96 protein-coding genes, 4 tRNA genes and 1 pseudogene (1 of these 101 cut by a window edge) are annotated in these 115,343 nt (G+C 61.4%); 63 read left to right on the top strand and 38 right to left on the bottom strand.

The features are described from left to right. Positions 1–234: the start of a hypothetical protein gene (locus Q9451_RS24190; protein WP_012270970.1), read on the bottom strand. The gene continues 249 nt to the left of window position 1, outside the view; the window shows 234 of its 483 coding nt (coding positions 1–234); the start codon lies at positions 232–234; its stop codon lies beyond the left edge, outside the window. Positions 235–483: 249 nt separating this feature from the next. Further along, on the bottom strand, positions 484–708 hold the full coding sequence (locus tag Q9451_RS24185; RefSeq protein WP_009686213.1) for a hypothetical protein: 225 nt from the start codon (positions 706–708) through the stop codon (positions 484–486). Positions 709–1,659: 951 nt separating this feature from the next. Here Q9451_RS24185 and Q9451_RS24180 point away from each other — a divergent pair. Together Q9451_RS24180 and rmuC are read left to right on the top strand one after the other, a co-directional pair. Beyond that, positions 1,660–2,079 carry an SEL1-like repeat protein gene (locus Q9451_RS24180; protein ID WP_012270971.1) on the top strand — a complete coding sequence of 140 codons (420 nt, stop codon included), beginning with the start codon at positions 1,660–1,662 and terminating at the stop codon, positions 2,077–2,079. 205 nt (positions 2,080–2,284) lie between these two features. Continuing rightward, positions 2,285–3,658: a DNA recombination protein RmuC gene (rmuC, locus tag Q9451_RS24175; protein ID WP_171577275.1), complete on the top strand. Its 1,374-nt coding sequence runs from the start codon at positions 2,285–2,287 to the stop codon at positions 3,656–3,658. On the opposite strand, the gene Q9451_RS24170 is transcribed toward rmuC, so the two are convergent. Both Q9451_RS24170 and Q9451_RS24165 read right to left on the bottom strand, forming a co-directional pair. Further along, positions 3,630–7,109 (bottom strand): PAS domain-containing hybrid sensor histidine kinase/response regulator, encoded by a 3,480-nt coding sequence (locus Q9451_RS24170; protein ID WP_012270973.1) that lies wholly within the window; start codon positions 7,107–7,109, stop codon positions 3,630–3,632. The genes rmuC and Q9451_RS24170 overlap by 29 nt on opposite strands. A gap of 125 nt (positions 7,110–7,234) precedes the next feature. Beyond that, positions 7,235–8,413 carry an MFS transporter gene (locus Q9451_RS24165; protein ID WP_012270974.1) on the bottom strand — a complete coding sequence of 393 codons (1,179 nt, stop codon included), beginning with the start codon at positions 8,411–8,413 and terminating at the stop codon, positions 7,235–7,237. Positions 8,414–8,566: 153 nt separating this feature from the next. Between Q9451_RS24165 and Q9451_RS24160 the strand changes: the two genes are divergently transcribed. The 4 genes from Q9451_RS24160 to Q9451_RS24145 all read left to right on the top strand — a co-directional run bounded on the left by Q9451_RS24160 (position 8,567) and on the right by Q9451_RS24145 (position 13,512). Further along, the gene (locus Q9451_RS24160; protein WP_012270975.1) at positions 8,567–9,298 is read left to right on the top strand and encodes a GntR family transcriptional regulator; all 732 of its coding nucleotides are present in this window, start codon (positions 8,567–8,569) and stop codon (positions 9,296–9,298) included. 91 nt (positions 9,299–9,389) lie between these two features. Continuing rightward, a complete protein-coding gene (locus tag Q9451_RS24155; protein WP_012270976.1) occupies positions 9,390–10,664 on the top strand; it encodes an MFS transporter in 1,275 nt (424 codons plus the stop codon). 24 nt (positions 10,665–10,688) lie between these two features. Beyond that, positions 10,689–11,522 carry an amidohydrolase family protein gene (locus tag Q9451_RS24150; protein ID WP_012270977.1) on the top strand — a complete coding sequence of 278 codons (834 nt, stop codon included), beginning with the start codon at positions 10,689–10,691 and terminating at the stop codon, positions 11,520–11,522. A 112-nt stretch (positions 11,523–11,634) separates the two neighbouring features. Further along, the gene (locus tag Q9451_RS24145; RefSeq protein ID WP_012270978.1) at positions 11,635–13,512 is read left to right on the top strand and encodes a 1-acyl-sn-glycerol-3-phosphate acyltransferase; all 1,878 of its coding nucleotides are present in this window, start codon (positions 11,635–11,637) and stop codon (positions 13,510–13,512) included. 9 nt (positions 13,513–13,521) lie between these two features. Here the strand turns inward: Q9451_RS24145 and sugE are convergent, their stop codons facing one another. The 3 genes from sugE to rdgC form a co-directional block, all read right to left on the bottom strand. Beyond that, positions 13,522–13,839 carry a quaternary ammonium compound efflux SMR transporter SugE gene (gene sugE, locus Q9451_RS24140; protein WP_012270979.1) on the bottom strand — a complete coding sequence of 106 codons (318 nt, stop codon included), beginning with the start codon at positions 13,837–13,839 and terminating at the stop codon, positions 13,522–13,524. A gap of 105 nt (positions 13,840–13,944) precedes the next feature. Next, positions 13,945–14,919: a bile acid:sodium symporter family protein gene (locus Q9451_RS24135; RefSeq protein WP_345960794.1), complete on the bottom strand. Its 975-nt coding sequence runs from the start codon at positions 14,917–14,919 to the stop codon at positions 13,945–13,947. 123 nt (positions 14,920–15,042) lie between these two features. Further along, positions 15,043–15,963: a recombination-associated protein RdgC gene (gene rdgC, locus Q9451_RS24130; protein WP_012270981.1), complete on the bottom strand. Its 921-nt coding sequence runs from the start codon at positions 15,961–15,963 to the stop codon at positions 15,043–15,045. A 216-nt stretch (positions 15,964–16,179) separates the two neighbouring features. On the opposite strand from rdgC, the gene Q9451_RS24125 reads away from it, so the two are divergent. From Q9451_RS24125 to Q9451_RS24110, 4 genes are all read left to right on the top strand, one after another. Then, positions 16,180–16,255 (top strand) — tRNA-Val (locus Q9451_RS24125). A 13-nt stretch (positions 16,256–16,268) separates the two neighbouring features. Further along, a tRNA-Asp gene (locus Q9451_RS24120) sits at positions 16,269–16,345 on the top strand. A gap of 170 nt (positions 16,346–16,515) precedes the next feature. Continuing rightward, positions 16,516–16,591 (top strand) — tRNA-Val (locus Q9451_RS24115). A gap of 13 nt (positions 16,592–16,604) precedes the next feature. Then, positions 16,605–16,681, top strand: a tRNA-Asp gene (locus Q9451_RS24110). Between the two features lie 87 nt (positions 16,682–16,768). Here the strand turns inward: Q9451_RS24110 and map are convergent. Then, complete coding sequence (gene map, locus Q9451_RS24105; RefSeq protein ID WP_041166648.1) at positions 16,769–17,611, bottom strand: type I methionyl aminopeptidase; 843 nt, start codon at positions 17,609–17,611, stop codon at positions 16,769–16,771. Positions 17,612–17,809: 198 nt separating this feature from the next. Between map and Q9451_RS24100 the strand changes: the two genes are divergently transcribed. The 8 genes from Q9451_RS24100 (at position 17,810) to Q9451_RS24065 (ending at position 28,560) form a co-directional block, all read left to right on the top strand. After that, entirely contained in the window at positions 17,810–21,826 is a 4,017-nt protein-coding gene (locus tag Q9451_RS24100) for a bifunctional nitrate reductase/sulfite reductase flavoprotein subunit alpha (protein WP_012270983.1), read from the top strand. Between the two features lie 302 nt (positions 21,827–22,128). Beyond that, positions 22,129–24,681 (top strand): nitrite reductase large subunit NirB, encoded by a 2,553-nt coding sequence (gene nirB, locus Q9451_RS24095; protein ID WP_012270984.1) that lies wholly within the window; start codon positions 22,129–22,131, stop codon positions 24,679–24,681. Next, positions 24,681–25,043, top strand: a complete 363-nt coding sequence (gene nirD, locus Q9451_RS24090; protein WP_012270985.1) for a nitrite reductase small subunit NirD — start codon at positions 24,681–24,683, stop codon at positions 25,041–25,043. The genes nirB and nirD overlap by 1 nt, the downstream gene beginning before the upstream one ends. 40 nt (positions 25,044–25,083) lie before the next feature. Continuing rightward, the gene (gene pcaQ, locus Q9451_RS24085) at positions 25,084–26,016 is read left to right on the top strand and encodes a pca operon transcription factor PcaQ (protein WP_012270986.1); all 933 of its coding nucleotides are present in this window, start codon (positions 25,084–25,086) and stop codon (positions 26,014–26,016) included. Between the two features lie 229 nt (positions 26,017–26,245). Further along, positions 26,246–27,010 carry an FKBP-type peptidyl-prolyl cis-trans isomerase gene (locus Q9451_RS24080; RefSeq protein WP_012270987.1) on the top strand — a complete coding sequence of 255 codons (765 nt, stop codon included), beginning with the start codon at positions 26,246–26,248 and terminating at the stop codon, positions 27,008–27,010. Between the two features lie 288 nt (positions 27,011–27,298). Then, the gene (locus tag Q9451_RS24075; RefSeq protein ID WP_012270988.1) at positions 27,299–27,739 is read left to right on the top strand and encodes a DUF1232 domain-containing protein; all 441 of its coding nucleotides are present in this window, start codon (positions 27,299–27,301) and stop codon (positions 27,737–27,739) included. A 117-nt stretch (positions 27,740–27,856) separates the two neighbouring features. Continuing rightward, complete coding sequence (locus Q9451_RS24070) at positions 27,857–28,195, top strand: helix-turn-helix transcriptional regulator (RefSeq protein ID WP_012270989.1); 339 nt, start codon at positions 27,857–27,859, stop codon at positions 28,193–28,195. Next, complete coding sequence (locus Q9451_RS24065; protein ID WP_012270990.1) at positions 28,192–28,560, top strand: hypothetical protein; 369 nt, start codon at positions 28,192–28,194, stop codon at positions 28,558–28,560. The genes Q9451_RS24070 and Q9451_RS24065 overlap by 4 nt, the downstream gene beginning before the upstream one ends. A 29-nt stretch (positions 28,561–28,589) precedes the next feature. On the opposite strand, the gene Q9451_RS24060 is transcribed toward Q9451_RS24065, so the two are convergent. Together Q9451_RS24060 and Q9451_RS24055 are read right to left on the bottom strand one after the other, a co-directional pair. Then, positions 28,590–29,510: an EAL domain-containing protein gene (locus tag Q9451_RS24060; protein WP_012270991.1), complete on the bottom strand. Its 921-nt coding sequence runs from the start codon at positions 29,508–29,510 to the stop codon at positions 28,590–28,592. A gap of 118 nt (positions 29,511–29,628) precedes the next feature. Continuing rightward, on the bottom strand, positions 29,629–31,710 hold the full coding sequence (locus tag Q9451_RS24055) for a carboxy terminal-processing peptidase (RefSeq protein WP_171577290.1): 2,082 nt from the start codon (positions 31,708–31,710) through the stop codon (positions 29,629–29,631). A gap of 140 nt (positions 31,711–31,850) precedes the next feature. Here Q9451_RS24055 and Q9451_RS24050 point away from each other — a divergent pair, with 140 nt between their 5' ends. After that, positions 31,851–32,813, top strand: a complete 963-nt coding sequence (locus tag Q9451_RS24050) for an NAD(P)H-quinone oxidoreductase (RefSeq protein WP_060492600.1) — start codon at positions 31,851–31,853, stop codon at positions 32,811–32,813. 103 nt (positions 32,814–32,916) lie between these two features. On the opposite strand, the gene Q9451_RS24045 is transcribed toward Q9451_RS24050, so the two are convergent. The 6 genes from Q9451_RS24045 to Q9451_RS24020 all read right to left on the bottom strand — a co-directional run bounded on the left by Q9451_RS24045 (position 32,917) and on the right by Q9451_RS24020 (position 38,218). Next, positions 32,917–33,570 carry an HAD family hydrolase gene (locus Q9451_RS24045; RefSeq protein WP_012270994.1) on the bottom strand — a complete coding sequence of 218 codons (654 nt, stop codon included), beginning with the start codon at positions 33,568–33,570 and terminating at the stop codon, positions 32,917–32,919. Between the two features lie 14 nt (positions 33,571–33,584). Continuing rightward, a complete protein-coding gene (locus Q9451_RS24040) occupies positions 33,585–34,574 on the bottom strand; it encodes an ABC transporter ATP-binding protein (protein WP_012270995.1) in 990 nt (329 codons plus the stop codon). 1 nt (position 34,575) lies between these two features. Then, entirely contained in the window at positions 34,576–35,370 is a 795-nt protein-coding gene (locus tag Q9451_RS24035) for an ABC transporter permease (RefSeq protein ID WP_012270996.1), read from the bottom strand. After that, on the bottom strand, positions 35,360–36,199 hold the full coding sequence (locus tag Q9451_RS24030; RefSeq protein ID WP_012270997.1) for an ABC transporter permease subunit: 840 nt from the start codon (positions 36,197–36,199) through the stop codon (positions 35,360–35,362). The genes Q9451_RS24035 and Q9451_RS24030 overlap by 11 nt, the downstream gene beginning before the upstream one ends. Then, complete coding sequence (locus Q9451_RS24025; RefSeq protein WP_012270998.1) at positions 36,196–37,002, bottom strand: alkaline phosphatase family protein; 807 nt, start codon at positions 37,000–37,002, stop codon at positions 36,196–36,198. Before Q9451_RS24025 ends, Q9451_RS24030 begins: the two co-directional genes overlap by 4 nt. 157 nt (positions 37,003–37,159) lie before the next feature. Further along, positions 37,160–38,218 carry an extracellular solute-binding protein gene (locus Q9451_RS24020; protein WP_012270999.1) on the bottom strand — a complete coding sequence of 353 codons (1,059 nt, stop codon included), beginning with the start codon at positions 38,216–38,218 and terminating at the stop codon, positions 37,160–37,162. 328 nt (positions 38,219–38,546) lie between these two features. On the opposite strand from Q9451_RS24020, the gene Q9451_RS24015 reads away from it, so the two are divergent. Then, complete coding sequence (locus tag Q9451_RS24015; RefSeq protein ID WP_012271000.1) at positions 38,547–39,260, top strand: UTRA domain-containing protein; 714 nt, start codon at positions 38,547–38,549, stop codon at positions 39,258–39,260. A 6-nt stretch (positions 39,261–39,266) separates the two neighbouring features. Here the strand turns inward: Q9451_RS24015 and Q9451_RS24010 are convergent, their stop codons facing one another. The 7 genes from Q9451_RS24010 to minC all read right to left on the bottom strand — a co-directional run bounded on the left by Q9451_RS24010 (position 39,267) and on the right by minC (position 45,870). Next, a complete protein-coding gene (locus Q9451_RS24010; protein ID WP_012271001.1) occupies positions 39,267–41,420 on the bottom strand; it encodes a mechanosensitive ion channel domain-containing protein in 2,154 nt (717 codons plus the stop codon). 44 nt (positions 41,421–41,464) lie between these two features. Beyond that, on the bottom strand, positions 41,465–41,632 hold the full coding sequence (locus Q9451_RS24005) for a hypothetical protein (RefSeq protein ID WP_012271002.1): 168 nt from the start codon (positions 41,630–41,632) through the stop codon (positions 41,465–41,467). A 114-nt stretch (positions 41,633–41,746) separates the two neighbouring features. After that, complete coding sequence (locus Q9451_RS24000; RefSeq protein WP_012271003.1) at positions 41,747–43,036, bottom strand: M18 family aminopeptidase; 1,290 nt, start codon at positions 43,034–43,036, stop codon at positions 41,747–41,749. 107 nt (positions 43,037–43,143) lie between these two features. Further along, positions 43,144–43,779 carry an RluA family pseudouridine synthase gene (locus Q9451_RS23995; protein WP_012271004.1) on the bottom strand — a complete coding sequence of 212 codons (636 nt, stop codon included), beginning with the start codon at positions 43,777–43,779 and terminating at the stop codon, positions 43,144–43,146. 149 nt (positions 43,780–43,928) lie between these two features. Further along, positions 43,929–44,183, bottom strand: a complete 255-nt coding sequence (minE, locus tag Q9451_RS23990) for a cell division topological specificity factor MinE (RefSeq protein ID WP_003252572.1) — start codon at positions 44,181–44,183, stop codon at positions 43,929–43,931. Between the two features lie 3 nt (positions 44,184–44,186). Further along, positions 44,187–44,999 carry a septum site-determining protein MinD gene (gene minD, locus Q9451_RS23985; protein WP_012271005.1) on the bottom strand — a complete coding sequence of 271 codons (813 nt, stop codon included), beginning with the start codon at positions 44,997–44,999 and terminating at the stop codon, positions 44,187–44,189. A gap of 109 nt (positions 45,000–45,108) precedes the next feature. Further along, positions 45,109–45,870 carry a septum site-determining protein MinC gene (minC, locus tag Q9451_RS23980; RefSeq protein ID WP_012271006.1) on the bottom strand — a complete coding sequence of 254 codons (762 nt, stop codon included), beginning with the start codon at positions 45,868–45,870 and terminating at the stop codon, positions 45,109–45,111. 111 nt (positions 45,871–45,981) lie between these two features. Here minC and Q9451_RS23975 point away from each other — a divergent pair, with 111 nt between their 5' ends. Together Q9451_RS23975 and Q9451_RS23970 are read left to right on the top strand one after the other, a co-directional pair. Then, entirely contained in the window at positions 45,982–46,917 is a 936-nt protein-coding gene (locus Q9451_RS23975) for a lipid A biosynthesis lauroyl acyltransferase (RefSeq protein WP_012271007.1), read from the top strand. A 26-nt stretch (positions 46,918–46,943) separates the two neighbouring features. Beyond that, positions 46,944–48,092, top strand: a complete 1,149-nt coding sequence (locus tag Q9451_RS23970; protein ID WP_012271008.1) for a patatin-like phospholipase family protein — start codon at positions 46,944–46,946, stop codon at positions 48,090–48,092. A 68-nt stretch (positions 48,093–48,160) separates the two neighbouring features. Here Q9451_RS23970 and Q9451_RS23965 read toward each other — a convergent pair whose 3' ends face one another. After that, positions 48,161–48,985 (bottom strand): VacJ family lipoprotein, encoded by an 825-nt coding sequence (locus tag Q9451_RS23965; RefSeq protein ID WP_012271009.1) that lies wholly within the window; start codon positions 48,983–48,985, stop codon positions 48,161–48,163. After that, complete coding sequence (locus tag Q9451_RS23960; RefSeq protein WP_012271010.1) at positions 48,978–50,276, bottom strand: serine protein kinase PrkA; 1,299 nt, start codon at positions 50,274–50,276, stop codon at positions 48,978–48,980. The genes Q9451_RS23965 and Q9451_RS23960 overlap by 8 nt, the downstream gene beginning before the upstream one ends. 190 nt (positions 50,277–50,466) lie before the next feature. Here Q9451_RS23960 and Q9451_RS23955 point away from each other — a divergent pair, with 190 nt between their 5' ends. Next, the gene (locus Q9451_RS23955) at positions 50,467–50,844 is read left to right on the top strand and encodes a hypothetical protein (RefSeq protein WP_012271011.1); all 378 of its coding nucleotides are present in this window, start codon (positions 50,467–50,469) and stop codon (positions 50,842–50,844) included. Positions 50,845–50,965: 121 nt separating this feature from the next. Here Q9451_RS23955 and Q9451_RS23950 read toward each other — a convergent pair whose 3' ends face one another. Beyond that, positions 50,966–52,534 carry a beta-1,6-glucan synthase gene (locus Q9451_RS23950; RefSeq protein WP_012271012.1) on the bottom strand — a complete coding sequence of 523 codons (1,569 nt, stop codon included), beginning with the start codon at positions 52,532–52,534 and terminating at the stop codon, positions 50,966–50,968. Positions 52,535–52,731: 197 nt separating this feature from the next. Between Q9451_RS23950 and Q9451_RS23945 the strand changes: the two genes are divergently transcribed. From Q9451_RS23945 to Q9451_RS23935, 3 genes are all read left to right on the top strand, one after another. After that, positions 52,732–53,592, top strand: coding sequence for a glycine betaine ABC transporter substrate-binding protein (locus Q9451_RS23945; RefSeq protein ID WP_012271013.1), 861 nt, complete (start codon positions 52,732–52,734; stop codon positions 53,590–53,592). Positions 53,593–53,834: 242 nt separating this feature from the next. Further along, positions 53,835–54,146 (top strand): DUF485 domain-containing protein, encoded by a 312-nt coding sequence (locus Q9451_RS23940; protein WP_012271014.1) that lies wholly within the window; start codon positions 53,835–53,837, stop codon positions 54,144–54,146. Further along, on the top strand, positions 54,143–55,807 hold the full coding sequence (locus Q9451_RS23935) for a cation acetate symporter (RefSeq protein ID WP_012271015.1): 1,665 nt from the start codon (positions 54,143–54,145) through the stop codon (positions 55,805–55,807). The genes Q9451_RS23940 and Q9451_RS23935 overlap by 4 nt, the downstream gene beginning before the upstream one ends. A gap of 75 nt (positions 55,808–55,882) precedes the next feature. Here the strand turns inward: Q9451_RS23935 and Q9451_RS23930 are convergent, their stop codons facing one another. Next, positions 55,883–56,035, bottom strand: a complete 153-nt coding sequence (locus Q9451_RS23930) for a DUF3309 family protein (RefSeq protein WP_012271016.1) — start codon at positions 56,033–56,035, stop codon at positions 55,883–55,885. 239 nt (positions 56,036–56,274) lie between these two features. On the opposite strand from Q9451_RS23930, the gene Q9451_RS23925 reads away from it, so the two are divergent. Together Q9451_RS23925 and csrA are read left to right on the top strand one after the other, a co-directional pair. Further along, positions 56,275–57,084, top strand: a complete 810-nt coding sequence (locus tag Q9451_RS23925) for an SDR family oxidoreductase (protein ID WP_012271017.1) — start codon at positions 56,275–56,277, stop codon at positions 57,082–57,084. A gap of 120 nt (positions 57,085–57,204) precedes the next feature. Beyond that, the gene (gene csrA, locus Q9451_RS23920) at positions 57,205–57,387 is read left to right on the top strand and encodes a carbon storage regulator CsrA (protein ID WP_012271018.1); all 183 of its coding nucleotides are present in this window, start codon (positions 57,205–57,207) and stop codon (positions 57,385–57,387) included. Here the strand turns inward: csrA and Q9451_RS23915 are convergent. From Q9451_RS23915 to mnmC, 5 genes are all read right to left on the bottom strand, one after another. After that, positions 57,384–57,611, bottom strand: a complete 228-nt coding sequence (locus Q9451_RS23915) for a YheU family protein (RefSeq protein WP_009682864.1) — start codon at positions 57,609–57,611, stop codon at positions 57,384–57,386. The two genes, csrA and Q9451_RS23915, sit on opposite strands and share 4 nt — an antisense overlap. Positions 57,612–57,691: 80 nt before the next feature. Then, complete coding sequence (locus Q9451_RS23910) at positions 57,692–58,876, bottom strand: osmoprotectant NAGGN system M42 family peptidase (RefSeq protein WP_012271019.1); 1,185 nt, start codon at positions 58,874–58,876, stop codon at positions 57,692–57,694. Positions 58,877–59,056: 180 nt separating this feature from the next. Next, positions 59,057–60,802 carry an N-acetylglutaminylglutamine synthetase gene (gene ngg / locus Q9451_RS23905; protein WP_012271020.1) on the bottom strand — a complete coding sequence of 582 codons (1,746 nt, stop codon included), beginning with the start codon at positions 60,800–60,802 and terminating at the stop codon, positions 59,057–59,059. A gap of 3 nt (positions 60,803–60,805) precedes the next feature. Then, complete coding sequence (locus tag Q9451_RS23900; protein ID WP_012271021.1) at positions 60,806–62,593, bottom strand: N-acetylglutaminylglutamine amidotransferase; 1,788 nt, start codon at positions 62,591–62,593, stop codon at positions 60,806–60,808. A 143-nt stretch (positions 62,594–62,736) separates the two neighbouring features. Next, positions 62,737–64,701, bottom strand: a complete 1,965-nt coding sequence (gene mnmC / locus Q9451_RS23895) for a bifunctional tRNA (5-methylaminomethyl-2-thiouridine)(34)-methyltransferase MnmD/FAD-dependent 5-carboxymethylaminomethyl-2-thiouridine(34) oxidoreductase MnmC (RefSeq protein ID WP_012271022.1) — start codon at positions 64,699–64,701, stop codon at positions 62,737–62,739. A gap of 136 nt (positions 64,702–64,837) precedes the next feature. On the opposite strand from mnmC, the gene pap reads away from it, so the two are divergent. Together pap and Q9451_RS23885 are read left to right on the top strand one after the other, a co-directional pair. Beyond that, positions 64,838–66,331 (top strand): polyphosphate:AMP phosphotransferase, encoded by a 1,494-nt coding sequence (gene pap, locus Q9451_RS23890; protein ID WP_012271023.1) that lies wholly within the window; start codon positions 64,838–64,840, stop codon positions 66,329–66,331. 193 nt (positions 66,332–66,524) lie between these two features. After that, a complete protein-coding gene (locus Q9451_RS23885; protein ID WP_012271024.1) occupies positions 66,525–67,487 on the top strand; it encodes a DMT family transporter in 963 nt (320 codons plus the stop codon). A 45-nt stretch (positions 67,488–67,532) separates the two neighbouring features. On the opposite strand, the gene Q9451_RS23880 is transcribed toward Q9451_RS23885, so the two are convergent. Next, a complete protein-coding gene (locus Q9451_RS23880; protein ID WP_012271025.1) occupies positions 67,533–68,927 on the bottom strand; it encodes a class II fumarate hydratase in 1,395 nt (464 codons plus the stop codon). A gap of 154 nt (positions 68,928–69,081) precedes the next feature. Between Q9451_RS23880 and Q9451_RS23875 the strand changes: the two genes are divergently transcribed. The 7 genes from Q9451_RS23875 to Q9451_RS23845 all read left to right on the top strand — a co-directional run bounded on the left by Q9451_RS23875 (position 69,082) and on the right by Q9451_RS23845 (position 76,813). Then, complete coding sequence (locus Q9451_RS23875) at positions 69,082–69,606, top strand: DUF2059 domain-containing protein (RefSeq protein WP_003252642.1); 525 nt, start codon at positions 69,082–69,084, stop codon at positions 69,604–69,606. A 10-nt stretch (positions 69,607–69,616) separates the two neighbouring features. Beyond that, the gene (locus tag Q9451_RS23870) at positions 69,617–69,913 is read left to right on the top strand and encodes a BolA family protein (RefSeq protein WP_012271026.1); all 297 of its coding nucleotides are present in this window, start codon (positions 69,617–69,619) and stop codon (positions 69,911–69,913) included. Positions 69,914–70,022: 109 nt separating this feature from the next. Further along, complete coding sequence (locus Q9451_RS23865) at positions 70,023–70,955, top strand: rhodanese-related sulfurtransferase (RefSeq protein WP_012271027.1); 933 nt, start codon at positions 70,023–70,025, stop codon at positions 70,953–70,955. Positions 70,956–70,958: 3 nt separating this feature from the next. Continuing rightward, on the top strand, positions 70,959–71,591 hold the full coding sequence (locus Q9451_RS23860; RefSeq protein ID WP_012271028.1) for a DsbA family protein: 633 nt from the start codon (positions 70,959–70,961) through the stop codon (positions 71,589–71,591). Continuing rightward, complete coding sequence (locus tag Q9451_RS23855; RefSeq protein WP_012271029.1) at positions 71,584–73,416, top strand: ABC transporter ATP-binding protein; 1,833 nt, start codon at positions 71,584–71,586, stop codon at positions 73,414–73,416. The genes Q9451_RS23860 and Q9451_RS23855 overlap by 8 nt, the downstream gene beginning before the upstream one ends. A 124-nt stretch (positions 73,417–73,540) precedes the next feature. Beyond that, positions 73,541–75,997 (top strand): EAL domain-containing protein, encoded by a 2,457-nt coding sequence (locus Q9451_RS23850; RefSeq protein ID WP_012271030.1) that lies wholly within the window; start codon positions 73,541–73,543, stop codon positions 75,995–75,997. 30 nt (positions 75,998–76,027) lie between these two features. Beyond that, on the top strand, positions 76,028–76,813 hold the full coding sequence (locus tag Q9451_RS23845; protein WP_012271031.1) for an iron-containing redox enzyme family protein: 786 nt from the start codon (positions 76,028–76,030) through the stop codon (positions 76,811–76,813). 122 nt (positions 76,814–76,935) lie between these two features. On the opposite strand, the gene Q9451_RS23840 is transcribed toward Q9451_RS23845, so the two are convergent. The 3 genes from Q9451_RS23840 to ubiG are packed head-to-tail and all read right to left on the bottom strand — an operon-like array spanning position 76,936 to position 79,070. Next, positions 76,936–77,676, bottom strand: coding sequence for a YciK family oxidoreductase (locus Q9451_RS23840; RefSeq protein WP_012271032.1), 741 nt, complete (start codon positions 77,674–77,676; stop codon positions 76,936–76,938). Positions 77,677–77,697: 21 nt separating this feature from the next. Next, on the bottom strand, positions 77,698–78,369 hold the full coding sequence (gene mupP, locus Q9451_RS23835) for an N-acetylmuramic acid 6-phosphate phosphatase MupP (RefSeq protein ID WP_012271033.1): 672 nt from the start codon (positions 78,367–78,369) through the stop codon (positions 77,698–77,700). A gap of 2 nt (positions 78,370–78,371) precedes the next feature. Beyond that, positions 78,372–79,070 carry a bifunctional 2-polyprenyl-6-hydroxyphenol methylase/3-demethylubiquinol 3-O-methyltransferase UbiG gene (gene ubiG / locus Q9451_RS23830; RefSeq protein WP_012271034.1) on the bottom strand — a complete coding sequence of 233 codons (699 nt, stop codon included), beginning with the start codon at positions 79,068–79,070 and terminating at the stop codon, positions 78,372–78,374. A gap of 110 nt (positions 79,071–79,180) precedes the next feature. Here ubiG and mtnA point away from each other — a divergent pair, with 110 nt between their 5' ends. From mtnA to ltrA, 8 genes are all read left to right on the top strand, one after another. Continuing rightward, the gene (mtnA, locus tag Q9451_RS23825; RefSeq protein WP_012271035.1) at positions 79,181–80,257 is read left to right on the top strand and encodes an S-methyl-5-thioribose-1-phosphate isomerase; all 1,077 of its coding nucleotides are present in this window, start codon (positions 79,181–79,183) and stop codon (positions 80,255–80,257) included. Positions 80,258–80,543: 286 nt separating this feature from the next. Next, the gene (gene gyrA, locus Q9451_RS23820; RefSeq protein ID WP_060492588.1) at positions 80,544–83,309 is read left to right on the top strand and encodes a DNA gyrase subunit A; all 2,766 of its coding nucleotides are present in this window, start codon (positions 80,544–80,546) and stop codon (positions 83,307–83,309) included. Between the two features lie 98 nt (positions 83,310–83,407). Next, positions 83,408–84,493 carry a 3-phosphoserine/phosphohydroxythreonine transaminase gene (gene serC, locus Q9451_RS23815; protein ID WP_041166649.1) on the top strand — a complete coding sequence of 362 codons (1,086 nt, stop codon included), beginning with the start codon at positions 83,408–83,410 and terminating at the stop codon, positions 84,491–84,493. Next, complete coding sequence (gene pheA / locus Q9451_RS23810) at positions 84,493–85,587, top strand: prephenate dehydratase (protein WP_012271038.1); 1,095 nt, start codon at positions 84,493–84,495, stop codon at positions 85,585–85,587. Before serC ends, pheA begins: the two co-directional genes overlap by 1 nt. A 193-nt stretch (positions 85,588–85,780) precedes the next feature. Next, complete coding sequence (locus Q9451_RS23805) at positions 85,781–87,988, top strand: bifunctional prephenate dehydrogenase/3-phosphoshikimate 1-carboxyvinyltransferase (RefSeq protein ID WP_041166650.1); 2,208 nt, start codon at positions 85,781–85,783, stop codon at positions 87,986–87,988. Then, entirely contained in the window at positions 87,985–88,671 is a 687-nt protein-coding gene (gene cmk / locus Q9451_RS23800; RefSeq protein ID WP_012271040.1) for a (d)CMP kinase, read from the top strand. Before Q9451_RS23805 ends, cmk begins: the two co-directional genes overlap by 4 nt. A 124-nt stretch (positions 88,672–88,795) precedes the next feature. Then, a complete protein-coding gene (rpsA, locus tag Q9451_RS23795) occupies positions 88,796–90,472 on the top strand; it encodes a 30S ribosomal protein S1 (RefSeq protein WP_003252673.1) in 1,677 nt (558 codons plus the stop codon). A 478-nt stretch (positions 90,473–90,950) separates the two neighbouring features. Then, entirely contained in the window at positions 90,951–92,372 is a 1,422-nt protein-coding gene (gene ltrA, locus Q9451_RS23790) for a group II intron reverse transcriptase/maturase (RefSeq protein WP_024718247.1), read from the top strand. 188 nt (positions 92,373–92,560) lie between these two features. On the opposite strand, the gene Q9451_RS23785 is transcribed toward ltrA, so the two are convergent. After that, positions 92,561–93,013, bottom strand: coding sequence for a transposase (locus Q9451_RS23785; protein ID WP_012271041.1), 453 nt, complete (start codon positions 93,011–93,013; stop codon positions 92,561–92,563). Between the two features lie 517 nt (positions 93,014–93,530). Here Q9451_RS23785 and ihfB point away from each other — a divergent pair. From ihfB to rfbA, 18 genes are all read left to right on the top strand, one after another. Continuing rightward, positions 93,531–93,827, top strand: coding sequence for an integration host factor subunit beta (ihfB, locus tag Q9451_RS23780; RefSeq protein ID WP_003252675.1), 297 nt, complete (start codon positions 93,531–93,533; stop codon positions 93,825–93,827). A 19-nt stretch (positions 93,828–93,846) separates the two neighbouring features. Further along, positions 93,847–94,110 (top strand): lipopolysaccharide assembly protein LapA domain-containing protein, encoded by a 264-nt coding sequence (locus Q9451_RS23775; protein WP_012271042.1) that lies wholly within the window; start codon positions 93,847–93,849, stop codon positions 94,108–94,110. A 102-nt stretch (positions 94,111–94,212) separates the two neighbouring features. Continuing rightward, positions 94,213–95,646 carry an MBL fold metallo-hydrolase gene (locus Q9451_RS23770; RefSeq protein ID WP_012271043.1) on the top strand — a complete coding sequence of 478 codons (1,434 nt, stop codon included), beginning with the start codon at positions 94,213–94,215 and terminating at the stop codon, positions 95,644–95,646. 250 nt (positions 95,647–95,896) lie between these two features. Continuing rightward, positions 95,897–97,081, top strand: coding sequence for a Wzz/FepE/Etk N-terminal domain-containing protein (locus tag Q9451_RS23765; RefSeq protein ID WP_150104944.1), 1,185 nt, complete (start codon positions 95,897–95,899; stop codon positions 97,079–97,081). 47 nt (positions 97,082–97,128) lie between these two features. Beyond that, on the top strand, positions 97,129–98,379 hold the full coding sequence (locus tag Q9451_RS23760; protein WP_012271045.1) for an oligosaccharide flippase family protein: 1,251 nt from the start codon (positions 97,129–97,131) through the stop codon (positions 98,377–98,379). A gap of 47 nt (positions 98,380–98,426) precedes the next feature. Next, positions 98,427–99,428: a hypothetical protein gene (locus Q9451_RS23755; protein ID WP_012271046.1), complete on the top strand. Its 1,002-nt coding sequence runs from the start codon at positions 98,427–98,429 to the stop codon at positions 99,426–99,428. 3 nt (positions 99,429–99,431) lie between these two features. Then, entirely contained in the window at positions 99,432–100,457 is a 1,026-nt protein-coding gene (locus Q9451_RS23750) for an EpsG family protein (RefSeq protein WP_012271047.1), read from the top strand. Between the two features lie 70 nt (positions 100,458–100,527). Further along, positions 100,528–101,736: a glycosyltransferase gene (locus Q9451_RS23745; protein WP_012271048.1), complete on the top strand. Its 1,209-nt coding sequence runs from the start codon at positions 100,528–100,530 to the stop codon at positions 101,734–101,736. Then, complete coding sequence (locus tag Q9451_RS23740; RefSeq protein WP_012271049.1) at positions 101,729–102,763, top strand: polysaccharide biosynthesis protein; 1,035 nt, start codon at positions 101,729–101,731, stop codon at positions 102,761–102,763. Before Q9451_RS23745 ends, Q9451_RS23740 begins: the two co-directional genes overlap by 8 nt. Before the next feature lie 4 nt (positions 102,764–102,767). Beyond that, entirely contained in the window at positions 102,768–103,886 is a 1,119-nt protein-coding gene (locus Q9451_RS23735) for an NAD-dependent epimerase/dehydratase family protein (RefSeq protein ID WP_012271050.1), read from the top strand. Between the two features lie 22 nt (positions 103,887–103,908). After that, positions 103,909–105,039 carry a UDP-N-acetylglucosamine 2-epimerase (non-hydrolyzing) gene (wecB, locus tag Q9451_RS23730; protein ID WP_012271051.1) on the top strand — a complete coding sequence of 377 codons (1,131 nt, stop codon included), beginning with the start codon at positions 103,909–103,911 and terminating at the stop codon, positions 105,037–105,039. A 14-nt stretch (positions 105,040–105,053) separates the two neighbouring features. After that, positions 105,054–106,304: a glycosyltransferase family 4 protein gene (locus Q9451_RS23725; protein ID WP_012271052.1), complete on the top strand. Its 1,251-nt coding sequence runs from the start codon at positions 105,054–105,056 to the stop codon at positions 106,302–106,304. Then, positions 106,304–107,269, top strand: coding sequence for an SDR family oxidoreductase (locus Q9451_RS23720; RefSeq protein ID WP_012271053.1), 966 nt, complete (start codon positions 106,304–106,306; stop codon positions 107,267–107,269). Before Q9451_RS23725 ends, Q9451_RS23720 begins: the two co-directional genes overlap by 1 nt. Further along, positions 107,266–108,276 carry a glycosyltransferase family 4 protein gene (locus Q9451_RS23715; RefSeq protein WP_012271054.1) on the top strand — a complete coding sequence of 337 codons (1,011 nt, stop codon included), beginning with the start codon at positions 107,266–107,268 and terminating at the stop codon, positions 108,274–108,276. Before Q9451_RS23720 ends, Q9451_RS23715 begins: the two co-directional genes overlap by 4 nt. Before the next feature lie 64 nt (positions 108,277–108,340). Further along, positions 108,341–110,338 carry a nucleoside-diphosphate sugar epimerase/dehydratase gene (locus Q9451_RS23710; RefSeq protein ID WP_041166408.1) on the top strand — a complete coding sequence of 666 codons (1,998 nt, stop codon included), beginning with the start codon at positions 108,341–108,343 and terminating at the stop codon, positions 110,336–110,338. A gap of 155 nt (positions 110,339–110,493) precedes the next feature. Next, positions 110,494–111,564: a dTDP-glucose 4,6-dehydratase gene (gene rfbB, locus Q9451_RS23705; protein WP_012271056.1), complete on the top strand. Its 1,071-nt coding sequence runs from the start codon at positions 110,494–110,496 to the stop codon at positions 111,562–111,564. After that, complete coding sequence (gene rfbD / locus Q9451_RS23700; protein WP_012271057.1) at positions 111,561–112,466, top strand: dTDP-4-dehydrorhamnose reductase; 906 nt, start codon at positions 111,561–111,563, stop codon at positions 112,464–112,466. Before rfbB ends, rfbD begins: the two co-directional genes overlap by 4 nt. Continuing rightward, entirely contained in the window at positions 112,463–113,344 is an 882-nt protein-coding gene (rfbA, locus tag Q9451_RS23695; RefSeq protein ID WP_012271058.1) for a glucose-1-phosphate thymidylyltransferase RfbA, read from the top strand. The genes rfbD and rfbA overlap by 4 nt, the downstream gene beginning before the upstream one ends. A 623-nt stretch (positions 113,345–113,967) precedes the next feature. On the opposite strand, the pseudogene Q9451_RS23690 reads toward rfbA, so the two are convergent. Further along, positions 113,968–115,034 (bottom strand): annotated as a pseudogene (locus Q9451_RS23690) (DUF6270 domain-containing protein). Positions 115,035–115,343 lie beyond the last annotated feature (309 nt).

Here is a 115,343-nt window from a genome sequence, read left to right as displayed (position 1 = left end):
CAGGCTGGCGAGGTCGGGGTCACGGGCTAGATAATCGTCCCAGAGCGCCTGGTGACGATGTTCGCCAATACGGTAGAGGCCGTGGCCGCGCCGGTCATGCAAGGCTGAGCCGAGTGCCGACTGGCTGGCGGCGATGCCCAGCAGCAAGGCTTCGGCGCTGGCGCAGTGACGGTTCAGGTAGACCAGGGTGGGTCGGATCACATACAGACACAATTCATTCGCCGCGATACCCATGATGCCCTCGAGCAGGTAAGGGCCGGACGGGCGCTGGAGCTTGGCAGCTGGTGAATGATCAGGCCCGCCGGAAGCGGCAAGCACCGCTCGAGTTGAAGTGTAGTGTGATAATCGTGGTGTAAAGAGCTGTTTTTAAATCGATTGCTGCCTGACGTTCCACGCTATATGCCCTAAGGCAATTACGCCAAGAACGTTCAGGCAGGCTTGCGACTCGATGATTCAGCGCTTGAATGACGCGGTATTCGCCGCTCACGCGGTGAGCGACTGGCGAGTCCGGGCGATCACTGCCTGCAGCGGTTCATTGCGGCTGTACTGTTCGGGGTACAGGCGCTCGGTGTGGCAGGCAACGCCGTGTTCGTCTACCAGGGTAAAGCTGAAGCTGCCCTTGCGTGGGGCAACGATAAGGCACTTCAACGGCGAGAAGGCCTGGGAGAGGGTGCCAATGGCAGCCTGAATTTGATGATGAGTTTGCATATTGTTGGAGGTTCCTGCTTTAAACACGGGGGATATGATCCGTGCATGATAGAAACGTTCCAGTGACGCCTTTATTAAGGGACGAACGAACCTGACTGGAACAGGGCAGCCAGAGGGGGCGCAATCAAATGTGGGCGCTTGGGCTGACTGGTAGGTACTTCGGAAGGCAGGCAGCACGCCGGGGCCAAGGTTCTAGGCCGTCGGGGTGGGATCCTGATCAATCTGTCATGTGATTCGTGCTTGAACAGCGCAAGGCTGGCGACAGAATCATTGAATGGGCCGGTCCTGGTTTCAGCAGGGTCGCTCTTGGGGGGAGCGGTTCTGCAAGGACGCTTGTGGCCAGAATTGACTTTCAGCTTGGTACTAACGAGGCGCACCTTACCGCAAGTGCACAGGTATAGCAAGCACTACGTTTGTTCAGGTGAGCCGCGCAGTATGGCGCGAATTCTCGCTGCTGTGAAGAGGGGGCAAATGGCCCGTATGCGGGCCGATGTGCCCTTTTCGTGCACTCAATTGGAGGGTTATGGTGCACTTGTTCACATTCGGGGCATCCTCTGTAACAGCCTGGCAACAGGCTTCGAGAACCTCGCCAATGACTTGACTGCATGGTTAAGTCAATGAAAAAAAACACTATTTTTAGCTGGTGAAAAAATCGTCAGTTTGAGCAAAGCCCCCAATTTACGGGGGTTTGCGGGGAATAGGAGAGGGTTGTCCACCGAGTTATCCACAGGAACTGTGGATTGTCCCGGGCGCTTGCTCTAGCACGGGCGTGCCAGCAATAGAAGGAACTGTCCGACAATCGACATGCCCCGACAGACCGGGTGGTCACCCTCCTGAAAACGTCAAGAAAAGATCATTGAAATTTTTTTTCAATCCTCCAGAAATCGACAGGTCAGGGTGAAAAAAAAAGAGTAGAGTGGCGCGCCTTTCGAGTTGCCAAACCTGTTGCTCATGAAGTTCCGCGGTAAACACCTCGCCAGCCCCGCTGCATCGACACCTGCGCCTCCCGCCAAACGCTTTTCCCTGAAAGTGGCCTTGTGGCTGCTCGACAGCCCGCGCCTGGGCGACAAGCCCCAGGTCAAGCATCTGGCCGGGCGCCTGTTGAAGCAGCCAGCGCGCCAGGGCGTGGTGGTGGCGCAAAGCCGCTTGGGGCAGATGCTGTGCCGCGATTGTGGCAACGCCCGCGACCGGCGCATTGGCCATGAGCTGCTGCGCCAGGCCGCCCGTGCAGGGGATCGGCGGGCGCAATTGGAGTACGCGCGGCAGTGCCAGCATAACGAGCCTGAGCAGGCGCGCTATTGGCTGGAGCTTGCGGCAGGGCAGGGGTCGCAGGAAGCGCGGCGGCTGTTGCGGCAGTGGTTTCCTGGCTGAGGTGTGCTGACCCCGAACAGGCCCGCACAGGCAACACAGTGCTCAGGCTGATAAGCTGCGCATCAATCGTCCAGGATCTTTCGGGGTAAGCATGACAGTGGATCTGGCCAGCATTCTGCTGGGCTTGGTGGCAGGCGCTTTACCCTGCCTGGGGTGGGTCATGCAGGTGCAGCGCCGCCAGGGCGCGCGGCAAGGTGAGCAGGCTTTGCTCGAAGAGCGTCTGAACGCCGCCCAACTGGCTCAGGCCGGCTTGCAGGCGCAATTGGACGCCAGCCGCGACGAAGTCAGCGACCTCAGCGAAGCGAACACCGTCAAGCAGACCCAGCTGGCCGCCCAGGGCCGCGAGCTTGAGCTGCTGCAGATAGACCGCGACAACGCCCGTGACGCAGCTCACGCCTGGCACCTTGAACGTGCCAACCGTGAAGCCGAACTGCGCCGGCTGGAAGCGCAAACCGCCCGCCTTGAGGCCGAACTGCGTGAGCAGCAGGAAAGCCACCAGCAGCGTCTGGAAGACCTGCAGGAGGCCCGTGACACGCTGCGCGCCCAGTTCGCCGACATGGCCACCAAAATTTTCGACGAGCGCGAGCAGCGCTTCGCCCAGACCAGCCAGCAGCACCTCGGGCAGTTGCTCGACCCGCTCAAGGAGCGTATCCAGTCCTTCGAAAAACGCGTGGAGGAAAGCTACCAGCAAGAAGCCCGCGAGCGCTTCTCGCTGGGCAAGGAGCTGGAACGACTGCAACAGCTCAACTTGCGCCTCTCCGACGAAGCCACCAACCTCACGCAAGCCCTGAAGGGCCAGAAAACCCAGGGTAACTGGGGCGAGCTGATCCTCGAGCGGGTGCTGGAGCATGCTGGCCTGGAAAAAGGCCGTGAATACCAGACCCAGGTCAGCCTCAAGAGCGCCGATGGCGAGCGCTTCCAGCCCGATGTGCTGATCATGCTGCCTGGCGACAAGCAGGTGGTGGTGGACGCCAAGGTCAGCCTTACCGCGTACCAGCAGTTCGTTGCCGGCAATGACGAGGCCGCGCTCAAACAGCACGTGCAGTCGCTGCGCAGCCACGTCAAAGGGTTGTCGAGCAAGGACTACAACCGCCTCGAAGGCCTGCACAGCCTGGATTTCGTGCTGCTGTTCGTACCCATCGAGGCGGCCTTCTCGGCAGCCCTGCAGGCCGAGCCGAACTTGTTCCAGGAAGCCTTCGACCGGCAGATCGTGATCGTCAGCCCCACCACGTTGCTCGCCACCCTGCGGGTGATCGACAGCTTGTGGAAGCAGGAACGCCAGGGCCAGAACGCCCGCGAGATCGCCGAGCGCGCCGGTTGGCTGTACGACAAGTTCGTGCTGTTCATCCAGGACCTGGACGAATTGGGCAACCGCCTGCAGCAGGTGGACAAGGCCTATGCCGCCGCCCGCAATAAACTGTGCGAAGGGCGTGGCAACCTGGTCAGCCGCAGCGAACAGCTGAAGTTGCTGGGCGCCCGGGCCAGCAAGAGCCTGCCGGCAGACCTGCTGGAGCGGGCGCTGTCCGACGAGGCACTGCCTGACGAGGCGGTTACTGAACCAGGCTCAGATGGCGATTGAGCATGGCGCGCAGGGCTGCTGGCTTCACCGGCTTGGCCAGGTAATCCAGGCCCGATGCATGCACCAGGGCGATGGTTTCCTTGCTGCCGTCGGCACTGATCACCACACCGGGCACCGGTTCACCCAGGCGCGCCCGTAGCCAGCCCATCAGCCCGGTGCCGGTTTCACCGTCATCCAGGTGGTAGTCCACCAGCGCCAGGTGCGGGCGCATGCCTTTGGCCAGCAGGGCTTCGCATTCAGCTTGGTTACGCGCGGTCCATACCTGGCAACCCCACCGGCTGAGCAGGCTGTTCATGCCAATCAGGATGCTGTCTTCGTTGTCCACGCACAGCACTTGCAGCCCGGCCAGTGGCTGGCCGCCTTGTTGCTCCACCGGGGCACTTGGCACCGGGGCGGCCTGGCGGGCAATCGGCACGCTGACGCGGAACACCGTGCCCTTGCCCGGCCATGAGCGCACTTCCAGCGGGTGCCCCAGCACCCGGCACAGGCCGTCGGCGATCGCCAGGCCCAGGCCCAGGCCCTTCTCGGCGCGGGTCTGGTGGCTGTCCAGGCGCTTGAACTCCTGGAAGATCACCTGCAGCTTGTCGTCGGCAATGCCCGGGCCGCGGTCCCATACCTCCAGCCACAGGCGCTCGCCCTGTCGGCGCGCGCCCAGCAGGATTGGGCTCTTGCCGTAGCGCAGGGCATTGGTGAGGAAGTTCTGCAGCACCCGGCGCAGCAGTTTCATGTCGCTGTCCACCCGCAGGCGGCTGCCGCGCAGGCGGAACTCCAGGCCTTTTTCCGCCGCCAGCAATTTGAATTCGGCCCCCAAGGTGTCGAACAGTTCGTTGAGGGCGAACGGCTTGGCATCCGGGGTGATCTTGCCATTCTCCAGGCGTGAGATGTCCAGCAGGTCGCTGATCAGCTCTTCGGCCGAGCGCAGCGAGCTGTCCATGTGCTGCACCAGTTGCTGGGCTTCTTCATTCATGCCCTCGGCCTGCTGCGACAAGGCGGCGGAGAACAGCCTGGCGGCGTTCAGTGGCTGCATCAGGTCATGGCTGACCGCCGCCAGGAAGCGGGTCTTGGACTTGCTTACCGCTTCGGCCTGGCTCTTGGCTTCGGACAGTGCCTGGTTCAGTTGTGACAGCTCGTGGGTGCGCTCCGCCACCCGTTGCTCAAGGCCTTCGTTGGCATCGCGCAGGGCCTGTTCGGCCTCGCGGAACGGGGTGATGTCGGTGAAACTCATGACAAAGCCGCCGCCGGGCATCGGGTTGCCGATCAGTTCGATCACGCGGCCATTGGGGAACAGCCGCTCGGAGGAGTGCGCGCGGCCCTGGCGCATCCAGTGCAGACGACGCGCCACATGCACCTGGGCCTCGCCCGGACCGCACAGGCCACGTTCGGCGTTGTAGCGGATGATGTCGGCAATAGGCCGGCCGACGCTGATCAGCCCGTCGGGGTAGTTGAACAGCTCCAGATAGCGACGGTTCCAGGCCACCAGATGCAGGTTCTGGTCGACCACGCTGATGCCCTGGTTGATGTTCTCGATGGCGCCTTGCAGCAAGGCGCGGTTGAACTGCAGCACCTCGCTGGCTTCGTCGGCGATGCGCACCACGTCTTCCAGTTGCATGTCGCGGCCTTCGATGGCGGCCTTGACCACAGCGCGGGTCGACGAGGTGCCGAGCACCCCGGCCAGCAACCGTTCGGTGTGCTCGATCCAGTCACCGTCGGCGTTCTGGTTGGGGTTGAAGCCCTTGCCCTGGCGGTAGGCGAAACGGATGAAGCTCTGCCGCGCGCGCTCCTCACCGACAAAGCGCGAGGCCAGGGTCAGCAAGTCGTCGATCTGCACCGCCAGCAGCGGCTTGCTGCTGGGCCGGGCGCTGGTTTGCTGGCCGATGAAGCGGCCGGCCTGCCAGTGTTCGGAAACCCGCGTGCGCGACAGCACCGACACCCAGGCGAACAGGGTGAAGTTGCCCGCCAGTGACAGCACCACGCCCTGGGTCAGCGGGCTGATCGGCAGGTTCAGCGGGTTGCCGTGCAGCCACGCCAACCCTGGGAACAGCTGCAGCGACCAGCCCAGGCTGTGCGCGGCGATTGGCAGCACCAAGGTGTAGAACCACAGGAAAATGCCAGCGGCCAGGCCGGCGAACACGCCACGGCGGTTGGCCTGCTTCCAGTACAGCGCGCCGAGCATGGCTGGGGTGAGCTGAGTCACGGCGGCAAAGGCGATCTGGCCGATGGTCGCCAGGCTGGCGGTAGAGCCCAGCAGGCGATAGCTGACATAGGCCAGCAGCAGGATCACCACGATGGTCACCCGGCGTACCGAAAGCATCCAGTGGCGGAACGCTTCGAACGGCCGCTCGGCGTTGTTGCGCCGCAGCAGCCAGGGCAGCAGCATGTCGTTGGACACCATGGTCGATAACGCCACGGCCTCGACGATGACCATGCCGGTGGCCGCCGAGGCGCCGCCGATGAACGCCAGCAGGGCCAGGCTTGGGTGCGCCTCGGCCAGTGGCAGGCTGATGACGAACGAGTCGGAAATCACCGTGCCTGGCAGCAGCATCTGCCCGGCCAGGGCAATCGGCACCACGAACAGCGCGGCCAGTGCCAGGTACATTGGGAAGACCCAGCGCGCCAGGCGCATGTCCTGGGGTTCGATGTTCTCCACCACGGTCACATGGAATTGCCGTGGCAGGCAGATGATCGCCATCATCGCCACGGCGGTTTGCACCACCATCGACGGCCAGTTGATGGTCTCCTGCCAATAGTCCTGCAGGTGGATCGACTGGCGGGCCTGGCTGAACAGGTCGTCGAAACCGTCATACAGGTTGAAGACCACGAAGATACCGACGGCGAGGAAGGCCAGCAGCTTGATCAGCGATTCGAAGGCAATCGCCAGGACCATGCCACGGTGGTGTTCGGTCACGTCCAGGCTGCGGGTGCCGAACACGATGGCGAACAGTGCCAGCACCAGCGACACCACCAGCGCGGTGTCCTGCACGCGGGTACCGGTTGCATCAGCGTTGGCGCCGATCAGCAGGTTCACGCCCAGCACGATGCCCTTGAGCTGCAAGGCGATGTACGGCAGCACGCCGATCAGGCAGATCAGCGCCACCACCACCGCCAGTGTCTGCGACTTGCCATAGCGCGCGGCGATGAAGTCGGCGATCGAGGTGATGTTCTGCTGTTTGCTGATCAGCACCATCTTCTGCAGCACCCAAGGCGCGAAGATCAGCAGCAGCACCGGACCCAGGTAGATGGGCAGGAACGCCCAGAGCTGTTCGGCGGCCTGGCCGACGGCGCCGAAGAAGGTCCAGCTGGTGCAGTACACGGCCAGCGACAGGCTGTACACCCAGGCACGCAGCTTCGGCGGCAACGGCGTGCTGCGGCGGTCGCCATAGAAGGCGATGGCGAACATGATGGCCATATAGGCCAGGGCGACCACGGCGATCAGCCCGCTGGACAACGACATGAAGACTCCGAAGCAAAAAAGGTAACGCGGTCCCGATCAATCAGTCTGGCACGCAGGTGCCGCTTCGTCAGCGCAGACGATGGTTGTAGGCCTGAGCTTGCGCGTGATTGATCTGAAACAAAACATCAATCTTTTCGGGTGCCCATCCCATAAAACACGCCCGCCAGTATCACCGACAACACCAGCAGGTAGAAGATCGCCCCCGGCCACAGATGCACCAGGGCGAACCCCACCATCACCGGCCCCAGCGCCGCCCCCAGGTTGGACAGGTTCTGCGCACCGTAATACACCCCGCGCAAGTGTTCCGGTGCGATCAGGTCGATGAACATGTACTCGGCCGGGATCACGATGATCTCGCCCAGGGTGAACACCAGCATCGCCAGGCACCAGGCCAGTACCGAGCCGGCCAGCGCGAAACCCAGCAGCCCGGCAATGAACAGGCCCATGCCGGCCAGCAGCCAGGGCATCAGGCGCTGGCGGCTGATGCGGCGCCCAATCAGGTACTGCAGGGCAATCACCGTCACCGCGTTGGTGGTCACCAGGTAGCCGACCAGGCGCGCCGCTTCGGCCGGGCTGCTGGTTACCACCAGGTACTGGGACAGGTAGGCGGTGAACTGGCCGAACACCACCGCGCTGAGCACCCCGCCCAGGGTGAAGCACACCAGCCGGCGATCACGCGCCAGCCCCAGCGCCACCTGGCCGAAGCCGGCCGCAGGCTTTTCGGGTGCGCTGGCCTGCAGGCTGCGGTCGCCAAGGCGCCAGTAAGCCACGCACATGACCAGGCCAAGCACGGCAGAGGCGATGAACGGCATATGGTCGTTCAGCTCCAGCATGGCCACGCCCAACAGCGGGCCGGCGGCGTAGCCGACGTTGCTGAGGGTGTACTTGATGGCGAACACCTCGGCCCGCTCCTCCACCGGCAGCAACGCGCAGAAGCCCGCCTTGGCGGCGATGTCGACCACTGCCAGGGCCAGGTTGATCAGCACCAGGCACAAGAAGAACAACAGCGCCGAACGGCTGGCGACCGCGCCGATGAAGGCCAGGGCGAACAGCAGTGTGCTGGCGCTGACCAGCGTGTGGTTGCGCAAGGTGTCGACCAGATGGCCGCCATACAGGCTCAGCAGCGAGGCAATGATCAGCGCGCCGCCGATCAGCAGGCCGATCTGGCTGATCGGCAGCTGAAAGTTGTCGGCCAGGTACACCACCAGGTAGGGCAGGGTGAGGGCGCGGGCGACGGTTAGGCTGAAGGTGGTGAGCAGCAGCAGGCGTACGGTGTGCGGGTAGCGTTTGATGGCGGCGAGCATTGCCACGTCCTTGTTGTTCTGGTGTTCCCAGGCACAAGCATAAGCCAGGCGCGGTGCCTGGCGACAGGCGGAGGATTGACAACCCGTATGCCACGGGGAATACTCACGAAAAATTCATATATATGTTTATATAACAAGACGAGAGCGAGACCCATGCACCCATTGACCGGTGATGCTCGACTGCCCCGCTACCAACAACTGCGCGACCACATGGTCGAGCAGATCGCCAACAACCGCTGGCGCCCCGGCGAAGCGATCCCGACCGAAGCAGCCTTGGCTTCCGAATTCGATATGTCGGTCGGCACCGTGCGCAAGGCCGTCGATGTGCTGGTGGCCGAAGGCGTGCTGGAACGCCAGCAGGGCCGCGGCACTTTTATCCGCCGCCCACAGTTCCAGTCTTCGCTGTTTCGCTTCTTTCGCTTCGAGGCCGCCAATGGCGAGCGCGTGGTGCCAGAAAGCCGCATCCTGTCCATCGAGCCGCTGGCGGCGCCATCGGCGGTGGCTGAGGCCCTGGGCCTGGCGCTCGAAACCGATGTGATCCGCATCGTTCGTACCCGTCTGCTTGGCGCCCAGCCCGTGCTGGCGGAGGAAATCTGGCTGCCGCGCCAGACCTTCCAGCCGTTGCTGGATGTGGAGTTGAACAGCAAGGGCCCGCTGCTGTACCCGATCTACGAAGAACTGTGCGGCCAGGTAGTCGCCTACGCCGAAGAGACCCTGACTGCCGAAGCGGTCGACGCGGTGCATGGCCGCCTATTGCAACTACCAGTCGACAGCCCGGTGGTGGTGATCGAGCGCCTGGCCCGTGACTACGCCGGCCAGCCGCTGGAATGGCGCCGCTCGCGCGGCCATGCGCAGCACTTCCGCTACCGCATCGACATCCGCTAAGCCGGCCGCTTCACCCCCGTTACCCGTCTGCGCCGCTTTGCCACGGCGCAGTGGCTTCGCCTGCCCGCAACACACTAAAAGGATAACAATCATGTTCAGTTGGTATCGCCAGATCACTTCACGGGAACGCAAGACGTTCTGGGCCTGCTTCGGCGGTTGGTCGCTCGATGCGCTTGAAGTGCAGATGTTCGGCCTGGCTATCCCTGCGTTGATCGCTGCGTTCTCCCTGAGCAAGGGCGATGCCGGCCTGATCAGTGGCCTGACCCTGGTGACCTCGGCAATCGGTGGCTGGCTGGGCGGCACGCTGTCCGACCGTTACGGCCGTGTGCGAACCCTGCAATGGATGATTCTCTGGTTCTCCTTCTTCACTTTCCTCTCGGCATTCGTCACCGGCTTTTACCCGCTGCTGTTCGTCAAGGCCATGCAAGGCTTCGGCATCGGTGGCGAATGGGCGGCCGGCGCGGTGTTGATGGCCGAAACCATCAACCCGAAATATCGTGGCAAGGTCATGGGCACGGTACAGAGCGCCTGGGCCGTGGGTTGGGGCCTGGCGGTGGCGCTGTTCACGTTGATCTACTCGCTGGTGCCGCAGGAATTCGCCTGGCGGGTCATGTTCTTCGTCGGCCTGCTGCCGTCACTGCTGATCATCTGGGTACGCCGCAATGTGCCCGAGCCGGACAGCTTCCAGCGCCTGCAGAAAGAAAACGCCATCCCCACCCGCTTCCTGCAGTCGATGGCTGGCATCTTCCGCCCGGAACTGCTGCGCGTGACCCTGCTGGGCGGCTTGCTCGGCCTGGGTGCTCACGGTGGCTACCACGCGGTGATGACCTGGTTGCCGACCTTCCTCAAAACCGAACGCAACCTTTCAGTGCTGAACTCCGGCGGTTACCTGGCGGTGATCATCCTGGCCTTCTGGTGCGGCTGCGTGGTCAGTGGCCTGCTGATCGACCGCATTGGGCGCCGCAAGAACATCCTGCTGTTCGCGCTGTGCTGCGTGCTGACCGTGCAGGCCTATGTGTTCTTCCCGCTGACCAATACCCAGATGCTGTTCCTCGGCTTCCCGCTGGGCTTCTTCGCTGCCGGCATCCCGGCCAGCCTGGGCGCGTTCTTCAATGAACTGTACCCAGCTGATGTGCGCGGGGCCGGGGTGGGCTTTTGCTACAACTTTGGCCGCGTGCTGTCGGCGGTATTCCCGTTCCTGGTCGGCCACATGAGTGAGTCGATGTCGCTGGGCAGTGCCATTGGCATCGATGCTGGCATTGCCTATGGCGTGGCGGTGATCGCTGCCCTGTGCCTGCCGGAAACCCGTGGCCGTAACCTTGAATCTGCACCCGCGCCGGAAATGGCCGGTGCTGCTGCCAAGTAACCTGACCTTGTTTGTATGAGAACCATGCCCGACGCTCCTGCTTTACACCTGACTGCCATCGACAGCCACGCCCACGTATTCAGCCGTGGGTTGAACCTGGCCAGCGTGCGGCGTTACGCGCCCAGCTACGATGCGCCGCTGGGCGACTACCTGGGCCAGTTGCTGGCCCATGGTTTCAGCCATGGCGTGCTGGTTCAGCCCAGCTTCCTCGGTACCGACAATCGTTACCTGCTCAGTGCCTTGCAGACCGTGCCGGGGCAATTGCGCGGGGTGGTGATGCTGGAGCGAAATGTCGAACGGGCGAGCCTGGACGAAATGGCAAGGTTGGGCGTGAGGGGTGTGCGCTTGAACCTCATGGGGCAGGCCTTGCCTGACCTGACCGGCGCCGAATGGCGGCCTATGTTGGAGCGCATTGGCGAGCAGGGCTGGCACCTGGAGCTGCATCGGCAAGTGGCCGACATACCGGCGTTGGTGCGGGCCCTCGAACCCTATGGGCTGGACATCGTGATCGACCATTTTGGCCGGCCCGATGCCCGCCGTGGCCTCGGCCAGCCGGGGTTCGCCGAGCTGCTGACCCTGGGCGGACGGGGCAAGGTCTGGGTGAAGGTGTCTGGCATCTATCGGCTGGAAGGTTCGCCCGAGGAGAACCTTTCATTCGCCCGTCAGACGCTATGCGCGCTGGAAGCCCATTACGGGGCGCAGCGGTTGATGTGGGGCAGTGACTGGCCGCATACCCAGCATGAATCGGCAGTGAGTTTCGGCACCGCTGTCGAGCAGTTCGACGCCCTGGGCTGTTCGGCGCAGTTGCGCCGGGCCTTGTTGTTGGATACCGCGCAGGCGTTGTTCGGTTTCGAGTGATGCAGTACCTGTTCTGAAGGCTCGGCTTGCCAGTCAACGCATTTCCCATGCAGATTTGTGGCCTGGCGTGCCCGGCGCGCCTCCAATTGAAAAGCCCTCAGGACCATGGACGATGAGTCACTCCTCGCAATTCACCTTGCTCGGCAAGCGGCGTTTCCTGCCGTTTTTCATCACCCAGTCGCTGGGTGCCTTCAACGACAACCTGTTCAAGCAGTCGCTGATTCTGGCGATCCTGTTCAGGCTCAGCCTGGGCGACGGCGACCGGTCGATCTGGGTCAACCTGTGCGCCTTGCTGTTCATCCTGCCGTTTTTCCTGTTCTCGGCACTGGGCGGGCAGTTCGGTGAAAAGTTCGCCAAGGACGCGTTGATCCGCGCGATCAAACTGGCCGAAATCGCGATCATGGCAGTGGGTGCGCTGGGCTTTATCACCAACCACCTGGCGTTGATGCTGGTGGCGCTGTTCGGCATGGGCACCCATTCGGCACTGTTTGGCCCGGTGAAGTATTCAATCCTGCCGCAGGCCCTGCGTGAGGAAGAGTTGGTTGGCGGCAATGGGCTGGTGGAAACCGGCACCTTCCTCGCCATCCTCGCTGGCACCATCGGTGCCGGGGTGATGATGTCGGCCGACAGCTACGCCTCGGTGGTGGCCGGTGGCGTGGTCGGCACGGCGGTGCTCGGCTACCTGGCCAGCCGCTGGATCCCCCGGGCTGCCGCCGCATCGCCGCAGATGACACTGGACTGGAACATCTTCAAGCAGTCCTGGGCGATTCTGCGCATGGGCCTGGGCCAGCCGCCAGCGGTGTCGCGCTCGATCGTCGGCAACTCGTGGTTCTGGTTCGTCGGCGCCATCTACCTTACGCAGATCCCGGCCTACGCCAAGGACTGGCTGCACGGTGACGGCACGGTGGTGACCCTGGTGCTGACGCTGTTCTCGGTGGGTATCGCCCTGGGCTCATTGCTGTGCGAGCGCCTTAGCGGGCGCAAGGTGGAGATTGGCCTGGTGCCGTTCGGCTCGTTCGGCCTGACCCTGTTCGGCTTGCTGTGGTGGTGGCATTCCGGTGATGTTCCGGCTGCGGCGGCGCCGCACGACTGGCTGGCGCTGCTGGGCATGAGCCAGGCCTGGTGGATCTTGTTGTCGATCGTCGGTCTGGGGGTATTCGGCGGCTTTTACATCGTGCCGTTGTATGCGTTGATCCAGGCCCGCACGGCCGAAGACCAGCGGGCCCGGGTGATCGCGGCCAACAACATCCTCAATGCCTTGTTCATGGTGGTGTCGGCGGTGCTCACCATTGGCCTGCTGGGGCTGGCAGGCTTTACCATCCCGCAGCTGTTCCTGGTGGTGTCGCTGCTCAACATCGCGGTCAACGCCTACATCTTCAGGATCGTGCCCGAGTTCACCATGCGCTTCCTGATCTGGTTGCTCAGCCATTCGATGTATCGCGTGCAGCATCGCGACCTTGAACGCATCCCTGACGAAGGCGCGGCGTTGCTGGTGTGCAACCACGTTTCATTCGTCGATGCGCTGCTGCTGGGTGGGGCTATCCGCCGGCCGATCCGCTTTGTCATGTACTACAAGATCTACAACCTGCCGGTGCTCAACTTCGTGTTCCGCACCGCTGGCGCCATCCCGATAGCCGGGCGTAACGAAGACCTGGCGACCTACGAGCGCGCCTTCGCGCGAATTGCCCAGTACCTGGCCGAGGGGGAGCTGGTGTGCATCTTCCCGGAAGGCAAGTTGACCGGTGATGGCGAAATCGATGTGTTCAAGGGCGGCGTCAACCGCATCCTCGAAGAAACGCCGGTGCCGGTGATTCCGCTGGCCTTGCAGGGGCTGTGGGGCAGCTTCTTCAGCCGCGACCCGGCCAAGGGCTTTTTCAAGCGCCTGTGGTCGCGGGTGACCATTGTGGCAGGCGCCGCCATCCCAGTGGAGGCGGCGCAGCCAGAGTTGTTGCGCGAGCAGGTCAGCCGTTTGCGCGGTAACCTGCGCTAGGGGAGGGGGTTAGCTGGCGCTGACTTTAAGGCCGACCAGGCCGCAGACGATCAGTGCCACGCTGACCAGCCGTACCAGGGCCATCGATTCGCCGAACAGGATGATGCCAGCGATCACCGTGCCCACGGCACCGACGCCAGTCCAGATGGCATAGGCGGTGCCCAGTGGCAGCTCCTTCATGGCCAGGCCCAGCAGGCCAAGGCTGATGACCATGGCGCCGACGGTAAGTACGGTGGGAATCGGCTTGCTGAAGCCGTCGGTGTATTTCAGGCCGACGGCCCAGCCGACCTCGAACAGGCCGGCAAAGAACAGGATGATCCAGGACATGAGTGTGTCTCCATCGTTTGAATGATGGGGCCGTCCCCGGAATGGTCACGCGGTGCGTCGTGAGGTCGTCCTCACAGTGGCCACTATGGTGCACACCTGAAGGTTTCAGGGCAAGCCTGTGCGGGCGGGTTCCACTGCTTCGGTTTCCACCGCCGGCTCATTCATCCGCCGGAACCAGGTGGACAATAGCACCCCGGAAATATTGTGCCAAACACTGAACAAGGCGCTCGGCACCGCCGCCAGTGGCGAGAAGTGCGCTGCTGCCAGTGCCGCGCCAAGCCCGGAGTTCTGCATGCCCACCTCCAGTGCCAGTGACTTGCGCTGGGCCAGCGGCAGCTTGCACAGCTTGCCGGTCAGGTACCCCAGCAAATAGCCGAAGCTGTTGTGCAGCATCACCACCGCCATGATCAGCAACCCCGACTCGGCGATTTTCGCCTGGCTGGCCGCCACCACCGCACACACGATCATCACGATACTCACCACCGACACCAGTGGCAGCACCTGCACCGCCGCCTGCACGCGGGCACCGAGCAAGCGCTGGGCCAGCACGCCGAGCACGATCGGCAGCATGACAAGCTGCAGGATCGACCAGAACATGTCCATGAAGGACACCGGCAACCAGGCCGATGCCAGGAACCAAATCAGCGCCGGGGTCAGTAGCGGTGCCAGCAGGGTGGTGACCGCAGCGATCGCCACGGCCAGCGCCAGGTCGCCACGCGACAGCCAGACCATCACGTTCGATGCCGTGCCGCTTGGGCAGCAACCAACCAGGATCACGCCCACGGCAATTTCCGGCGGCAGGTGGAACAGCTGGCACAGCAGCCAGGCCATGCCGGGCATGATCACGAAGTGCGCGACCACGCCCAACATCACCCGCCAAGGCTGGCGGGCGAGGGCGGCGAAGTCGTCGAGCTTGAGGGTAAGGCCCATGCCGAACATCACCAGCCCCAGCAGCGGCACAATGGCCACCTTGAGGGCGATGAACCATTGCGGTTGCAGGAAAGCCAGCACGGCGAAAACCAGCACCCACAGGGCGAAGGTATTGCCGACGAAGCGGCTTAAGGCGGCGAGGGCACGCATGGGCAATTCCTTTTCTTTTTATAGCTGTGTGGATTTTATTGGCCCTTTCGCGGGTTTACCCGCGAAGAGGCCGGTGCAGGCAAAAAATCACTTCCAGGCCAGCACCGGTCCTTCAAGAGAACATCAGACCCCTTGCGGAATCTCTTCTCCACCCAGTGCCTCGAACAGCACCGGCAGGAACTCGGCAAAGGTCATCATCATCAGCTGGAAGCTGGCATCGAACTGCTGCGCAGCTTCATCGCCACCGTCCTGCTCGGCTTGCTCTTGCAGCAGCTCTTCGAACTTCAGGCGCTTGATGACCATCTTGTCGTCGAGAATGAACGACAGCTTGTCCTGCCAGGCCAGGGCCAGCTGGGTCACTACCTTGCCAGTGCTCAGGTGCAGCTGGATTTCCTCGCCCGTCAGGTCCTGGCGCTTGCAGCGCACGATACCGCCGTCTTCGGCCGTGTCGCGCAGCTCGCATTCGTCCAGCACATGGAAGCCTTCGGCGGCTTGCTGCGACTTGACCCAGTCGGTCATGGTGGCAACCGGTGCAACTTTTACCGTGGCAGGGCGCACCGGCAGCGAGCCCATCACTTCACGCAGGGTCGACAACAGGTCTTCGGCACGCTTGGCGCTGGCCGAGTTGACCAGAATCACGCCCAGGCGCGGGGCGATGGCGGCGAAGATCATCGAGCGGCGGATGAACGCGCGCGGCAGGAAGGCCTGGATGATCTCGTCCTTGATCTGGTCGCGTTCCTTTTTATAGACCTTGCGCATTTGCTCGGTCTCGATCTCTTCGACCTTTTCCTTGACCGCGTCGTTGACCACGCTGCTAGGCAGGATGCGTTCTTCCTTGCGTGCGGCAATCAGCAGGTACTCGCCGCTGACATGCACCAGGGGAGCGTCTTCGCCTTTGCCGAACGGCGCGACGAAACCGTAGGTGGTCAGCTCCTGGCTGGCGCATGGGCGGGCCGGCTTGCTGGCCAGGGCGGCTTCCAACGCTTCAGGCTCGAACGGAACTTCCTGGGTCAGGCGGTAGGTCAGCAGGTTCTTGAACCACATGAGGGGCAATCTCTCCTTAATGCATAAGGCGGGCATTATTCTCCGTGCGCTGATCTGAGGCCAGCCCTGTCACAGGGCCAGCAGTGACTAATGCGGGAAAGAAACGCACGCCAACGCTAGGTCTTTGAAAGGCATGAGGTTTTTTTTGAAAAAAGTTTAAAAAGTGCTTGCCAGGGTATGGGGCCGTCCGTAGAATGCGCGCCACACCGAGACGAAGGGTGATTAGCTCAGCCGGGAGAGCATCTGCCTTACAAGCAGAGGGTCGGCGGTTCGATCCCGTCATCACCCACCACTCGATGTATAGCGCAGCGGTAGTTCAGTCGGTTAGAATACCGGCCTGTCACGCCGGGGGTCGCGGGTTCGAGTCCCGTCCGCTGCGCCATATTCCACTTCCAGGGCCCACTGAACACCCGGAAGTAACAAAGAAAGCGACCTTAGGGTCGCTTTTTTTGTGCCTGTATTTTGCTGTTTGATCCAAGTTTGAAAAAACTTCGATAAGTGCTTGCCAGAGCGCAAAGTCGCCCGTAGAATGCGCGCCACACCGAGAGACATGGGTGATTAGCTCAGCCGGGAGAGCATCTGCCTTACAAGCAGAGGGTCGGCGGTTCGATCCCGTCATCACCCACCACTCGATGTATAGCGCAGCGGTAGTTCAGTCGGTTAGAATACCGGCCTGTCACGCCGGGGGTCGCGGGTTCGAGTCCCGTCCGCTGCGCCATATTCCACTTCCAGGGCCCACTGAACACCCGGAAGTAACAAAGAAAGCGACCTTAGGGTCGCTTTTTTTGTGCCTGCAGTTTCAGCGTCAGCGCTCTTCCTCCCGCAGCGTCAGCACCTCGAACCCTTGCTCGGTCACTGCCACGGTGTGCTCCCATTGCGCCGACAGGCTGTGGTCACGGGTAATCACCGTCCAGCCGTCCTTCATTTCTCGCGTGCCACGCTTACCCTGGTTGATCATCGGCTCGATGGTAAACACCATGCCCGGCTTCAGCTTCATGCCCATGCCGCGCTGGCCAATGTGCAGCACCTCGGGCCCCTCATGCATCTGCTGGCCAATGCCGTGCCCGCAATACTCGCGTACCACGCTGTAGCCCGCAGCCTCGGCATGGGCCTGCACGGCATGGCCGATATCACCCAGCGTCGCCCCAGGGCGCACCTGCTCGATGCCTTTCCACAATGCGTCGTAGGTAGTGTCGACCAACCGCCGGGCTTCATCGCTGATCGCTCCGATGCCATACATCTTCGAAGAGTCGGCAATGTAGCCGCCCTGTTCCAGGGTGATGTCGACGTTGATGATCGAGCCTTCCTTGAGCACTTCATCGACTTTGGGTATGCCGTGGCACACCACATGGTCCACCGAGGTATTGAGCGAGTAGGGGAAGCCATACTGGCCTTTGCTCGCTGGCCGCGCCTTGAGTGTATTGACGATGAATGCCTCGGCGCGATCGTTGATCTGCATGGTGGTGACACCGGGGCGGATGAAGCTGTCGAGGTCGGCGAACACCTGGGCCAGCAGTTGGCCGGCGCGGCGCATCAGGTCGAGTTGGGCGGGGGTCTTGATGATCACCTGAGACATAGGGGGAGGGCAGTTGCTCATGCTGGAATGTGCCCCAGCATAGCGCCTGGGGCTGTGAAGTTGCCACCGCATGGTGCGCAAGATAGGCCACAGCACGGCCTTTGTGGGAGCGTGAGGCGGCTGGCCCATTAATTGCTGACTTACCTCCCATCCAGGGCGGTCAACGTCGACAGCCCACACAACCTCACGACAAAGGCGCCGTGTTGCCCCGCTTGCTTGCGCAAGCCGGAGCAGCCGGCGCCTTTTTGCGTTCCCCACAGGAGCCCGCCCATGGCCAACAGCGAAGTGCGCAGCGTCTGCCCCTACTGCGGCGTTGGCTGCGGCATCGTCATGAGCGTTGCCGATGGCAAGGTCGGCAAGATCAGTGGCGACAAGCAGCACCCCAGCAACTTCGGCCGCCTGTGCACCAAAGGCCTCACCGCACACCTGCCGCTGAGCGCCGCCGGGCGCATGGCTGACGCCTATGTGCGCCAGCAACGTAGCCAGCCGCCGGTGCGCACCAGCATGGACCAGGCCATCACCGACACTGCCATGCGCCTGCGCGGCATCATCGACCAGCACGGCGCTGACGCCGTCGCGCTGTACGTGTCCGGGCAAATGTCGCTGGAGGCCCAGTACTTGGCCAACAAGCTGGCTAAAGGCTTTATCCGCACCCGCCATATCGAGTCCAACTCGCGCCTGTGCATGGCCAGCGCCGGCAGCGGCTACAAGCTGTCGCTGGGCGCCGATGGCCCACCCGGCAGCTACCAGGACTTCGAGCACGCCGACGTATTCCTGGTGATCGGCGCCAACATGGCCGACTGCCACCCCATTCTGTTCCTGCGCCTGCTCGACCGGGTCAAGGCCGGGGCCAGGCTGATCGTCGTCGACCCCCGGCGCAGCGCTACCGCCGACAAGGCTGACCTGTTCCTGCAAGTACGCCCAGGCAGCGACATGGCCTTGCTCAACGGCTTTTTGCACTTGCTGCAGCGCAACGGCCACACCAACCCCGACTTCATCGCCCGCCACACCGAAGGCTGGGACGAACTGCCACCCTTCCTCGACGACTATACCCCCGAGCGCGTAGCCGCCATCACCGGGCTGGCGGAGGCCGATATCATCCAGGCCGCCGATTGGATCGGCAGCGCCAGCAACTGGATGAGCTGCTGGACCATGGGCCTTAACCAGAGCATCCACGGCACCTGGCACAGCAACGCCATCTGCAACCTGCACCTGGCCACGGGCGCCATCTGCCGCCCCGGTAGCGGCCCGTTCTCGCTGACCGGCCAGCCCAATGCCATGGGCGGCCGCGAGATGGGCTACATGGGGCCTGGCTTGCCAGGCCAGCGCTCGGCGTTGGTGGCAACGGACCGCGCCTTTGTCGAGCAGCAGTGGCAGCTGGCGCCGGGCAGCCTGCGCAGCGAAGGCGGTGAGGGCACGGTGGCGCTGTTCGAGCAGATGAAGGCCGGAGAAGTGAAAGCCTGCTGGATCATCTGCAGCAACCCAGTGGCCAGTGTCGCCAACCGCCAGCAAGTAATCGACGGGCTGCGCGAGGCCGAACTGGTGATTACCCAGGATGCATTCCTCGACACCGAAACCAACCGCTACGCCGACATCTTGCTGCCGGCCGCGCTGTGGGCCGAAGGCGAGGGTGTGATGATCAATAGCGAACGCAACCTGACGCTGATGCCGCGCGCCGTCCAGCCGCCAGGGCAAAGCCTGCCCGACTGGCAGATCATTGCCCGTGTGGCCTGTGCCATGGGCTATGCCGACGCATTCGACTACCCCGATGCCGAAGCGGTGTACGAGGAAATTCGCCGCTTCCACAACCCGCTGACCGGCTACGATCTGCGCGGCATCGGCTATGCCGAACTGCGTACGCAACCGCGCCAGTGGCCCTGTGCGCCGGGCCGTGAACAGGCGCGAAGCCCACTGCGCTACCTCAACGACGGCAGCAGCCAGGCGCTGTTGCTCGATGCCCAGGGGCAGCGGCCGGCCCTGGCCTTCCCGACCGCCAGCGGCAAGGCGCGCTTCTTCGCTCGGCCTTGGCTGCCGGCGCCGGAGTTGCCGAATGACGACTACCCCATGGTGCTGAATACCGGCCGCGTGCAGCACCAATGGCACACCCTCACCAAGACCGGCAAGGTGCCGGCGCTGAACAAGTTGGAGCCTGGTCCCTTTGTCGAAATCCACCCCGAAGATGCTGCCCGGTTGGGAGTGGCAGAAAAGGACCAGGTGGCCATTCGCTCGCGACGTGGTCAAGCCGTGCTACCGGCGCGTATCAGCGACCGGGTCATGCCGGGCAACTGCTTCGCGCCGTTTCACTGGAACGACCTGATCGGCGAGCAGTTGGCAATCAATGCCGTGACCTGCGATGCGGTCGACCCGTTGTCACTGCAGCCTGCCTTCAAACATTGCGCCGTGGCCCTGGAGCGGGTCGCAAGTGAGCGCATCGATGCCCTTGACCTGAACACTGCCACTTCGGAGCCTGCTCGCATGCCGACCGCCACCCTGTCCCGTCTGCTTGGCCTGGACACCCTGCCGACCCCGGTGCTGGCCGAAGAAGAGCGCCATTACCTGCAAGGTTTCCTGCTGGGCCTGGACCAAGCCCGCGCCGAGGGCGTGCCCGCCCTGCCGGCCAGTGCGCCGCTGGCTGCCAACCGGCGGCTGTTCGTCGACGGTTTGCTGGCCGGGCTGTTCGCCCAGCCCGCCACTGCGCCCCCAGCGGCGCTGACAGTGCCACTGCATCAGGTGCTGTGGGCCTCGCAGACCGGCAACGGCGAGCTGCTGGCCGAACGCTGTGCCGAGCGCCTGCGCGGTGCCGGCCTGAGTGTGCAACTGCGCTGCATGGAGGCGGTCAGCCCAAGCCAGCTGCAGGGCGCTGCCAGTGTGGTGTTGATTGCCAGTACCTTTGGCGATGGCGATGCACCCGACAGCGCGGCGGCATTCTGGCAGGCACTGCAGGGCGAGGGGGGCGCCCACTGCGCCGAGCTGCCCTATGCCGTGCTGGCCCTGGGCGACTCCAGTTACGATCAGTTCTGTGGCTTTGGCCGCAAGCTCGACCTGCGTCTGGCCGAGCTGGGAGGGCGGCGCCTGCTGCAACGGGTGGACTGCGAGCCGGATTTTGACGAAGCCTTTGCGGGCTGGCTCGAGGCATTGCTAGCCGAGCTGGGCAGTGCCACGGCGCCACTACCGGCCAGCGACCCCGCACCCGTGGCGGCCTACAGCAAGCAACAACCCTGGGCTGCCACCTTGCGGGAAAATCGCCTGCTCAATGGCCCCGGTGCCAGCAAGGAAACCCGCCAGCTGGTCTTCGACCTGAGCGGTAGCGGATTCACCTACGCCGCCGGTGACGCCTTGGGCGTGTGGCCGCGCAATTGCCCGGCTCTGGTCGACGAGCTGCTGGCACTGACGCAGCTTGATGGCCAGGCCTTGGTCGAGTTGAAAGGCCAGCCTGCCATGCCACTGGCCGAAGCCCTGCAGGCGCATCTGGAAATTGCCAAGGTAAGCCCTCAACAGCTGCAAGCATTTGCAGGCAATGCGCCCGACCTGCAGCGCCTGCTGCAGCCCGCGTGCAAGGCCGAGCTGCAGGACTGGTTGTGGGGCCGGCAGTTGACCGATGTGCTGCGCGCCTTCCCCCAGCAGTTGCCACTGGCCCACTGGCTGGAGCTGCTCAAGCCGTTGCAGCCGCGGCTCTACTCGATCAGCTCCAGCCCGCTGGCGCACCCGGAGCAGGTGCACCTGACGGTTTCCACGGTGCGTTATGGCAAACGTAAAGGCGTGTGTTCAAGCTTCCTTGCTGACCGTGCGCAGGCACTCAAGGTGGCAATTTTCCCGCAGGTGTCGAAGCACTTTCGCCTGCCCGAGGACGACAATGTGCCGGTAATCATGGTTGGCCCTGGCACTGGTATTGCGCCGTTTCGCGCCTTCCTCGAAGAACGGGAGGCGCGGGGGGCGAAAGGCGGTAACTGGCTGTTCTTTGGCGAGCAGTACGCGGCAACCGACTTCTATTACCGGGAACAATTGCAGGCCTGGCAGGCAGGTGGTCATCTACGGCTGGATACAGCGTTTTCCCGCGACCAGGCCGAGAAGATCTATGTACAGCAACGCCTGCGAGAGCAGGGAGCACAGGTATGGCAATGGCTGGAGGCAGGCGCGTATTTTTATGTCTGCGGGGATGCCCAGCGCATGGCCAAGGATGTGGATGCGGCGTTACGTGAAGTCATTGCCGTGCACGGGAAAGTGGATGCGGATGCCTATGTCGAAACATTGAACAAGGCCAAGCGGTATAGGCGCGATGTGTACTGAGCGCACCGGGATGGGCTGTTGTGCACTGTGAATGTGCATACCTGTGCCGGCCTCTTCGCGGGTGAACCCGCTCCTACAGGTACCGTACAAGTCTGCCGACCTTTGGAGATCCCTGTGGGCGCGGGTTTACCCGCGAAGAGACCGGCACAGATAAAGCAATTGGCACAGTCCCTGCTTTATCTCCAATACAACAAGCCCCGCTGATCAACGGCGATCAACCCGGGCCCCTACCGTGATGAATACAGGCAAAGGCGCCTGGAGCTTCGGCTCCAGGCGCCTTTTTTTTGATCGAGGATCGGCTTATGAAGGCAACAGTGAGCAGCGGGCAACGAGAGCGACTGGTCATCGTCGGCAACGGCATGGTCGGCCACCATTGCGTCGAACAACTGGTCAGCCGTGGCGCCCTGCAGCGCTTCGAGGTGCGGGTGTTCGGCGAAGAGCGCCAACGCGCCTACGACCGCGTGCACCTGTCCGAATACTTCGGTGGCAGTTGTGCCGAAACCCTGGCCCTGTGCGAGCACGATTTCTACAACGCCAACGGCGTGCACCTGCACCTGGGTGAGGCTGTGCTGGAGATCGACCGCGAGCGCTGCGAGGTGGTCACCGCCGAGGGCCGATACGGCTACGAGCAACTGGTGCTGGCCACCGGTTCCTACCCCTTCGTACCGCCGATCGAAGGCTCCAGCGGCAATGCCCGGCTGGTGTACCGCACCCTGGACGACCTTGATGGCATTCGCGCTGCCGCAGCCGGTGCGCGTCGTGGCGTGGTGGTCGGTGGCGGCCTGCTTGGCCTGGAAGCCGCCAACGCCCTCAAGTCGCTGGGCCTGGAGGCCCACGTCGTTGAATTCGCTCCACGGCTTATGCCGGTGCAGTTGGACGGTGAGGGCGGTGCCGCGCTTAAAGCGCAGATCGAGGCGCTGGGCGTGGGGGTGCACCTGTCACGTGCCACCCAGTCGATCAACGACGGTGAAAGCTACCGCTATCGCATGAACTTCGACGGCGGCGAGCACCTGGAAACCGACCTGGTCGTGTTCTCCGCTGGTATCCGCCCACAGGATGCCTTGGGCAGAGCCTGCGGCCTGGAGATCGCCGCGCGCGGCGGTGTGGTGATCGACAATCACTGCCGCAGCAGCGACCCACGCATCTTTGCCATTGGAGAGTGCGCCTCGTGGAACGGCAGCGTTTTCGGCCTGGTTGCCCCAGGCTACGGCATGGCCCGCAACCTGGCGGCGTTGCTGATGGGGGAGGCGGCGGTCGCGTTCACCGGCGCCGACATGTCGACCAAGCTCAAGTTGTTGGGTGTGGATGTCGGCTCGATCGGTGATGCCCACGGCGCCACCCCTGGCGCGCGCAGCTACCGCTTCATCGACGAGGCCAACAGCGCCTACCGCCGGCTGGTGGTGGACGCCAGCGGCAAGCATGTGCTCGGCGCGGTGCTGGTGGGCGACAACAGCTATTACGACACCCTGCTGCAATACGCCCAGAACGGCATTGCCTTGCCGGCCGACCCGGCAGCGCTGATCTTGCCGCAAGGCGGTGGCGCACCGGCCTTGGGCGCTGACGCATTGCCCGACCGCGCGACCATCTGCTCCTGCCACAACGTCAGCAAGGGCGCGGTGTGCGCGGCCATCGACAGCGGTTGCAGCGATCTTGCGGCGGTCAAGGGCTGCACCAAGGCTGCCAGTGGTTGCGGTGGTTGCGCGGCCCTGCTCAAGCAGGTGTTCGAGCATGAATTGACCGCCCGCGGCGTGGCGGTGGACAAGAGCCTGTGCGAGCACTTCGCCTACACCCGTCAGGAACTCTACGGGCTGGTGCGGGTTGAGGGTATTCGCACCTTCGGCGAACTGCTCGAACGCCACGGCAAAGGCCACGTTGGCTGTGACATCTGCAAGCCGGCGGTGGGCAATATTCTCGCCTCGTGCTGGAACCAGCCGATCATGGACCCGGCGCTGGTGCCGCTGCAGGACACCAACGACACCTTCATGGCCAACATGCAGAAAAACGGCACCTACTCGGTGGTGCCGCGCATACCGGGGGGGGAAATTACCCCCGACAAGCTCATCGTCATTGGCCAGGTGGCCAAGAAGTACGATTTGTACACCAAAATCACCGGCGGCCAGCGCATCGACCTGTTCGGTGCCCAGTTGCATGAACTTCCGCTGATCTGGGGCGAGCTGATCGAAGCCGGCTTCGAAACCGGCCACGCCTACGGCAAATCGACCCGCACGGTGAAATCGTGCGTGGGCAGCACCTGGTGCCGTTACGGCGTGCAGGACAGTGTCGGCATGGCCCTGCGCCTGGAGGACCGCTACAAAGGCCTGCGCAGCCCGCACAAGCTCAAGTTCGCCGTGTCCGGCTGCACCCGCGAATGTGCCGAGGCGCAGAGCAAGGACATCGGCGTGATCGCCACTGACAAGGGCTGGAATCTGTACGTGTGCGGCAACGGCGGCATGCGCCCACGGCATGCTGAACTGTTCGCCACCGACCTGGACGACGAAACCCTGGTACGCCTGATCGACCGCGTGCTGATGTTCTACATCCGTACCGCCGACAAGCTGCAGCGCACCTCGGTTTGGCGCGAGAGCCTGGACGGTGGGCTGGACTACCTGAAGCAGGTGATCATCGACGACAGCCTGGGCTTGGCCAGCGAGCTGGAAGCGCAGATGCAGCATGTGGTCGACCAGTACGAATGCGAATGGGCCAACGCCCTCAACGACCCGGAGAAGCTCAAGCGCTTCCGCACCTTCGTCAATGACCGGCGTGCCGACCCGGACATGCACTTCGTGCGCGAACGCGAACAACGCCGGCCTGCTGCGCCGCTGCACCTGATTCCAACTGTCGAGGAGGCTGTCTGATGAACCTGTCCAATGCTGCTGTGAAAACCCAAGCGACCTGGCAGGTGGTGTGCCGGGTGCAAGACCTGGTAGCCGAGTCCGGGGTGGTCGTGTGGCTGGATGGCACCCAGGTGGCGCTGTTCTACCTGCCGGGGCAGGCCCAGCCGCTGTATGCCGTGGACAACCGCGACCCGCGTTCCGGCGCCAACATCATCGGCCGTGGGTTGGTAGGCAGTGTGCAGGGTGAGTTGGTGGTGGCGGCGCCGTTGTACAAGCAGCATTTCAGCCTGCAGAGCGGCGAGTGCCTGGAGGATGCCGGGCAACAGCTTCGGGTGTGGTCGGTGCGATTCAATGGCGAGGCGGTGGAGTTGGCGGTGGCCTGATGTTCAGCTGCTGCTTGCGGCGATGCGTTAAGCTTGCCGCATGAACCTCGATACCCGCATTAAATACCGCCACCTGCTGTGCTTCCTGGAGATTGCCCGGCAGGGCAGCCTGGCCAGGGCTGCCGACGTGCTTGCGATCAGCCAGCCGGCCATCTCCAAAACCCTCAAGGAACTTGAAGACCTGTTGGAGGCGCGCTTGTTCGCGCGCAGCCGTCAGGGTGTCGAGCTGACCCCCGCCGGGACGCGCTTCATGCGTTATGCCGGGCCCAGCGTGCAGGCCCTGCGCGATGGTGTCAGCAGTTTGCGTGGCGAAGCGCGGGCGCCGTCACAGGTGCGTATAGGCGTGCTGTCCACGGTCGAGGGCCTGCTCATGCCCGAGGTGTTGTGCCGCCTGCACCAGCGCCATGACGCGCTGGTGATCAGTGTGGTCACCGGGGTCAGTGCTCAGCTGCTCGGCCAACTGCACCTGGGCGAACTGGAGCTTGTGGTCGGGCGCATGACCGACAGCCCGCAGATCCAGGGCCTGTCGTTCGAGCACCTGTACAGCGAATCGATGAGCCTGGTGGTACGCCCCGGTCACCCGCTGCTGGCCAGCGCGCCGGTGGAGCGAGCCCAGGTGGGGCGTTACCCGTTGGTGCTGCCACCGGCGGGCACCACCATCCGCCAGCATGCCGACAGCCTGTTTGTGCAATGCGGTATCCAGATGCCGGCGCAGCGCCTGGAAACCTTGTCGCTGGCCCTGAGCCGGCGTTACCTGCTGGGCAGTGATGGACTGTGGGTGGCGCCCCGCGACGCGGTCTTGCTGGACCTGCGCCATGGCGAGTTGGTCGAGCTCGACCTGGGCGTGCGCGAGCCGGGCGGTTCGGTCGGCATCTGCCGTAACGCCGCCCTGCCGCAAAGCTTGCCGGGGCAATGGGTGTGCGAGGTACTGCGTGAGGTGGCAGGGGAGTATCGCGAGGGTCAATACCCCTGATTGCAGGCTTTTCAGAATCCAGCGAAATAAATCCCTGGTTGGACCGCGCAAAAACGGCACAACGGGTCAATACTGGCCAATGGCTGCAAACGCTCACATTAATAAGCGTTTAACAACTGAACTTCCTTACTAAAACCCGCTCCTATGCCGGTAGCCATTGGTCATGGCCGCCTGCTAAGCTCGCGGCTTTACCCTGATTGCCCTTATGGCGCATGAACAAGGAAATAGCATGAAACAGCATCGTTTGGCGGCTGCGGTTGCCCTGGTAGGCCTGGTACTGGCTGGCTGTGACCAACAGGCCAGCAGCCCCGAGCTGAAGACTCCGGCGCAGAAAGCCTCCTACGGTATCGGCCTGAACATGGGCAAGAGCCTGGCTCAGGAAGGCATGGAAGACCTTGATTCCAAAGCAGTCGCCCTCGGCATCGAAGACGCCGTCAGCAAGAAAGAGCAGCGCATCAAGGATGAAGAGCTGGTAGAAGCGTTCACCGCATTGCAGAAGCGCGCCGAAGAGCGCCTGGCCAAGGCCAGCGAAGAAGCCGCCTCCGCCGGCAAGAAATTCCTCGAAGAAAACGCCAAGAAGCCAGGCGTGGTCACCACCGCTTCGGGCCTGCAGTACGAAGTGGTCAAGAAGGCCGACGGCCCGCAGCCTAAGCCGACTGACGTGGTCACTGTCCACTACGAAGGCAAGCTGATCGATGGCAAGGTATTCGACAGCTCCGTAGAGCGTGGCAGCCCGATCGACCTGCCGGTCAGCGGCGTGATCCCAGGTTGGGTCGAAGGCCTGCAGCTGATGCACGTTGGCGAGAAATACAAGCTGTTCATTCCGGCTGAACTGGCCTACGGCGCACAAAGCCCGAGCCCGTTGATCCCTGCCAACTCGGTACTGGTGTTCGACCTGGAACTGATCGCCATCAAGGACCCGGCCCAGCTGCAAGGTGCCGAGCCTGAAGGTGAGGCCCCGGCCGAAGCGCCTACGGAAGCACCTGCCAAGTAACATTGGCTGGTAGTCGCAAACGCCCCGCACTGACGGGGCGTTTTCGTTTGTGCCGATTGGACGAACCTGCAACAGCTGATACTGTCCGAGGAGATGAAGCGTAAAGATGTAGGACGTTTCTGACGCAAATCGTTTGCGGCTTAGCCAGCCCCGGTGTGAAACGACTGTGTAAAAAACGCCCGATCTGACCGGGACCCTTGCCTGGCAGGCACCGGAGGTCAGAAATATCGCCCTGTTCACAAGGTTATCCACAATAAATGTGGATAACCTTTTCCTCTCGGAGGCTCCATGAGCGCACCCTGGAATTTCGCCCGCTTTCTGCCATTGGCCGAGCGCCTGCTCAGCCGCGGCCGCTTGCCGGCCTTGCTGTTCGCGGTGGCGCGCAAAGGCCCGCGCCTCGGCCAGCTGCGTGAAGATGTGAAGCTGTTACAGTCGCTGTGCCTGGCCTGGTGGCGCGGCGAGTACCGCGCCATCAGCCCTGGGGCGCTGGTCACCATCGTGGCTGGCCTGCTGTATTTCGTCAGCCCCATCGATGCCATCCCCGACTGGCTGCTGGGGGTGGGTTTTCTTGATGACATCGCGGTGCTGGGCTGGGTGCTGAAAACCGTGTCCGACGAGCTGGCGCGCTTCAAAGCCTGGCGCGATAGCCAGGCGCCCGAACGGCTGCGCGTGGTCGAGCGCCTGCCAGCCACCCCGCAGGCGCTGCGGCTGGAACGCAATACGCACTAAGAGCGGCCTGAGCCTTCACTGCACCTCAACTGCACAGACCCCAGAGTTGGTAATATAATTGGCATAAGGGTTATGCCTACGGATTACATGCTGTAATCCTTTTTAAAGGGGTTTGTAATGGGTATTCAGGTCATCAGCCGGGACGGTCAGCCCGAGTACGCAGTCGTTCCCTGGGAGCAATACCAGGCCTTGCTCAAGGCTGCGGGGCAGGCACCTGCCGAGGCGGTTGTCAGTGAAGCGCAGGTGGGGGCAGCCAGTGCGCCATTACCGGCCTTCAGCGAAGTCGCCCAGATTCGCCAGGCCAAGGGCATTGCCCCTGAGCAACTGGCGCGCAATGTCGGGGTGAGCCCGGCGTATCTGGCCATGATCGAATCGGGCGAGCGCCAACCGGATGCTGCCATCCGCCGCGCCTTGGCCTGGCATCTTGGGGTGGCTGGCTGGAGCGAGCCATCATGAGCCAGGTCAGGATCAGCCGTCAGCACTGGGATAACCTGCTGGGCGAGCTTGACCTGGCCCGTCGACAACGTCACCTGCTGACGTACCGAGCGTTGATCGAGCGCTTGCAACTACCCAGCCCGGCCATGCAGACGCTGACCGCCGCGCTGGAATACCTGGCCGTGTTGGATGCCCGTGCCGAGCAGCCCTTGCGCAGTTCGCTGGTGATCAGCCAGGGCGCCAGCCGTTTGCCGCGTACTGGCTTTTTTGAGTGTGTCGAGCGGCTGGGGCGGTTTACCGGGCCGGTCGATGGTATGGAGGCCGCTTCTTGGCATGCCTCCGAGGTGGTCCGGGTGTTCGAGTACAGCTACCCCGAGTCTGCCTGATCAGGCTTCTTCACGGGTGAATCGGTCTGTTAAGAGGCCGTAACAAGCAGTGCATCCCTGTGGATCAATCCGCAGGCCCTGCCGTCCGCATCCACCACCTCCAGTACATTCAGGTGCTGATGCCGTCCAAGCAGCTCCAGCAATTGCCCGATCGTGGCATTCAAGCGCACTGTCGGTTGCTCGGCCGGCGGCAGGCTCGTCAGCGCCGGTAGTTCCCGCACCCCCAGCTCCTGCGGCCGTCCCAGCAGGTAACCCTGCACCAGGTCTACCCCCATCTCCCTCAGCACCGCCAGTTCCTCCGCCAGCTCGATGCCTTCGGCAATCACCTGCGCCTTTGACGCCCGGGCGATCTGCAAGATTGAGCCGACGAACTCGCGTTTGAGCGGGTCGCGGTGGATACCGTCGATGAAATGCCGGTCGATCTTCACGTATTCGGGGCGCAGCTCCGACCACAGGCGCAAGCTCGAATAGCCCGCCCCCAGGTCGTCGATGGCGATCGAAAAGCCCATATCGCGGTAATGGTGCAGGGCATTGGACAGCAGCTGGAAGTCGTCGGTGGGGGTGTGTTCGGTCAACTCGATCACGACCCGGCTGGGGGGCAGCCCGACCTGTTCGAGCAGTTTAAGGGTCAGGCCGGAGGGGTAGTGTGGCTCCAGCAGCGATTCGGGCGAGATGTTGAGAAACAGTTTGCCTTGCAGTTGCTGCTCACTGAAGCGTCGGCAGGCACTCTCCCGGCAGGCGGCCTCCAGCTCGGTCAGGCGGCCGGCCTGGCGGGCGATGGTAAACAGGTTCAGCGGCGCGTGCAGCGGGCTGTTGGAAGGGCCACGGGTCAGCGCTTCATGGCCGAACACCCGTTGCTCGCTCAGGCACATGATCGGCTGGAACAAGCTGTGGATACTGCGTTGAGCCAGGATGGCACTCAAGGCATCGAGCTGTTCGGCAACGGTCATGACGTAATCCTGAAAATGAAAGGGCCGGGCATCTGCATGCCCGGCCCTCGTATTTCACGACAGCGCGATGACTGTTTGATGACAGGTCACATTAATTTGCCATCATTGCCGCGTTGCCTTACTTCTTGGCCACCTTGGTGCTGGCGCTGAGGTAGTCGATCAGGATGCGACCGGTTTCCGACAGGTAGGCGTCGTCTTCCGGCTTGGTGTTTTCATCTTCGGCCGGCAGCGCGTCTTCATCCTCTTTCTTCAGCTCTTTCAGCGGCTCTTCACCCTTGGCCTTGCGGCGGACGTTTTCCAGCGCCAGTTGCTTGGCCTCGATTTCATCATGGCGTGCACGGCGTTCCTGTTCGTTGAGGCTGACGGTTTTTTCATTCATCAGCTTCTGGGTCAGGGCCAGCCGGTCGCGGATGTAGGTGAACTCGGCATCCTTGTCACTGCGTGCTTCATGCTGCGCCTTGAGCTGGGCCAGGAACGGCTTGAACGGGTCGGACGCCGGCCTGATCGCCGGGCGAATGGTGTCCCACGGCATGGCTTCGGGCAGCGCGCTCTCGCCGATTTCCTTGGTGTCGATGATCGACGGGTAGTCGATGTCCGGCAGCACGCCTTGGTGCTGGGTGCTTTGCCCAGAAACCCGGTAGAACTTGGCCAGGGTCAGCTTCAGTTCGCCATGGTTGAGTGGCTGGATGGTCTGCACGGTGCCTTTGCCGAAGGTCTGGCCACCGATGATCAGTGCGCGGTGGTAGTCCTGCATGGCGCCGGCGAAGATCTCCGAAGCCGAGGCCGACAGCCGGTTCACCAGCAGCGCCAGCGGGCCTTTGTAGAAGGCACCTGGGTTTTCGTCTTCCAGCACGTCGACGCGGCCATCGCTGTTGCGCACCAGCACGGTTGGGCCTTTCTCGATGAACAGGCTGGTCAGCTCAGTGGCTTCCTGCAACGAGCCGCCGCCGTTGTTGCGCAGGTCGATGACCACGCCGTCGACTTTTTCCTTCTGCAGTTCGGTGAGCAGTTTTTTCACGTCACGCGTGGTGCTCTTGTACTCCGGGTCACCTGCACGGTAGGCCTTGAAGTCCAGGTAGAAGGCCGGGATCTCGATGATGCCCAGCTTGTAGTCACGCCCGTCCTGCTTGAGCTTGAGTACCGACTTTTTCGCTGCCTGCTCTTCAAGCTTCACCGCTTCACGGGTGATCGACACGATCTTGCTGGTCTGGTCGCTAGGTGCGTTGCTGGCCGGGATGATTTCCAGGCGCACCACCGAACCTTTCGGGCCGCGGATCAGCTTGACCACTTCGTCCAGGCGCCAGCCGACCACGTCGACCATTTCCTTGTTGCCCTGGGCCACGCCGATGATCTTGTCGGCCGGGGCCACTTGCTTGGTCTTGGCGGCCGGGCCTGCCGGCACCAGGCGCACAATCTTGACCTGGTCGTTGTCGCTTTGCAGCACCGCGCCGATGCCTTCGAGCGACAGGCTCATGTTGATGTCGAAGTTTTCGGCGTTGTCCGGCGACAGGTAGTTGGTGTGCGGGTCGTAGGACTGGGCGAAGGTGTTGATGTAGGCCTGGAAGATATCCTCGGCACGGGTCTGGTCCAGGCGCGCCAGCTGGTTCTTGTAGCGCTTGGTCAGGGTTTCCTGGATCTGCTTGGGTTCCTTGCCGGCGATTTTCTGGCGCAGCACTTCGTCTTTCACGCGCTTGCGCCACAGGTCGTCGAGCTCGGCCTGGTCCTTCATCCACGGTGCGTCCTTGCGGTCGATCAGCAAGGTTTCCTTGGTGGTGAAGTCGATCTTGTCCACGCCTTTGTTCAGCTCGGCCAGGGCGAAGTCCAGGCGTTGCTTGACGCGGTCGAGGTAGCGTTTGTAGATGGTGAAGCCTGGGTCCAGGTTACCGCTCTTGAGGAAATCGTCGAATTGCGTTTTCCACTTGTCGAACTCGGCGATGTCGGCAGCGGTGAAGTAGCTGCGCGCCGGGTCCAGCAGCTTGATGTAGCTGTCGTAGATGATGACCGAGCGGGCATCGTCCAGGGGGGGCTTGCTGTAGTGGTGGCGCTTGAGCAATTCCACCACGTTGAGGCTGGCGACGATCTCGTCGCGGTCCGGTTGCAGGCTGTCCCACTTGTTGGCGGCCGCCGCATTGCCGCCGAGCGTGAGGCTGCCCAGGCCGATCATGACAGCGAGGGCGGTGCTTGGGAGGAAATGCTTCATGCTGATTCGACGTGGAGGCAATTGATCACGCATAGTAGGCCGTCTTTTCCGTTGCCGGTTCCATGGAACCGGGCAAATACTGCAAAAAGCCTGGGGTGTGCGTTCCCCAGGCCCAGTCATGATTCAACTATGGAGGCACTGTGAAGGCATTGCAAGGCGTTGACGGACATGTGGAGTGGGTCGAGGCCGAACGCCCGGCCTGTGACGCGGGCCAAGTGCGCATTCGCGTGGCCGCAGCGGGGCTGAACCGCGCTGATCTGCTGCAGATGAAAGGTTTGTACCCGCCACCACCAGGGGCCAGCCCGTACATGGGCCTGGAGTGTGCCGGGGTGGTTGAAGAGGTAGGTGCGGGTGCCGATTGGCGGGTGGGCGACCGCGTTTGCGCGCTGCTGGCCAGCGGCGCGATGGCCGAGGAAGTGGTGGTCGATGCCCGTCACGTACTGCCGGTGCCCGAAGGCCTGAGCCTGCAGGAAGCAGCGGCGTTGCCGGAGGTGTATGCCACCGCCTGGCTGAACATCTTCCAGCTCGGTGCTGTGAAGGCTGGCGAGAAGGTGTTGGTGCACGCCGGTGCCAGTGGCGTTGGCTCGGCCGCCATCCAGCTGTGCAAGGCGTTTGGCAGCCCGGTGTGGGTCAGCGTCGGTTCGCAGGACCGCCTGGCTTATTGCCAAGCGCTGGGTGCCGCGGGTGGTGTGGTACGTAACGAGAACCTGGACGCGCTGGAAGGTTTTGGCCCGTTCGACGTGATTCTCGACCCGGTGGGCGCCAGCTACGGTGAGCTCAACCTGAAGCTGCTGGCCCGTGACGGGCGCTGGGTGATCATCGGCCTGATGGGCGGGCGCAAGTTCGAGCTGGACCTGGCGCAGGTGCTGGGCAAGCGCCTGGAGATTACCGGCTCCACGCTGCGTAACCGTGATGACGGCTTCAAGGCCGAACTGCTGAGTGAGTTGCAGCAGCAGGTGTGGCCGCTGTTTGCCGAAGGGCGCTTGTCGCCGCAGCTGGTCGATACCTACCCGGTGGAGTTTGCCCAGGCGGCGTATGCCGAGCTTGAGACCAATCAGGTGTCAGGAAAGCTGGTGATGGTGATCGACGCGAGCCTGGTGTAAGCAGGCCTGGCCCCTTCGCGGGTACCCCGCTCCCACAGGGATCGCACCCTTTCGTGGAAGCGGGTTCACCCGCGAAGAGGCCAGAACAGGCAATGAAGTACTTTCAGGTCCAGCTCAGGATCGGCCAGCCATTGGTCTGGGCATGTTCACGCAATACCGCATCGGGGTTCACCACATGCGGATGGTCCACCTTCAGTAACAACGGCAGGTCATTGCGTGAGTCGGAATAGAAACTCGCCCCCTCCAGATTTTCCTGCTCCTGATCCAACCACTCCAGCAGCCGGGTGATCTTGCCCTCGCGGTAGGTCAGCACCCCGTGGGTCTTGCCGGTATACACCCCGTTCACCGCCTCCAGCTCGATTGCCAGGTACTCGTCCACCCCCAGCCGCGCCGCAATCGGCCCCACCAGGTGCGTCCCCGAAGCAGAAATGATCAGAATGCGATCGCCACGCTTGCGGTGTTCGGCAATGCAGCGGCAGGCGTCGCCATAGATGATCGGTTCGATCACGTCTTCCACCCACGGCTCCACCAGGTGCTCGACTTCTTCCAGGGTACGCCCGGCAATCGGCTCCAGGCTGAAGGCCATGTAGTCCTCCATCTGCAGGTGGCCCTTGCCGTAGGCTTCCATCAGTTCATGGTCGCGGCGCAGGAAATCCTTGCCGTCGACCCAGCCCAGCCGGGCCATCTGCTCGCTCCACAGCGACGCGCAGTCGCCGTGGATAAGGGTTTCGTCCAGATCGAAAATTGCCAGTGCCATTGTGTTGAGTCTCCTTAGGCCACTTCCCGCAGCGCCGTGGGGTCGATCGACAAGCTTACCCGTTTTCCGTCCGCGTGCAGGTCTGCCGGCGAGCGGTTGAGCACATCGACCACCAGCTCCACTTCGCGCACCTTTACGCGGTAGCGAATCACGTTGCCCAGCAGGCTGTGGCTACGCACTTCTGCGTCTAGTTCGCCGTTCACGCCCAGGGTGATCGACTCCGGGCGGATCGCCAGGCGGCTGGCCACCGGGCGCTGCAGCAGGCGGCTGGCGCTGTCGGCGTCGAGCAGGTTGTAGTTGCCGATGAAGCCGGCGGCAAACAGGTCCACAGGCGCTGTGTACAGAGTTTCGGCATCACCACTCTGGACGATGCGGCCCTGGTTCATCAGGAAGATGCGGTCGGACAGGGTCAGCGCCTCTTCCTGGTCGTGGGTGACGAAGATGGTGGTCAGCCCCAGCTCGCGCTGGATGGCGCGAATCTGCTCGCGCAGGTGCTTGCGGATACGCGCATCCAGTGCCGACAGCGGCTCGTCGAGCAGCAGCAGGCGCGGGCGGGTGACCAGCGAGCGGGCCAGGGCCACGCGTTGGCACTGGCCGCCAGACAACTGGTGCGGGTAGCGCCCGGCGAATGTGCCCAGCTCAACCAGCTCCAGGGCCTCGCGCACTCGCAGCTGGCTTTCGTCGGCTTTGACTTTCTGCATGCGCAGGCCAAAGGCGACGTTCTGCTCCACGGTCATGTTGGGGAACAGTGCGTAGCTTTGGAACACCATGCCGATGCCACGTTTTTGCGGGCTTAGCGGCACGATGTCGTGGCCGTCGAGGAGGATCTGCCCGCTGTCCACCGGGGTCAGCCCGGCGATGCAGCGCAGCAGGGTGGATTTGCCGCAGCCGGACGGGCCCAGCAAGGTGACGAACTCGCCGCGTTCGATGTGGCAGTCGATGTTCTCGAATACCGGGCTGCCGGCGTAGCTCTTCTGCAGTTTCTGTACGCTGACGAAGCTCATGTCAGGTCTTGTCCTTGTTCAGGCGGTTGGCGACCCAGGTCAGTATCAGCACGAAGGCGAAGTAGGAGATCACCAGTGCGCTGTTGAAGTGGCCGCTGCTGTTGCGCATGTTGTTCAGGTACACCTGCAGGGTCTCGTAGCGGGTGCCGACCAGCAGGTTGGCGAATACGAATTCGCCGAACAGGAACGAGAACGACAGCAGCAACGCCACCATCAAGCCCTTGCGCAGGTTGGGCAGCACCACCAGCAGTGCTGCCTGCCAGGTGCTGGCGCCGAGCAACTGCGCGGCGTCCATCAGGTCGCGCAGGTTGATGGCCTGCAGGTTGTTGGTAATGGCCCGGTACATGAACGGCAGCGCGATGGTGAAGTAGCAGCCGATCAGGATCCACGGTGTGCCGACCATGGCCATCGGCCCGCTGCCGTACAGTTGCAGCAACCCCACCGACGACACCACCGGCGGTACCGCGAAGGGCAGCAGGATGAGGATGTTCATCAGTGCGTCGAGTTTGGGGAAGTGGTAGTGCACCACGAACAGCAGCGGCAATATCAGCACCACCGACAGCAACAGCGCGCCCACGCACACCAGCAGTGACTGGCCGAAGGCTGCCAGAAAGCGCGGCTCGCTCCACAATGCCGCATACCATTTCAGGGTCAGGCCACTGGGCAGCAGGCTGGCCGACCAACTGGTGGCCAGCGAGTAGAGCAGGGTGCCGGCCAATGGCAGCAGCAGGATCAGGAACAGCAGGTACACCACCACGCGATGGTACCAGCCGCCGGAAAGGGCGTCAGCGCGCATGGTAGCTCCTCTTCAGCAGCCATTGATGCACCACCGTGACCAGCGTCATCAGCCCCACCAGCACCATGGCCAGGGCGCTGGCCAGGTTCGGGTCGAGGCTGATGTCGCCGGCCACCAGGCCGGCGATACGGATCGGCAGTACGTTGAAATTACCCGTGGTCAGTGCGTACACGGTGGCGTAGGCACCGAGGGCGTTGGCCAGCAGGATGACGAACGTGCCCAGCAGTGCCGGGGTCAGCACCGGCAGGCCGATGTGCCGCCAGTACTGCCAGTGGTTGGCGCCCAGCAGTGCGGCCGACTCGCGCCAGTCTTCACGCAGCGCGTCGAAGGCGGGGTACAGCAGCAATACGCCCAGCGGGATCTGGAAGTAGGTGTACACCAGGATCAGCCCGCTCTTGGAATAGATGCTGAAGTCTTCCAGCAGGCCGACCTGCTTCAGCAGCAGGGTCAGTGCGCCGTTGAAACCCAGCAGGATGATGAAGGCGAAGGCCAGCGGCACCCCGGCAAAGTTGCTGGTCATGTTGGCGAAGGCACTGACGAAGTCGCGCAGCTTCGAGTCCACCCGGCGCAGTGAATAGGCGCCGAGGGTGGCGATGACGATGCCGAACAGGCTCGACCAGAAGCTGATTTCCAGGCTGCGTTGCAATGCCTGCAGGTAAAACTTCGAGGCGAATACCTTGCTGAAGTTGTCGATGCCCCAGCCGGCGTCCGATTGCAGGCTGTTGGTCGCCACCCAGGCCAGCGGGGCGACCTGGAAGATGACGAAGAACACGGCGAACGGCAGCAGGCAGAGCAGGGCCAGGTAGCGGCCACGGGCGCCGCCATTCACTTCAGCAACTCCCGGCAAACCGTTTTGTCGTGCGCGGCGCCCAGCAGCTCGCAGATGGTGCCGCACAGCTCGGTCTGCAGCGGTTTGGCGGCCGGGTCCAGGCTGAAGGCGTCGCCAAACACGAACAGCGGCACTTCGCGCTCCTCGGCCAGCAGGCCGTTGTGCGAGCGGTCGTTGTTCATGCCATGGTCGGCGGTAACCAATACCTGATAGCCCTCTTCGAGCCAACCCGGCAGGTAGTCGGCCAGCAAAATATCCACGCTGCGCGCAGCGTTGCGGTACTGGCTGCTGTCCAGGCCGTGACGGTGGCCGATGTCGTCAACGCTCATCGGGTGCACCAGCAGGAAGTTGGGGGCGTGACGGCGGCGCAGGTACTCGCCGTCGGCCAGCAGGTGCGAGTCGGGGTAACGGTCGTCCCAGTAGAACAGCCCGTGCTGGATCGGCAGCTTGGGCGCATGGGTGTGGCGGTCGCGCTGCGGGTCGAAGGGCGAGCGGTTGTACAGTTCGCTCATCCAGTGATAGGCCGCGGCTGCGGTGCCCAGGTTGGCCTCGCGGGCGTAGTGGAACACGCTGCGCTGGTTGGACAGGCGGTTGATGTTGTTGTGCACGATGCCGCTGTCGATCGGCGGCACGCCGGTGAGGATGCATTCGTACAGCGGCCGCGACAGCGACGGCAGCTCGCATTCCACCCGGTATAGCGCGGCGCGGTCGGCCTCGACGTAAGCGTGCAGGTGGCCCATGGCGTGGTGAGCGACCTGGTAGTTGAGGCCGTCCAGCAGGACCAGGATGACGTTGTGGCTCATTCAATACTCCGCAAAGGAACCGGGGAGGGCTTCGCCCTCCATTCGCGATACAAGGCCGCTCCCACAGGGACAGCGAAAACCTCTGGGGCGACGCGGGCCCTGTAGGAGCGGCCTTGCGTCGCGATGGGCTGCGCAGCAGCCCCAGGATGGTCCTGCCTTACTCCATTTCGATGATCACTTGCTCCTGCCACATCTGCGGCAGTTTCTTCGAGGTGGCTTCCCAGGCTTCGGCGTTCTTGATCGGCTGGGCAGCACCGTACTGCTCGTTAGGCAGCAACTTGGCTTGCACATCCGCTGGCAGCTTCAGGTGCTCGGCACGGATCGGCCGCGCATGCCCCTTGGCCAGGTTGATCTGCCCGGCGTCGCTGAAGATGTACTCGCGGGTCAGCTTGGCCGCATTGGGGTGCTTGGCGTACTTGTTGATGACCGTGGTATAGCCGGAAATCACCGAACCGTCCGACGGGATCAGCACCTCAAAACGTTTGGGGTCGATCTGTTCACGGTAGCTCAGGCCGTTGAAGTCCCACACCACGCCAACTTCCACTTCGCCCTTTTCCAACGTCTGGATAGTCGGGTTGGCCAGCGACAGGCGCTTCTGCTGGGCCAGCTTGGTGAACAGCTGCAGGCCCGGCGCCACGTTGCTCTCGTCGCCTTTGTAGGCAATGGCCGCGGCCAGCACGCCGTTGGCGGCCTGGGCGGCGGTGCCGACGTCGCCGATGGCGACCTTGTACTTGCCTTTTTCCAGGTCATGCCAGGACGTCGGGCGTTCGCCTTCCTTGACCAGGTCTTTGTTGATGATGAAGGCGATGGTGCCGGTATAGGCCAGTGCCCAGTGGCCGTCCTTGTCCTTGGCCCACTCCGGCACCTGGTCCCAGGTGCTTGGCTTGTAGGGCTGGCTGACGCCCTTGGTCACTGCGATCGGGCCGAAGGCGGCACCCACGTCGCCGATGTCGGCGCTGGCGTTGTCCTTCTCGGCTTCGAACTTGGCGATCTCCTGCGCCGAACTCATGTCGGTGTCGCTGTGCTTGAGGCCGTACTTGCTGGCCAGGTCTTCCCAGGTGCCTTTCCAGTTGGCCCAGGCATCGGGCATGCCCACGCTGTTGACCGTGCCTTCCTTGCGGGCGGCATCTTCCAGGGCCTTGAGGTCCGCGGCCATGGCCGAGGTGCAGAACGCGATGGCAGAGCCGAGCAGTGACGCCATGAACAACTTTTTCATCCGTAGCTCCTTGGGTGGGTGCCTTTTACCGATCGTTGTTATGAGTGAAACCGTTGCCTGGAACCTTTGGTCTAGGTCAGCAAACCTTGAGCCAAGGTAGGCCGCTTGCGTGACAGTTTGATGTAGGGAAGGGCCCGCGCAGGTGGCCGAGGGCTCCTGGCAATACAGCGTAGACCATGGCGCAGCCCCGGTTTTGCTGGGCTGGCCCGATTCTGGCAGTGCTCTGGGCGCAACCTTGTCACAGGATGTTCATCAGCCCTGCCTAGGCTTGCACTATTCTCCAAATGCCCTGTTCTGGGGCTGGAATAGTCCAGATAGGTAACCCTTGATGCAGCCGATGCCACCGCGAGCGGTAACAGCCATCTGCCATGCCCTGCAGGAGCAGATCGAGCACGGCCTGTTGGCGCCGGGCGGCAAGCTGCCGGCCGAGCGCCGGCTCAGCGAGGTGTTCGACACCACGCGTATCACCCTGCGCGAGGCGCTAGCCCAGCTGGAGGCCCAGGGCTTGATCTACCGCGAAGAGCGCCGCGGCTGGTTTGTCGCGCCCGAGCGGTTGACCTACGACCTGATCGAGCGCAGTCACTTCCATGCCATGGTGCGCGAGCAGGGTCGGGTGGCCAGTACCGAACTGCTGTCGGCGCGGCTGCAGCCGGCTTCGGCGGCCATCTGCGCGCGCTTGCAGTTGCCGGCGTTGTCCAGCGTGGTGCTTATCTGCCGCTTGCGGCGGATTGACGGGCGGGCGGTGCTGTATGCCGAGCACTACCTCAACCCCCGGTATTTCCCGGAGATTCTCGAACAGGATCTGGCGCAGTCGCTGACGGAGATTTATGGGCGAGTGTATGGCATCGAGTATGGGCAGGTGTGCTTTGAAATTTTGCCGACGGCGTTGCCGGTGGAGGCGGCGGGGGCGTTGAAGGTGTCGGTGGGTAGCCCGGGGTTGCACATCACTCGGGTCAACAGCGACCAGCATGGGCACCTGATCGACTGTGACCTGGAGTACTGGCGGCATGATGCCATCCGCATCCGCGCCCTGGCTGGCTAGGACGCCCTAACTGGAGGAACCGGAGTCTGCGACTGTTCCTCCACCGGCCGTCACCACCTGCACCGACAGCCGCGGCGTCGCCAGATCCAGCCCCGCCTCATCCAGCTGCCGCTTGAGCGCCAGGTTGAACGCCCGCGACACTTCCCATTGCTTGATCGGTGCGGTCTTGAAGCGTGCCCGCAAGATTGCCGAACCCGACTCGAAGCTCTCCACCCCCTGCAGCTCCAGCGGCGACCAGATGTTGCGGCGCATCAGCGGGTCATTGCGCAGTTTTTGCCCCACTTCCCGAATCAGCGTGATCGCCTGGTCGATGTTCATGCTGTGCGGGATGGCCACGCGGAAGATCGCGTAGCCGAACTCCCGCGAGTAGTTCTTGATGCTCTTGATTTCGCTGAACGGGATGGTATGCACGATGCCGTCGATATCGCGCAGGCGCACGGTACGAATGGTCAGCCCCTCCACCGTGCCCAGGTGCCCGCCGACATCCACGTAGTCGTCGATGGCCAGCGAGTCTTCGATGATGATGAACAGACCGGTGATCAGGTCGGCCACCAGCGACTGCGCACCAAAACCGATGGCCAGGCCGATGACACCGGCACCGGCCAGCAGCGGTGTGACGTTCATGCCCATGTTGGCCAGGGCGACGATCACCGCAATGATGAAGATGATCACGAACATCACGTTGCGGATCAGCGGCATCATGGTTTGCGCGCGGGCATTGGCCAGCCCCCGGCGCGAGCGCACCAGGGCATGGTGTACGGCGGTGTCGGCCAGGATCCACACCAGCCAGGCGACGATCAGCGTGCCCGCCAGGCCCAGCAGGCGCAGGCTGATGTCGTGGCCGTCGCCTTCGGCGAAGCTGATCATCGACACGCCCCACACGCGCAGGCCCAGTTCGATGAACACCAGCCAGATGAACAGGTGCACCAGCAAATAGCCGAAGTTGCGCAGGCGCTCTGTGTACACCGCCTGGCGTTTGTTGGCGCGTTTGGGGTTGGCGGCGTGGCGGCGAACCAGGCCGTTGAGCACCATGCACACCACCACCAGCACCGTGCACATCAGCGACTGGCGCAGGGCGGTGCTGGTGTCACCGGCGGAGACGAAGGTGGCGAACAGCGAAATGGCCACCAGGATCAGCGCTGGGATGAACCAGAAGCTGCCGAGGATCTCGATGGTGTCGCTGAGGGTGCGGCGGGTCAGGCGCCGCGACAATGGCTGGTTGCGGATCAGGTGGGCGATCGGGCGGCGAAAGCGCAGGATGAACAGCCCGGTGCACAGTGCTGCAACCACGTTGGCCAGGGTGGCCAGGGCGTGGGCCAGGTGGGTACCGAGGGCCACCAGCATGCGTGGGTCGCTCATTGCCTCGCCAAAGGCGGCGAAACTGCCGATCAGCCACAGTGGGCGGAACGCCTTGTGCCGCAGGATGTGCAGGGCGCGGTGGCGGTGTGGGCCGTCCAGCAGCGAGAAGGCGATGACACAGATGGCCGAGAAGCAGGTACCGACCACCAGCGCGTAGGCCAACACCATCGCCAGCGATTTGCCCAGCGACGGTGGCAGCACGAAGCTCAGGTACACGGTGAACACCAGCGCCACCAGCCAGGGGCCGAGCTTGCGCAGGGCGAAGCGCACCAGGTCCCAGGTGCGCGGGTGCTGTGGCAGTTCTTCACTCAGGCCAAAGCGCAGGCGTACCCGGTGACCGACCCAGTTGAAGGCGTAGGCCAGCACGCTCCACACGGCAATCACTGCAGCAAAGCCGAACAGGATCGCAGGCCACTGGTGCACCGGCACCATCAGCTCGCTCAGCTCGGCCTGGGCTTGTTCGATTTCCGCGGCCCAGCGGTGGAACGGGCTGGCATCGCCGCTGAACTGTTTCTCAAAGTCATGCAGGGCGCCGCCGATCAGGCCGAGCACGCCTTGCTCGACGCTGGGTTGCGATTGCTTCGTGGCGTCGCGCAGCTTTTTCAGGTCGGCCAGCAGCTTGGCCCGTTGCTGATCGTTTTCAAGGTTTTTGATCACCTCGTCCAGCGACTTGCCCAGCGGCTCGGTGGCCTCCGGTTGCGCGGGCGCACTGCCGCCCAGCAGGCCGGGCAGGCCCGCCGCCTGTACCGGGGTGATGAACAGCACTAGCAGCAGGAACAGGTAACGCAGGAGGGCAGGCACTGGCAAATCTACCTCAGGTCAAACGATTGACCGAGTGTAGAGGTTTATGTCGGCAGTTTCTCGAGGATCTTCCAGCAGGTGAGGCCGAAGATCCCCAAAGTGCCGATCCACATCATGAGCACACCGATATTGCGCTCGCGCATGCTGAAGCCGATGGTCAGCAGCAGCAGGAACAGGAACACCGGCACGAACAGGGACAGGAACGGGGACATGGACAGCAATCCTTATGCAGTGGGGCCATGTAACAAGCATAGCGCTTGGCAAGCGAGGCGGGATTGACCTTGAGCAGGTGTAAGCAGGCCCGGGCCTGCTTGCACCTGCCTGCATCAAGGCAATTCGCGGCTACGGTAGAAGGCGGTCAGTACCTTCACCAGGTGCGCCAGGTCGTGGCTGCCACACAGCTCGCGAATGGAATGCATGGCAAAGGTAGGCAAACCGATATCCACCGTGCGCACGCCCAGGTGGCTGGCGGTAATCGGCCCGATGGTCGAGCCGCAGCCCATGTCGCTGCGCACCACGAAGCTTTGCACCGGTACTTCCTCGGCCATGCACAGGTGGCGGAAGAAGCCGGCGGTTTCGCTGTTGGTGGCGTAACGCTGGTTGTTGTTCACCTTGATCACTGGGCCGGCATTGAGCTTGGGCCCGTGGTTACCGTCGTGCTTGTCGGCGTAGTTGGGGTGCACACCATGGGCATTGTCGGCCGACACCATCAGCGAGCGCTGGACGGTGCGCACGTAGGAGTCGCCATCGGGCAGCAGGCGCTGCAGGGTCTGCTCCAGCATCGGGCCGTCGGCACCGCAGGCCGAGCAACTGCCGACTTCTTCGTGGTCGTTGCACACCAGCACGCAGGTTTCGTCGCTGTCAGCGGCCAAGAGGGCCTGCAGGCCGGCATAGCACGACAGCAGGTTGTCCAGGCGGGCGCCAGCGATGAAGTCGCCGTGCAGGCCAATCAACGCGGCGTCCTGGGTGTCGTAGAAGCTCAGCTCGTAGTCCAGGACCACGTCGGCGATCAGCTCGTGCTCGCGGGCCAGTTGCTCGGTGAGCAGGGCGCGGAAGTCGATACGTTCGTCACCGGCGACCTGGGCCAGGATGGGCGGCAGCTCGTTCTGTGGGTTGATCGCCCAGCCTTCATTGGCGGTGCGGTTCAGGTGAATGGCCAGGTTGGGGATGATCGCGATCGGCAGCTTGAAGTCGATCAGCTGGCTTTCGACTTTGCCGTCACGGCGGTAGGTGACGCGTCCGGCCAGCGACAGGTCGCGGTCGAACCACGGCGCCAGCAAGGCACCGCCATACACTTCCACGCCCAGTTGCAGGAAGCCCTGGCGCTGCAGTTCGGGCTGTGGCTTGACCCGCAGGCACGGGCTGTCGGTGTGGGCGCCGACCATGCGGATGCCGTTCAACAGTGGGGCCTGCTTGCCCAACTTGATGGCGATGATCGAAGAGTCGTTACGGGTGACGTAATAACGGCCGCCAGGCACGGTGGCCCAGCTGTCGCGTTCGTCCAGGCGCTGGTAGCCGGCAGCCTCGAGGCGCTGGGCCAGGCTGGCGGTGGCGTGGAAGGGCGTGGGGGAGGCCTTGAGGAAGTCGATAAGGCCAGTATTCAGTGCGTCGCGCATAGCTCACTCCAGACAGCAGTGGCGCGAGTTTAGCGCAGAATGTCGACAATTTGTGTCTGCCTCTTCGCGGGCAAGCCCGCGAAGAGGCCGGAACAGCCAGCCAAAAATCAGAAGGGTGCAGGGCACTCGAACTTCAACCGCTCCCCCGAGACCGGGTGGGTAAAGCTCAGCATCGACGCATGCAGGCACAACCGTTCATGGGCCGCCAGCGCTTCGGGGTTGGCATACAGCCGGTCACCCAGCAGCGGGTGGCCGATGGACAGCATGTGCACGCGCAGCTGGTGCGAACGCCCGGTAATCGGCGTCAGCTCCACACGGCAGTAGTCGCCGCAGCGCTCGACGATGCGCCAGAACGTCAGGGCATGCTTGCCCTGCTCGTGGTCCACCACATGCCGTGGCTTGGTTGGCGGGTCGTAGCGCAGCGGCAGGTCGATACTGCCGCTGTCCAGCGCGGGTTGGCCCCAGCACAGGGCGGTGTAGGATTTTTCGGTTTCGCGGTCGTGGAACTGGCGCGACAGCTCGCGGTGGCTGTCGGCATCGCGGGCCAGCAGGATGATGCCGGAGGTTTCCCAGTCCAGACGGTGCACGATCAGTGCGTCGGGGTAGCCGTTTTCCTGCAGGCGGGTGATCAGGCAGTCCTTGTTGTCCTCGGCGCGGCCGGGCACCGACAGCAGCAGGGTCGGCTTGTTGATCACCAGGATGGCGGCGTCTTCGAAGAGGATCTGGACATTCGACAGCGGCATTGCAGTTCTCACGAAAGTAGCAGAAAACGCTGGGGCCGCTTTGCGGCCCTTTCGCGACACAAGGCCGCTCCCACAGGGGAGTGCATAACCCTTGTGGGAGCGGCCTTGTGTCGCGAAAGGCTGCAACGCAGCCCCAGCTTTTAGCCTGATCAGCGATCCGGCAGGGTGATGTTCAGCTCCAGAATCGAGCAGCTGCCCTGGTTTTCCAGCTCGATATGCACGTCATCGTTGCCGATGTTCACATACTTGCGGATCACCTCCAGCAGTTCTTTCTGCAGCGCCGGCAGGTAGTCCGGCTCGCTGCGTTGGCCGCGCTCGTGCGCCACGATGATCTGTAGACGCTCTTTCGCTACCGACGCGCTGGTCTGTTTCTGTCTGCCACGAAAGAAGTCAAAAAGGTTCATGGTTTACTTGCCTCCAAACAGTCGCGCGAAGAATCCTTGCTTCGGCACTTCGATGAACCGCAGGGGCTTTTCTTTGCCCAGCAGACGGTCGACGGTATCGCTATAGGCCTGGCCGGCATCGCTCTGGTCGTCGAGGATGACCGGGATACCCTGGTTGGAGGCCTTCAGCACTGCCTGGGACTCGGGAATCACGCCCTTGAGCTTGATCGCCAGGATTTCTTCGACGTCGGCGATGCTCAGCATTTCGCCCTTTTCCACGCGCTCTGGGTGGTAGCGGGTGATCAGCAGGTGTTCCTTGATTGGCTCTTCGCCGTTCTCGGAGCGGCGCGACTTGCTCGACAGAATGCCCAGCATGCGGTCAGAGTCACGTACCGAGGACACTTCGGGGTTGGTGACCACGATGGCTTCGTCGGCGAAGTACATGGCCAGGTGCGCGCCTTTCTCGATACCGGCCGGCGAGTCGCAGATGACGTAGTCGAAGGTTTCCTTCAGCTCCATCAATACCTTTTCCACGCCTTCCTGGGTCAGCGCGTCCTTGTCACGGGTCTGGCTGGCGGCCAGCACGTACAGGTTCTCGAGGCGCTTGTCCTTGATCAGGGCTTGCTGCAGGTTGGCTTCGCCGTTGACCACGTTGACGAAGTCGTACACCACGCGGCGTTCGCAGCCCATGATCAGGTCGAGGTTACGCAGGCCCACGTCGAAGTCGACGATGACGGTCTTGTGGCCGCGCAGTGCGAGGCCGGTACCAATGGCGGCGCTGGTGGTGGTCTTGCCCACACCCCCCTTGCCGGAAGTAACCACGAGAATCTTGGCCAAGGTGTTTCACCCCTAAAATAGTCGGGACACAAGTCCCTGCAAATAACTGAAATAGCGTAAATGACGGCAACGGTAAAAAAGTTGCTCTAAAAATGCTGGCAAGTATCCGTTAAAGACGGGTGATGTTCAACACGTCACCAGACAGGCTGACTTGCACGCCGGTACCCCACAGCGGGTCGCGGCGCAGGTCTTCGCAGACTTTGTACTGGCCGGCGATTGAAACCATTTCGGCGGTCATCTGCTGGCAGAAGATCCGCGCCTTGGTATTGCCTTTGATGCCGGCCAGGGCGCGGCCACGCATGGCGCCGTACACATGGATGTTGCCATCGGCCAGAAGTTCCGCACCCGGGCTGACCGAGGCGGTAACGATCAGGTCGCCACCCTGAGCATAGATCTGCTGGCCGCCGCGTACTGGCGCAGTAATGATGCGGGTCGGGCGCACTTCGGGTTCGGGGGCCGGTGGTGGCGTCGGGGCGGGTTCGGGCTTTTTGACCACCTCGGGCTCGGGCTCCAGCGGCCGTTCGCGCGCGCCGGACGGTGGCAGCACCGGCAGGTCGATGGCGATGGCGGCGGCGATGTCCTCGATGCGGTTGGCGCGGATGGCCAGGGTACGCAGGCCATGGTGGCGGCAGATGCGCATCAAGCCGGGCAGGTCGATTGCCCCTTCGTCGGCCGGCAGCTTGTCCAGCGCCAGCACCAGCGGCGTGTTGCTGAAGAAGTTCGGTGCCTGGGCGACTTTGGCCGCCAACTGGCGGTCAAGGGCTTCAAGGTCATTGCGCGCCAGTTCCAGTACTGTAATGGCGAGCATGCTGCCCTTGAGCTGGAACACGGAGGCGGTGTCGGGTGTGTGGTTTGGGCTCATGGTCTGCATAGACGGCTTGCTGCGAAAAAAGTGCCCTGACTTATAACGAGAACACCGGTTGCCCGCAACATGCGCTGATCCGTTGTAGAATGCGCGGCCTTTGTCTTTCCGGATGCTTCAATGGAACGCCCGCGTTTTCGTCCCTATTACCTTCACCCCAAGTTCTGGGGCCTGTGGCTGGGCCTGGGCCTGCTGTGGCTGGTGGTCCAGTTGCCGTACCGGGTGCTGTTGAAAATCGGTGCCGCACTGGGTGCCGTGATGTACCGCTTCGCCGGTGAGCGTCGGCGCATCGCCGCGCGCAACCTGGAGCTGTGCTTCCCGGAACTGTCGGTCGACGAACGGCAGCGTTTGCTCAAGGCCAACTTCGCCTCTACCGGCATCGCCTTCTTCGAAATGGCCATGAGCTGGTGGTGGCCCAAGGCCAGGCTCGCGCGCCTGGCCCATATCGAGGGGCTGGAGCATCTGCAGGCCGCCCAGCAGGCGGGGCAGGGCGCCATCCTCATGGCGGTGCACTTCACCACCCTGGAAATCGGCGCCGCGCTGCTGGGCCAGCAGCACACCATCGACGGCATGTACCGCGAGCATGGCAACGCGTTGTTCGATTTCATCCAGCGCAGCGGCCGTGAGCGGCATAACCTTGACTCGCTGGCAGTGGAGCGCGAAGACGTGCGTGGCATGCTCAAGCTGCTGCGTTCGGGCCGGGCGATCTGGTACGCACCCGACCAGGACTACGGCGCCAAACAGAGCATTTTCGTGCCGCTGTTCGGCATCCCCGCAGCCACGGTAACCGCCACCACCAAGTTCGCCCGGCTGGGCAAGGCGCAGGTTATTCCGTTCACCCAGAAGCGCCTGGAGGATGGCAGCGGCTATCGTCTGGTAATCCACCCGCCACTGGCGGATTTCCCAGGCGAAAGCGAAGAGGCCGACTGCCTGCGTATCAACCAGTGGGTCGAGGGTGTGTTGCGCGAGTGTCCGGAGCAGTACCTGTGGGCGCACCGCCGGTTCAAGTCACGGCCCGAGGGTGCACCACGGCTGTATGAGAAGAAAAAGCGCTGAAAAATAGCTGATCCAGGAAGGACTTCATGGCCCCACCCCCGGTAACCGGTCTTATCCTTTCTGGCGGCGGCGCCCGCGCCGCCTATCAGGTTGGCGTCCTTGCTGGCATTGCCGAGTTGCTGCCTGCCGGCGCACATAATCCGTTCCCGGTCATTGTCGGTACCTCTGCCGGTGCCATCAACGCCGTTACCCTGGCCAGCGGCGCCACTCATTTCAACGAGGCCGTGCAACGGCTTACTGCCTTCTGGCAGAACTTTCGCAGCCATCTGGTCATACGCAGTGACTGGCCCGGAGTCGTTCGCCAAGCCAGCCGTTTCGTTGGCCATAGCCTGCTGGGCCTGGGTGGCCAGGCGCCGGTGGCGCTGCTGGACAGCAGCCCACTGCGCAGCCTGCTGGAGGCACACTTGAACATGGATGGTATCGGCCATTCTCTGGCGGCCGAGCAGTTGCGCGCCGTGGCCGTCACCGCCTTCGGCTACGAGTCCGGCCAGGCGGTCACCTTCTACCAAGGGCGCGGCACCATCGAAGCCTGGCTGCGCCATCGCCGCATCGGCGTGCCCACGCCGTTGACCATCGACCACCTGCTGGCCAGCGCGGCCATTCCGCTGCTGTTTGCCCCGGTGCAGTTGGGCGACGAATATTACGGTGACGGTGCGGTGCGCCAGTCGGCGCCGATCAGCCCGGCCCTGCACCTGGGCGCCAGCCGGGTGCTGGTGGTCGGGGTCAGCGGCAACCCGCAGCGGCCGGCACCGCCGTTGCCCACTCAGCGCGTGTTCAGTGGCCAGCAGCCGAGCCTGGCGCAGATCGGTGGGCACATGCTCAACAGCACGTTCATCGACAGCCTGGAAGACGACATCGAGTTGCTGCAGCGGCTCAACCACCTGAGCCGCTTGCTGCCAGCGCACTTGGATGCCCGGCGCCTGGGGCTGGCGCCGGTCGAGGTGCTGGTCGTGGCGCCCAGCCAGCCGCTGGACGAAATCGCCGCCCGGCACCGGCGTGAGCTGCCGGCGGCGTTGCGCTTGTTCCTGCGCGGGCCGGGGGCTACGCGGACCAGTGGAGCGGGGGTGTTGAGCTATCTGCTGTTCGAGGCGAGTTATTGCAGTGAACTGATCGAGTTGGGGCGACGGGATGCTTTGGCCAAGAAGCGGGAGTTGTGTCAGTTCCTGGGGATTTGACGTTGTCAGTTACGGCCCATTCGCGGGTTCATCGAGGCGGCGAACCGCCGCGAATGGGCCGGCACAGGTTACTCGGCTATCTGCAACTTGCGCGCCTGGGTATACACATACCGCACCTTTTCATACTCGAACGGCGAGTTCAGCTGGCCATAGCGGAACTTGGTGGTGTAGCGCTTATCCACCACCTGCAGGGCAAAAATTTCCGGGTGGTCGGTGCTGGTTTCGGGCACGTTCAGGTAGTTGATGGCCTGCTCGCCCGCATAGTCCACCACCAGCCCGGTGGTATCGCGCAGGTTCGATGGCCCCAGCACCGGCAGCATCAGGTAGGGCCCGTCTGGCACACCGTAGAAGCCCAGGGTCTGGCCAAAGTCTTCGCTCTGGCGTGGTAGGCCCATGCTGGTCGCCGGGTCCCATAGCCCGCCCACACCAATGATGGTATTGAACATCAGCCGGGCAGTGATCTCTGCCGAGCGCTTGACCTTGAGCTGCAGCACACTGTTGAACAGGTTCGGCACATCGCCCAGGTTGTTGAAGAAGTTGCTCACCCCGGTACGCACGAAGCGCGGGGTGACGTACTGGTAACCACTCACCAGCGGCAGCAGTACCCATTGGTCCAGCCGGTAGTTGAAGTGGTAGACGCGCCGGTTGATCGACTCCAGCGGGTCGTACACGTTCAACGCTTCCAGGGTGGAGCGCTCGAACTCGCGCTGGTCCAGCCCCGGGTTGAATTTCAGTTCGCGCAGCGGGTCGAGAAAACCGTCGGCTTCGGGCGCCAGTGGTGCGGCGGTCACTTGCGGGTCGGCCTCGATCACGCTGGCCCGAGGGGCGGTTTCGGCGGCCAGGGCTGGGCCGGCGGCCAGCAGGGCAGTGGCGAAGAGGAGTTTGTTAACCACGGAAGAACTCCAGCATGGCGTCACTGTTGACGCGGTAATTGAGGTTGCCGCAGTGGCCGCCGTGGGGGTAAAGGGTCAGGCGGTCACCGAACACCTGGCGCAGGAAGCCGATGTCGCCCGGGCCGAGGATGACGTCGTCGGCGTTGTGCATCACGGCGATCTTGTCGCTGCTGCGCAGGTAGTCTTCCAGGGCATACAGGCTGACCTGGTTCACCAGTTGCAGGATGCTGTTGCCATCGGTGCGCGCACGCCACATGGGGATCACCTGCTCGGTCATGTAGCAGTCGAAGTCGCACTGCAAGGCGCGTTTGAAGAACGGCGTGAGGCTGCTGCCTTCGGTGATCGGGAACTTCGGCGGAATGATCAGGCCACGGCGGTTGATCAGGTCGGAGGTGAAGGCAATGTCGGCCGCCGAGAAACGGAACGAGGTGCCGATCAGCATGGCCATCTGCTCGTTGGACAGGTGCTGGCGCGACTGCTGGAAGTCATACAGCAGGGCGTCGTTCAGGTCGATGTAGCCCTTGTCCTGGAAGTAGCGAGTGAGTTTTTGCAGCATCAGCTCATAGAACGTGGTGCTGCGGTCGATGCCCTTGACCTGCGTTTGCACCAGTTTGTCCAGGTTGTTGATCGAGGTGTACAGGTTGACCGGCGGGTTCAGCAGCAGCACGCGCTTGAAGTTGAAGCTGCGGCGGGTTTCGTCCAGGTGGCTGACGAAGGCGGCGTCGAGCGCGCCCAGGCTGTAGCCGGTGAGGTAGAACTCGCTGATTGGCAGGCGTGGGTGCTGGGCGCGCACGGCCTGCATGACCCGGTACATGTCTTCGGCGTCTTCCTGGCTGACGCCGGGGGTGGCAAAGCGCGAGGCGGCGCTCATGAAGTCGTAGCTGGTGGGTGACGACAGCTGCACCACGTGGAAACCAGCCTGGTAGAACAGCTTCTTCAGGTACTCGTTGATGCTGCTGCTGTAGGGCGCACCGGTGCCAGCAATGATGAAAATCAGTGGTGCCTCGTGATCCTGGCGGGCCAGGCGGTACTTGAGCTTTTTCACCGCCCAGAAGTTGTCGGGCAGAGTGAACTCGCGCTCCGGGCGCAGGTTGAGGCTGTAGTCGGACTGGTTGATTTCGTCGTCGCTGGGCAGGGTCGGGCGCTGGTCCGGCGGCGTGGTGGCGATGGTGGCTTCGAACGGGTTGGTCAAGGGGTAGCCGTAGCTCGCGGCGTCGATATCCCGCGCTGAAGCGGCCACAGCCATAAGCAGGCTGCCGAGCAAGGCAGCGAGGCGCAAAGATCGAAGCATGTAATCCCCCAAAAGAACGCAAGGTCGAGCAGTGTGCAGGCTAGGACCACATCAACGCAGGCAAAGTTGCCTGGCGCGGTGGCCTTTGGTGTGCTGGTTATCTGCAACATAGCTGCAGGTTTGTGATTTTGCCTTACAACCGGGCTTAAGCGATCATGGATGAATTCGATTACCGCTATTGGAGAACTGGATGTCTCGTTCGCTGCCGGCTGCGCTGCTGGTACTGCTTCTGGGGTTGTGGCTCGCGGCCAGTTACGGCGTGCGCTATGGGCTGATGGAGGATGGCCAGTGGGTAGGGCTGTGCACGTCGCCTGCGGCGTATTGGCAGTGTGAAGTACGCGCGCTGCTGGGCTTGGGTATTCATCATCAGGTGTTGGCCTGGAGTGGGTTGGCGTTGGCGCTGCTGGCACAGGTGGTTTCCGGCCGCGCCGGCTGGTGGCTGGCGGTGGTGGCATTGGTGTTCGCGGTGCCTGCGCTGGTGTTGTACACCGCCAGCATTGCCGTGTTTGCGCTGGTGCTAGCGGGGCTGCGGCTTGTAAGAAAAGCCAAGGCGACGCGGTCTGTGTAGGAGCGGCCTTGCGTCGCGATGGGCCGCGCAGCGGCCCCGGCAATCTGTGCTGCTTCTCGAATTCTGGGGCCGCTTTGCGGCCCATCGCGACACAAGGCCGCTCCTACAGTTACCTGTGTTTTCAGGCTTTTCGAGTCATTCGCAAGCTCCGCCACAACGCTGCTGTCATCAGCACACTCACTACCGCCCAGATCAAGGCCTGCTGGTTCTCCAGCCCTTCCACGAACAGCTGCGGCGCCACCCCGGCGCCGACGATGAACGCCAGCAGCGCCACCTCCGCCCGCCGCGCCCTTACCGGCCACAGCACATACACCAGCGCCGGCAACGCCAGCGCAGCGCTGGGGAAGCTGCGGTAGCGCGGGTCGAACACCATCGCCAGCATGCTCACCGCTGCGGCAAAACCCGCCGCCAGCAACAGCCAGCCGGCCCGCGCCTGCAGCCAGGCGAATAAACGTTCGCGCCAGCCGGCCCGTTGCGCCAAGGCCAGCAGCGCATGGGCCAATACCAGCAGGTTCAGCCCGGCCAGTGCCACCGCCCACACCCACTCCCCGACAAAGCGTGCATGGGTGCGCATCAACTCGCCCCACAGCCCCAGGCAAACCGCGCCAAACGCCGCCAGCAGTGGCAGCAACACTGCCGCCTGCACAGTCGCGGGGCGCCCGGCGAGCATCAACATGACCAACATCAACACCGCACTCGCCAGCAACCACTGTGGCCAGTAATGCAGGTTGCTCACCGGCCCTTCGAGCACGCCCTTGTCCTGCCGGTCGGCATCGTAAAGCCCCCAGTAACCGCCTACAGCACCTTCGTTGGCACGCTTCCACGGCTGGTCGAAGGCTTCGATCAGGTTGTAGCGCCAGCCGTTGCTTTCGGCCATGGCCACAAAGCCGCGAATGAAGCGCGCCTCGTTGGCTCGGCTGGGCACAGCGGTCTCGCGCTGGCGGCCTTCGCTGGGCCAGCCGGTTTCGCCGATCAGGATGTCCTTGGGCGCGAAGCGCGTGCCGAACACCCGGCGCACGTCGGCAACGTGGGCCAAGGCATCGTCGATGCCGCGCGGTTCGTCCTCCCAGTAGGGCAGCAGGTGGATGGTCAGGAAGTCCACCGCCGGTGCCACCTGCGGGTGCTGCAGCCAGAAATCCCAGACATCGGCGTAGGTCACCGGCACTTTGACCTGTTGCTTCACTCGGGCGATCAGCTTGGCCAGGTGTGCACCGGTCACCTCTTTGCGCAGCAGTGTCTCGTTGCCGACGATCACCGCGCTGACCACATCCGGGTTGGCGTTGGCGGTGGCGATCAGCAGGTCGATTTCCTTGTCGGTGTCGGCCGGGTGAGCGTTGACCCAGGCGCCCAACATCACCTTCAGGCCATGCTTGCGTGCCAGCGCCGGGATTGCCTCAAGGCCGCTCATGGAATAGGTGCGGATGCACTGGAATCGCTCAGCCAGCAAAGCAAGGTCGGCGTCCATCCGTGCCGGGCGCAGCTGTAATGGCTGGTCGTAGGGTGACTGGTCTTTGTCGAACGGCGTGTACGAGGCGCACTGCAGCTTGTGCGTCGGGCTGGCCGCATCGGCCAGGTGTACCGGCTTACCCAGCCCGTACCAGAGCCCTCCAAGCCCAAGCAGGGCCAACAGGCAGGCAAGCAGGTACAACGGCAACAGCAGGCGGGCAGAACTGGGCATCGGGCGGTCCATCGTCAGGCGCAAAAGGGTAGATAGTAGCCCGGCGCCAATGCTTTGGCATGCAAGGATCGCGCAGGCCGGCGTAGGCCGATGGCGCTAATGGCACAGTGCTGTCGCATATGGGGCGGGTGCAGGTCGCAGCTGGATCAGGTCGACCTGTGTTGCAGGAAGATGATGCAATCTCCAAGACCTGACGAGGGGATGCTTTGATGGCGACTTTGAAAAAAATGCGACGTTTCCTGGGTGTGGGCACCGCCCTGGTAATGGCCATGAGCGCTGCACAGGCAATGGCTAAAGAAGTAAGCATAGGTTACGTGGATGGTTGGGCCGACAGCGTGGCGACCACCAACGTGGCCGCCGAAGTGATCAAGCAAAAGCTCGGCTACGACGTGAAGTTGCAGGCCGTGGCCACGGGGATCATGTGGCAGGGCGTGGCAACCGGTAAACTCGATGCCATGTTGTCGGCCTGGCTGCCGGTGACCCATGGCGAGTACTGGACCAAGAACAAGGACAACGTGGTCGACTACGGCCCGAACTTCAAGGATGCCAAGATCGGCCTGATCGTCCCCGAGTACGTCAAGGCGGTGAGCATCGCCGACCTCAAGACCGATAGCAGCTTCAAGCAGAAGATCGTCGGCATTGACGCAGGCTCCGGTGTGATGCTGAAAACCGACCAGGCGATCAAGGACTACGACCTGACCGGCTACAAGCTGCAGGCCAGCTCGGGCGCCGCGATGACTGCGGAACTGGGCCGTGCCTACGCCAAGCAGCAGTCGATTGCGGTGACCGGTTGGGTTCCGCACTGGATGTTCGCCAAGTGGAAGCTGAAGTTCCTCGAAGACCCGAAAGGTGTGTATGGCGCGGCGGAAACCGTGAACAGCATCGGCAGCAAGGAACTGGCGACCAAGGCTCCGGAAGTGGCGGAGTTCCTGAAGAAGTTCAACTGGCAGTCCAAGGACGAGATTGGCGAGGTGATGCTGGCGATTCAGGAAGGTGCCAAGCCTGAAGCCGCGGCCAAGGATTGGGTGGCCAAGCACCCTGATCGTGTGAAGGAGTGGACTGGCAAGTAACAACCCGTTACTGCCAATTTTGCTTCTTCGCGGGTAAACCCGCTCCCACAGGTACTGCGCAGGTTTCAACGCCTGTGTGATCCCTGTGGGAGCGGGTTTACCCGCGAAAGGGCCGCCACTTTGTTACGCAATCGGTAAAACACCGTTGCATCTAAGACTAAGGTCGTCTGGTTGGCGTTCAACAGCCGCATAAAGTAAGGGCGTGGGTTCCATCCCCTATCTGTGCTGCTAGGACAAAAACAATGAACGACAGCATTTACCTCTCGATACAAAACAGCCCCCGTTTCAAGGAGCTGGTTACCAAACGCGAACGGTTCGCCTGGGTGCTCTCGGCGATCATGCTCGGCCTGTACTGCGCCTTCATCCTCCTGATCGCCTACGGTCCTCACATACTGGGCGCCAAGCTCAGCCCTGAGTCGTCGATTACCTGGGGCATTCCCCTGGGCGTCGGCCTGATCGTTTCGGCATTCGTCCTGACCGCCATCTACGTACGCCGCGCCAACGGCGAATTCGATGAGCTGAACAAGGAAATCCTGAAGGAGGCGCAACAATGATTCGCCACGCCAAAGCCCTGGCCGTACTGGCCTGCGGAGCCTTCGCACCCGCCGTGTGGGCCGCCGATGCCCTGACCGGCGAGGTGCAGAAACAACCGCTGAACGTTTCCGCCATCGCCATGTTCGTGGCCTTCGTCGCCTTCACCCTCGGCATCACTTACTGGGCCTCCAAACGCAACAAGTCGGCAGCGGACTACTACGCGGCCGGCGGCAAGATCACCGGCTTCCAGAACGGCCTGGCGATTGCTGGCGACTACATGTCGGCGGCCTCGTTCCTGGGTATTTCCGCGTTGGTGTTCACCTCTGGCTACGACGGCTTGATCTACTCGATCGGTTTCCTGGTCGGCTGGCCAATCATCCTCTTCCTGATTGCCGAACGCCTGCGCAACCTGGGCAAGTACACCTTTGCCGACGTGGCCTCGTACCGCCTCGGGCAGAAGGAAATCCGCACCCTGTCGGCCTCCGGTTCGCTGGTGGTGGTGGCCTTCTACCTGATCGCGCAAATGGTGGGTGCCGGCAAGCTGATCGAGCTGCTGTTCGGCCTGGACTACCACGTGGCGGTCATCCTGGTCGGTATCCTGATGTGCCTGTACGTGCTGTTCGGCGGCATGCTGGCCACCACCTGGGTACAGATCATCAAAGCTGTGCTGTTGCTGTCCGGTGCCAGCTTCATGGCGCTGATGGTGATGAAGCACGTGGGCTTCGACTTCAACACGCTGTTCTCCGAAGCCATCAAGGTGCATGCCAAGGGCGAGGCGATCATGAGCCCCGGCGGCCTGGTCAAAGACCCGATCTCGGCGTTCTCGCTGGGCCTGGCTCTGATGTTCGGTACCGCTGGCCTGCCGCATATCCTGATGCGCTTCTTCACCGTCAGCGATGCCAAGGAAGCGCGCAAGAGCGTGCTGTACGCCACCGGCTTCATCGGCTACTTCTACATCCTCACCTTCATCATCGGCTTTGGCGCGATCCTGCTGGTCAGCACCAACCCGGACTTCAAAGACGCCGCCGGCGCACTGTTGGGTGGCAACAACATGGCAGCGGTGCACCTGGCCAATGCGGTAGGTGGCAGCGTGTTCCTCGGCTTCATCTCGGCGGTGGCTTTCGCCACCATCCTGGCGGTGGTTGCCGGCCTGACCCTGGCCGGTGCCTCGGCGGTGTCCCATGACCTGTACGCCAGCGTCTGGCGCAAGGGCAAGGCCAACGACAAGGACGAGATCCGCGTGTCGAAGATCACCACCGTCGCGCTGGGCGTGCTGGCGATCGGCCTGGGCATCCTGTTCGAGAAGCAGAACATCGCCTTCATGGTAGGCCTGGCCTTCTCCATCGCCGCCAGCTGCAACTTCCCGGTACTGTTGCTTTCGATGTACTGGAAGAAACTGACCACCCGCGGCGCCATGATCGGCGGCTGGCTGGGCCTGGTGAGTGCGGTGACGCTGATGATCCTCGGCCCGACCATCTGGGTGCAGATCCTTGGCCACGAGAAGCCAATCTACCCGTACGAGTACCCGGCGCTGTTCTCGATGGCCATTGCCTTCGTCAGCATCTGGTTCTTCTCGGTCACCGACAAGTCCAAGGCTGCTGATGACGAGCGTGCGCTGTTCTACCCGCAGTTCGTGCGTTCGCAGACGGGCCTGGGTGCCAGTGGGGCGGTGTCCCACTAAAAAAACGCTTCTTGCTTGAACACAACGCCCCGTCAATCGGGGCGTTGTCGTTTTGGTCCTGCGCCAGGTGTGGCGTCAAATCATGCCAAGCAACAACAACACCAGCAGAATCACCAGCACCACACCAACGATGCCCGACGGGCCATAACCCCAACTGCGCGAGTGCGGGAAGACCGGTAAGCCACCAATCAGCAGGAGGATCAGGATGATGATCAGAATCGTGGTCATGACAGAATCCTTGCGTGGTTGAGGGTCAAGGGCCTCGGACTGCTGGCCTCTTGTATGTTCGGACCGGTGCCGCTTATGAAAGATTCCATCTGTGTGCTGCCTGCACTGGCCCTGTCGCTGGCTGGGCCGGGACTGACCGCATGGTCATGCCCGGCCATTCACTACCCTGATGAACCCTGCCTGCCTACTCGGCCTTGATTAGACTCGTGGCACAACCACTTGAAACAAGGCCAGCCACCATGCAAAACCGCATCATGATCACCGGCGCCGGGTCCGGCCTCGGTCGCGAGATCGCCCTGCGCTGGGCGCGCGAGGGCTGGCGCCTGGCGCTGGCCGATGTCAACGAAAGCGGCCTGCGCGGAACCCTGGAGCGGGTGCGCGAAGCCGGCGGCGAAGGGTTTGTCCAGCGTTGCGACGTACGCGACTACAGCCAGCTCACCGCACTGGCCCAGGCCTGCACCGAGCAGTTCGGCGGCATCGACGTGATCGTCAACAACGCCGGGGTCGCTTCGGGCGGATTCTTCGCCGAGCTGTCTCTTGAGGACTGGGACTGGCAGATCGCGGTCAACCTGATGGGCGTGGTCAAGGGCTGCAAGGCGTTCCTGCCGCTGCTGGAGCGCAGCAAGGGGCGCATCATCAACGTCGCCTCGATGGCCGCGTTGATGCAGGGCCCGGGCATGAGCAACTACAACGTAGCCAAGGCCGGCGTGCTGGCACTCTCAGAGAGCCTGCTGGTGGAGCTGCGCCAGCTGGAAGTGGCCGTGCATGTGGTGTGCCCGTCGTTCTTCCAGACCAACCTGCTGGACTCGTTCCGTGGGCCGAACCCGGCGATGAAGGCGCAGGTTGGCAAGCTGTTGGAAGGCTCGCCGATCAGCGCGGCGGACATTGCCGATTACATCCATCAGCAGGTCGCCGCGGGTGAGTTTCTGATACTGCCCCACGAAGCAGGGCGCCAAGCCTGGCAATTGAAGCGCCAGGCCCCCGAGCGGCTGTATGACGAGATGGCGGAAATGGCGGTGAAAATGCGCACCAAGGCCCAGGCGCGATGAATAATCTGTAGGAGATTTTACCTGGCGGAGTAGGGTTCTTCTGATTCACTGCAGAGCTATTGAGTAGGGGAATGCCGACACGGCAGGCTCCGGTTTTCCCTTTCGGTGGAGGACCGGACCATGCTGGTAATAGGACGCGAAGTGGGTGAGACCATCGTGATTGGCGATGATATTCGCATCAGGGTGGTGGAAACCCGTGAGGGGGTGGTGCGCTTTGGCGTGGATGCGCCGCGCGAGGTCCCGGTGCATCGGGCCGAGGTATACAAGCGCATCCAGGAGGCCAAACAAGGCAAGAGCTGCTAGTCGAGCAGCTCACGGGGCACATCGTGCTTGGCCAGCAACTGGCACTGCTGGCTTTCCGGGTCGAACAGGATGAACGCCTGGCCTTTGGCCAGGGCCTGGCGCACCCGCAGCACACGGGTTTCCAGCGGGGTGTCGTCGCCGTTGTCGGTGCCGTCGCGGGTGACGAAGTCCTCGATCAGGCGGGTCAGGGTTTCGGCTTGCAGTTGCTCGTAGGGGATCAGCATGGTGGGTGGTGTCTGAAGTAGGTGTGGCCATGCTACGCGAAACATTCGAGTTTTGGGGCTGCATAACAGCCCCAGGGCCTTCAGCCTTTATTGCCAACCAGGCTATCCACCGTCGGCACCCGCGTATCGCTCTCCATCTGCGCATCATGCTCCAGCTGATGGCTGAAGCGTTCAAGCGACGCATTGGCCGGTTGCGAATCGCTGGCGAACACCGGTGGGCTCAACAGGTACGCCGACAACAACCGGCTCAGCGCTGCCAGGCTGTCGATATGGGTACGCTCGTACCCATGGGTGGCATCGCAGCCAAACGCCACCAGCGCAGTGCGAATATCGTGCCCCGCCGTCACGGCCGAATGGGCGTCGCTGAAGTAATAGCGGAACAGGTCACGCCGCACGGGCAAGTCGTGGTCGCCGGCCAGTTTCAGCAGGTGCCGGGACAGGTGGTAGTCGTAAGGCCCCGACGAGTCCTGCATGGCCACGCTCACGGCATGCTCGCTGGACGCCTGCCCGGGCGCCACCGGGGCGATGTCGATGCCGACGAACTCGCTGACGTCCCAAGGCAGGGCACCGGCTGCCCCTGAGCCGGTTTCTTCGGTGATGGTGAACAGCGGGTGGCAATCGATCAAAGGTTGCCGGCCGCTTTCCACCACGGCCTTCAATGCTGCCAGCAATGCGGCTACGCCAGCCTTGTCGTCCAGATGGCGGGCGCTGATGTGGCCGCTTTCGGTGAACTCGGGCAAAGGGTCGAAGGCCACGAAGTCACCGATGCTCACGCCCAGTGCCTCGCAGTCGGCGCGGGTGGCGCAGTAGGCGTCCAGGCGTACTTCCACATGATCCCAGCTGATAGGCATCTGGTCGATGGCGGTGTTGAAGGCATGCCCGCTGGCCATCAGCGGCAGAACGCTGCCGCGGAACACCCCGGTATCGGTGAACACGCTGACGCGACTGCCTTCGGCGAAGCGGCTGGACCAGCAACCCACTGGCGCCAGGGCCAGGCGGCCGTTGTCCTGCAGCTGGCGCACACTGGCGCCGATGGTGTCGAGGTGGGCGGACACGGCCCGGTCGGGTGAAGTTTGCCGGCCCTTGAGGGTGGCGCGGATGGTGCCACGGCGGGTCAGCTCGAAGGGGATGCCCAGTTCGTCCAGGCGTTCGGCAACGTAGCGCACGATGGTATCGGTGAACCCGGTGGGGCTGGGGATGGCGAGCATTTCCAGGAGCACACGTTTGAGGTAGTCGAGATCGGGTTCGGGGAGTCGTTCGGACATGTCCAGGCCTCCGGTCGGGTTGATATTCCAGGCTGTGGCGCGGTCTTTGTAGGAGCGGCCTTGTGTCGCGAAAGGGGTGCGAAGCGCCCCCAGGATTTCAGCTTCGCTGCTTAGATTGCTGGGGCCGCTTTGCGGCCCTTTCGCGACACAAGGCCGCTCCTACAAAACGCCGAGCAGTTGTCAGGCCAAAGGTCGGCTATGCGGAAACAGCAAGTCGATAAAGCGCTCGGCCGTTGGCTGCGGTTCATGGTTGGCCAGGCCGGCACGTTCGTTGGCCTCGATGATCACGTACTCCGGCTGCCCGGCGTCACGCACCATGAAGTCCAGCCCCACCACCGGAATTTCCAGCGCCCGAGCAGCGCGCACAGCAGCGTCGGCCAGTACCGGGTGCAGGCGCTCGGTGACGTCTTCCAGGGTGCCGCCGGTGTGCAGATTGGCGGTGCGCCGCACGGCCAGACGCTGGCCGGCAGGCAGCACGTCGTCATAGCCCAAGCCCGCCGCGCGCAAGGTGCGCTCGGTTTCGTCGTCCAGCGGGATGCGGCTTTCGCCACTGGTGGCGGCCTGGCGCCGGCGGCTCTGGGCCTCGATCAACTGGCGCACACTGTGCTTGCCATCGCCCAGCACCTGCGCCGGGTGACGGATGGCGGCGGCCACCACTTCGTAGCCGATCACCACGATGCGCAGGTCGAAGCCGGCATGGAAGCTTTCCAGCAACACGCGGCTGTCGAACTGGCGGGCGTGCGCCACGGCGCGGGTGATGTCGTCGATGCAGGTCAGGTTCACCGCCACGCCCTGGCCTTGCTCACCGTCGACCGGCTTGACCACGACTGCGCCATGCTCGTCGAGAAACGCCAGGTTGTCGTCGGCATTGCCCGCCAGTTGCTGCGCCGGCACCTGCAGCCCAGCGTTGTGCAGGGCGTGCTGGGTCAGGCGCTTGTCTTGGCACAGGGTCATGGTCACGGCACTGGTCAGGTCGCTGAGCGATTCACGGCAGCGAATGCGCCGCCCACCCAGGCTCAGCGTGAACAGGCCGCCAGCGGCGTCATCCACCTGTACTTCGATGCCCCGGCGCAACGCCTCGTCGACGATGATGCGGGCATAGGGGTTAAGGTCGGCTTGCGGCCCGGGCCCGAGGAACAACTGCTCGTTGATGCCATTTTTGCGCTTGACCGCAAAGGTGGGCAGGTTGCGAAAGCCCAGCTTCTGGTACAGGCGCTTGGCCTGGCGGTTGTCGTGCAGCACCGACAGGTCGAGGTAGGCCAGGCCCCGGCTCATGAAGTGCTCGATCAGGTGGCGCACCAGCACCTCACCCACGCCTGGGCGGGTGCAGTGCGGGTCCACGGCCAGGCACCACAGGCTGCTGCCATGCTCAGGGTCATCGAACGCCTTGGCGTGGTTCAGGCCCATGACGCTGCCGATCACAGCGCCGCTGTCTTCGTCTTCGGCCAGCCAGTACACCGGGCCGCCCAGGTGCCGAGGGGTCAGTAGTTCGGCGTCCACCGGCAGCATGCTGCGTGCCTGGTACAGGGTGTTGATCGCCTGCCAGTCGGCGGGGTTCTGCGCCCGGCGCACGCGGAAGCCGCGGAACACCCGCTGCGCCGGGCGGTAGTCGGTGAACCACAGGCGCAAGGTGTCGGACGGGTCCAGGAACAACTGCTGTGGGGCCTGGGCCAGCAATTGCTGGGGCGCGGCCACGTACAGGGCGATATCGCGCTCGCCGGGGCATTCGTCGAGCAAGTCCTCGGCCAGCGAAACCGGGTCGGGGTAGGTGTGGCCGATCAGCAGCCGGCCCCAGCCGCAGTGCACGGCTCGCGGCTGGTCGTGGGGCTGGCTGCCGTCGCCGGCCAGGCGCGCCTGCAGGCGCTCATAGGACGGCGCCTGGCCGCGCAGCAGGCGCTGCCCGTAAGCGATTTCATGGGCTTTCATCGGTCAGATTCCTTGTTCGCTCAGCCACAGGTTCAGCGCCGCCAGCTGCCACAGCTTGGAGCCGCGCAGCGGTGTCAGCTGGCCATGGGGGTTGCTCAGCAGGCGGTCGAGCATGGCCGGGTTGAACAGCCCACGGTCCTGGCTGGGGTCGGTCAGCAGCTCACGCACCCAGCCCAGGGTGGCACCTTCCAGGTGTTTCAGGCCCGGCACCGGGAAGTAGCCCTTTTTGCGGTCGATTACCTCGTGCGGGATCACCCGCCGTGCTGCCTGCTTGAGCACCTGCTTGCCGCCGTCGGGCAGCTTGAAGCGCGCCGGGATGCGTGCCGACAGTTCCACCAGGCGGTAGTCGAGGAATGGCGTGCGTGCTTCGAGGCCCCAGGCCATGGTCATGTTGTCCACCCGTTTGACCGGGTCGTCGACCAGCATCACCGTGCTGTCCAGGCGCAAGGCCTTGTCCACCGCGTCCCGTGCGCCGGGGCGGGCGAAGTGCTCGCGCACGAAGTCACCGGCGGCGTCGGTTTCCAACAGCCAAGGGGCCTGTACGGTATCGCGGTACTCGGCATGGCTGCGGTCGAAGAAGGCGTCGCGGTAGGCGGCAAAGGCATCCTCGGCGCCGGCCACCTGCGGGTACCAGTGGTAACCGGCGAACAGTTCGTCCGCGCCCTGGCCGCTCTGCACGCCTTTGCAGTGCTTGGCCACTTCCCGCGACAGCAGGTAGAAGGCGATGCAGTCGTGGCTGACCATCGGCTCGCTCATGGCGCGGAACGCGGCCGGCAACTGGTCGATGATTTCGTGTTCGGCAATGCGCAGTTGGTGATGGCGGGTGCCGTAGTGCTTGGCGATCAGGTCGGAATACTGGAACTCGTCGCCGCGCTCGCCGCCGGCGTCCTCGAAGCCGATGGAGAAGGTCGACAGGTCGTCCACGCCCACTTCGCGCAACAGGCCCACCAGCAGGCTGGAATCGACCCCGCCGGACAGCAACACACCCACGTCGACGGCAGCCCGTTGGCGAATGGCCACGGCGTCACGGGTGGCGTCGAGCACGCGGGTGGTCCAGCCTTCCAGGTCGAGATCGCGCTCGTCCGGGTTGGCGCCGTATTGCAGTTGCCACCAGGTCTGGCGCTCTACTTCGCCATGCCGGTCAATGCGCATCCAGGTGCCGGGTTCCAGCTTTTGCACGTTGGCCAGCAGGGTGCGCGGTGCTGGCACCACGGCGTGGAAGTTCAGGTAGTGGTTGAGCGCCACCGGGTCGAGCATCGGGTCGATGTCGCCGCCCTTGAGCAGCGCCGGCAGGGTAGAGGCAAAGCGCAGGCGCTCGCCGTTGCGCGACAGGTACAAGGGCTTCACGCCGAGGCGGTCGCGGGCCAGGAACAGGCGCTGGTTATCGCGCTCCCAGATGGCCAGGGCAAACATGCCGTTGAGCTTGGGCAGCAGTGCCGCGCCCCAGGCGTGGTAGCCCTTGAGCAGCACCTCGGTATCGCCGTCGGACCAGAAGCTGTAGCCCAGGTCTTGCAGTTCCTGGCGCAGTTCGGGGAAGTTGTAGATGGCACCGTTGAAAGCCAGTGACAAGCCCAGGGTGTTGTCGACCATCGGCTGCGCCGAGCCATCGGACAAGTCCATGATTTTCAGGCGCCGGTGGCCAAGGGCAATCGGGCCTTGGCTATGGAAGCCCCACGCATCCGGGCCGCGTGGCGCCAGGTGATGGGTGATGCGCTCTACCGCAGCCAGGTCGGCTGGGCGAGGGGCTTGGTCGATAGGGGTGAAACGCAACTCTCCTGCTAATCCGCACATAAGTCCTTACCGGTTTTTCCGTTGGGGAGGTGGTGCCCCGGATTAGGGCACCTTCAGGAACTGACCTGTGTACTTTGCGAGAGTTTTAGAACAATCTGTTATATGACGTTGAGTCCTGGGGGCGCACTACGCCCCGAGAGCTATCACTTGCCCCGAATCAACCTACGCAAGGCGAACCGGTTCGGATGACAAGCTTCTGCCACCGCGCGGGGCAACGGCAACGGTTCCCCGCACACCCAGGCCGCCACCAGCTCGCCACTCAACGGCGCTGTGATCAACCCGCGCGAGCCATGCCCACTGTTCACGTACAACCCGCCCAGCCATGGGCAGGCCACATCCGGCACCTGCCGCGCATCCCGGCCCAGCACCGCATAGGCCTCGGCAAACGCCTGGCTGTCGGCCAGCGGCCCGACGATTGGCAGGTAATCCGGGCTGGTGCAACGGAACGCTGCACGCCCCTGCAACTGTTCAGCGTCCAGTTCAGCCACGCCCAGCCGCTGCGCCAGGTCGACGGAAATCTCGTCCAGCAGCGCCAGGTTGCCCTGGTGTTCGGCCACCGTCGGCGCAAGGTCTTCGCTGTGGAAATCAAAACTCGCGCCCAGGGTATGTTCATCCCCGCGCGGTGGTGCCACATAGCCTTCCGCGCACACCACGGTACGCAGCGCCCGGCTGCTGGCGGTGGCCGGCAAGCGGGTGATCTGCCCACGGATGCGCTTGAGCGGCAACTGCGCGCAAGGCTCGAAACGGCGCACATCGGCAGCGCCGGCCAGGACCACCACCGGTGCGCTGGCCAGCAGGCGATCGCCAGCCCAGGCTTGCCAGTGTTGACCAATGTTGCGCAGCTCGATGACGTCCTGGTGGGTCAGCAGGCGAATACCTGGGTGCTGCAACTGCTGCTGGCACAGCGCCGGCGGGTGCACCCAACCCCCTTCGGGGTAGAACAACCCACCGGCTGGCAAGGCCACCCCGGCGATGGCTTCGGCCTCGGCGCGCTCCAGCGCGTGCAGCAAGTCGTGGTCGAAGGCGGCGGCCAGTTTGCCCTGGCGTTCGGCCTCCTTGGCGTCGAAGGCCAACTGCAGCACGCCGCAGGCATCCCAGTCCTGGCCACGTTGCAAGCGCTGGAGCTGGCGCCGCGTGTAGCCGAACCCGGACAGAATCATCTGCGACAGCGCGGTGCCATGGGCAGACAGCTTGAGGTACAACACCCCTTGCGGGTTGCCCGAAGCTTCCTGGGCCGGGGCTTCGTGGCGCTCCAGCACAGTGACCTGCCAGCCACGCCGGGCCAGGCTGGCAGCGGTTGTGCTGCCGGCGAGCCCGGCACCGATCACCAGCGCTTCGCGCGGCCCTTGTGCAACCGCTGGGCGTGCGTACCAGGGGGCTTTGGGGCCGGGGACGGGGCCGACGTAGGCGCCGCTCATCACCTCCCACTTCTTGCCGATGCCTGGCACCTTCTTCATGGCGAAGCCAGCTTCGACCAGGCTGCGGCGTACCCAGCCGGTGGTGGTGAACGTGCCCAGCACTGTGCCCGGGTGCGATAGCCGCGCCAGCTGCGCGAACAGCTCTGGGGTCCACATGTCGGGGTTCTTGGCAGGGGCGAAGCCATCGAGGAACCACACATCGATCTGTGCATCGAGTTGCGGCAGCTGTTCCAGCACATCGCCGATCAACAGCGTGAGGGTGACCCGGCCATTGGCGAAGGTGAACTGCTGAAAACCTGGGTGTACCGCCACGTATTGCTCCAGCAGCGGCTCGGTATAGGCAGCTAGCTCAGGCCACAGGCTTACGGCGCGGGCCATGTCAGCGTGGCCAAGGGGGTACTTTTCGACGCTGACGAAGTGCAGGCGCGCGTCGCGGTGAGCGTGCTGGTCGAACAGCTGCCAGGCGCAGAAAAAATTCATCCCGGTGCCAAAACCGGTTTCGCCGATCACCCCGCAGGTATGCGGCGCCAGGTTGGCAAAGCGCTCGGCCAGGCGGGTCTGGCCGAGGAACACGTGCTTGGTTTCTTCAATGCCTTCGTTGACCGCGAAATAGACGTCGTCGTATTGCCGCGAGTGGGGGCGGCCCTGGTCGTCCCAGTCGATCTGGGCGTGCTGGAGGAGGGTGGACATGGTTGGCTCGGTTGCAGCGGATGGCGAGATTTTATGTCATCCGGGTCAGCTGTGGGAGCGCGTTCATTCTCGAACAGGCCAGTACAGGCAGAAATGAAATCCGCTAGTCTTGGTTATCCATTGAAGGAGCCAGTGCATGTTCGAATCTGCCGAAATCGGCCACAGCATCGACAAGGAGGCTTACGACGCCGAGGTGCCCGCTTTGCGCGAGGCCCTGCTCGAAGCCCAGTACGAACTCAAGCAGCAGGCGCGTTTCCCGGTGATCGTGCTGATCAACGGCATCGAAGGCGCCGGCAAGGGTGAGACGGTAAAACTGCTCAACGAGTGGATGGACCCGCGCATGATCGATGTGCTCACGTTCGACCAGCAGACCGACGAGGAACTGGCCCGGCCACCCGCCTGGCGTTACTGGCGGGCCTTGCCACCGAAGGGGCGGATGGGCGTGTTCTTCGGCAACTGGTACAGCCAGATGCTGCAGGGGCGGGTGCATGGGGTGTTCAAGGACGCCGTGCTCGATCAGGCCATCATGGGCGCCGAGCGCCTGGAGCAGATGCTGTGTGACGAAGGTGCGCTGATCATCAAGTTCTGGTTCCACCTGTCCAAGAAGCAGATGAAGGCACGGCTGAAATCGCTCAAGGACGACCCGCTGCACAGCTGGAAGATCAGCCCGCTGGACTGGCAGCAGTCAGAAACCTACGACCGGTTCGTGCGCTTTGGCGAGCGCGTGCTGCGCCGCACCAGCCGCGACTATGCCCCGTGGCATATCGTCGAAGGGGTCGACCCGAATTATCGCAGCCTGGCGGTGGGGCGCATCCTGCTGGAAAGCCTGCAAGCCGCCCTGGCCAACAACCCCAAGGGCAAGCACCAGGGCAACGTGGCCCCGCTTGGCCGCAGCATCGACGACCGCAGCCTGCTTGGCGCCCTGGACATGACCTTGCGCCTGGACAAGGCCGACTACCAGGAACAGCTGGTCACCGAACAGGCCCGCCTGGCAGGCCTGCTGCGTGACAAGCATATGCGCCGGCATGCGCTGGTGGCGGTGTTCGAAGGCAACGACGCCGCCGGCAAGGGCGGTGCCATCCGCCGCGTGGCGGCTGCGCTGGACCCGCGCCAGTACCGCATCGTGCCGATTGCCGCACCCACCGAAGAAGAGCGCGCCCAGCCGTACCTTTGGCGGTTCTGGCGGCATATACCGGCGCGTGGCAAGTTCACCATCTTCGACCGTTCCTGGTATGGCCGGGTGCTGGTGGAGCGGGTGGAAGGCTTTTGCAGCCCGGCCGACTGGATGCGCGCGTACAGCGAGATCAACGACTTTGAAGAGCAGTTGGTGAACGCCGGCGTGGTGGTGGTCAAGTTCTGGCTGGCGATTGACCAGCAAACCCAGCTGGAGCGCTTCGAAGAGCGCGAGCAGATCCCATTCAAACGCTACAAGATCACCGAGGAGGACTGGCGCAACCGTGACAAGTGGGGCGAGTACACCCAGGCAGTGGGCGACATGGTCGACCGCACCAGCAGCGAGATTGCACCGTGGACGCTGGTGGAGGCCAATGACAAGCGCTGGGCGCGGGTGAAGGTGTTGCGCACCATCAACCAGGCGCTGGAAGCGGCGTTTGCCAAGGACAAGAAATAATCGAAGTTCCTGGTTGCCTGTTCTGGCCTCTTCGCGTGTTTACCCGCGAAGAGGCCAGAACAGGCATCACATTTACCAAGCCATGCCGCCGAAGAATGACCTGATGAATTCTTTTCTCGGCACGCTTTCCCGCCACGGCCCTCCAAGTCCGTAGAATCCAATCACCCCCACCACGGGTTTGATCGAGGATTTTATGCACACCACTTCCGGCCGCTGGGGCTATGGGCTGTTCCTGGCGCTTCTGACGGCGCTGCTCTGGGGTATCTTGCCGATCAAGCTCAAGCAGGTGCTGCAAGTGGTCGACCCGATCACCGTCACCTGGTATCGCTTGTCGGTCTCCGGCGGCCTGCTGTTCGCCTGGCTGGCGGCTCAGCGGCGCTTGCCGTCCGTGCGCAAACTTACGCCCAAGGGCAAAGGCCTGGTGGTGCTGGCCGTGCTTGGCTTGATGGGTAACTACGTGCTGTACCTGATCGGTCTCAAGCTGCTCAGCCCCGGCACCGCGCAACTGGTGGTGCAAATCGGCCCGGTGCTGTTACTGGTGGCCAGCGTATTCGTGTTCCGCGAGCGCTTCAGCCTGGGGCAGGGCGTGGGCCTGCTGATTCTGCTGGCGGGTTTTGGGCTGTTTTTCAACCAGCGCCTGGAAGAACTGCTGACGTCGCTGGGCACCTACACCACCGGGGTGCTGACTATCCTGCTGGCCACCAGCATCTGGGTGTTCTACGCCCTGAGCCAGAAGCAATTGCTGACCGTATGGCATTCGCAACAGGTAATGATGGTGATCTACCTCAGTTGCGCCGCGCTGCTCACGCCTTGGGTGCACCCGCTGGAAGCGCTGCAACTGACCCCAGTGCAAGGTTGGCTGCTGCTGGCCTGTTGCCTGAATACCCTGGTGGCCTATGGCGCGTTTGCCGAAGCGCTGGCGCACTGGGAGGCGTCGCGAGTGAGTGCCACCCTGGCGCTGACGCCGCTGGTGACCTTTGTCGCGGTGGCGCTGGCGGCGGTGATTTGGCCAGCGTACGTACATGCCGAGGACATCAATGCCCTGGGCTATGTGGGAGCGGTAACCGTGGTGTTCGGCTCGGCGGTGGTGGCGCTGGGGCCATCGCTGGTGGCCGGGTGGCGGGCCCGCAAAGCGCGATTGGCCCAGGTTCATTAAGCCTACGCGCTCCCACAATGCCCGGGTAATGAGCGGCTGGCCGAGTTAGCCATGCCCCCCTGGGGCCAGCATGTTCTCTGGCCGCACCCACTGGTCGAACTGCTCATTGGTCAGATACTTCAACTCCAATGCCGCCTCCCTCAAGGTCTTGCCTTCGCTGTAAGCCTTCTTGGCAATTTCCGCTGCCTTGTCATAGCCAATGTGCGGGTTGAGCGCGGTCACCAGCATCAACCCGCGTTCCAGGTGCGCAGCCATCTGCTGGGCATCCGGTTCGATACCCGCCACGCAATGCAGCTGGAAATTGCGGCAACCATCGGCCAGCAATTCGACCGATTGCAGCAGGTTATGAATGATTACCGGCTTGAATACGTTCAACTGCAAATGCCCCTGGCTGGCGGCAAAACCAATCGCCGCGTCATTGCCCAGCACCTGGCAGGCCAGCATCGACAGTGCCTCGCACTGGGTCGGGTTGACCTTGCCCGGCATGATCGAACTGCCCGGCTCGTTGGCCGGCAGGCGCACCTCGGCCAGTCCCGCGCGCGGGCCAGAGCCCAGCAGGCGCAGGTCGTTGGCGATTTTCATCAGGGCTACAGCCAGGGTCTTCAGGGCCCCGGCCAGGCTGGTCAGCGGTTCGTGGCCAGCGAGGGCGGCAAACTTGTTGGGCGCGGTGACGAATGGCAGCCCGGACTCCGCCGCCAACTCGGCAGCGATGGCTTCGGCAAAACCATGCGGGGCGTTGAGCCCGGTACCCACGGCGGTACCGCCCTGGGCCAGTTCACACACCGCCGGCAGGGTGGCGCGGATGGCGCGCTGGGCGTAGTCGAGTTGCGCGACGAAGGCCGAAACCTCCTGGCCGAAGGTGATCGGTGTGGCGTCCATCATGTGCGTGCGGCCGGTTTTCACCAGCTTGTTGTGGCGCGCCGACAACTCGGCCAGCCCTGACGACAGCTCGGCGATCGCTGGCAGCAGCTGTTCATGCACTGCCTGCGCAGCAGCAATGTGCATGGCCGTGGGGAAGCAGTCGTTGGAGCTTTGCGAGCGGTTGACGTGGTCGTTGGGGTGTACTGGCGCCTTGCCGCCACGGCCTTTGCCGGCCAGCTCGTTGGCGCGCCCGGCAATAACCTCGTTGACGTTCATGTTGCTCTGGGTGCCGCTGCCCGTTTGCCAGACGACGAGCGGGAACTGGTCATCGTGCTTGCCATCCAGCACTTCATCGGCGGCCTGTTCGATCAACCGGGCGATGTCGGCCGGCAAGTCGCCATTGCGGTCGTTGACGCGCGCCGCGGCCTTCTTGATCAGTGCCAGGGCGTGCAGCACCGCGAGGGGCATGCGTTCCTTGCCAATGGCGAAGTTGATCAGCGAACGCTGGGTCTGCGCACCCCAGTAGGCGTCCTCCGGAACTTCGACCGGGCCCAGGCTGTCTGTCTCGATACGGCTCATTCTGTACTCACTCCTGTGTAGTTCGAAATCGCAGTTTAGGCCCTGATTCGACCGAGCGGTTCCGTCGCTCGTCGTGCCACTTGAGCACATCGCCACCACGGCGCAGAATGCTCTACTCTGAGGTACCCGCCTCCGTCTCTTTGAAGGAAATGCAATGACCCGTCTCCGTGTCCTTTGTGCCGCCGTTGCCCTGGTTTGCGCCAGCGGCCAGGTACTCGCTGCCACCGCCAGCCACAACGCTGCTGCCGAGAAATTCCTGACCCTGGCCAACGCCGACAAGCTGGGCACCCCGGTGTACATGCAAGTACAGCAAATGTTCGCCCAGCGTTTCGCCCAGACCAAGGCCCCGGCCGCCAAACAGCCGGTACTGGAAAGCTACCAGGCCAAGGCCAACGCGGCACTGGACAACGCCATCGGCTGGAACAAGCTGAAGCCGAAGATGGTCGACCTGTACACCCAGACCTTCACCGAGCAGGAGCTCAAGGACCTGGTCAAGTTCTATGAATCGCCACTGGGCAAGAAAGTGCTGCGTGAAATGCCCAAGGTTACCCAGCAGTCGGCGCAGCTGACCCAACAGAGCCTGGAACCAGCAGTGCCGGTGGTGAACAAGCTGCTGGAAGACATGACCAAGGAACTGGACCCGAACGCAGGCAAGGCCGCCGCCCCTGCGAAGAAGTGAGTACGCCGCAATGACCATGCAACAGCGTATCGAACAGCAGCTGGCCACGCTGGCGCCGCAACACCTGCAAGTGCTCAACGAAAGCCACATGCACAGTCGTGGTCAGGAGACCCACTACAAAGCAGTGATCGTCAGCGAGCAGTTTGCCGGGTTGAACAGCGTCAAGCGCCACCAGAAGGTCTATGCCACCATGGGTGAGCTGATGGGTGAGATCCACGCCCTGGCTATCCACACCTACACCGCCGAAGAGTGGGCCAAGGTCGGCGTTGCACCGGCCTCGCCGGTGTGTGCGGGCGGCGGGCACTGAAACCTTTTTGTCGTTCTGGTAGAATTCGCAACGCGCCGCTTGTCGGCGCGTTTTTATTTGTCAATCCGGTCCGCCCCTTACGAGGGCAACCACCTGGAGAATCTGCTTCATGTCCCAAGCCATCGTCGTCGCGGCGCTGTACAAGTTCGTCACCCTGGAAGACTACATCGAGCTGCGCGAGCCGCTGCTGCAAGCCATGCTCGACAACAACGTCAAAGGCACCCTGCTGCTGGCCCACGAGGGCATCAACGGCACCGTGTCGGCCACCCGCGAAGGCATCGACGGCCTGCTGGCCTGGCTGCGCAACGATCCGCGCCTGGTCGATGTCGACCATAAAGAGTCGTACTGCGACGAACAGCCCTTCTACCGCACCAAGGTCAAGCTCAAGAAAGAAATCGTCACCCTCGGCGTGCCGGGCGTAGACCCCAACCAGGCAGTCGGCACCTATGTCGAGCCCAAGGACTGGAACGCCTTGATCAGCGACCCGGAAGTGCTGCTGATCGACACCCGTAACGACTACGAAGTGGCCATCGGTACTTTCAAGGGCGCCATCGACCCGAAGACCGAAACCTTCCGTGAATTCCCGGAGTACATCAAGGCCAACTTCGACCCGAGCAAGCACAAGAAAGTGGCCATGTTCTGCACCGGTGGCATCCGCTGTGAAAAAGCCTCCAGCTACATGCTCGGTGAAGGCTTTGATGCGGTCTATCATCTTAAGGGCGGCATCCTGAAATACTTCGAGGAAGTGCCTCAGGAAGAAAGCCTGTGGGACGGCGACTGCTTCGTCTTCGACAACCGCGTCACGGTGCGCCATGACCTGAGCGAAGGCGAGTACGACCAGTGCCACGCCTGCCGCCACCCGATCAATGCACAGGAGCGTGCGTCCGAGCACTATTCGCCAGGTGTCAGCTGCCCGCATTGCTGGGACACCCTGAGCGAAAAGACCCGGCGCAGTGCCATCGACCGGCAGAAGCAGATCGAGCTGGCCAAGGCCCGCAACCTGCCGCACCCGATCGGTTACAACTACAAAGCCGAGGCCTGATGCATGTCTGCACGCCTGATCTATGTGATGGACCCGATGTGCTCCTGGTGCTGGGGTTTCGCGCCAGTGGCCGCGGCCCTGATCGCCCAGGCGCGTGAGGCAGGCGTTGCCACCCGTCTGGTGCCGGGTGGGCTGCGTACCGGCGGCAGCGCCTTGGACAGCTCCACCCGCAAGTACATCCTCGAACACTGGCAGGCGGTGGCTGAGGCTACCGGCCAGCCGTTCCGCTTCGAGGGTGCCATGCCCGACGGCTTCGTCTACGACACCGAGCCGGCCTGCCGTGCTCTGGTCACAGCCCGTGAGCTGGACGCCGAGCGCGTCTGGCCGCTGCTGGCGCTGATCCAGCGTGCGTTCTACGAGCAAGGCATGGATGTGACCACCGCGCCACAGCTGGTCGAGCTGGCTGAACAGGCCGGCTTCGACCGTGCCGTGTTCGCCGAAACCTTCGCCCGTGCCGACACCCGTGCTGCCACAGCGGCCGACTTCGCCTGGGCGCAGGACCTGGGTATCGCCGGCTTCCCGACCCTGTTGGCCGAGCGCAACGGCCAACTGGCCTTGCTGACCAACGGCTATCAGCCGCTGGAGCGCCTGCAACCCTTGCTCGGCCGTTGGCTGCAGCAGGCTGCCTGTGCTTGATGTGCCTGGGTCACCCGACCCGGTGCCGGGCAAGCCATACAGTGCGGCCGATCGACTGAGCTGGGCGGAAATCCGCCGCCTGGCCCTGCATCACAAGAAAAACCTCTGGTCTGCCAACCTCATCGCTGTGCTGGCGGCATGCTGCAGTGTGCCCATTCCGCTGCTGCTGCCGTTGCTGGTGGATGAGGTGCTGCTCGGCCATGGTGATGCCGCGTTGAAGTGGATGAACCACCTGCTGCCGTCCAGCTGGCAGGTGGCCGCCGGCTACATTGGCCTGATGCTGGCACTCACCCTGTGCCTGCGCCTGGCTGCGCTGGCGTTCAACGTGATTCAGGCCAAGCTGTTCGCCGGCTTGGCCAAGGATATCGTCTACCGCCTGCGCATTCGCCTGATCGAGCGGCTCAAGCGTATTTCGCTGAAGGAATACGAAAGCCTGGGCAGCGGCACGGTGACCACCCACCTGGTCACCGACCTGGACACCCTCGACAAGTTCGTCGGCGAAACCCTCAGCCGCTTCCTGGTGGCCATGCTGACCCTGACCGGCACGGCAGCCATCCTGATCTGGATGCACTGGCAACTGGCCTTGCTGATCTTGCTGTTCAACCCGCTGGTGATCTACTTCACCGTGCAGTTGGGCAAGCGGGTAAAACACCTGAAAAAGCTCGAAAACGACAGCACCGCGCGCTTTACCCAGGCACTGGCGGAAACCCTCGATGCCATCCAGGAAATCCGCGCGGGCAACCGCCAGGGCTATTTCCTTGGCCGGTTGGGCTTGCGTGCCCGTGAGGTGCGCGACTACGCCGTGGACTCTCAATGGAAAAGCGACGCCAGTGGCCGTGCCAGTGGCCTGCTGTTCCAGTTCGGCATCGACATCTTCCGCGCCGCGGCGATGCTTACCGTGTTGTTTTCAGACTTGTCGATCGGCCAGATGCTGGCGGTGTTCAGCTACCTGTGGTTCATGATCGGCCCGGTGGAGCAACTGCTCAACCTGCAATATGCCTATTACGCCGCCGGTGGTGCGCTGAGCCGCCTCAACGAGCTACTGGCGCGTGACGACGAGCCGCAGTACCCCGCCGCCAGCGACCCGTTCGCCGGTCGCCAGACCGTGGGTATCGAAGTGCGCGACCTGCGCTTTGCCTATGCCGACGAGCCGGTGCTGGAGCATCTCGACCTGTCGATTGCCCCAGGCGAGAAGGTGGCGATTGTCGGTGCCAGCGGCGGCGGCAAGAGCACCCTGGTGCAACTGCTGTTGGGCCTTTACAGCGCCCAGGCCGGAACCATCCGCTTCGGCGGGGCCAGCTTGCAGGAAATCGGCCTTGAAACCCTGCGCGAGAACGTCGCGGTGGTGTTGCAGCACCCGTCACTGTTCAACGACAGCGTGCGTGCCAACCTGACCATGGGCCGTGATTGCAGTGACGATGCCTGCTGGCAGGCGCTGCACATTGCTCAACTGGATGCCACCATCGCTGCCTTGCCCCAGGGCCTGGACAGTGTGCTGGGGCGTTCTGGGGTGCGCTTGTCTGGCGGCCAGCGGCAGCGCCTGGCGATTGCCCGCATGGTGCTGGCCGAGCCCAAGGTGGTTATCCTCGACGAGGCCACATCGGCCCTGGATGCCGCCACCGAGTACAACCTGCATCAGGCCCTGGCGCGCTTCCTCAGCGGCCGCACCACGCTGATCATCGCCCACCGGCTTTCGGCGGTGAAGCAGGCTGATCGAGTACTGGTGTTCGATAGTGGGCATGTGGCTGAAGATGGCGACCACCAGCAGCTGATTGCCGAAGGCGGGTTGTATGCCAAGCTGTATGGGCACCTGCAGCAGAGCTGAATTTCAGGATGTACAAATCCCCCGATTCCCTGTCATAAAAATCCCCTCCACAACGATGGCAAATGGCCTACGCTGTGCTTGTCTGGGTTGATTTGCGCCTTATCTGCTCTGTGACAGGGACTCCATGAAGGGACATCGCACTCTAGAAGCGCCAAAGTTGCTCGGTATCACCTGGCCCTTCATCGCCGTTGTGGTCCTCCAGGTGGCGTTGGGCAGCCTCAGCCTTTATACGCTCTCGGCCGTGCGCGCGTATGTCGCGGGCGAAAGCCTGTGGTCCAAGGCGCAGAAAGACGCCATCTACTACCTCAACCTGTACGCTGAAACACGCGACGACAGCACCTACCAGCGTTATCGCCAGGCCATTACCGTACCTCAGGGCGACCATCAGTTGCGCGAGGTGCTCGACCGTCCCAACCCTGATCTGGAGGCCGCGCGCCAGGCAGTGCTGCAAGGGGGCAACCACCCTGACGATGTCGAGCGGATCATCTGGTTCTACCGCAATTTCCGCAACGTCAGCTACATGCAGACGGCCATCGACTACTGGGATGTCGGCGACGATTACCTGGCCAAGCTGGATGTGCTGGCTGGCGAGATGCGCCAGCGCTTGAGCAGTGGCCCGGTTGATGCCGGCACGGTCAGCGACTGGAAGGCGCGTATCGTCACCATCAACGAAGGGGTCACGCCTGCGGCCAAAGCGTTCAGCGATGCCTTGGGCGAAGGCTCGCGCATGTTGCTGCGGGTGCTGCTGATCACTAACCTGCTGACGGCAATGGTGCTGATTACCATTGCCTGGCGCCGATCCAGCAAGCTGCTGGCTCAGCGCCAGGCATTTGCCAGCGCCCTGCAGGAAGAAAAAGAGCGGGCGCAGATCACGTTGCAAGCCATCGGTGATGCGGTGATCACCACCGATGTGGAGGGCAGTATCGGCTACATGAACCCGGCCGCCGAGCAATTGACTCACTGGCAAGCCAGCCAGGCGCTGGGCCTGCCGCTGTCGGCAATGTTCAGCCTGGTTGACGAACAGGCCGAGGAGGAGGGTCGCAGCCTGGTCGAGCAGGTGCTCAGTGGCAGTCTCAAGGGCGGCGCGGAACACGCCAGGTTGATTCAGCGGCTGGACGGCAGCACCGTGTCAATCAACCTGGTCGGTTCGCCTATCGTCAGTGACGGCCAGGTCAGCGGTATCGTACTGGTGCTGCACGACATGACCCAGGAGCGGCAGTACATCGCCAACCTGTCCTGGCAGGCCACCCACGATGCGCTGACTGGGCTGGCCAACCGCCGCGAGTTCGAATACCGCCTGGAGCAGGCGCTCAACGGCCTGGCGCGCCAGGCCGGGCGGCACTCGCTGATGTTCCTCGACCTCGACCAGTTCAAGCTGGTCAACGACACTTGCGGCCATGCGGCTGGCGATGAGCTGTTGCGGCACATTTGCGCCGTACTGCAGTCCGGCCTGCGCGAAGGCGATACCTTGGCGCGGCTGGGTGGCGACGAATTTGGCGTGTTGCTGGAAAACTGCCCGCCCGATCAGGCCGAGCGCATCGCCGAGCAATTGCGCCAGATGGTGCAGAGCCTGCACTTCGTGTGGAAAGGGCGGCCGTTCGTCACCACGGTCAGCATCGGGCTGGTGCACATGGCCCAGGCCCCGGGCACGCTGGAGGCTTCGCTGCGCGCTGCCGACATGGCGTGCTACATGGCCAAGGAGAAGGGGCGCAACCGTGTGCAGGTGTACCATGCCGATGACAGCGAACTGTCCATGCGCTTCGGCGAAATGGCCTGGATCCAGCGCTTGCATGTGGCTTTGGAAGAAAACCGCTTCTGCCTGTATGCCCAGGAAATCGCCCCGCTGAAAAGCTTCGAAGGCCCGGGGCACATCGAGATTCTGCTGCGCCTGCACGACGAAAGCGGCCGTACCATCCTGCCCAGCAGCTTTATCCCGGCGGCCGAACGCTACGGCCTGATGACCGCGCTTGACCGTTGGGTGGTGCGCAATGTGTTTCTGGTCATACGCCAGTGCCTGGACGAAGGGCGCGAAGGGCCGTTGTCGATCTGTGCGATCAACCTGTCGGGGTCGAGCATCGGCGACGACAAGTTTCTCGAATACCTGCAGCGGTTGTTCGTCGAGTACGCCATCCCGCCGCGAATGATCTGCTTTGAAATTACCGAAACCAGTGCCATCGCCAACCTGGGCAGCGCCATCCGTTTCATCAACGAGTTGAAGGGGCTGGGTTGCCGCTTTTCGCTCGATGATTTCTGCGCTGGCATGTCCTCGTTCGCCTATCTCAAGCATTTGCCCGTGGATTACCTGAAGATTGACGGCAGTTTCGTCAAGGACATGCTCGACGACCCGGTCAACCGGGCCATGGTCGAGGTCATCAACCATATCGGCCATGTGATGGGTAAGCGCACCATTGCCGAGTTCGTCGAAACACCCTTGATCGAGCAGGCCTTGCAGGAAATTGGCGTGGATTACGCCCAGGGCTACCTGATCGAACGCCCCCAGGTGTTCACCTGTGACAGTCTGCAGCGCCAACGGATCGCCGCCCGGTCTCTGTTGCAGCGGGCACCTGGCACGTTTCGCTAGCTAGAAATCACAAGGATCAAGGAGCTGAAAGTGATTGATGCATTCGTACGTATCGGGCCTTTGATGGACCCTGCCAGTTACCCCCAATGGGCCCAGCAACTGATTGAAGACTGCCGCGAGAGCAAGCGTCGGGTGGTGGAGCATGAGTTCTATGCGCGTCTGCGCGATGGCCAGCTGAAACAATCGACCATCCGCCAGTACTTGATCGGTGGCTGGCCGGTGGTGGAGCAGTTTTCGCTGTACATGGCGCATAACCTGACCAAGACCCGCTACGGCCGGCACCAGGGCGAGGACATGGCCCGGCGTTGGCTGATGCGCAACATTCGCGTCGAGTTGAACCATGCCGACTACTGGGTGAACTGGTGCCAGGCGCACGGCGTGCACCTGCACGAATTGCAGGCGCAGGAAGTGCCTCCCGAGCTGAACGGCCTGAACGACTGGTGCTGGCGGGTGTGTGCCACCGAGAACCTGGCCATTTCCATGGCGGCGACCAACTATGCCATCGAAGGCGCGACCGGCGAGTGGTCGGCGGTGGTGTGCTCGACCGATACTTACGCGCAAGGCTTCCCGGAAGACCAGCGCAAGCGGGCGATGAAGTGGCTGAAGATGCACGCCCAGTATGACGATGCGCACCCGTGGGAGGCGCTGGAGATCATCTGTACCTTGGCCGGTGAGAACCCGACGCTGGGGCTGCGTACCGAGTTGCGCAGGGCGATTTGCAAGAGTTACGACTGCATGTACCTGTTCCTGGAACGGTGCATGCAGCTGGAAGGGCGCCAGCAGGGGCGTATGCGCCCGGCGTTGGCGGCGGGTTAGGGCCTTGGGGCCGCTGCGCGGCCCATCGCGACGCAAGGCCGCTCCTACAAGAGATCGCGTACCCTTGTAGGAGCGGCCTTGCGTCGCGATGGGCTGCACAGCAGCCCCGGCAATCTCAAGCCTTACTGGGCGTTGAGCGCTTGCCCGTTGACTGCTTTGCTGTCCGGCCCCATCAGGTACAGATACACCGGCATGATCTCTTCCGGCAGCGGGTTGTTCTGCGGGTTCTCGCTGGGGTAAGCCTGAGCCCGCATCGCCGTACGCGTGGCGCCCGGGTTGATGCTGTTGGAGCGCACCGGCGCCACGCCTTCCAGTTCGTCGGCCAGAGTCTGCATCAGGCCCTCGGTGGCGAACTTCGACACGCCGTAGGCGCCCCAGTAAGCCCGGCCCTTGCGCCCGACGCTGCTGCTGGTGAACACCACCGAGGCGTCTTCCGACAGCTTCAGCAGTGGCAGCAAGGTGCTGGTGAGCATGAAGGTGGCATCGACGTTGATGTGCATCACACGCATGAAGTTGTCGCCTGACAGCTGCTCCAGCGGCGTGCGCGGGCCGATGATCGAGGCATTGTTCAGCAGGCCGTCGAGGCGGCCGAACTGGTCTTCGATCATGACCGCCAGCTCGTCGTACTGGTGGGGCAGGGCGGTTTCCAGGTTGAACGGGATGACCACCGGCTGTGGGTGCCCGGCGGCTTCGATCTGGTCGTAGACCTCGTTCAGGTTGGCCTCGGTCTTGCCCAGCAGCAGCACGGTGGCACCCAGTGCGGCATAGGCCTTGGCAGCAGCAGCACCAATGCCACGGCCGGCGCCGGTCACCAGAATGACCCGGCCTTGCAGCAGGTCGGGGCGGGCGGTGTAGTCGAACATTGTGTATTCCCTGTCTCTAGTTCAGCAGCCGCACAGCGCGCTGTCGATCACTTTGCGCAGCTCCAGCGGGTGGTCCACCACCACGTCGGCGCCCCAGTTGTTCGGGTTGTCCTCTGGATGAATATAGCCGTAGCGCACCGCCGCCGTGCGGGTGCCAGCGTCGCGGCCAGACTCGATGTCGCGCAGGTCGTCGCCGACGAACAGCACGCTGGCCGGGTCCAGGTTCAAGGTTTTGCAGGCCAGGATCAGCGGTTCGGGGTCGGGTTTGCTGTTTTTCACGTGGTCCGGGCAGATCAGCAGTGCCGAGCGTTCGGCCAGGCCCAGTTGCTGCATGATCGGCTCGGCGAAGCGTACCGGCTTGTTGGTGACCACGCCCCACAGCAGGTTGCCTTTTTCGATGTCGGCCAGCAGCTCGGCCATGCCATCGAACAGTTTGCTGTGTACCGCGCAGTCGCGTTGGTAGCGCTCGAGGAACTCCAGGCGCAGGGCCTCGAAGCCTTCGGTTTCCGGGTCCATGGCAAACGTGGCGGCAACCATGGCGCGCGCGCCGCCAGAGATCACGCCGCGGATCAGGTTGTCGTCAACGGCCGGCAGGCCGCGCTCGGCGAGCATGGCCTGGCAAATGGCGATGAAGTCCGGCGCCGTGTCGAGCAAGGTGCCGTCCATGTCGAAGAGTACTGCTCGCAAACGCATGCTTATTCCTCGCGCAGGGTCTGGATCATGTAGTTGACGTCGACGTCGCTGTTGAGCTTGTAGTGCTTGGTCAGCGGGTTGTAGGTGAGGCCGATGATGTCCTTTACCTGCAGGCCGGCATCGCGGCTCCAGGCACCCAGCTCGGACGGGCGGATGAACTTCTTGAAGTCATGGGTGCCGCGCGGCAGCATTTTCAGAATGTATTCGGCGCCGACGATGGCCAGCAGGTAGGCCTTGGGGTTGCGGTTGATGGTGGAGAAGAACACCTGGCCGCCAGGCTTGACCATGCGGTAGCAGGCGCGAATCACCGAAGACGGGTCGGGCACGTGCTCGAGCATTTCAAGGCAGGTGACCACGTCGAACTGTTCAGGCATTTCCTCGGCCAGCGCTTCGGCGGTGATCTGCCGGTATTCCACCTGCACGCCCGACTCCAGCTGATGCAGTTGGGCCACTGCCAGCGGTGCCTCGCCCATGTCGATACCGGTGACCGTGGCGCCGCGCAGGGCCATGGCTTCGCTGAGGATGCCGCCGCCACAGCCTACGTCCAGCACTTTCTTGCCGGCCAGGCTGGCCCGCTCGTCGATCCAGTTGACGCGCAGCGGGTTGATTTCGTGCAGCGGCTTGAACTCGCTTTCGCGGTCCCACCAGCGGTGGGCCAGCGCTTCGAACTTGGCGATTTCGGCGCGGTCGACGTTGCTCATTGAACAGTCCTCTGAAACTTCGCAAAATTGCGCCGGAGTATACCCGAGCGCTCAGCCCCAAGGGTCGCTATAATCGCCGGCTTTTGATATCCGAACGACAGGGAGAGGTGATGCGCGAGCGACTTTTGGCGGCGGAGAAGGTGACCGCGATCCGCTGGCAGGGCGGCGCCTTGCACCTGCTCGACCAGCGTCTGCTGCCGTCGCAAGAGCGCTGGCTGGCCTGCGACAATGTTGCGCAGGTGGCTGCGGCGATCCGCGACATGGTGGTGCGCGGGGCTTCGGCCATCGGCATTGCCGCCGCCTACGGCCTGGTGCTGGCCCTTGAAGAGCGGCTGGCCCAGGGTGGCGATTGGGAGATGGACCTGGAAGAAGACTTTCTCACCCTGGCCGAAGCGCGCCCCACTGCTGCCAACCTGTTCTGGGCGCTGAACCGCATGCGCGAGCGCCTGCTGCGCCTGCGAGCGGACGAAGACGTGCTCGCCGCGCTGGAAGCCGAAGCCGTGGCTATCCATGAAAGCGACCGTGAAGCCAACCTGACCATGTCCCAGCAAGGTATCGAGCTGATCCGTCGCCATCAGGGCAATGCCCAGGCCTTGCTCACCTACGGCAACGCCGGCGCCCTGGCCAGCGGCGGCTTTGGTACCGCACTGGGGGTTATTCGCGCCGGTTACCTGGAGGGCATGGTCGAGCGGGTCTATGCCGGCGAGACCCGTCCCTGGTTGCAAGGCTCGCGCCTGACCGCCTGGGAGCTGGCCAACGAAGGCATCCCGGTGACCCTGTGCGCCGATTCGGCGCTGGCCCACCTGATGAAGACCAAAGGCATCACCTGGGTGGTGGTGGGGGCGGACTGCATTGCCGCCAACGGCGACGTGGCCAGCAAGATCGGCACCTATCAGCTGGCGGTCAGCGCCATGCATCATGGTGTGCGGTTCATGGTGGTGGCGCCGAGCACCAGCATCGACCTGAACCTGGCCACGGGCGAGGATATCCCGTTGGAGGAGCGTGACGCCGACGAGTGGCTGGACTTTGGCGGTGCCCCGGCGGTGCCGGATGTCGAGGTGTTCAACCCGGTATTCGACGTGACCCCGGCCGACCTGATCGATGTGATCGTGACCGAGCGCGGCATCGTCGAGCGCCCGGATACTGCCAAGCTGGCCCAGCTGATTTGCCGCAAGCGGTTGCACTGATGCCTGTATTGCCTGTACCGCCGCGAAAAGGCCGGTACAGGCAATGAAAATTCAAGATTCAAACCCACCTGAGACCACCTGCCACATCTCCCCACCGCCCCCGCCTTTGTGATAACATCCGGCAGTTTCCAGGACCGCCCATCACGGCGGCCTTCATTGCGCAGATCCATGGCACAACTCATTGATTTGTCGTAAGTCGTCGCACCCATATGCGCTGCGGCGGCGAGCTTCGTTCGGCCCTTGATGGAGCTGCGAAGTTTCACCAGAAAAAGGAATCAGGCTTCTCATGGGCGAACTGGCCAAAGAAATCCTCCCGGTCAATATCGAAGACGAACTGAGACAGTCTTACCTCGACTACGCGATGAGCGTGATTGTCGGGCGAGCGCTGCCCGATGCGCGTGACGGCTTGAAGCCCGTGCATCGTCGCGTTCTCTATGCGATGAGCGAACTGGGCAACGACTGGAACAAGCCGTACAAGAAATCCGCCCGTGTGGTCGGTGACGTGATCGGTAAGTACCACCCGCACGGCGACATCGCGGTCTACGACACCATCGTGCGTATGGCCCAGCCGTTCTCGCTGCGCTACCTGCTGGTCGACGGTCAGGGCAACTTCGGTTCGGTGGACGGCGACAACGCCGCGGCCATGCGATACACCGAAGTGCGCATGACCAAGCTGGCCCACGAGCTGCTGGCCGACCTGCACAAGGAAACCGTCGACTGGGTACCCAACTACGACGGCACCGAGCAGATTCCGGCGGTCATGCCGACCCGTATTCCCAACCTGCTGGTCAACGGCTCCAGCGGTATCGCCGTGGGCATGGCGACCAACATTCCGCCGCACAACCTTGGCGAGGTCATCGACGGCTGCCTGGCGCTGATCGACAACCCGGACGTCACCATTGATGAACTGATGCAGTTCATCCCTGGGCCAGACTTCCCGACTGCCGGCATCATCAACGGTCGCCAGGGCATCATCGAGGCCTATCGCACCGGCCGGGGCCGCATCTACATGCGTGCCCGCTCCGAGATCGAAGACATCGACAAGGTAGGCGGCCGCCAGCAGATCGTTATCACCGAGCTGCCGTACCAGCTGAACAAGGCACGCCTGATCGAAAAGATCGCCGAGCTGGTCAAAGAGAAGAAGATCGAAGGCATTACCGAGCTGCGCGACGAGTCCGACAAGGACGGCATGCGCATCGTCATCGAGCTGCGTCGCGGCGAGGTGCCGGAGGTGGTGCTCAACAACCTCTATCAGCAAACCCAGCTGCAGAGCGTGTTCGGCATCAACGTGGTGGCATTGGTCGATGGCCGTCCGCGCCTGCTCAACCTCAAGGACCTGCTCGAAGCGTTCGTCCGTCACCGCCGTGAAGTGGTGACCCGCCGTACCGTGTTCGAGCTGCGCAAGGCCCGTGAACGTGGCCACATCCTTGAAGGCCAGGCGGTCGCGCTGTCCAACATCGACCCGGTCATTGCCCTGATCAAGGCCTCGCCGACCCCGTCCGAAGCCAAGGAAGCCCTGGTTTCCACGCCGTGGGAATCCAGCGCCGTGCAGGTCATGGTCGAGCGCGCTGGCGCCGACTCCTGCCGCCCAGAGGACCTGCCGGAACAGTACGGGCTGCATGATGGCAAGTACTTCCTGTCGCCTGAGCAGGCTCAGGCCATTCTCGACCTGCGCCTGCACCGCCTGACCGGCCTGGAGCACGAGAAGCTGCTGGCCGAGTACCAGGAAATCCTCGAGCAGATCGGCGAACTGATCCGCATCCTCAGCAGCGCCGAGCGCCTGATGGAAGTGATCCGCGAAGAGCTGGAAGCCATTCGCGCCGAATACGGCGATGCCCGTCGTACCGAAATCCTCAATGCCAGCCACGACCTCAACTACGGCGACATGATCCCGGAAGAAGAGCGCGTGGTCACCATCTCTCACGGTGGTTATGCCAAGACCCAGCCATTGTCCGCTTACCAGGCCCAGCGCCGTGGCGGCAAAGGCAAGTCGGCGACTGGCGTGAAGGACGAGGACTACATCGAGCACCTGCTGGTCGCCAACAGCCACGCCACCCTGTTGCTGTTCTCCAGCAAGGGCAAGGTGTACTGGAAGAAGACCTACGAAATCCCCGAAGCGTCCCGTGCTGCCCGTGGTCGCCCGCTGGTCAACCTGCTGCCGCTGGAGGAGGGTGAGCGCATCACCGCCATGCTGCAGATCGACCTCGAAGCGCTGCAGCAGAACGCCGACCTCGACGAAGAGCTGGAAGAAGCGGATGACACCGTGCTCGAAGGTGAGCTGGTAGAGGCCGAGGAAGTCGACGAAGAAGACGGCGACACTCCGGAGTGGGTGGCGGAGCCGACCGGCGCGTACATCTTCATGGCTACCGCCTCCGGCACCGTCAAGAAGACCCCGCTGGTGCAGTTCGCCCGTCCGCGCTCCAACGGCCTGATCGCCTTGAAGCTGAAGGAAGGCGATACCTTGATTGCAGCGGCCATCACCGACGGCGCCAAAGAAGTCATGATGTTCTCCGACGCCGGCAAGGTCATCCGCTTCGCCGAGAGCGTAGTGCGTGAAATGGGCCGTAACGCGCGTGGTGTGCGCGGCATGAAACTGGGTAAAGGTCAGCGCATCATTTCCATGCTGATCCCCGAGTCGGGCTCGCAGATCCTCACCGCGTCCGAGCGTGGCTTCGGCAAGCGCACCCCGCTGTCCAAGTTCCCGCGTCGCGGCCGTGGTGGCCAGGGTGTGATCGCCATGGGTACCAAGGGGCGCAACGGTCTGCTGATCGGTGCTATCCAGGTGCAGGAAGGCGAGGAGATCATGCTGATCTCCGACCAGGGTACGCTGGTGCGCACCCGGGTTGGCGAGGTATCCAGCCTGAGCCGTAACACCCAGGGCGTTACGCTGATCAAGCTGGCGGCTGATGAGACGCTGGTGGGCCTGGAGCGTATCCAGGAGCCGTCCGAGGACGAACTCGATGATGTGGTCGAGGCGGACGAGGAGGGTGTCGAGGCTGAAGCGCCAGACAACGAAGAAGCTGCTGGCGCCGAAGAGGCCCCGCAAGAGTAAGCAAGCGTAAACCCGAGCGGGGCGACCAAGGTCGCCCCGTTTGACTGATTGCAGCAGGCAACAACGAATTTGTTCTATTTGGCAGAGCGAGAGTGGATGTGAGCAAACGAGCCTTTAACTTCTGCGCAGGCCCTGCCGCGCTTCCTGACGCTGTCCTGCAGCGCGCCCAGGCCGAGATGCTGGACTGGCGTGGCAAGGGCTTGTCGGTGATGGAAATGAGCCATCGCAGCGACGATTACGTGGCCATCGCCGAAAAGGCCGAGCAGGACCTGCGTGACCTGCTGTCCGTCCCCTCCAACTACAAGGTGTTGTTCCTGCAGGGTGGTGCCAGCCAGCAGTTCGCTGAAATCCCGCTGAACCTGCTGCCGGAAAACGGTACCGCCGACTACATCGAAACCGGTATCTGGTCGAAAAAGGCCATCGAGGAGGCGCGCCGCTTTGGCAACGTCAATGTCGCCGCCAGCGCCAAGCCATACGATTACCTGGCCATCCCAGGTCAGAACGAGTGGAGCCTGACCAAGAACGCGGCCTACGTGCACTATGCGTCCAACGAGACCATTGGCGGCCTGCAGTTTGACTGGGTGCCGGAAACCGGTGACGTGCCGCTGGTCGTCGACATGTCGTCCGATATCCTCTCGCGTCCGATCGATGTGTCGCAGTACGGTCTGATCTACGCCGGCGCGCAGAAGAACATCGGCCCAAGCGGCCTGGTGGTGGTGATCGTCCGTGAAGACCTGCTGGGCCGCGCCCGCAGCAGCTGCCCGACCATGCTCGACTACAAGGTGTCGGCCGACAACGGTTCGATGTACAACACTCCGGCCACCTACTCCTGGTACCTCTCGGGCCTGGTCTTCGAGTGGTTGAAAGAGCAGGGTGGCGTCGACGCCATGGAGCAGCGCAACCGCGCCAAGAAAGAGCGTCTGTACGGCTTCATCGACAACAGCGATTTCTACACCAACCCGATCAGCGTCAATGCTCGTTCGTGGATGAACGTGCCGTTCCGCCTGGCTGATGAGCGCCTGGACAAGGCCTTCCTCGCCGGCGCCGACGCCCGTGGCCTGCTCAATCTCAAGGGCCACCGTTCGGTTGGCGGCATGCGCGCCTCCATCTACAACGCCCTGGGCCTGGAGGCGGTGGACGCGCTGGTGGGCTACATGGCTGAATTCGAGAAGGAGCACGGCTGATGTCCGAACAGGAGCTCAAGGCGCTGCGCGTACGCATCGACAGCCTCGACGAGAAAATCCTCGAGCTGATCAGCGACCGCGCCCGTTGCGCCGAAGAAGTGGCCCGGGTCAAGACCGCCTCGCTGAAAGAAGGCGAGAAGCCGGTGTTCTACCGTCCCGAGCGTGAGGCTGCGGTGCTCAAGCGCGTGATGGAGCGTAACAAGGGCCCGCTGGGCAACGAAGAGATGGCGCGGCTGTTCCGCGAAATCATGTCGTCGTGCCTGGCCCTGGAAGAGCCGCTGAAAGTCGCCTACCTCGGCCCCGAGGGTACGTTCACCCAAGCCGCGGCCATGAAACACTTCGGCCACGCGGTGGTCAGCCGGCCAATGGCGGCCATCGACGAAGTGTTCCGTGAAGTGGCGGCCGGTGCCGTCAACTTCGGCGTGGTGCCGGTGGAAAACTCCACCGAAGGTGCGGTCAGCCACACCCTGGACAGCTTCCTCGAGCATGACATGGTGATTTGCGGCGAAGTCGAGCTGCGTATCCACCACCACCTGCTGGTGGGCGAGAACACCAAGACCGACAGCATCACCCGCATCTACTCCCACGCCCAGTCGCTGGCCCAGTGCCGCAAGTGGCTGGACGCGCATTACCCGAACGTTGAGCGCGTGGCCGTGTCGAGCAACGCCGAAGCGGCCAAACGGGTCAAGGGCGAGTGGAACTCGGCGGCGATCGCCGGCGACATGGCGGCCAACCTGTACGGTTTGACCCGCCTGGCCGAGAAAATCGAAGACCGCCCGGACAACTCCACGCGCTTCCTGATGATTGGTAGCCAGGAAGTGCCACCGACCGGTGACGACAAGACCTCGATCATCGTGTCGATGAGCAACAAGCCAGGTGCCCTGCACGAGTTGCTGGTGCCGTTCCACCAGAACGGCATCGACCTGACCCGTATCGAGACCCGCCCGTCGCGCAGCGGCAAGTGGACCTACGTGTTTTTCATCGACTTCGTTGGCCACCACCGCGACCCGCTGATCAAGGCGGTGCTCGAGCAGATCAGCCAGGAGGCTGTGGCGCTGAAGGTGCTGGGCTCTTATCCAAAGGCGGTGCTTTGATTCAAGGTTGCCGGGGCCGCTGCGCGGCCCTTCGCGACACGAGGCCGCTCCTACAGGAGTACGCAGTCCCTTGTAGGAGCGGCCTTGTGTCGCGATGGGCTGCAAAGCAGCCCCCTGCGGTCTCACAGGCTGTCCAGATTTCAGAACAGGGTTCGCATCAGTGGTAAATGCAGCAAAAACCAAACCCGCACCAATCATCAACCGCTTGGTCGTGGTCGGCCTCGGCCTGATCGGTGGCTCGTTCGCCAAGGGCCTGCGTGAAAGCGGCCTGTGCCGGGAAGTGGTCGGGGTCGACCTGGATGCCCCTTCGCGCAAGCAGGCCGTGGCCCTGGGCGTGGTCGACCGCTGCGAAGAAGACCTGGCTGCTGCCTGTGTCGGTGCCGATGTCATCCAGCTGGCCGTGCCAATCCTGGCCATGGAGAAAGTCCTGGCCCGCTTGGCCCAGCTCGACCTGGGTGATGCGATCATCACCGACGTCGGCAGTGCCAAGGGCAACGTCGTTCGTGAGGCGCGCGCCGTTTTCGGGCAGCGCCTGCCACGCTTCGTTCCAGGCCATCCCATCGCCGGCTCCGAGCAAAGCGGGGTAGAGGCCTCAAACGCCACCCTGTTCCGTCGGCACAAGGTGATTCTCACGCCGCTGGTCGAAACCGACCCGGCGGCGCTGGCCTTGGTCGACCGCCTGTGGCGTGCGCTGGATGCCGACGTGGAGCACATGTCGGTCGAGCGCCATGATGAAGTGCTGGCCGCCACCAGTCATCTGCCGCACCTGCTGGCCTTTGGCTTGGTCGATTCGCTGGCCAAGCGCAATGAAAACCTCGAGATCTTCCGGTACGCTGCGGGAGGCTTCCGCGATTTCACAAGAATCGCCGGCAGCGACCCGACCATGTGGCACGACATCTTCCTCGCCAACCGCGACGCTGTCCTGCGCACGCTTGATACATATCGCAGCGATCTCGACGCCTTGCGCGACGCGATCGCTGAAGGGGACGGGCACCAACTGCTGGGTGTATTCACCCGCGCTCGGGTTGCCCGCGAGCATTTCAGTAAAATCCTGGCCCGCCGGGCCTATGTGGACGCTATGAACGCCAACGATCTGATTTTCCTGGCCCAACCGGGTGGCCGCCTGAACGGGCGGATTCGCGTACCGGGCGACAAGTCGATTTCTCACCGCTCGATCATGCTCGGCTCGCTGGCCGAAGGCACTACCGAGGTCGAAGGCTTCCTCGAGGGTGAAGACGCGCTGGCGACCTTGCAGGCATTCCGTGACATGGGTGTGGTCATCGAAGGCCCCAACCATGGTCGAGTGACCATTCATGGTGTCGGCCTGCATGGCCTCAAGCCGCCGCCTGGCCCGCTGTATGTGGGTAACTCCGGTACTTCGATGCGCCTGCTGTCGGGCCTGTTGGCCGGTCAGTCGTTCGACGTGACCATGACGGGCGACGCCTCGCTGTCCAAGCGCCCGATGAACCGTGTGGCCAACCCGCTGCGCGAAATGGGTGCCGTGGTCGAGACCGGCCCGGAAGGCCGCCCGCCGCTGACCATCCGTGGTGGCCACAAGCTCAAGGGGCTGACCTACACGCTGCCGATGGCCAGCGCCCAGGTCAAATCCTGCCTGCTGCTGGCTGGCCTGTACGCCGAAGGCAAGACCACTGTCACCGAGCCTGCGCCTACCCGTGACCACACCGAGCGCATGCTGCGTGGTTTCGGCTATTCGGTCGAAAGCAACGGCCCGGTCGCTTCGCTGCAGTCCGGCGGCAAACTGACCGCTACCCGCATCGAAGTGCCGGCCGACATTTCCTCGGCGGCGTTCTTCCTGGTGGCAGCTTCTATCGCCGAAGGCTCCGAGTTGGTGCTGGAGCACGTTGGCATCAACCCGACCCGTACCGGCGTAATCGACATTCTGCGCCTGATGGGTGGCGACATCACCCTGGAAAACCAGCGTGAAGTCGGCGGCGAGCCAGTGGCCGACCTGCGTGTGCGCGGTGCCCAGCTCAAAGGTATCGATATTCCAGAAGCGTTGGTGCCGCTGGCCATCGACGAATTCCCGGTGCTGTTCGTCGCGGCTGCATGCGCTGAAGGGCGCACAGTGCTACGTGGCGCCGAAGAGCTGCGGGTGAAGGAGTCCGACCGCATCCAGGTCATGGCTGACGGCCTGATCACGCTGGGAATCAAGTGCGAGCCGACCCCGGACGGCATCATCATCGACGGCGGCCAGTTGGGCGGCGGCGAAGTACACGGGCATGGTGACCACCGCATCGCCATGGCCTTCAGCGTAGCCTCGCTGCGCGCCAGTGCGCCGATCCGCATCCACGACTGCGCCAACGTCGCCACCTCGTTCCCCAACTTCCTGGCACTGTGCGCCGAAGTGGGCATCCGCGTGGCGGAAGAGGGCAAGTCGTGAATTCGCTGGCACCGGTCATCACCATCGACGGGCCGAGCGGCTCGGGCAAGGGCACGGTCGCCGGCCTGCTGGCCCGTGAGCTGGGCTGGAAGCTGCTGGATTCTGGCGCGCTTTACCGGTTGCTGGCATTCAATGCCAGCAACCACGGCGTCGACCTGACCAACGAAGAGTTGCTGACCAAGCTTGCCGCCCATCTGGATGTGCAGTTCATCGCCGCCGAGCCCGGTAAGCTGCAACAAATCATCCTCGAGGGTGAGGACGTCAGCAACGTCATCCGTACCGAAACCGTCGGCGCGGGTGCGTCGATGGTGGCCTCGCTGCCGGCCGTGCGTGATGCACTGTTGGTGCGCCAGCGTGAATTCCGCGACGTGCCGGGGCTTATCGCCGACGGCCGCGACATGGGTACCGTGGTGTTCCCGGACGCGCCATTGAAGGTCTTCCTCACCGCCAGTGCGGAGGAGCGCGCACGTCGCCGTTACCTGCAGTTGAAGGGCAAGGGTGAAGATGTTAGTCTGTCGAGTCTGCTGGATGAGATTCGTGCGCGTGATGAGCGCGACACCCAACGTGCAGTGGCCCCGCTGAAGCCAGCGGCCGATGCCATTCAGTTGGACTCTACCGAGTTGTCCATCGAGCAGGTGTTGCAACGTATCAGAAGTGAAATCGCCCAGCGCGATCTCGCCTGATAGCCAGGAAAGCAGGCAGGGGCACCAGTCAACGTCCTGCCGGCTTTCCTTTACTTAAAACGAACCCACATTGTCTGGAATGTGGTTATGGGCGTTTGTTTCGCCCGAATCTACAGGAATTAAAATGAGCGAAAGCTTTGCAGAACTCTTTGAAGAAAGCCTGAAAACCCTCAATCTTCAGCCGGGTGCGATCATCACCGGTATCGTTGTCGACATCGACGGCGACTGGGTTACCGTACACGCTGGCCTGAAGTCCGAGGGCGTCATCCCGCTCGAGCAGTTCTACAACGAAGCTGGCGAGCTGACCATCAAGGTCGGTGACGAAGTGCACGTTGCGCTGGACGCGGTCGAAGACGGCTTTGGCGAAACCAAACTGTCCCGTGAAAAAGCCAAGCGCGCCGAGTGCTGGATTGTTCTGGAAGCAGCTTTCGCCGCCGAAGAAGTGGTCAAGGGCGTTATCAACGGTAAGGTTAAAGGCGGCTTCACTGTCGACGTTAACGGCATCCGTGCGTTCCTGCCGGGCTCCCTGGTTGATGTCCGCCCAGTGCGCGACACCACCCACCTGGAAGGCAAAGAGCTGGAATTCAAGGTCATCAAGCTGGACCAGAAGCGCAACAACGTTGTTGTTTCGCGTCGCAGCGTGCTGGAAGCCGAGAACAGCGCCGAGCGCGAAGCCCTGCTGGAAACCCTGCAGGAAGGCCAGCAAGTCAAGGGTATCGTCAAGAACCTCACCGACTACGGCGCATTCGTGGACCTGGGCGGTATCGACGGCCTGCTGCACATCACCGACATGGCTTGGAAACGCATCAAGCACCCATCGGAAATCGTTAACGTTGGCGACGAAGTCGACGTACGCGTTCTGAAGTTCGACCGCGAGCGCAACCGCGTATCGCTGGGTCTGAAGCAGATGGGCGAAGATCCGTGGGTAGCTATCACTGCCCGTTACCCAGAAGGTACTCGCGTACAAGCGCGCGTTACCAACCTGACCGACTACGGCTGCTTCGCTGAGCTGGAAGAAGGCGTTGAAGGTCTGGTACACGTTTCCGAAATGGACTGGACCAACAAGAACATCCACCCGTCGAAAGTCGTTCAGGTTGGCGACGAAGTGGAAGTCATGGTTCTGGACATCGACGAAGAGCGTCGTCGTATCTCCCTGGGCATCAAGCAGTGCAAGTCCAACCCATGGGAAGACTTCTCCGGCCAGTTCAACAAGGGTGACAAGATCACCGGTACCATCAAGTCGATCACCGACTTCGGTATCTTCATCGGTCTGGACGGCGGCATCGACGGTCTGGTTCACCTGTCCGACATCTCCTGGAACGAAACCGGCGAAGAAGCCGTACGTCGTTTCAAGAAGGGCGACGAGCTGGAAACCGTCATCCTGTCGGTCGACCCAGAGCGCGAGCGCATCTCCCTGGGCATCAAGCAGCTGGAAGACGATCCGTTCTCCAACTTCGTTGCTGTCAATGACAAGGGCGCTATCGTCAAGGGCATCGTGAAAGAAGTTGACGCCAAAGGCGCCATCGTCACCCTGGCCGACGACATCGAAGCTACTCTGAAAGCTTCCGAAATCAGCCGTGACCGCGTTGAAGACGCGCGTAACGTTCTGAAGGAAGGCGAAGAGATCGAAGCCAAGATCATCAGCGTTGACCGCAAGTCCCGCGTTATCAGCCTGTCGATCAAATCGAAAGACGACGCTGAAGAGCGCGAAGCCATCCAGAGCCTGAAAAACGCTCCGGAAGCGGCTGCCGACACCACCATGGCTGCGCTGCTGCGCGAAGCAATGGCCAAGCAGAACTGAGTTCTGTTTGATCGGTAAAAAGGGCGACCCTCGGGTCGCCCTTTTTTTTGGGTGCGCCAGGCATGGCGCGTTGCGCGTAGCGCAACCCGCTTGGTTGTGGTGGCCAAAGCGGGTGACTTGGAGGTGAAAGTCCTCTACACACCCGGCAAGGGGAAGTGTTAGCCAGAGGCAAGGGTGTCGTGGGCGACCGCGAATCTGAAGGAAGCCCGAGGCAAACTGCTGGCCTGACGAACAGGAAGCGGATAGAGGCGGCACAGCGGGGTGAGGCGGCCCAAATCGTCAAAGCCCAGTACTTGCACGGGACGCTGTGACGTAAATCCGACAGGCATAAGCAGGAAGGTCACGCGAATTACCCTGGGAGATCTGCACGTTTGCCACTGTGCTACCGAGCGTCGAGAGGCGACGGGACGAGCGTGCAGAAGTCAGCCGAGGCCGTAGTAAGTGGCGGTTAACCGCGCCACCAAGGGCCGAACAGGTTATGCCGCCAGTAGGCGTCACTGTCTCGTTGGTAGCCGTAATGCAGAAATTTCCTACAACGGAATCTGTCACTCCGAATCCCGGCCAGAAGCCGAGGGTGATGCCTGACAGTGCAAAGGTGCCGGCGGCGTCAGCGACGTGGACGAACGCGGAGCCGGACACGCTGATGGAGCGGGTGCTTGCACCGGCCAACCTCAGGCGTGCGTATCAACGCGTGGTTAGCAACAAGGGGGCTCCGGGTGCCGATGGCATGACGGTCGCTGACTTGGCGGGCTACGTGAAACAGTATTGGCCAACCCTCAAGGCCAGGTTGCTGGCCGGTGAATACCATCCCCAAGCAGTGCGAGCGGTTGAAATTCCCAAGCCGCAGGGCGGCACACGGCAACTGGGAATCCCCACCGTCGTGGATCGCCTGATCCAGCAAGCATTACAGCAACAACTCACGCTACTCTTCGATCCGCTGTTTTCGGACTACAGCTACGGTTTTCGTCCGGGCAAAAGCGCTCACCAAGCCGTTGAACTGGCCCGCTCCCATGTGGCGGCGGGGCATCGCTGGTGCGTGGAGCTTGATCTGGAAAAGTTCTTTGATCGGGTCAACCACGACATCCTGATGGCCTGCTTGCAGCGTCGCGTCGAAGACAAGCGAGTGCTTAGGCTCATCCGCCGCTACCTTGAAGCTGGGGCCATGTCGGGCGGTATCGTCAGCCAACGGCAAGAGGGGACACCGCAAGGCGGCCCACTCTCGCCGTTGCTGTCGAATATCCTTCTGGATGAGCTCGACCGCGAATTGGAACGGCGGGGTCATCGCTTCGTGCGCTACGCCGATGATGCGAACATTTATGTGCGCAGTCCTCGGGCGGGCGAGCGGGTGTTGGCCAGTATCGAGCGCTTCCTGTGCCATCGTTTGAAACTGACGGTGAACCGGAAGAAGAGCCAAGTAGCAGGGGCTTGGAAGTGTGACTACTTGGGTTACGGGATGAGCAGGCACCAGCAACCAAGGCTGCGTGTGGCAACGATGAGCCTGGGGCGCTTACGCGACCGACTCAGAATATTGCTACGCAGTGTAAGGGCCCGCAAAGTGGCGACTGTCATTGAGCGAATCAACCCTGTCCTGCGAGGCTGGGCTGGCTACTTCAAGCTCAGCCAGAGCAAACGCCCACTTGAGAAATTGGATGGTTGGGTCAGGCATAAACTTCGCTGCGTCATCTGGCGTCAATGGAAACGGCCCTCAACGAGGGCGCGCAACCTGATGCGCCTGGGCCTGAGCGAAGAACGTGCCTGTAAATCGGCCTTTAATGGCCGAGGCCCGTGGTGGAACTCGGGAGCATCTCATGTGAATCAGGCGCTACCGAAGAGGCTATGGGATAGGTTCGGACTGGTCTCGATACTGGATACGATAAACCGGCTTAGCCGTATAACCTGAACCGCCGTGTACGGAACCGTACGCACGGTGGTGTGAGAGGACGGCGGCTGTGAAGCCGCCTCCTACTCGATCGTGGATTTTGGGTTGGGTTTAGTCGTGTTCGTCGTGAGGTTTGTGGTGTTCGATAGATCGAGCGCCGCCCGCGCGGCGCTTGATCTCCCAGGCGCAGGCACTCTACCGCCATACCCTCAAAGCCACACCGCATCCCAATGCGGGTAATCACCAGCTCTGCTAACTAACCCCGCCCTGATCGGGTTTGCCACGATATACCTTGCAGCCTTGAGAATATCTTCGTCTCGGCGCAATGCGCGGTCGTAATATCCGGCCTGCCATATCGGCAACATCTTCACCCCGGCTTGGCGCAATGCATTGCTGGATTGGCACTTGAAGCGTTGCATCAGTTTACTAAGCGTCGTGTCTTTCAATTCGATCAACCAGTGCAAATGGTCTGGCATCAGTACCCAGGCGAGCGAGCGGCAGTGCTGCTGCTGATCTGCATGGCGTAGGTTGTGGATTGTCAAGCGGGCATGGTGAAGGTTGTGGAACAGGGGCTGACGCAGGTGGGTTACAGTTGTCAGCATGTAAAGCCTGCCTGGCACCGAGCATCGGGCATGGCGGAGTCTATGGCCGTGGAGGGGCATTGCGTTCATCCTTGAGTATGTGTGTGCCAAGGCAGCGTAGTTGCGGTGGACGGGGCTGGCGCTAACAAGGGTTTCAGCGTGTAAATGGATGGCGTGGGATTTGCGGTGTTGCGCAGATCGAGCGCCGCCCGCGCGGCGCATCGCGAGCTGCGCTCGCTCCTACGTTTGTTTCGGGCCAGTATCGATTGTGACAGGCGCGCGCGACTGCCTTGTTTAAACGACGCGATATCGCGCCATGTACCAAGGCGTCCACGCGCAAATCCATCAGGAAAAATTGGCCCGAAACAAACGTAGGAGCGAGCGCAGCTCGCGATGCGCCGCGCGGGCGGCGCTCGATTGCCGCGCCACCGCAAATCCATTGCCGGACACCTACATGCCCCCGCCGACTAGACCATTCTTGTAAAACTTCAATCTTGAATTTTTTTATTAAGTCAAGATCCACCCTGTTCAAAACCTTCCCGGCGTGCTACAAACTGGTTAAGCAATGATCTAGCTGCTTGATAACGAAGGGAAAAATATGACGAAGTCGGAGCTGATCGAACGTATTGTCACCCATCAGGGGCTGCTCTCGTCCAAGGACGTGGAGCTGGCCATCAAGACCATGCTTGAGCAGATGTCACAATGCCTGGCCACTGGCGATCGCATCGAAATTCGCGGTTTTGGCAGCTTCTCGCTGCACTATCGCGCACCTCGTGTGGGTCGCAACCCAAAAACCGGCCAGTCGGTCAGCCTCGAAGGTAAATTCGTGCCGCACTTCAAGCCCGGCAAAGAGCTGCGTGATCGGGTCAATGAAGAAGACGAGGCTGAAGCCTGATCAACCAAGGAGGAATCTGATGCGTAACCTCAAGCGCGCCCTGGCGGCGGTATTCGTGCTGCTGTTGGCGGCTGTGGTGCTGTTCTTCGTGCTGGAGAACCAGCAGGCCGTGTCGTTGGTTCTGTTCGGTTGGGCCGCGCCGGCCATGCCGGTTGCCGTACTGGTACTGGCAGCTTTGGTCATTGGTCTGGCGGTAGGGCCATTGCTGGGGGCTTATGGTGTGCAGCGCAGCAAGCGCAAAATCAGGGCCTCTGCGCGACAGGCGGCACTAAGCGGAAATTAAGGAAATTTCCTACACCTGCTTAGGAAAGTTTCACCTATGCATACATCGGTTGACATGGAGTAATAGCGCACTTCATTTTCGGCCCAGGCGAGTGTGCGCAGCATGGAATATCCCAGCCTTTCCCATCACGGTGGTACCCGCGGCGTCACCGGGTCTTGCCACCAGTTGCACGTCGATCCGTCAACCAGCCTGTTGATCGACTGCGGCCTGGAGCAGGGAAGCGAAGCGGCGCCGGGTGCGGAAAGCGCGGCGCTCGGCTTCGACATTCAGGGTATCCGGGCTCTGGTTATCACCCACGTACATCTCGACCACGTTGGTCGAATCCCGGCGCTGCTTGCCGCCGGCTATCGCGGCCCCATCCTGTGTAGCGAGCCCTCAGCCCGGCTGCTGCCGTTGGTGCTGGAAGATGCCTACAAACTGACCATCAGCAGTGAGCCTGCGCAGGTGGCGCGGTATATCGATTTTATTCGTGACCTTATCGTGCCGCTGCCTTTCGAGCAGTGGCACACGTTGGTTGAGCATCCCGGCCTTGGCTGCCGCATTCGCTTGCAGCGCGCAGGCCATCTGTTGGGCTCGGCTTATGTCGAGTGCGACATGCAGCATGGGCAATCCAACAGCCGTTATGTGTTCTCCGGCGACCTGGGTGCGTGTGGTAACCCCTTGCTGCGTCCGGTTCAGCCACCAGAGCGTGCTGATGTGCTCGTACTGGAAAGTACCTATGGCGACCGCCTGCATTCGCATGTCGACGACCGTAGGCGGCGGCTGGAAGATGCCATTGATCGCGCCCTCGCCGACAAGGGCACTATTCTGATCCCTGCATTCAGTCTTGGTCGCACTCAAGAAGTGCTGTTTGAGCTGGAAGATATCCTGCACCGCAAGGCACTACTGGGCACAGCCGGTCCAGCCCCTGATGGTGAGCCGATCGACTGGTCCCAGTTGCCCATCATCCTCGACTCGCCTCTGGCTCAGCGCATCACCAGCGTTTACCGGGAGCTGCACGAATACTGGAATGACGAGGCCAGGGCGCGTGTTGCTGAAGGGCGTGATCCGCTCGGCTTCAGTCAGCTGATCAGCGTGGATACCCATGCTCGCCACCAGCAGGTGGTCAACTACCTCAAGAGTACCGGTCGCCCGGCGATTGTGATTGCCGGCAATGGCATGTGCTCGGGTGGGCGTATCGTCAATTACCTCAAGGCCATGCTGGCAGATCCGCGGCATGAGGTGATGTTTGTGGGCTATCAGGCCAAGGGTACGCCGGGGGCGGTGATACAGGCTAGCGAAGGGGCGGAAGGGTTTGTGCAGGTTGATCTGGATGGGCGGATGTATGAGGTGCATCTCAAGGTTAGGACGATCGCTGGCTTTGCAGGGCATGCAGATCAATTGGGGCTTGTAAGGTTCGCCCTCCAGGGGCGGTCGCCAGCGCGGCAAATACTGCTTGTACATGGTGAGGCAGGCGCCAAACACCTGCTGGCAAGGGCATTACGCAATGATGCTGCTTGTTCGAGCGTCATGCCGGAAGTTGGTATACCAAGATAGCATGGCAGACTAATGGTCTTTTTTTTCAGGAACTTTTGGAACCAGGTGATTTCTACCTAAATCCTGAGCGATCGCGATGGCTACAGGGTTTCACGTGGAAGTCGGCAGGGTGATTAAATACATTTTTGGTATTGATAGGCGTTCGCGTTTGCAGGGAGGTAAATTGCCATCACTCTTGCTATTACTTTCGTATGGGATATTCTAAAGCCGAGAAGCCTGCTGGTATGAGGAGAGCCTCGAGCAGTTCTTTTTGGGCAGTAAAATTTCCCCCTTTGCGGGTGCTATTCGGCATTCGCTGTTTTTTTATAACCCTCGTTTTTTCGGTTGCTGGCTTGGCGGCTGGGGAGGGGGCGAAAGTAAAAGTGCTGGTGAGAAAAGGATTAAAAATAGAATGGCTAGCGAGCAATACCGCGGTGGTGAGGAAGTTGATCTGGGTGAGCTGTTTAAAAGCGTGTGGGCGCAAAAGGTTTTGATAGCCGGATTAACACTCGCGTTGTTGTTGCTGGCAGCACTTTACGCGTTTACACGTCAACCTGTATATCAGGCCGATCTTGCGATCGTTGCGCCCTCTCATAATGATATTTCCCTCATTAATTATGGGCGTGGTGAGGCTACCGGCTTGGCGGTGATTACAGTCAAGGATGTGTATGAGCTATATGCGCGTCATCTGTATTCGGAAAATGCGCGACGGAAGGTATTCGAGGAAATCTTCTTTCCTTCGCTTTCTGAAAGCCAGAAAGCACAGCCGCAGAATGTATTGTTTACGCGATTCTCTCGCTTGTTTGTGATTAGCAAGACGGGTGATGACGCTGCTGCGCGCTATGTGGTCAGTGTCTCTGATTCTGAGCCTGCAGCAGCAGTGAAGTTGGCAGATGCGCTCGCGAATACCGCTGCTGAAATGACCAAGAGCGAACTAGTAAAAAATGCCCTTTCAGATGCATCTATGCGCGCAGTCATGTTGGATAAAGAAATATCCGGGAAGCGTGAGGTCGCGCGCAAAGAGCGAGAAGACCGACTGATTAAATTGAAGGAAGCGCTGTCAATTGCCTTGTCAGTCGGTTTGAGGAAGCCCCCTATTATTACGGGTAGTGCTTCGGAGTTGTCGGCACGGATGGATGGTGATCTTGCATACATGCGTGGTAGCGAAGCGATTCGGGCCGAAATTAATAATATGGCGATGCGTCAGTCTGACGATCCATATATTGCCAATTTACGTCAGCTTGAAGAGCGCATGGCATTTTATCGTGATTTGAAAATCAACGAGGATGCCTTCCGTGTTTATCAGCGGGATGGTGTGCTTGCAGTGCCGGACCAACCTATTAAGCCGAGGAAGGTTTTGATTATGCTGGGTGGGCTGGTATTGGGCGCTGGTTTGGGAGTATTCGTTGCACTAATTCGTTTTTTTGTGCGCGGGAAGAAAGCGCGGTTTGCATGATGAGTGGCTCGGCTCAGGTGTTATCGTTGTGCTAGAAGGGGCGTGAATTGAATCTTGTTCAGGTTAAGAAACTCTATAAAAACAACCTGAAAGTTGTTAGTAATTACCTGCACATGACGGTATTGCAGGTTATGAACTCTTTCTTTTACCTGCTGATCTACCCTTATGTCATTCACCGCCTTGGGGTGGAGAATTTTGGGCTGTATGTATTCGCATCCGGCGTCGCCATGTACTTCATGGTGCTTGTAAACTACGGCTTTGATATTCATGCAGCAAAGCTGGTTTCGCTGGAGCAAGAGAATAAAGCCGGGCATGGTAGTCTGCTGGCGCGCGTGTTACTGGCCAAAACGTGGCTGGCCTGCGCGGCCACAGCTATTTTTGTAATTTTGATAGCATTTTTTGAATTTATGCGTTCGCATTGGCTGGTGTTTGCCCTGGCCTACGTCAACGTGCTGTCCAGTGTGTTTCTGCCGCTGTGGTACTTCCATGGTATGCAAAAGATGAAGGTGTTGACGAACATTCAGTTACTGCTGAAGTTGCTGTCGTTGCCTTTGATCTTCCTGATGGTTACCCAAGAAGGAGATGTAGGCATTTACACAGGGATTGTTGTGGGGGTCAACGTGCTCGCCAGCCTGGTCGCATTTCTTTTTGCCGCTCGGGGGTGCGAGCGTCCAGCCTTTCCCGCTGTAAAAGAGGTCAAGGAATTGCTGTTGGAAGTGCAACCATTTTTCTGGTCTACCGCAGCCAACACGTTTAAGCAGAAAAGTATTGAAATCATTATTGGTAGCCTCTTTGGTATGCGAGAGGTTGCGATTTACGACCTTGCGAACAAGATATTTTCGGTGCCGAGCTTGTTAGCATCAAATATAAATGCGGCATTGTTCCCTGCGCTAATTCGCAATGCACGACGTGAGTTGATTAGCAAAATTATAAAAATCGAGCTTGGCGTAGGTTTGCTGTGTATCTTGTCGGTTGTGGTTGCTGGATATTGGGTGGTGGCGCTGATTGCACCACCTGGTATGGAGCAGGCGTATTACCTATCGATCCTGCTTAGCTTCAGTATCCTGACCTACCTCATTGTTGGTAGTCATATTTATTTCATCTATGTTCCGAACCAATGTTATAGTTTGGTGCTAAAAAATCAGATTGTATCGATTATTTCATTCTATTGCTTTTGCGCGCTGTACTTGAGCATCCACTGGGATATCAGTTCTGTGGTGCTCGGCTTGGTAACTTCAGCTATGCTCGAGATCGTATACAGTTACAGTCTTGTAAAAAAAGTTCCCGGATATCAATAGGTTGTCGGGAAGTGACACCCTGTCAAGAAGTGGAAGGTAGGCGATTTATGGAGAAATTCGACGTACCGGTGGCATTGTTCTTGTTCAAGCGTATTGACAAGCCTCTGGAAATCATCAAGCAGCTTGCCAAGGTTGCTCCTGCGCGTCTGTACCTGCTTTCTGATGGTGGGCGAACCGATGACGAGCGTCGCCAGGTCGCTGAGTGCCGTGAGGCGATCGAGCGGGCTATTACCTGGGAATGCGAGATTGTCAGGAAATACGAAGCGCAGAACGTGGGTGTATATGAAAACATAGCGGGTGGCGCTAAGTGGGTGCTGCAGCAAGAGCCGTTCGCTATTTTTCTGGAAGATGATAACTTGCCGGAAATTACCTTTTTCCAATTCTGCAAAGAGTTGTTGGCAAGGTATGAGCACGATACCCGTGTCTTGTGGATATGCGGGACGAACTACCTGAAGACGTATGCGCCGCAAGATGGTTCAAGTTACGTGTTTACCAAGAATATGATGCCGTGTGGCTGGGCATCCTGGGCAAGTAAATTTATACCCTTCTATGACGGTGAGCTTGGTCTGTGGCAAGATCCCTATGTGCGTGATCGCATTCGTCATGAATATGCATATGAAAAACTCTACTATCAGGATCGCTACAATGTAGAGTATGAATTGGATGCCAGGGCCAAGACGGGTCGGTTCTATTCATGGGATTATCAAATGAGTTTTTCCATTCGCGCCCACAATGTGTACGGTATCGTGCCGGCGTACAATCAGATCACCAATATTGGGGTGGATGCTGATTCGACGCACGGTGGCACATCGATGGAAGACGTCATGACCGAGCGATTCTGCGGTCTTCCAACTCGGCCTATGGAGTTTCCGTTAAAGCATCCCAAGGCGCTGTTGATTGATCAGCCCTTTGAGGTCGCAGTTGCTAAAATTATCCTTCATCCGAAGTTTTTTTCACTCAAATCAAGGCTTTCGCGCGCTATTCGTAAGCTATTGGGCATCGGTAAGACAGAAAGCATTCTGGGCTATTTCAAGAGCAAGATAGCCTGAGCCATGACGACGACGCGGAGCAGGTACCTCTCGATTATTTTGTCTGTCCCAGTATTCCTGCTGATGTGGGTGCTGTACGGGTGGAATACCTGGAATGGTGATCGTGAGGGTTACGAGCTGTACTACAATACGCGTGTAACCTTGGCTAGTTGGGGCAAGGAAGTTGGTTACGGCTACCTCAACATACTGGCGAATCAGTCCGGAATATCATTCGGCCATTTTCAGATTGCGTTGTCGCTGGTAACGCTACTTTTTGTGTATCGCTACGTCCTGAAGAAAGCCGTCGCCCCTGTAGCGTCGATGCTTGCTTATTTTGTGTGTTTCTTCGCACTGGACTTTGTCTTGATGCGAAATTTTCTGGCGTTTGCCATATGCCTGCAAGCGATATTGTTTTTGTACGAAGGGGGCTGGAGAGGCCGAGTAGTCTACGTACTATTAATCATGCTGGCGACCAGTATCCATCAGTCTTCGCTAATTTACATGGTTTTCGTGGTAATGCCTCTAGGGCGAGCGCTACCGTTGATGCGCTTCCTATTGTTTTTCTGTACCTGTATAGCTACTTACGTGATGGTACGTTATTTTGTACCGCTTCCAGATGCGATAGCTGCGCATTTTAGTTACTACGCCACTTCATTGAAGAGCTCCTTGTTCAATTCGATTGTTCATGTGTTTTCAGTGCTTTTCCTGGTGCTGGTCGTAGTGGGGGAGCGGAAGCATTTGTTGCGCAGCGCTGCGATGGATGAGCGTGGTAAAGAATTGACTTTTATTTACAATCTCAATCTCTTGTCGTTGCTATTTATTCCGCTCTATTTCGAGTCTGAAATTTTTATCAGGTTGCTCAGGTTTGTTCTTTTCTTCAATGTCCTCCATTGCGTAAATGCTTTGTTCGTGTGGCGCAAGACCCATTTTCTCATTGTGAGCTATCTGTCATTCTTGGCGCTTTACCTCGTAATATTTTTCCTGGTTCCGGTGGCTGAGTATTCGGTGATACCGCTGTTCAAGAACAATGCACTGTTGGGGCTAGGGTGATGAACGCATACATAATGGAACAGGCTTTGCTGGGTGCAGGGGGAGACAATCAGGTGGCTGGGGCTCATTCATGAAGGTCGTGTTTCTGGGTGGCGTATTCACGGATGCCGACCGCGCATCAATCGTCCGCTATTCTCAAGGTAGCATCCAGTTTGCGGCGGATACCCTGCAGAAGAACTACATCCGCGGTTTTGGCGAATGTCCAGAAATCAGCGGGGTGACGGTTGTCAACCTGCCGTTTATCGGTGCATATCCGCGACGATACAAGGAAATGTTCTATTCGCCTGTCGCCACACAGGAAAAGATGAATGGCGCGACCGTACAGAACAAGGCCTTTCTCAACCTGACGATCATCAAGAACCTACATAAGGTGCTGGTAGCCTACCGCGGAATACAAGACAACCTGCCCAAGGGGGGGGGGCGTTCATTGCTGGTCTGTTACTCAATGCACCTGCCATTTCTTCTTGCCTGCAGATGGGTCCGAGCAGTGCGCAAGGATGTAGATTTTTGCGTGATTGTGCCGGACCTTCCAGAGTACATGGCGGTGCGCACGGGGCTGACCAAGCTTGTCTTCCATGGTTTGGCGCGGTTGTCATACCGCATTGTCAATGGCGCCGACAGCGTAGTCGCTATCACGGATGCGATGCTTGACGTTTTTTCGCCAAAGCTCAAAAAGGTTGTTGTTGAAGGTATCGCAGACAGTGACTATGTCAACCGCCCGAGTTCGTCCGTGCGCAAGCCCTATTTCTTGTATAGCGGTACCTTGGACAGACGATATGGAATTCGCAAGCTATTGGATGCATTCGTTGAATCCAATATTGAGAATTACCACCTTTATATCTGTGGTGATGGTGATGATCGTGCCAATGTAGAAAGCGTTTCTGCAACTAATGCTAGAGTGAAATACCTCGGGCAATTGGACAGGAATGCTGTTTTGCAGTTGCAGCGTGAAGCATCGCTGCTGATTAATCCGCGTGATAATGAGTCGGCGTTCACTAAGTATTCATTTCCTTCCAAGATAATCGAATACATGTCTTCTGGTGTGCCAGTCATGATGTATGCGCTTGACGGTATACCCGCAGAATATTATCGTTTTTGCTACCTGGTTCCACCCGGCGCAGACGGGTTGAGGGATATGCTGGCCAAGGTGGCCTCGTTCGATATCGATGAACTCGTCGAAATGGGGCAAACGGCAAAAAAATTCGTTGCAAATCATAAAATGCCCAGTGCTCAGGTCGCCAAGGTGCTGGATGCCATAAAAGGGAAAACCTATGTTTAAAGGCAAGAAATTACTCATCACCGGCGGAACCGGATCGTTTGGCAATGCTGTTCTGAAGCGTTTCCTGGACACTGATATTGCGGAAATCCGCATTTTCAGCCGAGACGAAAAAAAACAGGATGACATGCGCAAGCGCTATGCCAGCTCCAAGCTGAAGTTTTATATCGGCGATGTGCGTGACTACCAAAGCGTTTTGAATGCGACACGGGGTGTCGACTACATTTTTCATGCGGCCGCGCTGAAGCAGGTGCCATCCTGCGAGTTTCACCCCATGGAGGCGGTCAAGACCAACGTGATTGGTACCGAAAACCTCTTGGAGGCCGCCATCCAGAACGAAGTACGTCGGGTTGTTTGCCTGAGCACTGACAAGGCGGTTTACCCGATCAACGCCATGGGTATTTCCAAGGCGATGATGGAAAAGGTGATGGTTGCGAAATCACGTAACGTCGATGAGAAAAAGACAGTGATTTGCGGTACTCGCTATGGCAACGTCATGGCTTCTCGTGGTTCGGTCATCCCCCTGTTCATCGAACAGATTCGTGCCGGCCAGGCACTGACCTTGACGGACCCTAACATGACGCGCTTCATGATGACCTTGTCCGATGCGGTCGATCTCGTGCTGTATGCCTTCGAGCACGGTAACAACGGCGACCTGTTCGTACAGAAAGCGCCTGCCGCCACCATTGAAGTGCTGGCCAAGGCGTTGACCGAACTGGTTGGCAAACCGGCGCATCCGATCAATGTCATCGGTACCCGTCACGGCGAGAAGCTCTACGAAGCGCTGCTGAGCCGAGAGGAACTGGTATGTGCCGAGGACATGGGGGATTACTACCGCGTGCCGCCAGATCTGCGTGACCTGAACTACGCGAAATTCGTGGAAGAGGGCGAGACCCGCCTCTCCATTACCGAGGACTACAACTCGCACAACACCCAACGCCTCGATGTCGCCGGGATGCAGCAACTGCTGCGCAAGCTCGACTTCATTCGTGCCATCGAACGCGGCGAGCATGCGACCCCGGAGGAATGAAACGATGAAAGTACTGGTCACAGGGGCAAATGGTTTCGTAGGGCGTAACCTGCTGGTGCACCTTGGCGAGCGCAAGGACATCGAGGTCGTGCTTTTCACGCGGGAGCATGCCCTTGAGTCGCTAGCCGAAAAGGTTCGAGATGTGGACTTCGTGTTCCATCTGGCGGGCATAAACCGGCCAAAAGACCCCGAGGAATTCAAGGTTGGCAATGCTGACCTGACCCTGGAGCTTTGCCGGGCCATCAAGGCAAGTGGGCGGCAAATTCCCGTCCTTTATACTTCGTCGAGCCAGGCTGAGCTGGATAACGCCTACGGTGCCAGCAAGCGCGGCGCCGAAGAGGCCCTGGCCGAGTTGCAAACGCAGCATGGCTCGGCCGTGCACCTGTTCCGCCTACCCAATGTGTTTGGCAAGTGGGCACGGCCGAACTACAACTCGGCAGTGGCAACGTTCTGCCACAACATCGTGCATGGCCTGGACATCACCATCAACGACCCTCAGGCGCGTATCAACCTGGTCTACATCGATGATGTAGTCAAAGCGTTCGTCCAGGTGCTGGACGGTGTGAAGTCCGGTACGCCGTTTGCGCAGGTAGAGCCGCAGTACAGCATCACCGTGGGTGAACTGGCAGACCTGTTACGCACCTTCCGCGATAGCCGTGCGAGCATGGTCACAGAAGCAGTGGGTACCGGTTTGGTGCGAGCCCTGTATTCGACCTACTTGAGCTATGTGCCCCCCGAGAGTTTCACCTATACGGTGCCCAAGCATGGCGACCCGCGAGGCGTGTTCGTCGAAATGCTGAAAACCAAGGACAGTGGCCAGTTTTCGTACTTCACCGCGCACCCCGGTATTACCCGTGGCGGCCATTACCACCATACCAAGACCGAAAAGTTTTTGGTGATCAAGGGCAAAGCGTGTTTCCGCTTCCGTCATGTGGTCTCAGGGGCGTTCCACGAATTGTTCACCTCTGGCGAAGAGCCGGAGATTGTCGAGACTGTCCCAGGCTGGACCCACGACATCACCAACGTAGGTGAGGACGAAATGATCGTCATGCTCTGGGCCAACGAAATTTTCGACCGTGAGAACCCTGATACCTACGCTCGGCCAGTAGGCACCGAAGCCTGAATGGGCCCGAGAGGATGAACCGATGAAAAAACTGAAAGTTGTCACCGTTGTTGGTACCCGCCCGGAAATCATCCGGCTGTCGCGCGTGATTGCGCGCTTGGATGAATACTGCGAGCACATTCTGGTGCACACCGGCCAGAACTATGACTACGAGCTCAATGAGATCTTCTTCCAGGACTTGGGAATCCGCAAACCGGACCATTTCCTGAACGCGGCAGGCGCAAGCGGGGCTGAAACCATCGGCAATGTGATCATTGCGGTGGACAAAGTGCTGGCCGAGGTCAAGCCGGAGGCCCTGCTGGTCCTCGGCGACACCAACAGCTGCATGGCGGTGTTGCCGGCCAAGCGTCGCAAGATACCGACCTTCCACATGGAGGCGGGCAACCGCTGCTTCGACATGCGGGTGCCGGAAGAAATCAACCGCCGAATCGTTGACCATACTGCCGATATCAACCTGACGTACAGTACGATCGCCCGCGATTACTTGCTGCGCGAAGGTCTGCCAGCCGACCAGATCATCAAGACCGGCAGCCCGATGTTCGAAGTGCTTGAGCACTATCGTGGCGGCATCGAAGCATCGGACGTGCTGCAGCGCCTTGGTCTGGAACCGGGTAAATTCTTTGTCGTGAGCGCTCACCGCGAAGAAAACATCGATTCCGACAAAAACTTCCTCAAACTGGTGGATGTGCTTAATACCGTGGCAGCAGAGTTTGACCTCCCGGTAATCGTTTCCACCCACCCGCGCACGCAGAAACGTGTTGATGCCATGGGTATCAACTTCCACGCCAACGTGCGTTTGCTGAAGCCGCTAGGGTTCAAGGATTACAACAAGTTGCAGTCCGAAGCCCGCGCTGTGCTTTCTGACAGTGGCACGATCAATGAGGAGGCTTCGATCCTCAACTTCCCTGCATTGAACATTCGCGAGGCGCATGAACGGCCTGAAGGTATGGAAGAGGCTGCGGCGATGATGGTTGGTCTTGAGGTTGAGCGGGTGCTGCAGGGCCTAGGTATCCTCGAACGGCAGTCGCGAGGGGCCGACCGTGACCTGCGTCTGGTTGCCGACTACAGCATGCCAAATGTATCCGACAAAGTAGTGCGAATTCTGCACAGCTATACCGATTACGTGAACCGTGTGGTATGGAAACGCTACTGAACCGGAAGCTATCGATGCCAGCTGAAAAATTGCGTGTACTGGTTGTAACGCAGTACTTCTGGCCGGAAAACATGCGGATCAATGATATGGTCCGCGACTTCACCGCCAGAGGTCATGAAGTGACGGTTCTGACGGGGCTCCCCAACTATCCGGAGGGGCGTGTTTTCCAGGACTATAAAGCCAACCCAGAAGCGTTCTCTTCCTATGAGGGGGCGCAAGTCGTTCGTGTGCCGCTGGTACCTCGTGGCAAACGCAGCATGCAACTGGTATTCAACTACCTGTCGTTCTGCGTGCTGGCATCTTTGATGGGCGCCTTCAAATTGCGTGGGCGCAAATTCGATGCTGTTTTCGTCTATGCCGTTTCGCCCATTCTCGCGGCCATACCCGCTGTTGTAATTGGGCGGTTGAAAAGGGCACCGGTATTTGTCTGGGTGCTAGACCTATGGCCGGAGACATTGCGGGCGGTTAACGTCATCCACGACCGGCGGTTGCTGGGGTTGGTGGGCAAGGCGGTATCGTGGATCTACAACCGCACCGATTATCTGTTGCTGCAGTCTCGCGGCTTTTTCGGCAATGTGCGCCGGTACTGCACACGGAAAATCGAGGACGACCGGTTGGTGTACTTCCCCAGTTGGGCTGAAGACGACTTTTCAGCGCCCATGGACAAACCTTGTGCACTTATAGCCCGGGACAGTTCTGTGTTTACGGTCGTCTTTGCCGGCAACATTGGTGAGGCGCAAGATTTTCCGGCCATCCTTGATGCCGCGCAGGCATTACGGGGCGAAGTTCCGGTTCGCTGGGTCATCGTCGGGGACGGCCGCATGAGCGCATGGCTGACTGATGAGGTGCGCAATCGCGGTCTGGATAACGTGCACTTGCTGGGGCGCCATCCCCTTGATGCCATGCCGCCCCTCTTCGCTCAGGCTGACGCGTTGCTGGTCTCCTTGCGTACCAACGACGTGTTTGAGCAAACCATCCCTGGCAAGGTACAGGCCTATCTGGCTTCCGGTAGACCGGTACTGGGCATGATCAATGGCGAGGCGGCGCGGGTCATCGACGCGTCCGGTGCGGGTTACGCCTGTGCGTCTGGCGATGGCGAAGGGCTGGCGACGATCACTCGCAAGATGGCCACGCTTGCGCCTGAGCAGCGCCAGGCAATGGGGGAAAGCGGTCGGCGCTTTTATGAACAGGAATTCTCTCGCCAGGTGCTGCTGACACGTCTTGAGCAGCTGTTTGGCGGTGCCACCTTACGGAGGACAAGTTGATGAACCGCCGTGTATTTCTCACCGGAGCGAGTGGCTTTGTGGGCAGTGCCGTATTGCACAGGCTGTTGGCAGACGGCATGCCAACTGTGGCCACGGTGCGTGGCAGCAGCCTGTCACTACCGCCCGCTGTACAGGCAGTGCCCTTCGATTCGTTCGAGGAAGCAGGCCAATGGGGCGAGGCGTTGCGCGGCTGCGACACGGTTATTCATTGCGCAGCCCGTGTTCATGTGATGAATGATACAGAGGCCGACCCACTTTCTGCATTTCGCAAGGTCAATGTGCAGGGCACCATGAACCTTGCCCGGCAAGCTGTCGCAGCAGGGGTGAAGCGCTTCGTCTTTATCAGTTCGATCAAGGTCAATGGCGAGGGAACTGCACCTGGGCAGCCCTACACCGCGCACGACCGCCCGCAACCTCAAGACCCGTATGGCATCTCCAAGATGGAGGCGGAGGCCCAATTGCTGGCTTTGGCGCAAGCGTCCGGGCTGGAAGTCGTGATCATACGGCCGGTGCTGGTGTATGGCCCTGGGGTCAAAGCGAACTTCCAGGCCATGATGCGTTGGTTGAACAAGGGCGTGCCGTTGCCATTTGGGGCCATCGACAATCGTCGGAGCCTGGTTGCACTCGACAATCTGGTAGACCTGATAGTGACCTGTACCGATCACCCGGCGGCTGTAAACCAGGTGTTTCTGGTTAGCGACGGTGAGGACCTTTCCACTACTGCGTTGCTACGCCGCATGGCCCAGGCATTGGGCGCGCCGGCGCGATTGCTACCCGTACCTGGCTGGGTCCTCAGCGGCGGAGCCAACCTGTTGGGCCGTACGGCGTTGTCCAAAAGATTATGCGGGTCATTGCAGGTGGATATCGAAAAAACGCGTAAGGTACTTGGCTGGCGACCGCCGGTGAGTGTCGATGCCGCGCTCAGGGCGACTGCGCAACATTTTCAGGAATCGTCGAACAAATGATGCTTTGGTGGCTTTTACCCGTAGTGCTGCTGTGTTCGTTGGCCATGACCGGCACGTTGAGACGTTATGCATTGGCCAAGAACATCATCGATGTACCCAATGCCCGCAGCTCACATTCAATCCCAACGCCCCGTGGCGGTGGTGTGTCGATTGTCCTCGCGTTTCTGGCCGCATTGGCAGTGATGACATTGCAGGCTGGCGCGCAAACTGACGCGTTGGTTGCATTGGGCGGTGCGGGGGCGTTAATCGCAGTGCTCGGCTTCATGGACGACCATGGCCATATTGCCGCCCGCTGGCGTTTGCTGGGGCACTTTGCCGCGGCCGTCTGGATTTTGTACTGGCTGGGCGGGTTGCCCGTGCTTCAGGTGTTCGGCTGGTCGCTCGATCTGGGCTGGGCCGGTGCAGTGTTGGCGGCGATCTACCTGGTTTGGCTGCTCAACCTGTACAACTTCATGGATGGTATCGATGGCATTGCCAGTGTAGAGGCAATCACTGTCTGCCTAGGTGCCTGTCTGCTTTACTGGTTGAGTGGACACGCGAGCATGACGGCCCTGCCGCTTTTGCTGGCCGCAGCCGTGGCGGGTTTCCTGTTCTGGAATTTCCCACCTGCGAAGATTTTCATGGGCGATGCAGGTAGCGGTTTCCTAGGGATTATCCTCGGTGGTCTTTCACTGCAAGCTGCTTGGCTGTCTTCCCAGTTGTTCTGGTGCTGGCTGATCTTGCTGGGTGTTTTCATCGTCGACGCCAGCTATACCTTGGTTCGCCGTTTGTTGCGCGGTGACAAGGTTTATGAGGCACATCGCAGCCATGCCTATCAGTTCGCGTCGCGTCGTTACGGCAGGCACCTGCCGGTAACCTTGGCAGTCACTGCGCTGAATCTGTGCTGGCTGCTGCCGGTGGCCCTCTGCGTTTTGTTGTTGGGTCTCGACGGTGTAATGGGGCTGATCATCGCCTATGTGCCTTTGGCGCTCATCGCGGCCTATTATCGCGCGGGTAGCTTGGAATAACTGTTGTGCGGTAGATGTGTTGAAGAGTCGGTTAATGACAATCAGAAGAAAACTCTGGGAGCCTATGGACAAAGTACGCAAAAAACTGCTCGGGTTACCGCGTAGACAAAAGCGTCTGTTGCAGGTGCTGACAGATGTAGTGCTGGTGTGGTTCGCACTGTGGATGGCGTTCGTGGTGCGTTTGGGCATCGACGATATGGCCAACCCGTTGATTGACCATACTTGGCTGTTCCTGTGCGCGCCTGTGGTTTCCATTCCCCTGTTCATCCGCTTTGGTTTGTATCGCGCCGTCATGCGCTACTTTGGCAATGATGCGCTGATTGCCATCATCAAGGCCGTGACGCTGTCCGCGCTGATTCTGGGGTTCATCATTTATTGGGCAAGCAATCACCAGAACGTCGTGCCTCGCTCGATCACCTTCAACTACTGGTGGCTGAGCCTGATCATGATTGGCGGGTTGCGCCTGGCCATGCGTCAGTATTTTCTGGGTGACTGGTTTGCCGCGGCTGCACAGCATGTGCCTTTCGCCCAGCGTGACGACGGGCTGCCCAAGGTCGCCATCTACGGCGCTGGTGCTGCCGGTAACCAACTGGTTGCCGCCTTGCGCATGGACCGGGCCATGCGCCCGGTGGCATTCATCGATGACGATGCCAGCATCAGTGACCGCGTGATTGCCGGGCTGCAGGTTTACCGCCCGGAACAACTTGACCAGATGATCAACGTGACGGGCGCACAGGAAATTCTGCTGGCGATCCCTTCATCGACGCGCACCCGTCGCAGGGAGATTCTCAACTTCCTCGAAGGCTTCCCGCTGCACGTTCGCAGTGTGCCGGGCATCATGGACCTGGCCAGCGGCCGAGTGAAAGTCGATGATATCCAAGAGGTCGACATTGGCGACTTGCTGGGGCGCGATACGGTGCCTGCCCAGCCAGACCTCCTTGAGCGCTGCATCACCGAACAAACGGTGCTGGTGACCGGGGCTGGCGGTTCTATTGGTTCAGAGCTTTGCCGGCAAATACTGGGGCAGGCTCCCAAGTACTTGCTGCTGTTCGATCACAGCGAGTTCAACCTCTACAGCATTCTCTCCGAGCTGGAACAGCGTGTTTCGCGGGAGTCTTTGACTGTAAGCCTGGTGCCTATTCTGGGGTCGGTCCGCAACCAATCTCAGTTGCTGGACATCATGAAAACCTGGCGGGTCGACACCGTCTACCACGCCGCCGCCTACAAGCACGTGCCGATGGTTGAGCACAACATCACCGAAGGCCTGATGAACAATGTCATCGGCACCTTGCACACCGCCCAGGCCGCGCTGCAGGCCGGGGTTGCCAACTTCGTGCTGATTTCCACCGACAAGGCCGTGCGTCCGACCAACGTGATGGGGAGCACCAAGCGCCTGGCCGAAATGACGCTGCAGGCACTCAGCCGTGAAGTAGCACCAGTGCTGTTTGGTGACAGCGGCAAAGTCTCGCAGGTAAACAAGACTCGCTTCACCATGGTGCGCTTCGGCAACGTGCTGGGCTCGTCGGGCTCGGTGATTCCGCTGTTCCACAAACAGATCAAGGCGGGCGGCCCGCTGACCGTCACCCACCCAAAGATCACCCGTTACTTCATGACCATTCCCGAGGCTGCGCAGCTGGTAATTCAGGCCGGCTCCATGGGCAAGGGCGGCGATGTGTTCGTGCTGGACATGGGCGAGCCGGTGAAGATTGTGGAGCTGGCCGAGAAGATGATTCACCTGTCAGGCTTCAGTGTGCGCTCCGAACGTAACCCCATGGGCGATATTTCCATCCAGTTCACCGGGTTGCGGCCGGGAGAAAAGCTGTATGAAGAGCTGCTGATCGGCGACAATGTGATTGCCACTCGCCACCCTATGATCATGAGTGCCAACGAGGACTTCATGGCCTGGGACACGCTCAAGGAGTCCCTGCGGCAACTGATGGCGGCAGCCGCGGCTGATGATTTTGTGCGAGTTCGGCAGTTGCTGCGTGAAACCGTGAGCGGCTATTCGCCAGAAGGCGAGATTGTCGACTGGATCTACCAGCAGCGCCGTCTGGAACCCTGAGCCACCCGCTTGCACAGGGCCGCAATGCGGCCCCTGTGCCTGCGCCGCGCCAACTTGAATGTCACGTTGACATCGTCTTCGCTCTCGAACCATCCGCTAACAGGCTAGAATCTGGAAAGTGGAAGAGCAGACTCTGACAACGGAAGCAGACAAACATGACCATTCTGGTAACCGGCGGTGCAGGCTTTATCGGGGCGAACTTCGTTTTGGACTGGCTGGCCGGCAGTGATGAGCCTGTGGTCAACCTGGACAAACTTACCTACGCGGGCAATTTGCAGACCCTGCGCAGCCTTCAGGGCGACAAGCGCCATATCTTTGTGCACGGCGACATTGGCGATAGCCAGCTCGTCGCAGAATTACTGAAAGCCCACCAGCCACGCGCCATCGTCAACTTTGCCGCCGAGTCCCACGTCGACCGCTCGATCCACGGCCCGCAAGCCTTCATCGAAACCAACGTCGTTGGCACCTTCCACTTGCTGGAAGCCGTGCGTGCCTACTGGGGTGGCTTGAATGGGCCGGCGCGCCAGGCATTCCGCTTCCTGCATGTGTCCACAGACGAAGTCTATGGTTCGCTAACGGCTGGCGAACCGGCCTTCACCGAAACCCACCAGTACCAGCCCAACAGCCCGTACTCGGCCAGCAAGGCCGCCAGCGACCACTTGGTGCGTTCGTATCACCACACCTATGGCCTGCCGGTGCTGACCACCAACTGCTCCAACAATTACGGCCCCTACCATTTCCCGGAAAAGCTCATCCCACTGATGATCGTCAATGCCTTGGCAGGCAAGCCGCTGCCTGTGTACGGCGACGGCCAGCAAATTCGCGACTGGTTGTTCGTCAAGGATCACTGCAGCGCCATCCGCCGTGTGATGGAAGCCGGCAAAGCCGGAGAGGTCTACAACGTCGGTGGCTGGAACGAAAAACCCAATCTGGAAATCGTCAACCGTGTCTGTGCGCTGCTGGACGAACTGCGCCCGCGCACCGACGGCAAGCCCTACGCCGAACAGATCACCTACGTGACCGACCGCCCTGGCCACGACCGCCGTTACGCCATCGATGCCCGCAAGCTGGAGCGCGAACTGGGCTGGAAACCCACCGAAACGTTCGAAACCGGCATTCGCAAAACCGTGGCCTGGTACCTCGACAACCAGGAATGGGTGCAGAACGTGCAGTCCGGCAGCTACCGCGACTGGGTCGAGAAAAATTACGCAGGGCGTTCTGCATGAAGGTATTGCTACTGGGCAGGGACGGCCAGGTAGGCTGGGAGCTGCAACGCAGCCTGGCCCCGCTGGGCCAGGTGCTGGCACTGAACGCCCGTAGCCAGGCGCATTGTGGCGACTTGGCCAACCTGCATGGCCTGGCCGAAACCGTACGCGCCTTCGCACCCGATGTCATCGTCAACGCCGCTGCCTACACTGCCGTGGACAAGGCCGAAAGCGACCGGGAACTGGCCTTCAGGGTCAACGCCGAAGCTGTCGATGTGCTGGCCCGAGCTGCCGCCGACTGCGGCGCACTGCTGGTACATTATTCCACCGACTACGTGTTCCCGGGGCAGGGCACCCAGCCTTGGCGTGAGGACGACGCCGTCGGCCCCCTGAACACCTATGGCGCCAGCAAGCTGGCTGGCGAGCAAGCCATTCTGGCCGCTGGTTGCCAGCACCTGGTTTTCCGCACGTGCTGGGTATATGCCGCCCGCGGCAACAACTTCGCCAAAACCATGCTGCGCCTGGCGGCGGAACGTGACAGCCTCGGCGTGATCGACGACCAGCACGGCGCCCCGACGGGCGCTGAACTGATCGCAGACATCACCGCCCACGCCATCACCGCCAGCCGCCGCAATCCTGCCCTGGCCGGCCTGTACCACTTGGCCGCCGGCGGTGAAACCACCTGGTGCGGCTACGCCCGTTACGTACTGGCGCAAGCGGCTGCCCATGGCGTGCGGCTGAAAACCCATGCCGAACAGGTCAAGCCTTTGACCACTGAGGCCTACCCGACCCCGGCCAAGCGGCCGGCCAACTCGCGTCTAGACACCAATAAACTGCAGAAGGCCTTTGCCCTGACCCTGCCAGACTGGCGCCTGGGTGTGGCTCGCATGCTGACGGAAATCCACGAGAAAGGACCACTATGAAGCGCAAAGGCATCATCCTGGCAGGTGGGTCGGGTACCCGCTTGCACCCCGCGACGCTGGCCATTTCCAAGCAACTGCTGCCGGTGTACGACAAGCCGATGATTTACTACCCGCTGACCACATTGATGCTGGCGGGTATTCACGACATCCTGATCATCTCCACCCCCCAAGACACTCCGCGCTTCGAGCAACTGCTGGGCAACGGCCACCGTTGGGGCATCAATATCACCTACGCCGTGCAGCCATCCCCGGACGGCTTGGCCCAGGCGTTCCTGATTGGCGAAGACTTCATCGGCAACGACCCCACCGCACTGGTACTCGGCGACAACATCTATTACGGCCACGACTTCCAGCAACTGCTGCGCAGTGCCATGGACCGCCGGGGCAGTGCCAGCGTGTTTGCCTACCACGTGCAGGACCCTGAACGTTATGGTGTGGTCGAGTTCGACGGGCAGGGCAATGCGATCAGCCTGGAAGAGAAGCCGGCCCAGCCCAAGTCCAACTATGCCGTGACCGGGTTGTACTTCTACGACAACGACGTGATCGAGATTGCCAAGGGCATTCGGCCGTCCACGCGTGGCGAGTTGGAGATTACCGATGTGAACCGGGCTTACCTGGAGCAGCACCGGTTGTCGGTGGAGATCATGGGGCGCGGGTATGCCTGGCTGGATACTGGGACGCATGACTCGTTGCTGGAGGCTAGCGGGTATATCGCCACGATTGAACGGCGGCAGGGGTTGAAGGTGGCTTGTCCGGAAGAGGTGGCTTACAGGCAGGGGTGGATTGGGGCGGAGGAGTTGCTGAGGTTGGCTGAACCGTTGGCCAAGAATGGGTATGGGCAGTATTTGAAGCGGTTGGTGGGGGATAGGGTTTATTGATGGATCTTGGGCTGTCCGCTGCCACCGGGCAGGCCCAAACTTTCCCACTCAGAGGTGCAATGGCGAAAAGTTGCAGCACTTTTACAGCCCACCAACTTAAAAGCCCACAATCATATAGTTTTGCCTCTGACTTATGCATCCTTCATTGAGAGGTAGACGCGGGAGGCTGCTCATCAGCTAAGCGAAAGCCACCACTTTTGAGATGCTGACTCTTGTGATGGGCGATGTGCAGTTACCGATATGGCGACAAGAAACTGATCCAAAAAGCGTGCTGACCACCCAAACGGTAATATTCGCGGTTTACTCCAATAGCCCCATGACAGGGAGTTCAGAAATGCATATCAAAAAATGTCTATGATAAAGGGCACCTCAGCACTTCTGGATCTGAAATGCTTGGCGCTGAGGCCCTGTGAACCAATGTATTACCATAAGGTTCGCTAGAGATTTTATCAAGCTCAGCCGAACCGCTTGCAAATAATTAGCAGTGAGTAAGGTGTTTGAACGGGTTACCAAGTCCGTATTTTCTGCTCGTTTGGGAAATGGTGTGAGGTACGGTGTTGCGCTTAAGCCTGGGCAGGTATGAAAAACCTGCCCATACTTTTTCATCAGTTCTGCCGCGAGCTTTATATTGGCTCTACAGTGCATTTGGCTGACAGTTGTTCTTCGAAAATATCTTTATAAAAAGCCATAACCTCTAGTGTCTTGTACGTTTCCGGCACACGGAAGCGAGCATTTTGCGACGTGTCGTACCACCGGACATCACTTCGAATACCATCAACAACAAAGTAAAATGCAAAACTCCCGCTGTCGTGAAGTCTGCCTTCTGTAACAAGAGAGCAATGCGCGAAAATCTCTCCATCGGCTTTTATGGCGGCGACGGTGAGTTTCGCACCCTTTGATACAAATGGAGCATATGAGCGAGCTTTCGCTGCGGATACTGTCTCGTACGAACTTGCGGATTTTAACTGGATCTGTGATAAGGCTTCCTTATAGTAGCCTTCACAGTAATGGAAGGGCGAGGCTCCCCAGCGATGGAACTCGTCTGCGGTCAACAGTGACGAAGAAAACTCCAAGAACTGATGTTCTGCCAATTCATGACTTAGAATCTCGTACATCCATGTGAGTTCGGTGTTGGCTTTTTCGATGAATATCGATGCAACGGGAAATTTGGTTTTGCTCGGCTTTTCAAATGCAGAAGACCATAAAACCTTGTTGACTAATACGCGGTCAAGCTTATTTTTTGCTTAAGAAATACGAGAAGTTTTTGCATTCCTTCAAACCAAAGCCGGCGGCGCTCCATTGAGCCTTGGGGAATGCTTTTGAAGCCTTCAATAGAGGGGTCTTCAAGTATCCCGCTTTCGGTTAGTTCGTTCGAGTGAGTTAGAACTTGTCCGGATGGCAAGACTATCAAGTCAAATCGTTCATCGATCAAGTCAATCAAGATGACATCTGCGTTATCAAATTGATTGTTTTTTGAGAGGATTTCTTTGGAGAAGTCGTATGCGACCATCCGGCGCCGGAAAGCCGATGGGATGTTTTCTAACACTTCTGAGTTCTCATAGGCATCACTGCAAAGTGAGGCCATTGACGATCTCGCATAGTACTCAAGCAAATTGAATTCGCGACTTTCTTCGAGATTGAATATATCTCGTGAAACGCAGCTGCCGTAGATTATTAAATTCTTGGTCACTATTTTGTTTTAGCCTTCTGGAATGATGCACTTTTCTGGTGCACCGATTGGCGCTACTACAAATCCCTTTAAGCACTTAATTTCATCCGAACGGACCACCTGGGTGCGGTACTGGCCCCCTTGGGCGAAAACACAGTTGATTGTAGAGGCTGTCATCTGGGATCCAATTCTTGTGCCTGAGCGCATAGCTGTGCTGCATTATCGCGGTCAGTGGCGGCGAATGCAACGCAAGCAGGGCAGTTCTGAGGGCTACTTTGCACTTGGAGCGCACGGATCAACGCAAAGGTGTCGATCGAGAATCCCTACCGA

It is taken from the genome of Pseudomonas sp. NY8896, assembly GCF_039634505.1.
The sequence above is the reverse complement of the archived record's forward strand: the minus strand, read 5'-3'. Positions and strand labels throughout refer to the sequence as shown.

Bases quoted from the DNA above. Each gene is read 5' to 3' on its own strand.
- Q9451_RS24185 (WP_009686213.1), bottom strand. From the start codon at position 708: ATGCAAACTCATCATCAAATTCAGGCTGCCATTGGCACCCTCTCCCAG.
- Q9451_RS24180 (WP_012270971.1), top strand. From the start codon at position 1,660: ATGAAGTTCCGCGGTAAACACCTCGCCAGCCCCGCTGCATCGACACCT.
- Q9451_RS24170 (WP_012270973.1), bottom strand. From the start codon at position 7,109: ATGTCGTTGTCCAGCGGGCTGATCGCCGTGGTCGCCCTGGCCTATATG.
- Q9451_RS24165 (WP_012270974.1), bottom strand. From the start codon at position 8,413: ATGCTCGCCGCCATCAAACGCTACCCGCACACCGTACGCCTGCTGCTG.
- Q9451_RS24160 (WP_012270975.1), top strand. From the start codon at position 8,567: ATGCACCCATTGACCGGTGATGCTCGACTGCCCCGCTACCAACAACTG.
- Q9451_RS24155 (WP_012270976.1), top strand. From the start codon at position 9,390: ATGTTCAGTTGGTATCGCCAGATCACTTCACGGGAACGCAAGACGTTC.
- Q9451_RS24150 (WP_012270977.1), top strand. From the start codon at position 10,689: ATGCCCGACGCTCCTGCTTTACACCTGACTGCCATCGACAGCCACGCC.
- Q9451_RS24145 (WP_012270978.1), top strand. From the start codon at position 11,635: ATGAGTCACTCCTCGCAATTCACCTTGCTCGGCAAGCGGCGTTTCCTG.
- sugE (WP_012270979.1), bottom strand. From the start codon at position 13,839: ATGTCCTGGATCATCCTGTTCTTTGCCGGCCTGTTCGAGGTCGGCTGG.
- Q9451_RS24135 (WP_345960794.1), bottom strand. From the start codon at position 14,919: ATGCGTGCCCTCGCCGCCTTAAGCCGCTTCGTCGGCAATACCTTCGCC.
- rdgC (WP_012270981.1), bottom strand. From the start codon at position 15,963: ATGTGGTTCAAGAACCTGCTGACCTACCGCCTGACCCAGGAAGTTCCG.
- map (WP_041166648.1), bottom strand. From the start codon at position 17,611: ATGCGGTGGCAACTTCACAGCCCCAGGCGCTATGCTGGGGCACATTCC.
- Q9451_RS24100 (WP_012270983.1), top strand. From the start codon at position 17,810: ATGGCCAACAGCGAAGTGCGCAGCGTCTGCCCCTACTGCGGCGTTGGC.
- nirB (WP_012270984.1), top strand. From the start codon at position 22,129: ATGAAGGCAACAGTGAGCAGCGGGCAACGAGAGCGACTGGTCATCGTC.
- nirD (WP_012270985.1), top strand. From the start codon at position 24,681: ATGAACCTGTCCAATGCTGCTGTGAAAACCCAAGCGACCTGGCAGGTG.
- pcaQ (WP_012270986.1), top strand. From the start codon at position 25,084: ATGAACCTCGATACCCGCATTAAATACCGCCACCTGCTGTGCTTCCTG.
- Q9451_RS24080 (WP_012270987.1), top strand. From the start codon at position 26,246: ATGAAACAGCATCGTTTGGCGGCTGCGGTTGCCCTGGTAGGCCTGGTA.
- Q9451_RS24075 (WP_012270988.1), top strand. From the start codon at position 27,299: ATGAGCGCACCCTGGAATTTCGCCCGCTTTCTGCCATTGGCCGAGCGC.
- Q9451_RS24070 (WP_012270989.1), top strand. From the start codon at position 27,857: ATGGGTATTCAGGTCATCAGCCGGGACGGTCAGCCCGAGTACGCAGTC.
- Q9451_RS24065 (WP_012270990.1), top strand. From the start codon at position 28,192: ATGAGCCAGGTCAGGATCAGCCGTCAGCACTGGGATAACCTGCTGGGC.
- Q9451_RS24060 (WP_012270991.1), bottom strand. From the start codon at position 29,510: ATGACCGTTGCCGAACAGCTCGATGCCTTGAGTGCCATCCTGGCTCAA.
- Q9451_RS24055 (WP_171577290.1), bottom strand. From the start codon at position 31,710: ATGAAGCATTTCCTCCCAAGCACCGCCCTCGCTGTCATGATCGGCCTG.
- Q9451_RS24045 (WP_012270994.1), bottom strand. From the start codon at position 33,570: ATGGCACTGGCAATTTTCGATCTGGACGAAACCCTTATCCACGGCGAC.
- Q9451_RS24040 (WP_012270995.1), bottom strand. From the start codon at position 34,574: ATGAGCTTCGTCAGCGTACAGAAACTGCAGAAGAGCTACGCCGGCAGC.
- Q9451_RS24035 (WP_012270996.1), bottom strand. From the start codon at position 35,370: ATGCGCGCTGACGCCCTTTCCGGCGGCTGGTACCATCGCGTGGTGGTG.
- Q9451_RS24025 (WP_012270998.1), bottom strand. From the start codon at position 37,002: ATGAGCCACAACGTCATCCTGGTCCTGCTGGACGGCCTCAACTACCAG.
- Q9451_RS24020 (WP_012270999.1), bottom strand. From the start codon at position 38,218: ATGAAAAAGTTGTTCATGGCGTCACTGCTCGGCTCTGCCATCGCGTTC.
- Q9451_RS24015 (WP_012271000.1), top strand. From the start codon at position 38,547: ATGCAGCCGATGCCACCGCGAGCGGTAACAGCCATCTGCCATGCCCTG.
- Q9451_RS24005 (WP_012271002.1), bottom strand. From the start codon at position 41,632: ATGTCCCCGTTCCTGTCCCTGTTCGTGCCGGTGTTCCTGTTCCTGCTG.
- Q9451_RS24000 (WP_012271003.1), bottom strand. From the start codon at position 43,036: ATGCGCGACGCACTGAATACTGGCCTTATCGACTTCCTCAAGGCCTCC.
- Q9451_RS23995 (WP_012271004.1), bottom strand. From the start codon at position 43,779: ATGCCGCTGTCGAATGTCCAGATCCTCTTCGAAGACGCCGCCATCCTG.
- minE (WP_003252572.1), bottom strand. From the start codon at position 44,183: ATGAACCTTTTTGACTTCTTTCGTGGCAGACAGAAACAGACCAGCGCG.
- minC (WP_012271006.1), bottom strand. From the start codon at position 45,870: ATGCAGACCATGAGCCCAAACCACACACCCGACACCGCCTCCGTGTTC.
- Q9451_RS23975 (WP_012271007.1), top strand. From the start codon at position 45,982: ATGGAACGCCCGCGTTTTCGTCCCTATTACCTTCACCCCAAGTTCTGG.
- Q9451_RS23970 (WP_012271008.1), top strand. From the start codon at position 46,944: ATGGCCCCACCCCCGGTAACCGGTCTTATCCTTTCTGGCGGCGGCGCC.
- Q9451_RS23960 (WP_012271010.1), bottom strand. From the start codon at position 50,276: ATGCTTCGATCTTTGCGCCTCGCTGCCTTGCTCGGCAGCCTGCTTATG.
- Q9451_RS23955 (WP_012271011.1), top strand. From the start codon at position 50,467: ATGTCTCGTTCGCTGCCGGCTGCGCTGCTGGTACTGCTTCTGGGGTTG.
- Q9451_RS23950 (WP_012271012.1), bottom strand. From the start codon at position 52,534: ATGGACCGCCCGATGCCCAGTTCTGCCCGCCTGCTGTTGCCGTTGTAC.
- Q9451_RS23945 (WP_012271013.1), top strand. From the start codon at position 52,732: ATGGCGACTTTGAAAAAAATGCGACGTTTCCTGGGTGTGGGCACCGCC.
- Q9451_RS23940 (WP_012271014.1), top strand. From the start codon at position 53,835: ATGAACGACAGCATTTACCTCTCGATACAAAACAGCCCCCGTTTCAAG.
- Q9451_RS23935 (WP_012271015.1), top strand. From the start codon at position 54,143: ATGATTCGCCACGCCAAAGCCCTGGCCGTACTGGCCTGCGGAGCCTTC.
- Q9451_RS23930 (WP_012271016.1), bottom strand. From the start codon at position 56,035: ATGACCACGATTCTGATCATCATCCTGATCCTCCTGCTGATTGGTGGC.
- Q9451_RS23925 (WP_012271017.1), top strand. From the start codon at position 56,275: ATGCAAAACCGCATCATGATCACCGGCGCCGGGTCCGGCCTCGGTCGC.
- csrA (WP_012271018.1), top strand. From the start codon at position 57,205: ATGCTGGTAATAGGACGCGAAGTGGGTGAGACCATCGTGATTGGCGAT.
- Q9451_RS23915 (WP_009682864.1), bottom strand. From the start codon at position 57,611: ATGCTGATCCCCTACGAGCAACTGCAAGCCGAAACCCTGACCCGCCTG.
- Q9451_RS23910 (WP_012271019.1), bottom strand. From the start codon at position 58,876: ATGTCCGAACGACTCCCCGAACCCGATCTCGACTACCTCAAACGTGTG.
- ngg (WP_012271020.1), bottom strand. From the start codon at position 60,802: ATGAAAGCCCATGAAATCGCTTACGGGCAGCGCCTGCTGCGCGGCCAG.
- Q9451_RS23900 (WP_012271021.1), bottom strand. From the start codon at position 62,593: ATGTGCGGATTAGCAGGAGAGTTGCGTTTCACCCCTATCGACCAAGCC.
- mnmC (WP_012271022.1), bottom strand. From the start codon at position 64,701: ATGTCCACCCTCCTCCAGCACGCCCAGATCGACTGGGACGACCAGGGC.
- pap (WP_012271023.1), top strand. From the start codon at position 64,838: ATGTTCGAATCTGCCGAAATCGGCCACAGCATCGACAAGGAGGCTTAC.
- Q9451_RS23885 (WP_012271024.1), top strand. From the start codon at position 66,525: ATGCACACCACTTCCGGCCGCTGGGGCTATGGGCTGTTCCTGGCGCTT.
- Q9451_RS23880 (WP_012271025.1), bottom strand. From the start codon at position 68,927: ATGAGCCGTATCGAGACAGACAGCCTGGGCCCGGTCGAAGTTCCGGAG.
- Q9451_RS23875 (WP_003252642.1), top strand. From the start codon at position 69,082: ATGACCCGTCTCCGTGTCCTTTGTGCCGCCGTTGCCCTGGTTTGCGCC.
- Q9451_RS23870 (WP_012271026.1), top strand. From the start codon at position 69,617: ATGACCATGCAACAGCGTATCGAACAGCAGCTGGCCACGCTGGCGCCG.
- Q9451_RS23865 (WP_012271027.1), top strand. From the start codon at position 70,023: ATGTCCCAAGCCATCGTCGTCGCGGCGCTGTACAAGTTCGTCACCCTG.
- Q9451_RS23860 (WP_012271028.1), top strand. From the start codon at position 70,959: ATGTCTGCACGCCTGATCTATGTGATGGACCCGATGTGCTCCTGGTGC.
- Q9451_RS23850 (WP_012271030.1), top strand. From the start codon at position 73,541: ATGAAGGGACATCGCACTCTAGAAGCGCCAAAGTTGCTCGGTATCACC.
- Q9451_RS23840 (WP_012271032.1), bottom strand. From the start codon at position 77,676: ATGTTCGACTACACCGCCCGCCCCGACCTGCTGCAAGGCCGGGTCATT.
- mupP (WP_012271033.1), bottom strand. From the start codon at position 78,369: ATGCGTTTGCGAGCAGTACTCTTCGACATGGACGGCACCTTGCTCGAC.
- ubiG (WP_012271034.1), bottom strand. From the start codon at position 79,070: ATGAGCAACGTCGACCGCGCCGAAATCGCCAAGTTCGAAGCGCTGGCC.
- mtnA (WP_012271035.1), top strand. From the start codon at position 79,181: ATGCGCGAGCGACTTTTGGCGGCGGAGAAGGTGACCGCGATCCGCTGG.
- gyrA (WP_060492588.1), top strand. From the start codon at position 80,544: ATGGGCGAACTGGCCAAAGAAATCCTCCCGGTCAATATCGAAGACGAA.
- pheA (WP_012271038.1), top strand. From the start codon at position 84,493: ATGTCCGAACAGGAGCTCAAGGCGCTGCGCGTACGCATCGACAGCCTC.
- rpsA (WP_003252673.1), top strand. From the start codon at position 88,796: ATGAGCGAAAGCTTTGCAGAACTCTTTGAAGAAAGCCTGAAAACCCTC.
- ltrA (WP_024718247.1), top strand. From the start codon at position 90,951: ATGCCGCCAGTAGGCGTCACTGTCTCGTTGGTAGCCGTAATGCAGAAA.
- Q9451_RS23785 (WP_012271041.1), bottom strand. From the start codon at position 93,013: ATGCCCCTCCACGGCCATAGACTCCGCCATGCCCGATGCTCGGTGCCA.
- ihfB (WP_003252675.1), top strand. From the start codon at position 93,531: ATGACGAAGTCGGAGCTGATCGAACGTATTGTCACCCATCAGGGGCTG.
- Q9451_RS23775 (WP_012271042.1), top strand. From the start codon at position 93,847: ATGCGTAACCTCAAGCGCGCCCTGGCGGCGGTATTCGTGCTGCTGTTG.
- Q9451_RS23770 (WP_012271043.1), top strand. From the start codon at position 94,213: ATGGAATATCCCAGCCTTTCCCATCACGGTGGTACCCGCGGCGTCACC.
- Q9451_RS23755 (WP_012271046.1), top strand. From the start codon at position 98,427: ATGGAGAAATTCGACGTACCGGTGGCATTGTTCTTGTTCAAGCGTATT.
- Q9451_RS23750 (WP_012271047.1), top strand. From the start codon at position 99,432: ATGACGACGACGCGGAGCAGGTACCTCTCGATTATTTTGTCTGTCCCA.
- Q9451_RS23745 (WP_012271048.1), top strand. From the start codon at position 100,528: ATGAAGGTCGTGTTTCTGGGTGGCGTATTCACGGATGCCGACCGCGCA.
- Q9451_RS23740 (WP_012271049.1), top strand. From the start codon at position 101,729: ATGTTTAAAGGCAAGAAATTACTCATCACCGGCGGAACCGGATCGTTT.
- Q9451_RS23735 (WP_012271050.1), top strand. From the start codon at position 102,768: ATGAAAGTACTGGTCACAGGGGCAAATGGTTTCGTAGGGCGTAACCTG.
- wecB (WP_012271051.1), top strand. From the start codon at position 103,909: ATGAAAAAACTGAAAGTTGTCACCGTTGTTGGTACCCGCCCGGAAATC.
- Q9451_RS23725 (WP_012271052.1), top strand. From the start codon at position 105,054: ATGCCAGCTGAAAAATTGCGTGTACTGGTTGTAACGCAGTACTTCTGG.
- Q9451_RS23720 (WP_012271053.1), top strand. From the start codon at position 106,304: ATGAACCGCCGTGTATTTCTCACCGGAGCGAGTGGCTTTGTGGGCAGT.
- Q9451_RS23715 (WP_012271054.1), top strand. From the start codon at position 107,266: ATGATGCTTTGGTGGCTTTTACCCGTAGTGCTGCTGTGTTCGTTGGCC.
- Q9451_RS23710 (WP_041166408.1), top strand. From the start codon at position 108,341: ATGGACAAAGTACGCAAAAAACTGCTCGGGTTACCGCGTAGACAAAAG.
- rfbB (WP_012271056.1), top strand. From the start codon at position 110,494: ATGACCATTCTGGTAACCGGCGGTGCAGGCTTTATCGGGGCGAACTTC.
- rfbD (WP_012271057.1), top strand. From the start codon at position 111,561: ATGAAGGTATTGCTACTGGGCAGGGACGGCCAGGTAGGCTGGGAGCTG.
- rfbA (WP_012271058.1), top strand. From the start codon at position 112,463: ATGAAGCGCAAAGGCATCATCCTGGCAGGTGGGTCGGGTACCCGCTTG.